We start from the raw sequence: 115,343 nt of genomic DNA, 5'->3' as shown, positions 1-115,343 counted from the left end.
TTAGGAGGAAATTTTGCCTCATCACCACCTAAGCCAAATCCGGTGACGCAAGGAAACCTGTCTTTGTGGGTTTGTCGGGCCACACGCTCTACTGCCTCAATACCAAAATGACGAACTGCGGTGATTATTATTCGTCCTACTATATCGAACTGTTCTTTAGCATCATCAACAGCTTGCTGAATTGCTGCCAAATGTTCGGCAGAAGGAATTTTACTGGAGAGTTCAGCATGGTCGGGGGAATACATCATCTCTACATAAATCGCATTTTCCCCGGCACGAGCTCGTAAGTAATCTAAAGTGATATCATAATAATCTTGAGGATAGCGAATTAACGCTGCGAGGGTATCGTATACCTTTAGAAAATCGAGGAAATCTTTTGATAAATAACTTTCTCCATCAGGGGCGACAAGTCCCTCTGGAATTATTAACTTATTGCGTGCAGCCAGTTTTGCAGCTAATTCAGGAGTGATAGTTCCCTCTAAATGGACGTGTAACTCCGCTTTTTTCAAATTCATCATGCGCCTCTAGATTCTTTGGTAGTTAGAATAATGGTAACTTAGATAAAAAAGCGATAAAATACCTGGTTTAAATTAAAGTTATTTTGGATTGGTTATGAACTCAAACGATATAGATAAAGCTTATGTAAGTCCTTATGACAAATTTTTTTATGAATTTGATGCAACTCATAATAAATCCGCATCGCAAATAAAAGAAATTAATAAGCACAAACTTATTTCATTCATGCGTGATAATAAAGATTATAAGAATGAAAAAGGTGAAATTTGGGAAGAGTTTTAGTCTAAATTATATTCTACTCACCGGCTTCAGCTTAGGGATCCTCCGGTTTTGACAGGGAGCACAAACAAACTCAAAACCAGGGATCCTTCACCCTAAACTTCTCAAAAGCCCTCTACCAAGGATGTTGATTCTCTATCCCAGAAAAAAATGCAATAATTTATAGGCCAAAATTGTCAAGATAGAAGCAGCAGGCAAAGTCAAAACCCAAGACATAAAAATATTGCGAATTACAATTAAATTTAATGCACCGATACCGCGTGCCAAACCTACCCCAAGAACTGCCCCAACTAAAGTCTGGGTTGCAGAAACTGGGATACCTGTACTTGTTGCAACCACTACGGTTGTCGCGGCAGAAAGAGTCGCAGCAAAGGCGCGACTGGGTGTAAGTGCTGTAATGGCACTACCGACCGTTTCAATTACTTTTCTACCATACATGAGCAGTCCGGTTACTACGCCAAAACAACCGAGTAAAATAATCCAGGCGGGATAATCATTGGCAAAAACCTGATGTGAACTCATAATCAGACTGTGGATAATAGAAAGTGGTCCTACAGCCAATGCTACGTCATTGGAACCATGTGCGAAAGCCATGGCACAAGCAGTCATTGCCATGAGCACAGCAAAATATTTTTCAACTTGTATAAACCGTTCTCTACGACGTATTCTATGATGCTCTGGGATACGCTTAATAAAAATCATTCCAATAATCGTTATGATGATACTGGTTGCCAAGGTTACAGCCAGATTTTGTTTAAAATTCAGATGAATATGAAAATGATTAAGACCTTTGAACACGGTGATAAATGACAAAATAGAGCCAATAAGAAAAAGATAAATAGGGATGTATAATTTAGCTTTGGTTAAAGGATTGCTTTTAACAAAAATAGTTTGTTGGATGCTCGTAAATAAGATATATGCAGTAATTCCTGAAATCATGGGGGAGGTAACCCAACTTATAGCGATGCGGCTGACCTGATTCCAATGAATTGCCTGCGGTCCCAGAACGATGGTGCCAAATCCTACCATGGAGCCCACCAGAGCATTGGTTATAGATACTGGTACCCCAAGATAACTCGCAAGGTTCATCCAAATGGTACATGCCAATAAAACCCCTAACATGCCCTCGATAAGAACCAATGGTTGTCCTGAGAGTTCGTTGGAATTAATAATTCCATCACGCATTGTTTCGGTAACGCCTGTTCCGCCTAAAAATGCGCCAGCAAATTCAAAAATTATGGCAATCAACATGGCTTGTCTGACTGTAACTGCCTTTGAGCCCATAGTCGTGCTCATGACATTAGCCAGATCATTGGCGCCCACACCCCAAGTCATCATAAAACACAAAATGACCGCAACAAGAAGATATATGATTGAATAATCCATAGAATTTGACTACCGAGCTATTAGAATTTGAAGACGACTACCCACATGTTGGGCACCATCGGCTAAATCATCAATCCATTGGACCAATTTGTAGAGGAAAATTGCATCAATTGCAGACAAGTTTTTTTCGATTTCAAAAATTCGATGTCGAATATCTGCAAGACGCTCATCGCTGTCATGTTCAATCTCATAAAGGGTTAAAATCATTTCTTCAACAATTTTAACTTCAGAGCCCCTGAAACCAGTTTCCAGCAATTCATCTAACTCGTTTATTGCTTTGCACGCTTGTTTGGAAGCATCCAGGCAACGACTCAAAAAAGGCATAAATATAGGAATGAGTGTCTCTGGAATGATCATTTGTCTGCTGATGATCAATATTGCAATGTCTTCCGCTTTATTCGCGATAAAATCCTGAGCACTGAGAAGCTCAAGGAGATCTGTACGTGAAACAGGAAGAAAGAGTCCTGTCGGTAAATGGAGGCGTAAGTCGCGTTTGATTAAGTCCGCTTCCTTTTCGAGAGAGATTATCTTTTCTTTTATTTTATTGGCTGTTGTCCAATCTTTTTTGAGAACAGCTTCGAAAAATGGGTAGAGTTGTTTTGCACATTGATGTACTTTTCGCATGTGTTGTTCAATTGGTCTAATTGGTGAAGGACCAAACATATTAAATATGCTACCCATGATGTTTGCATCTCTTAAGCAAATTTTTGATGAAGTATACCCAAACTTTTTCAGGAACAAAACTATTGAATTACTATTCAGGAATTTTTTCTTTGTTTTTCAATGCTTAGAATAAAAATATTTTTTTATTTTGGCCATTGATTCGTTAATCATGGTCTACAATAGAAAATATCAGGGTTTACCCCAACAAAATTTTTCTTATTTGCAATCAGGGATGAAAACAGGAACAAGGAGTTCGGAATGAAGCGATTCTGGCTGATCGGTTTATTGTTGTTAACAAATAACGTCTTTTCACAAACGTTGATTACTAAAGTAATTGAACTGCATTATGTTCCAGCTGAGAAAGTGATCCAATTGATGCAACCCATGTTACAGCCCGAGGAAAAAATTAGCAGCTCCGGACAAACTTTAATGGTCCAGGTTACCCCGCAAACGTTGACCCAAATCCGCTCTTTACTGCACCAACTCGATGTACCTCCTGTCACCTTTAAAATTTCCATTTATCAGGGGGATCCGAATTGGCTTAGCAGCCAAAATGATAATTCAGTAACTTACAGCTCTCAATCTCCATCTGAAGTGAAACGGACTCAATCGGTAAAAGTAATGAATGGTGAATCTGCTTTTGTATCTACCGGGGAAGAAGTGCCAATTGTCACCGCAGTGGGTGCAGGATTTTTTACAGGGATTGCCTATGAACAACATCAAATCAAAAATGGATTGCTCGTAAAGCCCATTTTGCGTGGCGCAAAGGTAGAGTTAACAGTACGTCGAGTACGTGAACAACAAGATCCTGCGGGTGGTCAACAATTTGATAACCAAAATGTAGATACAACTTTAATGCTCCCTCTAAATAAGTGGGTTTCTTTGGGAAGTCCCGAAGGAACAGAGGATACTGATTCTTCATCGGTGTCTTATACGGCTGGAAGGCCATTCTCCCAGCAGGCAACGCTTTATGTAAAAGTTTCAGTTGAGAAGGATCTTTAAATAATCGAATAAAAAATATACAACTGGTGTATAATTAATATAGACCTATAATTAAATTAACCTTTTCGGGAGGGCTCATGGCAATTATAAGCTCATTGGCTAATCATTTGCTGATTGCAATGCCTTCCTTAAATGATCCTAATTTTGAACGCACCGTAATTTATATTTGTGAACATCACGAGCAAGGATCTGTAGGTTTAATTATCAATCGCCCCATGCAATTTCCTCTCTCTATTGTTTTTGAACAATTGCATATTGAGCCGGTGCGCTTAGAGCAAAGCAGAATGCCTTTAATGTTTGGGGGGCCAGTACAGCCTGAGCGGGGATTTGTGATTCATAAACAATTCGGGGAATGGCGCTCCAGTCTATTTCTGCAAGATGAGGTGACGGTAACCACATCCAATGATATTATTCGCGCCATTGCAGAAGATAAAGGACCTAAAGATGTTTTAATTACTTTAGGTTATGCGGGATGGGTAGAAAACCAATTGGAAAAAGAAATTCTTGAAAATACCTGGTTAGTTTGTCCTTATCGCTCAGAAATTCTGTATGAAGTCCCATTTGAAGATCGTTGGGACTATGCCGGATCTACTTTGGGAATTAAGATGAGTCAACTGAGTTCAAATGTCGGCCATGCCTAGTCCTGTTTATTTGGGTTTTGATTTTGGTTATAAACGTATTGGCGTGGCAGTAGGTCAGCAGCTGACGTGCAGCGCTTCCCCTTTGCCAACCTTAAGTGCCCGCGCAGGTGTTCCTGACTGGGGTGCTATTGCCAAGCTCATTGCTGAATGGTCACCTCAAGCATTAATAGTGGGTGTTCCTACATGTATTGATGGCCGTGAATTATATACAACCTCTGCTGCCCGACGCTTTGCCAAAGAATTGCGCAAGCGCTTTTCTTTGCCTGTTCATCTGGTTGATGAGCGGCTCTCGACCGTTTCAGCTAGAGAGCAATTATTTGCACAAGGTGGGTATCGTAAAATCAAACAAACTGAGGTAGATAGTATAGCGGCTTGTGTTATACTTGAGCAATGGCTGCAATACCCTGAATAATCTTTCTAAAGGGTCAGTTTCAAATAAGGGTTTTATGAATCATTTCTTAGAAATTAGTCAATTATCACGTAAAGAGATTGAATCCATACTGCAACGTGCGGTTTATTTCAAACACCATAATCATTATCCTTCGTATACTCAAAATACTGTTGCCAATTTGTTTTATGAAAACAGTACCCGAACCCGTGTGAGTTTTGAGTTGGCAGCCAAGCGTTTATCCATGCCGGTGATTAATCTGGACTTGCAAAATTCTTCCGAAACCAAAGGGGAGGTCATTGAAGATACAGTGCGTACGCTTGCTGCTATGGGAATCCAGTATTTTGTGATCCGCCATCGGGAAGAGGGTTTACAGCAACGTTTGGCAAATGAAGTTGGTGATGCAATCCAAATAATTAATGCGGGGGATGGCACTCACGCCCATCCGAGCCAGGCTCTACTGGACATGATGACCATCCTTGAGGAAAAGCCGCAATTAGATAAATTAAAAATAGCCATCCTGGGAAATATCAGGCATTCGCGGGTGGCCAATTCCTTTCAATGCATTTGTGCTCATTTAGGGGTAGGAGAGCTTGTATTGGTTGCACCTGAACTTTGGCAGCCAAAGACTGTGCATTATGGAAGGGTAACATCGAGTTTACGCGATGGATTAACTGATGCGGATGTAGTCATTTGTTTACGTGTACAGCATGAACGTTTATTAGAATCTGAACATCTGGATCTTGACTCCTACCGACGGGATTTTGCCTTAACGCAAGAAAGTTTAACTTATGCTAGACCTGATGTAATGGTGATGCATCCTGGGCCTATAAATCGAGGTGTCGAGATAGACAGTGATGTTGCAGATGGGGCAAACTCTTTCATACTGAAGCAAGTTACTCATGGTGTTTTTGCACGTATGGCAATTTTTGATGCTTTAATAAATCGAGGATAGTGTTCAGGAGCTCGCAAGGAAAGTGAAACTAAATAGGGAACATCCAGGATATGTTCATGAGTAATCGCTATCAGCAAGTATTCATTTTTATCTTGCTGAGTTTCTATTGCTTGCTTGTCTATTTCATTGTAAATCATTTGCAAAGGGTTGATTTTTCCTCTTTTTATATGTCATCTCAAGCGTTCTCTCAGGGAGAGAATCCTTATATAAATTTCTATACTACTTTTTTGCCTTCCGTAAAAATTTTACCTGCGAACTTAAACCCCCCTTTTGTTTTGTGGGGGTTTAATTTTTTGACCCGATTCAGCTATTCCCATGCCTTGCTTATCTGGTTGAGCATTTCTTTTATTTCAGGATTAATCGGTATTACCATTGCTTTTTACTATGCCTTTTCCCGGCAGTTTTTACAAAATCATTATGCCACCTTATATCTGCTTTATTTCGCATTTTTCCCAACATTAATGAGTCTGGCAACCCAGCAATTCGGCGGGATTTTATTGTTTTTAATTATGGTGGGCTATCACTTTTATTTGAAGCGCCACGATTATGTTGCAGGTATTTGCTGGGGTATTATTATTGCAATCAAATTATTTCCTGCATTGTTATTTTTTTATGTTTTAAAACAAAATCGTAAGCGTGTTTTTGCAACCATGTTGCTTACCTTTTGCATTGCTGTTTTTTTTCCCTTATTTCATCATGGCTCTGAAATTTATCAACACTATTTTAGAATGATGAGAGGCGTGTTTTGGTATGGGGATAACTGGAATGCCTCAGTTTATGGATTTATTTTTCGTTTATGTTTTGGGGGAGAAAAACTCCCTGATATGTGGTATTTAAAACTGGTTAATTTATTACAGAGCATTCTTTTTTTAATTTTGCTCTTTTGGTATTGGAGAAAAATGGGCACGGTCGAAAAAGGGCGTATTAATCATCAACCCTTTTGTTTCACTCTGGCCATGATGTTACTCTTGAGTCCTTTTGGGTGGCTTTATTATTTCCCTTTATTAATATTTCCCATGATATTGATTTGGTTTGCTGCCCTAAAAGAAAAGGGTAGCTCTCAAAAAACGGTGTTGATTTGGCTTATCAGTCTTTTTCTGCTCAATTTTCCTGTTGATTATGTCAATAGCCAATTAATGACTCATGTGCTGGTACGGGTCAGTTTCTATTCCACCTTTTTTTATGGTCTGGTGCTGCTCATTTATCTGTTAGGAAGAAAACAAAAAATATACGGAAACAATGAGATTCAATTTGATGGAACACTCCACTATTCCATTCCAGTAATCAGAATCATTTTTATATTCGGAGTGTTCGTGCCGGTAATTTATTACCTGGCCCGTATATTTAATTTGTTTTTTGGAATTACCCTCATTTCCCCTTGATGAAACAGAGCGAAGCTGTCGATAAACGCTTTCATCCCGGTGTGCGTAAAGTATGCCGGAACGATAAGGCTTGTTGTAAATGATCCAGACACACCTTGCTGCTTTCGTTGATGTCGGCAATAGTTCGGGCAACTTTCAATAACCGGTGATATCCGCGCGCAGACAGTTTAAATTGGAGCATAGCCTGGCGTAAAAAATTTTGCTCTTGAGTCCCTAATGCACAAAATTTTTCACAGTTATTTGCGCCTAAATTGGCGTTCAGGCAATTTTGCCGCTCGAGCTGGATGGTTCGCACTTTAATGACTTGTTCTCTTATCAATTCACTTTGTTTGGCAGGGTTCCTATTGGGGGCAATTAATTCCTCCTGATTGAGCGCCTGAATGGAAATATGCATATCAATGCGATCCAGCAATGGGGCGGAAATTTTGGCATGATATCGTTTGATGCGATCCGGACTGCACAGGCAGTTTGCTTGCGGATTACCCCATTGTCCACACGGACAGGGATTCATTGCGGCGACCAGCTGAAATTTCGCTGGGAATTCTATCTGGGCTGCGGCCCGGGAAATGCATATTGCCCCTTCCTCCAAGGGTTGCCTTAGCGTTTCTAGAACTTGCCTGTTGAATTCGGGTAATTCATCCAGAAACAAGACCCCATGATGAGCCAGCGATATTTCTCCTGGTTTTGGAGGATTTCCGCCGCCAACTAAAGAAACAGGTGAAGCCGTATGATGGGGGGCGCGAAAAGGAGGAATACGCCATTCATTAAAATCGGGTAACTTACCACGAATGGAATTAATGGCCACACATTCCAGGGCTTCACTTTCAGATAATGGGGGCAATAACGAATTAAAACGTTTGGCTAACATGGTTTTTCCGCTTCCTGGAGCACCACTGAGAAGAATACTGTGTCCGCCATGGGCGGCAATTTCCATTGCTTTTTTGGCGTGAAACTGCCCTTTGATATCCGACCAATCTTCTTCCTGGCGCAATAAACGGGATTCTGGCTTTGGCGGCAGCGAGTGTAATGAAGTACCCTGGCAAAGATAGCTGCATACTTCACGCAAATTGCGTGCACTGAAAATGTGTTCATATCCGGTTAAAGAGGCTTCATGGGCATTTGCACTGGCGATAATCAACAAGCTTTTATCTTTATTCGCTGCTAAAACTGCAGGGATAATAGAGGAGATACCTCGGAGTTCACCGCTTAAAGCAAGTTCCCCAATAAATTCATGGTGCGTTAATTGAATTTGGGGAATCTGGTTTGAAGCAGCCAGGATCCCCAGGGCAATTGGCAAATCAAAGCCACTTCCTGTTTTAGGTAAATCTGCAGGCCCCAAATTCACAGTAATTTTACGGCAGGGGAATTCAAATTGACTGTTGATGATCGCAGAACGAACGCGATCTTTACTTTCCTTCACTGCGGTTTCAGCAAGCCCTACTATAGTAAAACCCGGCAAACCATTTGACAGGTGAACTTCTACTGCCACGGGTTGTGCCAATATCCCAACAGTACTACGTGTTTTCGTAAACGCAAGATTCATTTCTTATTCCTGTGATGTTGGACAAACTGCACGACAAATTTCCTATTGCCGTTTGGGCTTATGCTGCAATTACTTTTGTTCTTTGTTAAGCTGGGCTACCAGAATATCGATTTGTTTTTGAAGGTGCTCTACTTTTTCTCGTGTGCGAGCAAGCACTTTGGTTTGCACATCAAATTCTTCACGAGTGATGAGATCCATATGAGCAAAAGCAGCTTGCAGCACCTCTTTAAATTTTTGTTGAATGTCTTTTTCAATATTCTGTAGACTTGAAGGAAGAGCAGCAAAAAGTTTTTTTGCCAGATCGTCAAATTGTTTGGGGTCGAACATAATCACTCCATGTTTGTTTTTGGAAAGAGTCTAACAAAAGTATAATCACAGCGGAATATATTATGAAAATGATTATGGCAATTATTAAGCCTTTTAAACTGGATGATGTGCATGAAGCTTTAATGGAAATAGGGGTTCCGGGAATAACTATTTCCGAGACCCGCGGCTTTGGCCGGCAAAAAGGCCACACAGAGTTATATCGAGGTGCTGAATATGTGGTGGATTTCCTCCCCAAAATTAAAATCGAATTAGCCTTGCCTGATAACATGGTGGAGCCGGCAATTGAAGCGATTTGCAGATCTGCATACACGGGTAAAATCGGTGATGGCAAAATTTTTGTTTATGAGTTACAGCAAGTAGTTCGAGTGCGTACCGGAGAAATCAATGCGGATGCTTTAACCTAAGCTAATATCCGCCATACCAATAAATGGCACGTTGCGTAATTACTGCGTTGAGCTGCACATCCCAAGGCTCGGGTTCAAGATGATCTACGCGTTGGAATTGGTAGGCTACCCCAAACAGGCAATTTCCCCTTCCTTTAAATGTACGGTCGTAATATCCAGCTCCCATGCCCAGGCGATTACATCGTACATCAAAAGCCACTAAGGGAACTAAGGTTAAATCCAGTTCTTGAACGGGAATGGATAAATCTGGACTTACAGCAGGTTCAGCGATTCCAAAACGATTTTTGTGAAAAGGGGTATCAGTCGTTGCCGGTAAAAAAGAAAGGGTAAAATCTTCCTCATTAAGGACAGGAAAATAACATGTTTTTCCCTGGGAGAGCGCATTTTTCCAAAGTTCATTCAAATCAATTTCGCCATTCACGGCAAAATAAAGTGCAATCTGTTTGGCATTGCGATATTCATCCAATAAACGGATACGATCGCATATTTGAGTGGACGCTGTGGCACGATACGAAACAGATATCTTGGATCTTATTTGTTTCATTGTATCTCTTAAAGCCTGTTTGACTTGATCGCTCATAGAGGTATCAGTGTTTTATTCTCCTTAAATTATCGATTCTTTATTGTAAAAATTCAAGGTATTGAAATGCTCTAAAAAATTTGTCACTCTGAAATCACCGAGAAGTTATAATTTTTTTTGAGAAAAAACTAGGCAAGGAACTAAAAATAAGGTATATAAGCCGTCCTGGTTTTTATGTCCTTTGAGAGTAGATTCCAGATACAGTATAACTCATTGAGAGAATGGTATGAGTGATTTATTTGAAGATGATGAAGATGCTGTTGTTGAAGTCGGGGAAGACTTCGTTGATGTCGATAGTGAGTTAGATGTTGAGGCTGAGGTTATGGAAACCATTCCTCGGGGGCTGGATGCACGCAGACGCTTGGAAAACATGTTGGATGAAAAACGTTTACGTGATGAACTTGACGATTTTGGGGATTATTAACAGGCCTCGTCAATAAACACTCGTAGTGGATTCTACTGACGAAAATTACAGGTTTAAGTACGGTATGATAAGAACACGAGTATTTACAGAAGACGATAGCTGTGTTGTATTTCCAATCGATGACCGCATCTTTCTAGGTGAAGGTTTGTTCGAGACGCTTAAGGTGGAGGGCGCTAAGCCTTGCTATGCCAATTTACATTGGCAGCGCCTCAGTGAGTCAGCCCCAAAAATGGGCATCCCCTTTGATCTGTCTTATGAGCAGTGGTTAGAGCATTTGCTTCATAAAATTAAACGGGATAATTTATATCACGGCGGCCTCAAAGCAATCTTGAGCGGGGGATCTGCGCCCCGGGGCTTAGGAGCTCATGGACAGATAAGCCACCTTGCATTTCAGACTTTTAACTATACTGTGGAAACGCATCCACTACGTTTGGTTAGTGCTTCATGGTTAAGAGATGAAAACAACCCCGTATATCAGGTTAAGTCAGTTAATTATCTGGAGGCTATCCTCGCCCGTCGTCAAGCAAATGCAACAGGGGCTGATGACGCCTTGTTTTTTAACTTGCAGCATCATGCTACAGAAACCACCTGCGCTAATTTGTTCTTGATAAAAAACCAAAGTTTGATGACCCCGCCCCTGGGGGATGGTGTGCTTCCCGGCATTACTCGCTCCAGAGTACTCCAACTTTCGACCCAACAAGGCATAATGTGTAAAGAAATTTCTTTAACAAAACCCATGCTGGAAGAGGCAGACGCCCTTTTTGTGACTAATTCACTACAGGGGATTCGGCCCATATGTTCTCTGGATAATAGGGAGTTTAATGTATCGCATCCGTTGCTTAATCAATTATCTTCTTTTTTGAGTATCTGAAACGGAAATTATTGAGATGCAGGATTTTTATAAAACACAGAACGAGGATAGCTAAACCTGCAATCAGAATTTCTTTATTTTTATAAAATGCACCTTGTTGTAATAGAGCCTCCATTCCTGCATAACCAAAATAAGTATAAATAATCTCGGCCGGAACCAGAAAAATAAAGGTAGTGATTAGATAGGAGCGAAATCCGATTCCCGTCAGACCTAAACCATAATTCACTATATTAAATGGAATAATGGGAAACAATCTTAGAACGGCTACAATCAGCCACCCTTTTTGCTCTACGGCGGAAATCAATTTTTTTAGTCTTTTTCCTTTCCTTTGCGAAAACCAGTTATAAACCAAATGCCGGGTGATTAAAAAAGAAAATGCAGCACCGCTTGTTGCACCGATTAAATTGAGAAGGGTGCCGAAAAAGGGTCCAAAAAGAGCCCCTCCCGCTAAGGTGATTACCATAGTGGGTAAAAACATAATGGTTGCAAAACAATATATAATTAAAAATAGAAGAGGTGCAAACCAACCAAGATGGTGAACCCAACTCATGATCTCACTTGAATATTTCTGAAAAAAGTAGGCTGTGGTAATTAGGAATCCCAAAGCTAAAATAATAAAAATTGTTTTAACAGGATGAAGGATGCGGTAATTCATAGATTTTTGGTATTGGAGAAAATCTGAGTTAGTAAACGCACTACGGCCCTTTGACGATCAATTTATCAGGAAGTCTATTATACCTGGGTGTACGTTGCAATCTTGAAAAAAAAGAATTGATTAGGTATAACCAAAGCGAGTTTTTATAAGAGAATCAGAAACATGGAACAAATGACCTGGAAGGAAAGACAACAACAGCGTGCGCGTAAATGGATTCGAGCCCTTTTAGCCCGCTGGTTTAAAGTAGAAATACGTGGTGATTATCACCCCAAATCTAACTCAGTCATTATTGCCAATCGAACCTCGACAATTGATTTGCTTTTGCTTGCAGCTTTCTTACCTGAGCAATTGACCGTAGCTTTTCCACCTCATTCATCGGGTAAACTCTGGATGAAAATGATGAAGCTTTTTGCGGATGTCCTTATCATTGACTCCACTAATGCTTTTGCTGCAAGGGCATTGGTAAAAGCAATACGGGAAGGGAAGCGTTGTGTAATCTTTCCTCAGGGAATTGGAATGCAGGAAGAGAGCCTGAAAGTTTTTGATGCTCCGGGAATGGTTTTACAAAAAGCAGGTTCTTCGGTCATCCCCGTACGTATCGATGGCGCTCAGCACAGTATTTTTTCAATAAGTAAAGACAAACACCTTATTCGTTTATTCCCAAAAATCATTTTGCATGTCTTGCCCACCCAATCCTTCGTACAGGATAAAAACAAGGCACTTGACCGCAACGCGATGAGCACCCGTTTGTTTCGTTTAATCAGCGAGCTTACTTTTGCAAACAGCTTTCAACCCATGTCCATGTTTGAAGCGCTTATCCAGGGAACTGCCCTGGGAACAAAAAATAAGGCCCGGATTGAAGATGCAAATCGTGCGCCTTTAACTCCCAAGCAATTTCTTGCGCGTTGCTTTATTTTAGGCCGGCAAATTAAAAAACAGACTCAGGCAGGAGAGCATGTAGGACTGATGTTACCTACTACTACGGCGGGCATGATCACTTTTTTTGCCTTGCATGCCTATCGGCGAATCCCCGCCATGCTCAATTTTAGCCTTGGACTTCATAATTTATTAGCTACGTGTAACGTTGCAGAAGTAAAAACAATTTATACGGCAAGACAGTTCATTACCACTGCAAAGCTGGAAGGCTTGGTCGAGGGCTTACAAAAGGCAGGGATTACCATTTATTTTCTCGAAGATTTTAAAACTTCCGTTAAGCTGGGACATAAACTTTCTGGATTGCTCAAAGGGACATTTCCTTCTCATGCCTATAGATTAATTGGAAATCCGGTTTCTCCCGAGGATACCGGGGTTATATTATTTACATCAGGTTCAGAAGGCATTCCCAAGGGAGTGGTCTTGACGCATGCCAATTTGCTGGCAAATTGTGCCCAATTAACTTCCCGGGTAGACTTCTCTTTTCGTGATAAATTTTTTAATTCCCTACCCATATTCCATTGCTTTGGGTTAACTACCGGTTCAATTCTTCCTCTTCTCCATGGCATCAGTTGCTTTTATTATCCCTCTCCCCTGCATTATAAGATAATTCCTGGGTTGGTCTATCAAACCGGGGCTACCATCATGTTTGGAACGGATACTTTTTTAACTGGTTATGCCCGAGCTGCAGAGCGGCATGATTTTAGCAGCGTGCGGTATATTTTTGCAGGCGCTGAGAAAGTAAAGCCTGAGACGATTCGCCACTGGATAGACACCTTCGGAGTAAAAATATATGAGGGCTATGGTGCTACAGAAGCTGCGCCGGTAATTTCCATGAATTGCCCCCTGGCTTCTATTCCAGGAAGTGTAGGGATGCTATTGCCATTTATGGAAAGCAGGATTAAACCGGTCGACGGTATTGCTGAGGGCGGGCGTTTAATATTGCGCGGTCCTAATGTAATGAAGGGTTATCTCTCCTCTGAGTGCCCGGGAAAGATTATCTCTCCGGTAGATGGATGGCATGATACAGGCGACATTGTCACCATGGATGAGGAAGGATTCATCACCATTGCCGGGCGGGCAAAACGATTTGCTAAAATTGCCGGTGAAATGGTATCTCTTACTGCGGTAGAAGGGGTTGCTGCTTCTATTTGGCCGGAGCTGCTGCATGCCGCTGTGAGTAAGAGCAGTCCCAAAAAAGGTGAAAAAATTATTTTGTATAGTGAAGCCCTCAACGCTGATAAAGCAAGTTTTGTAAAAAGAATACAAGAGCTCGATTATTCAGAATTACTTATCCCTCATCGAATTTTTCCCGGAAGCAAGATTCCAGTTTTGCCCTCAGGAAAAATTGATTACGTAACTATTGAAAAAATATTGGAAGAAGAAGTTGCTTAAATGCAACGTTCTTTTAAAGCTGCCCAAGGGAATAAGTTTTTTTATTTCTTACCCTCTCTATGAATGGAGGAGAGGGCTTTTCTTCATCATTTGGACAGTATTGGAAGGATTATTTTTTTAAAACATAACTACCAGGCGCATCCATAATCGGCTTAAAGGGCAGTTGCTCAAAATCAGGAGCCTGAACAAGTTTTCCGGAATGAGGATTTAGCCATTTTAACCATTCTGGCCACCAGGAGCCGGGATATTCAGTTGCTTGTTCGAGCCATTGCTCTGCATGTGCAGGAGCATGGATATTTACTTTATAGCTGTATTTTTTTGCTTCAGGCGCATTGATAATCCCTGCAATATGCCCCGACCCGCCAAGAACAAAGCGTTTGGGACCTTTCATCAGTTTGAATCCTAAATAGGTTGTTTTCCATGGGGCTATATGATCTTTTTCTGTGGAGAGGAAAAAAGTGGGGATTTCAATTGAGCTGACATCAATTGGAGTATGATTAAGGTGAATTTTACCGGGTTTCACCAAATCATTATGCAAATACATCCATCTTAAATACTGGGAATGCATGGTGGCCGGCATGTTAGTGCAATCTGAGTTCCAATATAATATATCGAAAGGTACCGGATTTTTACCACGGAGATAATTTTTAATAAAGAAAGACCAAATCAGGTCATTTGCCCGGAGTGAATTAAAGCTTGATGCCATAAATTTTCCCGCAAGGTAACCTTTTGTTTTCATTTCATTTTCCAGCTTTGAAATTTGCTGTTCGTCAATGAATACAGCAATATCTCCCGGGTCGCTGAAATCAATCATTGAAGCCAGAAAAGTGGCGCTGCGAATGGAATTGTCCTGGTGTGCTTTATTATAGGCAAGTACCATGGAGAGAAGCGTTCCCCCAATACAAAATCCCATGGTATTAACCTGCTTTACACCCAGTTGTTTTCGAATCGTGCTAATTGCGGTTAAAGGCCCTTCATTTAAATAATCATACAAGCTTTTATGAGAAAAATTTGAGTCTGGATTGATCCAGGAAATAATAAATACGGTGATTCCATGCTTTACTAACCAGCGTACCAACGAATTATGCGGGCTTAAATCCATTATATAATATTTGTTTATCCAAGGCGGAATGATAAGCAGAGGGGTTGATTTAACTTGGGTTGTTTGCGGGGTGTACTGGATAAGTTCCATCATGTTGTTGCGGAAAATTACTTTACCCGGCGTAACGGCAATATTTTCGCCTAACTTAAATGCCTCGGTATCGGTCATTTTAATCATGAGACGGGAGGAATCAGTTTCCAAGTCAGACAGCAAATTATGAAGTCCATGCAACAAATTTTTGCCATGGGTTTTCAATGTTTCATCCATAATTTGAGGATTGGTATGAATAAAATTAGCAGGAGACAGGGCATCCAAATATTGCTTGGTAAAAAATTGCAGACGTTTTGCTGTGCTCTGATCCGGATATTCCAGCTGTTCAAATAAAGTATTCATATGTTGGCTGGCCAAAAGGTAATGCTGGGTGAGCATATTAAAAAATGGATTATTAAGCCAGTCTTCCTCACGAAAACGAGGATCATTTATAGGCATGGGGGTTCCATTTAACCAATGCTGCATTTGTGCTTGCGCTAAATTAAAAGCATCTTTCCAGTAGGCAAGCTGCATTTCCCAGATTTTTTCCGGGTTCTGGAGAAGGATATGCATTACATTTTGAAAATGCTCAGTCAGCTCAATATACTGGTTGAGGATAAGTGTAAGTCGTAAAGGAGTTTCTTTAATATCCGTAATCATTTGCAGACTTTTTTCCGCTATGGCTTGCAGCAGTTCTCCAAGCTCTTTGTCATGGGTCATCCTATCTCCTGTCAGACAAATTAACAGGAGTATATTTTGGTTTTTTTATTACGGTTTAGCAAGTTTTATTATGTTAGAAAAGGAAAGTACCAACTGTCTGGGAAGTTTTTTTACCTGATAGGTAACTGTATTCGGAAGAATAGGAAAAAAACTGAAATTAGCACGCGTTTTTACCAATCTCTAATTTCTCCTTCATGCCAGAAAGAACCACTCTTTTTTTTCTTATTGACCAGCTCGTAAAGCTCGTGTGCTGTTTGCGCTGGAGGTTTGGGTGCATCAAGGGTGCCCATATCCGTTTTAACCCATCCTGGGTCAAAACTCGAAACAACTATTTCCGGTAACCGTTTTGCTAAAAGTAAGGTATACATATTCAGACAGGCTTTTGACATTTTATAATGCGGTACAGAAGCAGAACTGTTGGAACTGAAAGTACCCCATCCTGAAGAAATATTAATTATCTGACCGCGGGGAGTTAATTTAGGAAGGCATTGCTCAGTTAAATCAATAGTCCCAAATACATTAATAGCAAAAGTTTCCTTTAACTGGTTTAGACTGATTTTCTCCTCCTGCCAATTCTCCAAAAGTACCGCAGCATTATTAATTAAAACATCTATGTTCGTTAACTGGGTGGCAAAGTGCTTAATTTGCTCGGAGTCTGCCAAATTAAGGGTATGGATTTTCAAGTTTTTATGTTTGAGAGGAGTATGGCCACTCGTTGATGTTCCGATTACAGACCAGTTATTTGCTAAAAAGAGTTGAGCTGTTGCAAGCCCTATACCTCGACTAATCCCTGTAATAACAAGAGTGTTCACCTAATTTCTCCCTTTCCTTCATAGTGTACTGAGTGCACACTGCTCTTGGCTTCACTACACCGCAGGTATTCGTACATCAATGTTTAAAGTGACGGACTCCGGTAAAAACCATAATGATTCCATGTTCTTCTGCACAGGCGATAATTTGGGCATCCCTAATGGAACCCCCCGGTTGAATAATCGCTGAAATACCTGCTTCAGCAGCAATTTCAACAGTATCGGGGAAGGGGATAAATGCATCGGAGGCCATAACGGCACCATGAGTATCAAAGCCCATCTGTTCAGCTTGCCAAAGCCCAATACGAGCACTCATAACCCGACTGGTTTGGCCACCTCCCAATCCGATTGTGGCTGCCTCCCTCGCATAAACAATCGCGTTTGACTTGACGTGTTTCACGGCTCGCCAGGCAAATATTAGATCATTCATTTGTTGATCCGAGGGCGTAGCTTGGGTTACGGTTTTAAAATCGTAACTTTCCAGGGGGAATGAATCGTGTTCCTGGACGAGTAACCCCCCGTCTACCTTTTTCATATTTAATCGAAATGCATCCTCTTGTTTCCAGTATCCTGTTAGTAAAACACGAACATTTTCCTTGCCGGCAAGAATTTCTTTGGCTTCTTCACTCACTTCAGGAGCCAAAATGACCTCTACAAATTGTTTTTCGAGAATGGTTTTTGCAGTCACCCCATCCAGCTTTTGATTAAAAGCGATTATGCCGCCATACGCCGATACCGGATCGCATTGAAATGCTTTGAGATAAGCGTTAAAGGAAGAATCTCCAACAGCAATCCCACAAGGGTTTGCATGTTTGACAATAACACAAGTGGCTTTTTCGCTGGAAAAGGATTTAACACAATCTAAAGCAGCATCTGCATCAAGGAGGTTATTATAGGATAACTGTTTTCCCTGGCTTAGCTGAGCTGCCCCTAAAGATCCCGGGGCAATATTTTTATCTATATAAAAAGCAGCTTGCTGGTGAGGATTTTCTCCATAGCGCAGATCAATTTTTTTATTAAATTGGCAGGTAAGAGTCTCGGGGAATCCACAAGGAGTATATTGCTCATCCAAAGTGGTTAGGTAATTACTAATAGCTGCGTCATAGGCTGCTGTGTGGGCGAACGCTTTTTTAGCCAGAGCAAATCCCCAATCTGAGGGGACTTTTCGCGTTTTTAGATAGTGAATCAGTTCGTTGTAATCTTCAGGTTTGACTACTACATACGTGTGGGCATGGTTTTTTGCCGCAGAGCGGATCATGGCGGGACCGCCAATGTCAATATTTTCTATTGCTTCATTGAAATTGCAATCAGGACGACTTATGGTTTGTTCAAAGGGATATAAATTAATTACCAGCAAATCGATGGTGCTGATTGAGTGTTCCCTGAGTATTTGCTCATCTTTTTTTCCACGAGCGAGCAAACCTGCATGAATGACCGGATGTAAGGTTTTAACCCTGCCATCAAGCATTTCTGGATATCCTGTACATTCACTGACGTCTATAACGGGCAAGTCATGCTCTCTGAGCAGGGCCGCAGTATTCCCGGTGGCAATAAGTTCTACACCTTGTTGTTGGAGTGCCTTTCCCAATTCAACAATGCCACGTTTATCCGAGACACTAAGTAACGCTCTTTTGGGGGTAAAAGTGGAAAATTTATGTTCCCGGGCCATAATAACTTCCTTAACAATCGTAAGCTGAATGAAGCGAAATTCTCAGAATATATTTCGCGGTAGTACTTCAATTTAAAATTATTTGTGCTTAAAAACCAATAAGGACCATCCATTAAGATTTTCCTGATGGACTGCGCAAAACATTGAAGCGTAAGCTTTAAGCAATTCAGGGGCCTGTTCTTCCAGTATTCCTGATACTATGAGCATTCCTTGAGGTTTAAGCAATTGTTGGAAACGCTCTTTTAGAGTAATTAAAGGTGCTAATAATATATTAGCGATAATTAAATCGACAGGACTGGATAATTCATCGGGCAGGCTGATTGACAACTTTTCCTCGTCAAGATCGTTTGCTGATGCATTATTTTGTGTGGCCTGTAAGGCTTGTTGGTCAATATCGACTGCGTGCAGTTGTGCTGCCCCTAATTTTAAAGCAGCCAGGGAAAGTATTCCTGAACCACAACCATAGTCAATAACTGTTTTATTGGATAAATCAGCTTGTTCCAACCAGGTTAAACATAATGCAGTCGTAGGATGGGTTCCCGTGCCAAAAGCCAAACCCGGGTCTAACATCAGGTTGACCGCACTGGGTTCTGGCGGAGTAGACCAGGTGGGGCAAATCCACAGGCGTTGGCCAAAGCGTTGGGGTTTAAAATCATCCATCCAGGCTCTTTCCCAATCCTTGTCTTCCAACACTTCCAAAGTACAGGTGAATTCGGGGTAAGTTTGCTGGATGTGATCGCGAGTATGCTGCGCCTGAAACACTTCTGAAAACAGGGCTTGAATAATGACCTCAGGCCAGAGAGGAGTTGTTCCTGGTTCAGGTTCCAGAACCGGGTTATCGTTTTTATCGGTAAGCATAATCGATAATGCACCGAATTCTTCCAACTCCTCGCTTAGCAGCTCGATTTGCTGGCTTGGGCAATGTTCTATTTTCAATTGAAACCACACAGCATTTAGTCCTTCAACATTTTTTCCAGATAATGAATATTCGTCCCACCAGCAATAAAAGATTGATCATGGAAAATGTGTTGATGCAATTCAATGTTGGTTCTTATCCCATCAATAATAATTTCATCGAGTGCATTTCGCATTCTGGCAATAGCTTCTGCCCGAGTTGCTCCATAACTGATGAGTTTACCTATCATGGAATCGTAATTTGGTGGCACTGTATAACTGCTGTAAATATGAGAATCAAAACGAATCCCAGGGCCGCCAGGTTGGTGCAATAATTTTATTGTTCCTGGAGAGGGCATGAATGTTTTGGCATCTTCTGCATTGATTCGGCATTCAATTGCATGCCCGCGCAGTTTGATATCATCTTGAGTAAGGGTCATGGGGATGCCACTGGCAATCTTGATTTGTTCTTTAATCAAATCAATTCCGGTGATCATTTCCGTAACCGGATGTTCAACCTGGATGCGCGTATTCATTTCAATGAAATAAAAACATTCATCTTGATACAGGAATTCAAAAGTTCCGGCACCACGATATTTGAGTTCCTGACAGGCTTTGATAACAGAGTCGCCAATTTTTTTTCTGAGCTCAGGGGTAATTCCCGGAGCGGGGGCTTCTTCTACTACTTTTTGGTGGCGTCTTTGCATGGAGCAATCGCGTTCGCCCAGATGTATGGCTTTACCAAGGCCATCTCCGAGGACCTGGAATTCCACATGACGGGGATTTTCCAGAAATTTTTCCATATAGACAGTAGAATTATTAAATGCGGCTTTTGCTTCGCTGCGGGTAAGCGCAATGGAATTAAGCAGACTCGCTTCACTGTGAACAACGCGCATGCCTCGACCACCGCCGCCGCCAGCAGCTTTAATGATAACGGGATAGCCGATTTTTCGGGCAATTTCCAGATTCAAATGGTCATCATCGGACAAAGGTCCGTCTGAGCCAGGTACACAGGGAACTCCGGCTGCTTTCATCGCATTAATAGCAGAAACTTTGTCACCCATAAGGCGGATAGTATCGCCTCGTGGGCCGATAAAATGAAAGCCACTTTGCTCTACTATTTCAGCAAAGTCAGCATTTTCGGAAAGAAAACCATAGCCAGGGTGAATTGCTACCGCATCAGTAATTTCAGCAGCAGAAATAATGGCTGGAATGTTGAGGTAGCTTTTTTGTGCTGGGGCAGGCCCTATGCATACCGTTTCATCAGCAAGGCGAACATGTAATAAATCCTTGTCCACATCTGAGTGGACGGCTACAGTTTGAATGCCCAGTTCTTTACACGCACGTAAAATACGAAGAGCAATTTCACCTCTGTTGGCAATAACAATTTTACTGAGCATGAATGCACCCTCTATTCTATAACAAACAGGACCTGATCGTACTCTACAGGTTCTCCATTAGCGACAAGTATTTCTACGATTTTACCAGCGCGATCCGCTTCAATTTCATTAAACATTTTCATTGCTTCAACAATGCACAATACATCACCTGCTTTGACAGTTTGACCCAAAGATACGAAAGGGGGGCTTTCTGGTGCCGGGGAAGTATACATTGTACCTACCATGGGAGAACGTATTTTATGCCCTGCAGCGGTAGGCACAGGCTTGCTTTCATGATGTGCAGACGGTGCAGAAACAGGGGCGCTGTTCATAGCTGGAGGTGACTCCTGGCGCGGTGCGGGGGTAGAAACATAGTGAACCTGAGGAGCTTCCACCGCAGGAATACTGCTGTGACGGCTTAGGCGCAGCGATTCTTCACCTTCTTTAATTTCAATTTCAGAAATGCCGGTTTCTTCCAGCAATTCAATTAATTTTCTGATCTTACGAATGTCCATTATTTGATTCTCTTTCAATAATTGATGTTAATGCTAATAAATACCCTTGCGCGCCCAAACCACTGATGGTGCCTGTTGCTATATCAGAAAAATAGGAATGGTGGCGGAAAGGCTCTCGGGAATAAATATTGCTGATATGCACTTCAATGAACGGGATGGCAACCGCACATAAAGCATCCCTTAAGACTACACTGGTATGAGTGAATCCTGCGGGATTAAAAATTATGTTATTTATTTTGTCGATACCTGCTTGATGAATTGCTTTAATTAAATCAGCTTCAGAATTGCTTTGATAACAGGTTAATTCAAACCCAGCTTGCTGTGCTTCTTTGATTAAAAGTGTATTGATCTCATCCAGCGTCATGGCTCCATAAATTAAAGGCTCTCGAGTTCCAAGAAGGTTTAAATTTGGTCCATGTAAAACCAGAATTTTTTTCATAATTTGGTTAGTTCGAACAATTTTGCCAGATTTTGCCTGATCTTCCGAAAATTGTCCATATATCTCCGAGGATATCTACATGTTCTCCGCTTTTTATATTTCTATCATTAAGGGACGCGGGAAAAATTTGCGAGCTTAAGAACAGTAACCTAAACTTTAACTTTAGATAAAGAAGAAGTTATTTTAACGGAAAAAGACATTTTTTTTCAGCTTTTTGGAAAAAGGAATTTTTGATGCCGGAAATGGGTGAAAAGCAGGAAGTACATCCTGCAATCTATTTTGTTATTTTTATGATGATGATATTGGTGCAAATTTCAATTGATCAATATGTTCCATCACTTCCTGCCATTACCAAATCGTTTCATACTACAGAATCCTCAATTCAATTTACCGTGTTTATTTTTATGTTTGGGCTCGGAGTCTCCCACATTTTCTTTGGGCCTTTGTCTGATAAGATTGGTAGAAAATTGCCTTTGATTTATGGGATTGGAATAAGTGTTTTCGGGTGTCTGTGCTGTTTACTTGCTCCTTCAGTGGCGATTTTAACCCTGGGACGGTTCTTGCAAGGCTTTGGTATTGGTGCATGCAGCTCGGTTGGTCGTTCTTTGATCCGGGATCTGTTCACTGACCGATACTTATCAAAAATAGGCTCCTATGTGGGTATGGCAAGTACCCTTCTTTTAGTCGCCTCCCCTATTTGGGGTGGATTTATTCAAGAGCACTTCGGATGGAGGGCAAATTTTTTATTTATTTTCATAGTGGGTCTAACCTTCTGGATTTTTATCCTTTGGGTTTTACCTGAGACAAATAAAAATCTTAATCCTGATGCGACGAAAATAAGAGTCATCCAGCACAATTATCTGGCTTTATTAAAATCAAAAATTTTTTTAGGGTATACTTTATGTGCTTGCTTTGCATGCGCCGGTTTGGTTGCTTATCTGACTATTGCTCCCTTCTTGTTTCAAAATGTATTGGGTTTAAGTCCTTTAGAGTATGGCCAATTGTCTATTTTTATTGCTGTTGCAATCTGTCTTAGCGGCGTCATCAACAGTCAATTAGTAATGCATAAAGGAGTTCCGTACATGTTATTCATTGGTGTGTTTTTAATGCTCAGCGGGGGAGGGATTATGCTCAGTTTTGCCCTTGCGGGAATCACGAATGTTTTAACAATTATGGTTCCCATCGCTTTATTCAGTATGGGAGCAGGATTTACTTTTATTAATGCCTTTTCAGGAGTATTTCACCCGTTTCCACAAATTGCCGGCACAGTGGCTGCTTTGTATGTAAGTTTGCAAGATTTAACCGCGGCCTTAACCAGCGGCATAATTGCATTGATCAAAATACAAGGTCAGCTCTCATTGGCTGTAATTTTACTTGTACTTGGCCTAAGCGCCGTGGCTGCTTGGTATTACCAAGATACGATAACTCAATAGACCGCTCTTTATTTTCTCACATCCTGAAAAAGAAATGAGGAATATATTTTTTCATCCACTCCTCAATATTTTCAAATAGGTTCGAAATGAGACCATAAATAATAATTTCAAAAACACCAAAATTATGCTAGTTTGGATTAGTTTTTAGAATTTTTTTGGGTGTTCTTCAGGTGTAACTCATAGTCGATCCCGTCAAGTTATTTCTGTGGCTTGATTTATGGATTAATGGGTTCGATTGATGAGTTGCTTTCAATTTAGTTAAGTTGCAATAAGGAGTGGGTTTCAATGCATCATAATTACTATTTGTCTCCATTAGCTGTCGCTCTGGCTTTAGGAATAGCATCCTCTGCGAGAGCTGCAGAACCTATGCCTTTACAGAAGGCATCTCTTAACCAAGTAAAGCAAAAGTTTGCTTTAACGATTCAAGGTATTTCAGCTGCTAAAGACAGTTTACAATTCGTTAGTGAACATACTGACGTTAATAAAGTAACTCACGTCCGTATGCAACAACAATACGTAGGATTTCCTGTCTATGGCGGGTATGCAATCATGCACAGCATGCATACTGTAAAATCATTAGGAAAGGCACAGGAAAATGTTTCCATGAATGGGGTTGTTTATCAAGGATTGCAGACTGAATTAGGTCAACCCGATGCTTCTTTTGTAAAAAATGCTGATACAGCCTTAGAGCTATTTAAAGCCAAGTATGCAGGTAAAGAGGTAAGTGAAGGCAAAGTTATTCCTATGGTTTACATCGATTCCCAGCATAAAGCGCATTGGGCTTATAAAGTGAGTGCCTTGGTTACTCACAAAGATAAAATTCCAGAGCGTCCAACTGCGATTATTGATGCCAAAACAAACCAGGCTTTTGTACAGTGGAATGATATAAAAACTCAAAGTCGCGATGTTGTTAAAGGATCTGGTTTTGGTGGAAATAACAAAATAGGTTTTATTCAATACGGTAGTGACTTGCCCTATCTTGATATAACTCGTGATTCTCATCTTTCCTCCTGCTTTATGGAAAATTCTGCTGTTAAAGTCATTGATATGGACCATAAATACAGTTCCCGTAGTAGAGCCATGAAGTTTAATTGCTCAGCAAATGACGCAGGTATTTATCTTACCGGCTATAAAGGAGATGGATACGATAAAGAAAATGGGGCTGCCTCTCCAACGAATGATGCCTTATATGCGGGTCATGTGATCCATTATATGTATCAGGATTGGTACAACACCAATGCCTTAAGCAACGCGGATGGCTCGCCGATGAAATTGGTTATGCGGGTTCATTACGGTGAAGGTTATGAAAATGCCTATTGGGATGGCCAGCAGATGACTTTTGGAGATGGTGATACGATGATGTATCCATTGGTATCTCTGGGGGTAGCTGCTCATGAAATCAGCCATGGGTTTACCGAACAGCATTCCAATCTCGAATATTATGGCCAGTCAGGAGGTATGAATGAAGCATTCTCTGATATGGCAGCTCAAGCAGCTGAATATTATTCTGTAAATAAAAGCACCTGGCAAATTGGTGGCGAGATCATGAAAGAAGACAGCGGCTATGATGCATTACGTTATATGGATTTGCCAAGCCGAGATGGTGAGTCTATTGATACTGCTGACGAATATTATGGTGGTCTGGATGTTCATTATTCCAGTGGGGTATACAACCATCTATTCTACATTATGGCAAATCAACCCAGTTGGAATACTCGTTTAGCTTTCGATGTTATGGTTAAAGCCAACATGGATTACTGGACACCTTATTCAAACTTTGATGAAGGCGGTGAGGGTCTGGTTAGTGCTATTAATGATTTGGTGGCAGCTGATCCAAACCATGTGAGATATCCTGCAACTGCAGTATGTGATGTTAAAAAGTCATTAAATGAAGTTAAAATCGTAACCAATATGGACGGTTGTACTTCAAACTAATCGGTACGCATAAATTCAGCCAGAAGTTTACTTATAACTTCTGGCTCTTCCATATGTATATGGTGTCCACCATCAAGCTTTTTAAGGACAAGATTTTTTACTGCTTTAATGCGGTTGTTAATTTGTTCGGTATCAAAAGCAAAGCCTCTGCTGGATAAAAGTAAAAATGTCTTTGCTGTGATTTCCTGCAAACAAGAGAGTATTTGCTCTTCGGTCATGCGCAAAGGTGAACGAACCAGTAAACGCGAATCATGTCGCCAGTAAAATTTCCCTTTTTGTTCTATCAAACCGCGTTCACAAAGTATTTTTGCAATATCCAAAGAAACGTATCCTTTAAAAGCACGGGCGAGGGCAGCGCTGTTTATATGGTCATAACCTTTAGGCTTTTTGTTTTCCCGAGTAAGATAATGCGCATATTCCCTTAATTGTTCACATGCAGTTTCTGCCGGATGGGAAAATGGGCCTAATCCTTCAATCAAAACTAGGGAATGAAATCGTTCTGGAACAACACCGCCTACTAAACTTGCAAGACAAGCCCCCATGGAATGGCCTAATAGATGTACTTTATCTATTTTTAGGGCATTGAGAACTTCAATAACAATGAATATTCCATCAAAAAAATGATAATGACACCCTTCAGGTAGATGGGAGGAATGACCATGTCCCGGCAAATCCACGGCTACAAAATAAAAATCATTTTTTAAATAGGAGGCAAGGGGAGCAAAGCTATTTGCATTATCCAGCCAACCATGAAGAGCAAGAATAGCGGGTTTATCAGGATTTCCCCATACTTTGCAAGCTATAGAAAAGCCTGGAATTTTAAGCGTTAGGTTTTTCATTTTACCTGCTTTTTATAATTTTTATTGGCAATCATTATATCTCTAGTGCAACCAGGAAGGCTATAATTGATTAGAGGAGGATCATCTCCTTGAATTTCAACCAATGCAAAGATTAGCTTACCTTTGGGCAAGTGACGCTCCTTTAAATAGCGTCAGTAATTTTTATATCTGTTTAGTGTTATGCTTATTACAAGAATTTGAAAAGAGTAAACTATGCAAGAAGAGGTACGAAGCGTTTCCTTAATAACCTATAATATTCATAAAGGATTTGGTCTTGGGGCTGTGCGTTTTTTGCTTCCTAAAATGCGTGAGGCAATTACCAGCCTGAATCCGGATTTTGTCTTTTTACAAGAAGTCCAAGGCGAGCACGTAAAGCGGCAAAAACGAATCAATGCCTGGCCTGATTCCCCCCAATTTGAATATATTGCTGAAAACATATGGCCGCATTATGTGTATGCAAAAAATGCTGTGTATGAATCTGGGCATCATGGAAATGCTATTTTAAGCAAATATGGCTTTGAGCGGTTTGAAAATATTAATCTTGCAAACATTCGCAGGGCTTCCAGAGGAATATTACACGCGCAACTAAAACTGGATAATATCACTATTCACTTATTATGCGTCCACTTAGGTCTTTTTAAAGCCGAACGCACGGTGCAATGTAATACTTTAATGCAAAGGATTAAGGATGTAGTGCCGCACAATGAACCGTTGCTGATGGCGGGGGATTTTAATGATTGGCGGACTATCATTTCCAAACCCTTGGCGGAGAACCTAAATATAGAAGAAGCTTTTGTTTCAGTGGAAGGACAGCATGCACGATCATTCCCTGCAATCAGACCTGCACTATGTGTAGACCGTGTTTATTTTCGTGGAATGAAAGTTCAAGAAGTAGCGTGTTTGCATGGCAAGCCCTGGCGGATGCTTTCCGATCATTTGCCCCTGTATGCACGTTTTGAGTTAATTAAAGATTAACTCGATGAGGAATAGATAGAGTCTAAATACCATAGGAGCATTTGATTTATCGGCCTATTAAAGATAAGGATTAGAGTAAAAAAAATCAGGATGAAAAACCGGTTTAAAAAATAAAGGGAACTTTTAGACGCATTCTCTTCTTCAAAAGAGGAAAATCCTGTATACCAGTTACGAATCCCAATGCATACAGGCAAATAAAGCAATACTACAATTTCACTAAAAATACGCGGCTCCATAAAATTGCCGATAAAAAGTAAGCCTATAAAATATACGGCGACTAAATAACGTAGGGGCCGATAGATTTTGGGAATATAATCATAGAAACCAAACCAAAACAACGGTAATCCAGCAAAGCAAAAGCAAAACATCAACAAATTATGATCAGTAAACAGCCACTGCAGGTTTGCCGCAAAATGGGTATTAGAATTGATATCCGTCCACTCTACCAGTTTCCCTGGTATCGCGCCCAGACTGCTAATAACGATTATCCGCGCCCCTATATAGGCAAAGAGGGAGAAAAACAGCGGTTTAACTAATTGTTTTATCTTTTGCCAATGCAAAATAGGGATGAGCAATACCAATAAAATACTGCTTTCCCGATTAAGCGTTGCCAGGAAAACTAAAGGAATAAAATAAAACCATTTGGCCTGCAGACACCATAAAAAACCTAATGCGGTAAAGAAAACAGCCGGAGTATCGGAAGGATAAAAGAAAGTGGCAACTCCTCCCACGGTAAAACGGTAATTAATTATCGTGATTAAGGGCAAAAGTAAAATGAATAACCAGCCTAGTAGCTGAGATGCACGGGTATTAAACTCAAATCTTAATAACTGATATATCCCCACATACATTAGACCGGTAAACAGGCATTCCACTAAAAAAAACCAATTGCCTGATTTAATGGGTAAAAATAAAAGGGGATAGACTAAAATGGGAATTAATACTCGTTGGGCATAGGGAAAACGTATTGAGAAATTACCTATCTGTTCAAAACTGGTATCAACAAAAGGATGCGTAAGCGTGTAATGCAAAAACGCATATCCAAGCAATAATGCAACGGTTATAAAACGCAATTTATAGCGTAAAAAATCCTTATTCATGTTTATTCCTAAAATTGCTTTTTCATCATGAAGTCAGCATTGCAGCTGAATGAAGGTGCAGCAGGTCAAGAACCCGTTCAAAAGGATTTGGCCTCGCTTACTCCAGTTAATCACTCGATGCTGCGATAAATTTCAGGGACTTTGTGGAGTTGATCATTTATCTCAATGATCAACTCCACAAAGAATATTATTCCATACTGCTATTATACTCACCAACACAGGCTAAGCTATTCAAGCGGGCCCGATTCAATAAAGCTTCTTGTGCTTTAGCAATATTTGCTTTATCTCCACCCCAGGCATTTAAACAATCTTCTTGTAATGCTCGGCCAAAAGAGAAACTGAGTAGCCATGGCTGGTGATCGATGCTGTTAATCGCATTTAAATTTGCTGTAGCCTGTTGCGGTGTTTGGCCACCGGACAGGAAGTTGATGGTGGGTACTGCAGCAGGTACGTTATTACGGAATACACCGATAGTGTAGTCAGCCACCTCATCAGGAGCACTGAAAGGATTATGGGCTTTACCGGAAGTTACCATACTGGGTTTTAATATAATGTGTTCTAATTCAATTTGATGGATAAATAAAGCATGGAATAACTCATGAAGAACAATTTCACATACTTCCGCGCAATGCTCGATAGAGTGATCGCCATCCATAAGTACTTCCGGTTCAACGATAGGAACAATTCCTGCTTCCTGGCACGCTGCAGCATAACGAGCCAAATTTTCTGCCCCTGTCTTTACTGCGGTTAAACTGGGAGCAAATTCAGAAATGGAATAAACATTTCGCCATTTGGCAAATCGTGCACCCAATTTTTTAAAGTGTTGTAAGCGTTCAGGCAACCCATCCAGGCCTTGAGTGACTTTCTCATTTTCAGTATTTGCCAAATGAACCAAACCTTTATCTACTTTAATACCGGGGACAATCCCTTTATCGGCAAACAATTTAGCTATAGGGGTTCCGTGTTCATCTGTCTGGGTAAAGGTTTCTTCGAATAGAATAACCCCATTCACATATTGTTCTAATTCAGGTGTAGTTGCTAACAATAATCTGTAATCTCTGCGGTTTTCTTCTGTATTTTCAAGACCTATTGAGGCAAAACGCTTGCCTATGGTGGAATTGCTTTCATCTGCAGCCAATATTCCTTTACCTTCTTGCAGGATAAGCTCCATGGTGTTGGATAACTCTTCATAACTCATTTGTATTTGCTCCTGATTGTTTATTATCTAGATATATATTTTTCGCGGATAATCTGTTGCATGGCAAAACCTTGCTGTTTTAGAGAATTAAATGCCTCATCAATCATACCGGGATTACCACACAAATAAACCACATCACGCTGCGGATTAAGATTAAGTGAGGGAAATGCATGTTGTACATACCCACTAAATTCCTTTTCATTAAGTTCATTCGCAGGTTGCCTGCTCAAATAGGGCTTAAACGAGGCCCGCGGATATTTTTGCGAAAAAGCCAAAAACTCATCGCCATAAAGAATTTCTTCACGTCTTTGTACGCCTTGAAGAATAACTACTTCCAGTTCAGGATGCTGCTCCATAAGCTGGGCAAGTTTAGGAATCATTGACCGATAGGGTGTAATTCCTGTACTGGTAGCTACCAGGATAAATCGGCCAGGGATTTCATCTTTGATTGTTAATCTCCCAAAAGGACCGCTAATCTGTACCGCATCACCAGGTTTTAAATTATAAAGGAACTCGGTACCTGGGCCATTCGCAAAATAACCTGCTGCGAGTTCAATTTGATTATCCATTTTGGGAGTATTGGCTATACTATAACTGCGTTTTAATGGTTTTCCTTGATGTTCAAAATGAATAGTAATAAATTGTCCGGGTAAATAATTAAAATGTGGGGTTGCCTCGCAACTAAAAATGAAGTGCTTTACTTTAGGAGAGATCATAAAAGATTCTTTTAAAGTAATGGGAAATGTGTTTATTTGCATGACGGATATCAACTTTATTGTAAAAATCTGAGATTATAACTCGGAACGGAGATCAATAATAAGCAAAAAATTATGCATTACAAGTTTTAGCAGCATATAATTAAATTATGAATACACCTGATCTAATAGCTATTATAGGCAATATTAGCCGTTCTTTGTACCCGGTACAGCACTTAATTACTGGTGGGGCGTATGTTTTGGGTATTTTATTTTTTATGACCGCGATTGCCAAGTTCAGGAAAATAGCTGATCATCGAGCCCAATCCTCTTCCCAAGAGAAAATGTTTACTCCGGTGATGTATTTGCTCATGGGAGCTGGACTGCTTTATTTGCCTACCGTTTTAAATGCTATGGCCAATACAACTTTTGGCGTCGGTAATGTTTTAACCTATACGTCCTATAATCCTTCGAATATATTCAGTTCTATGGGTTTGGTAATTCAAACTGCGGGAGTCTTGTGGTTTGTTCGCGGAACTGTGTTGGTTGCACATGCCAGTCAACCTGGAACTCAGCATGGGCCGAAAGGCTTGGCATTTATAATCGCCGGAGTATTGGCAATGAATTTTGATAATACCATAGCCATGTTAAATTATATAATGAATGCTATTGTGAGTTGGAGTATGGTGATTAAATCAAGTCAAGGATATTAGTTATCCTGGTCCTCCTCTCCACAAATCCTGAGATTATTTGCTTTGGCAAAATCCATAATGGATTGATATAACAAGGGACTTGATTCCTTAAGTTTAGGATCAAGCAAAACACACTGGTATCCTTCACTATTTACGCTGGGGCGTAATAGGGGAGAGTAATGAATACGACTGTTTTTAAAACTTGCCAGCGAACCACTCATGCGTTCCGCCCAGTCGCTGGGGCGAAAGGTTTTACCTTGGGAGGTTATTCCTTCGATAATAATTGTTTTACTTTCAGGTGTAGCCATATCTTTATACAACTTAAACACAGAGTGTTAAGTATAACATCATATGAGGAGCTCTGTACGGAAATTTACTCATTTTATGGAAAAAAATTTGTGTTAAATTTGATTTGCAAAAGTATTTTTTATCCCTATTATGTCTACATCTTTTATTTGGCATTTTTTTTGAAGGTTATTGGGAATGAAAAAAGAAAGTCATTCTGGTATTTATTTGCTGCCTAATTTATTTACAACAGCCAGTTTATTTGCAGCATTTTACTCCATTGTTGCCTCGATGAAGGGGCAGTTCGAAGCCTCCATTATTGCTATATTCATTGGGATGATTGCTGATGGCCTGGATGGAAGAATTGCCCGGCTAACCCATACGCAAACTGAATTTGGTGCGGAATACGACAGTTTATCCGATATGGTCACATTTGGTGTTGCGCCTTCATTACTATTCTATAGTTTGATTCTGAGTCAATTAGGGAAATTAGGCTGGCTGGTGGCTTTTGTCTATACAGCGGCAGTCGCTTTACGTTTAGCTCGTTTTAATACCCAGCTTGAAATCGCTGATAAACGTTATTTCCAGGGACTGCCTTGTCCTACTGCTGCAGCGGTGATGGCCTCTTTTTCCTGGTTATGCTACCAACATGAGTGGCAAAATCTGTTTGTAACCATTTTAGCGGCGATTTTATCGTTAATTCTTTCAGGTTTAATGGTTTCTAATTTCCGCTATTACAGTTTTAAGGAAGTGGATTTTAAGGGAAAAGTTCCATTCCTTTATGTGTTAGTGATGATTATTTTATTTGTAGCTATTGCAGCTAATCCCTCATTGGTTCTATTTGTTAGCTTTACCCTTTACGCTTTGTCTGGTCTATTAATGACTTTACTTGCCCTGCAGAAAATGAGAAGGAAAAAATCCAGGGAAATGAAACAGTAAAAGAAGAAAATTCCCATTTGTCCGAGTAAGGATTGATTTGAAAAATGAGATTTCAATCCTTATTATTCCCCTTCGCCAAAATAATTATTAATTAATTGAGTTAAGGCTTCAGTCATTTGTACTTCATCAGGGCCATCGATTTCCAAAATGAGTTCACTGCCTTTATTGGCTGCAAGCATCATGACGCCCATTATACTTTTACCATTAACCGTTTGTGAGTTGCTGGTTACCTCAATGTGGCTCTGATATTTTGCTGCTGTAGAAACAAACTTTGCCGAGGCGCGTGCGTGTAATCCCAATTTATTAATTATCTTAATGTTAGTTTTAATCATATCGCTACAAATCTACATCGAAAGAGGTGATTAAGTGTAGCTAAGAGCAGCAAAGTTGAGTCCGAAAACTCATTTCCCTTCGCTGCTTACAAAGCTACCCCAGAAATTATTTCCTAATCATTGATGGTGAATTTTTTCTTTATGTTTGCTTAGTTGACGCTCCAGTTTATCTATCAAACTGTCAATTGCAGCATATAAATCTTCCGATTCCGCGCTTGCATGTAATTCACCTTTATTTACATGCACTGTGGCCTCAGCGATTTGACGCAATTTTTCTACATTCAATACCACATTAATGGATTTGATGTGATCAAAGTGACGCTCCAGCTTTTCCAATTTCTCTTCGGTAAATGCTCTGAGTGCAGGAGTAACATCAATATGATGTCCAGTGATGTTAATTTGCATAAAAAATCTCCTAATTACATAGAACCATGATGAAGCATGGTCCTCAATTTAGTTACGAATTATTTTCCTTTCATTAGATGGAGCAATTCCCATTGCTTCACGATATTTTGCTACGGTTCGTCTTGCTACTCTAATACCCTGTTCTTCCAATAGCTGGGTAATTTTACTGTCACTTAAGGGTTTTTTTCTATTCTCTGCAGAAATTAATTTTTTTATTACGGCACGAATGGCAGTGGAGGAGCATTCGTCGCCTGCATTTGTATTAACATGGCTTGAGAAAAAGTATTTAAGCTCAAATACTCCCCGGGGAGTATGAATAAATTTTTGGGTGGTAACACGCGAAATAGTTGACTCATGCATGTCTAGAGCTGAAGCAACATCGTTAAGAATTAACGGTTTCATTGCTTCTTCTCCGTATTCCAAGAACCCTTTTTGGTATTCTATGATGCAGGTGGCTACTTTAAGCAGGGTTTCCTGACGGCTTTGTATACTTTTAAGGAACCAACGTGCTTCTTGTAAGTTATTTTTTAAAAATTGATTATCTGCACTATTATTAGCGCGTTGAATCAGAGAAGCATATTGGTTATTAATGCTTAAATGCGGGAGTACATTTTGGTTCAGTTGCACTTTCCATTTATTGTTTATTTTTTTAACTGTTAAGTCAGGGATGATGTATTCGGTAATGTCTTCGTGAATTAAATTTCCGGGTTTTGGATTTAATCCTTGAATCGTCTTCAAGACATTATCGATCGTTTTTTCAGTAACCTGATGATTCTTCATTAATTGTTTGTAGTTATGTTGCGCCAGCAGCTCAATGTCTTCAGAAATAATTTTTTTAATTAGTGCTAAAGTTTCGGCATCCAAAGACAATTGCTCCAGTTGTACAAGGAGGGTTTCAGCCAAATTTACGGAGGCACACCCTACAGGATCAAATAACTGCAAACGATGCCGTACCGCTTCTATTTCATCCAAATCCAGGGGATGGGCATCACTGGTGAGGCTTGCATGCAATTCTGCAACACTCATCGTCAGGAAACCATCACTATTCACTGCATCGATAATTGCGGTTGCTATCGCCCTGTCGATGTCGCTCATGGGAGAGAGTTCCAGTTGCCACCTGAGATGGTCTTGTAAGTTTGTTGTAGTGCAATGTAAGTTATCAAAATTATAATCATTATCTTCAAAAGTTCGCTTACTTGGACTTTGGTACAATTCTGACCATTGGAAATCGTAAGGCTCATCAGTATTTTGTGGGGGGGCTTCCGGAGAATCCAGGTCTGCTTTGTCTTCATTCGGGGTTGCCTCAAGCATGGGGTTTGACTCAACAATGAGTTGAATTTCTTGTTGTAAATCAATCGTTGATAATTGCAACAGTCTTATTGCTTGTTGTAACTGGGGGGTTAATGTTAAATGCTGTCCAATGCTTAGTTGCAATGATGGCTTCATGCAAATCCTCTTTGTATTCATTGCTATTTACTATCAGTTTAAACGATTCGTAAGGATTATCCAGTATCTACAGTGTTAATTTAGAGTTAACTGTGACAAAACTTTTTTACATTTTAAATTTTGGATATTCGATGAGCATGATGAGGGAACTTTTGTTTTACAAGAAAAAAATTATTAATAACTTATTCATAAGTGGCAATAAGAAATGTCAAAATTAGCCTAGGAGAAAACGGGGCGAATTGGATTTATTGTGAATAAAATGCAAAGCCCCATAAGAATGGGGCTTAAACTATTATTTAACTTTTTTCTCTTTAAAAAGAACATGCTTACGAACTTTAGGATCGTACATCATAAGTTCCATTTTTTCAGGATGGTTTCTTGGGTTCTTTGTTGTAGTTTTATAGTATCCAGTTCCTGCTGTGGATTCCATTTTCACTTTAATAGTGACGGCTGCCATGGTTTATCCCCTTAGTTATACTTTTTCGCCTTTAGCTCTGAGATCATCCAGAACTGCTTTTATGCCTAATTTGTCTACAATGCGCATACCTTTGGTGCTAAGTTTCAATGTGACAAATCGATTTTCTTCTTCAACCCAGAAACTGTGGTTCTGAATATTCGGCAAAAAGCGTCTTTTAGTTTTGTTGTTAGCGTGCGACACTTTATGACCAGTCATGGGTCGCTTGCCAGTTACCTGACATACTCTAGACATTGTGTTACTCCAAAATAGGTTTTTTTAAATAGCTAGTCTTTGTAAAATTCTGGGCAAATAGCCGGGTGTGAAATACAAGAGCGGTTTTATACCAAAAAAATGCATTAGTTGCAAGATTTTTGTAAGAACATATAATTCCGTCTTTGATTAAATGATGAGTGTGATTTATGCAACGCCGAATAAAAAGTTATGTTTTAAGAGCTGGTCGGACAAGTAATCGGCAACGCCAGGGGTTGGAACTTTGGCTTAAAGATTATCAACTTAACGTGGATGGAAAGCCATGGAATTTAACTGCTGAATTTTCCCGTACCGCAGATACAGTAGTTGAAATAGGTTTTGGGATGGGAACCTCCTTGCTGGCTATGGCTCAAAATAATCCTGAACTTAATTATTTGGGAATCGAGGTTCATCTTGCAGGCGTAGGCAGTTTGGCTGCTGACTTGCATGAGCATCATTTAACTAATGTGCGTATTGTGGCTCATGATGCGGTTGAAGTATTTCGAACTCAACTTCCGGATAATTCGCTTGCCGGGGTACAAATTTTTTTCCCGGATCCCTGGCATAAAAAAAGGCATCATAAAAGACGACTAATTCAGAAAGAGTTTATTGAGCTAGTCTCAAAAAAAATTAAACCCGGTGGATTTATCCATTGCGCAACAGATTGGCAAGAATATGCTGAACACATGCTTGATGTTTTATCTGCAGAACCTGCCTTGAAGAATTCCCAGGAAAATGGAGGATATTCCCCCCGACCTTTATCGCGGCCGCTCACAAAATTTGAACAGCGGGGCGAACGGTTAGGACATGGAGTTTGGGATTTGATTTTCACTAAATTGGCTGAAGTCCCTTAATTTGGATTTAAATTATTTTCAGAGTTCCTTAGAAATTAAAGAGTTGTAGAAATTTTAACTATTCTTTTGATCTTCTATTGTCCACTGTGTAATATAAATCCGGAAATCATCATACTACAGGGGACGTAATATGGAATTTATCAGAGAAATAAATGGGGCTATAAAAGCAGGATTACAGGGATTTCAAGAATTTATCGAGAAGAAGCTGCTCGTTGATAAGCGTTATCTGGAACATCCCTTCTGGATGCCTGGGGGGGCCCAATTAACAGTTTTGAATTATTTGATTCAAATCCACCAGAGAAACAACGATGATTCTGTTGAAAAAGCAATCCCTGTTGATTTGACAGCGTTTATTGATTGCGTTCTAAATAAAATCCAGAATAAAAATTGTGGATTGCCGTTACACCAAGCTATTGCGGAGGGTAAAGTTGAGTTGGCCCTCCATCTTTTGGATACCAATGTTTTTGATGTGAATCATCGTGATGAACAGGGTCATACCTTACTGTCTTTAGCCCTACCTACCCAAAATCGCCAGTTATTAACCAAAATTTTATCCTGCAGACCAGATGTCAATGCGGCGACTCTTTTTAAAGAACACGGTGTCCCATTTCAGCCTCTGCATCAAGCCATAGTATTGGATTTCATTTCCGGGGTAACCAATCTGGTAAGAGCCGGAGCTGATCTGAGTAATCCTGTGGGAGTTAAAAAAGAAACGCCACTGCTTTTGGCAGCCCGAAAGGGAAGGATAAACGTTCTTGAAGTTTTATTGGATGAAGCTCCCATAGAGAATTTAAAACTGGAAGCGGAAAATAATGCCCTGGATAAGGACTCAGGGGACACTGCAATCGAGGCACTTTGCAAACGGCTGGCCCAGGATAAGAACAATAAAGAGCTAATTCGAGGTGCTGCGATGCTGCTTTGTCGTGGTGCTGAACCCCCGCGAAGTGAGGAATTGTGCCAATTATTAGCGGACAAGCGTGGTGCTTTGCTCAAGGAAATTGATAATTACATGGACACCAGACCTCAATTGGTAGACTCTTTTGTAAACCGCTGCCATTTGACCGATACCGCCTTGCATAGAATTATCTATGTGGATCACTCATGGGGAAGTACTTTACGTCAGCTTTTTGGCAGGCCTAGCGATGCAGCTTTCGTAATTGAAAGACTGGTTACCCGCAAATACAGCCGCCGTCAAGAAGGAATTATGGATGTCCCTGAGTTACCAACGACTGCAGCAGTAGCACTAAAAGGAGATGAGCCGCCATTTAAACTTTATGCAGAATTTGTGCGTCGCTATAATGAAGCTTATGAGAACCAACGAATTCCCAATCCCTGGAGTACCATGCGCTGGATGATCGCTGAGGGTAAATGCAATTGGGAAACTGTTAAGCAATATGCCCGTAACCATCCAGGAACCCGTACACAGATTATTTATGACGATATGTTCAAGACCTTACCTAAAATGGAAATGCATGAGTCAATTGAAAATTCAACTGTAGGACTTCATCACCACAGTGATGGGTTTGTTGCAAACGAAGTGAAATTAAACCCCTAGTCATTTGAATGCATTAGTGGAGGAGGTGGAACCTATTGGGTCTCATGGGAGCCATCTCCATGCAGCAATGCTTGGGAAAGGGCGTTATAATAAGCATCAAATTGCAATTGAATCAATTTAAAGTGGTGATTATGAATATTAGCTTATTTCTTTTAATAACAATTTGTTTTATCGGCATGATTAGCCCGGGACCCGATTTTATATTGGTAACGAAAAATGCTCTTTTATATCCCAAGCGCCAAGCGCTGGCTACCGCTTTCGGTATTGTTACCGGATGTGTTTTTCATGCTACTTATTGCATTTTGGGATTGGCACTCCTTATCACTCAGAGCGTGGTTCTTTATACGACTTTAAAATATGCAGGCGCATGTTATTTAATTTATCTTGGATTAAAAGGTTTAAAATCCGGGCATTCTGCAAAAATAATCCAGGAGTCCTCTCCAGTGAAAAAGGTATCGATTGCAAAAGCATACAGCGAAGGTGTTTTATGTAATGCATTAAATCCAAAACTTGCCGTTTTTTTGCTGAGCTTGTTTACCCAGTTTGTTTCCATTAACGCCTCGATAGGCGACAAAGCTCTAGTGGCCGGAGTTTTTGTTGCCGAGTCTTTTTTTTATTGGCCTTTGCTGGTTTTATTTTTGCAATCTAATAATATCCGCAAATTATTTACTCGCTTTCAAGCCGTTTTTACCCGGATATTTGGTGGCTTACTGGTTTATGTGGGTATTCGGGTAATGCTGAGTGCTGACTAATATTTAGAGGAATAAAATGTCGAATCCCGCGATAGGACTCAAAAAAACAGAATTGGATACCCCTTGCTTAATCATTGATAAAAATATCTTGAAATCCAATCTGGAAACCATGAGGAAACATTCTATTAAAAATAAAGTAAATGTAAGGCCTCATTGTAAAACTCATAAATGCTCAAAATTAGCTCATTTGCAAATCGAATATGGGGCAATAGGCGTGAGTGTTGCTAAAATTTCAGAGGCTGAGGTGCTTATTCAAAAGGGGGTACCTAATATTTTGATCACCTCCCCAATTGTTACCCAAAGCAAAATTGACAGGCTTGTTTCCTGTTTGGCAAAGGCTCCCTCTACCCTGGTAGTGGTAGATAATAAAGAAAATATGAGCGCCTTAAATGAGGCGGGCATGCTCCGTAATAAAATGATAAATGTTTTGATTGATGTGGATGCAGGAATAGGGCGCACCGGGGTTAAACCGCAACATGCCTTAAATTTCGCTTTGGAAATGATGCAATTCCCCTGGTTAAATTTGATGGGGATTCAATGTTATGCTGGCAATTTACAACATATTCATTCTTTTAGCGAACGAAGAAGTAAATCATTACACATAATGGAAATGGCAAGTGATCTTGTCAAAAGTTTCCGGGGAATTGGTCTTAATTGCTCCATATTAACAGGAAGCGGAACAGGAACTTATGATATTGATGTCGAAGCGACTGAAGTTACCGAGATTCAACCGGGTTCTTATACAGTTATGGATGTGCAATACGCCAGTATTGGCTCAATGAATAACGAGAGAGAGTTCAATGCGTTCAAACCGGCAATGACTCTATTAACCACGGTGATTAGTAACAACAGAACAGAACATGTCACTGTGGATGCAGGCACCAAATCCATTTATGTAGATAACCATAAACCCGAAATTATCAGTCATCAGGGTTTGCAATACGATTGGGGTGGATTTGGGGATGAGCACGGTAAAGTGAGTGCTTTAAACGGATCTCAATTACCCGGGTATGGTGAGGTTTTAGAACTTGTTGTCCCTCATTGTGATCCTACAATAAATCTGTTTGATCAGTTCTATATTGTCGAAAATGATGTGGTCGTAGATGTTTGGGATATTGATCTGAGGGGAAAAAGCCAGTAGAAACCTAAATCCCTGCACTTTTTCCAAACGCCTGAACTAAAGAGTATCTGTTTGGCAATCTACGGTCAAACATGCCTATTATGAGACAGGATTAAGAGTTTAGATTAAGTCAATTAACAGGAGAACTTGCTTAAACTTCATATACCCCCTAGAATTCTATTTTTTCAAAATTCTCCGGGAGAGTAGTACATGGGGTGGAATGAGCCAGAAAAAGGCAAAGATCCCTGGAAGGGCAAGAATCAACCTCCAGATTTGGATGAGGCGCTTAAACGCGCACATGCCAAATTAAAGAAAATGATATTTGGCGGTTCCAATAAACCAGGTAATGAACCTACAAAAAAATCGAATGGCGGTTTAATCGCGATTGCAGTTATTTCGGCTGCTTTCATTCTCTGGGTGTTATCCGGTATTTTTATTGTTGATCCTGCGGAGCAAGCGGTTATTCTTCGCTTTGGGAAATATGTGGAAACTGTGGGTCCAGGACCACATTGGATACCCAGGATTCTTTCTTCCAAAGTGATTCTGAATGTGGACAGGGTGCTGGATTATTCCTACTCCGCACAAATGCTTACCAGCGATGAAAACCTGGTGTCTGTCTCTTTAGCGGTGCAGTACCGTATTGGTGATTTGAAAGAATATTTATTTAATGTCGCTAATCCTGAAGAGAGTTTACAACAAGCAACCTCCAGTGCGCTGAGGCAAGTGGTAGGAACGACGACATTGGACCAAATGATTACCGAAGGACGTGAAGTTTGGGGCAATCAGGTTCAAGAGACTTTGATAAAAATTTTGAATCCTTATAACACCGGCATTGTAATCGTTAATGTGGCTCCGCAACCTGCACGTGCACCCGAAAGCGTACAGGATGCTTTTGACGATGCCATCAAAGCACAAGAAGATGAAAAACGCTTTAAAGAACAAGCTTATGCATATGCCGCAAAAGTAGTTCCAATTGCGGAAGGGAAGGCAAGCCGTATTCAACAGGAGGCTGAAGCCTACTCCAAACAAATCGTCTTGAATGCCCAAGGGGAGGTTGCTGAGTTTTTAGCATTGCTTCCTCAATATACAATAGCCCCCAAAATTATGGCAGAACGGATGTATCTGGATACTATGCAAAAGGTTTTAAACAAAAGCAGTAAAATTATTGTTGATAGCAAATCAGGAAATTTGCTGTACCTCCCTTTGGATAAATTATTTGAAAAGTCTTCCATACCCATGGAGACTGCAAAAAACAGTAAAGCGGAGAGTGATGAATCCATTGAGGCAGAAAGTTTGGTTGATGGTCGAGACCTCACAAGGCCTGTTTATCGGCAAGGGAGGAATTAGTAATGAAAACTACAGGTAGAGCCCTTGGCATATTGATTTTTTTATTTTTTCTATTTTTATTGACGAGTGTATTTACCATAACGGAAGGCCAGCAGGGGATCCTTTTGCGTTTAGGGCGTTTGGTTAATGATGAGTCAACGAATAAGGTTAAGGTATTAAACCCTGGACTTCATTTGAAAGTACCCTTTATTGAAAACGTGCGTATTTTTGATACTCGCATTCAAACTATGGATATTAAATCGACTCGAATTGTTACCAAGGAAAAAAAGGATGTGATGGTCGATTATTATGTGAAGTGGCATATTACTGATTTGGCGCAATATTTTAGATCCACAGGTGGCAATGAATTTAAAGCCGAAACTTTGTTGGAGCAACAATTAAACACTTTACTACGTGCCCAGTTTGGTAAACGTACTATTCCTGAAGTCGTATCAGGCGGTCGTGATGATGTGATGGAGTCACTGCGTGAAGCAGCTCAAAAGCAAGCAGGTGGATTAGGTATTAATGTAGTTGATGTACGCATTAAAGGAATTGAGTTGCCGGCCAATACCAGCAATGCGATTTATCAGCGCATGCGGGCTGATATGCAAAAAATTGCAAATAAACATCGTGCTGATGGGCAGGCAGCGGCTGAAGAAATTAAAGCCAAGGCTGACGCTGATGTGATGGTTTTGTTAGCAAAAACCCGCAGTAACGCGCAAAAGGTAAGAGCAATCGGCCAAGCAAAAGCGGCATCAATCTATGCAGAGGCCTACAGTAAAAATAAAGATTTTTTTGCTTTGTACCGTAGCTTGCTTGCATATGAAGAAAGTTTCAAAAGTAAAAAAGATATTTTAGTATTGGATCAAAGCAGCGCATTTTTTGATTATTTTAAGCAATCGACACCAAAAAATGATGGTGTACCTGCTAAAAAGTAACTATAATGTCGGATTTTGATAGCTACTTATCTCGATACCAAAACTGGGCGAATGCTCAGATTTTCGAGCAGGTTGAACGAAAAACATTCTGAAAAATCATGCATAAATTGTTGTGCGGACATTTTTCAGAATGTTTTTCATTTACGATGTATCGAAACCTGGAATCAGTAGAGGCGGGTAGTTAGAAATTTATAATTGGGTTCCGAAGTTCTCGAAGTTAGAGCGGTGAAGAGCATTTTGCAAATTTAAGAGTAGATCATGGGTAAAAACGTTGTTGTTTTAGGAACGCAGTGGGGCGATGAAGGCAAAGGTAAAATTGTCGATTTGTTAACGCAAGATGCGCAGGTTGTTGTCCGTTATCAGGGTGGCCATAATGCAGGTCATACATTAAAGATTAATGGAGTAAAAACCGTTCTACGTCTTATTCCCTCAGGCATGCTGAGACCTCACGTGACGTGTTATATCGCGAACGGGGTGGTTCTTTCACCTGATGCATTGTTAGGCGAAATTAAAGAATTGGAGCAAAGTGGAATAGACGTTCGTTCCCGCTTACGTATTAGTATGGCTTGCCCTCTGATTCTCCCTTGCCATGTTGCCATGGATAAAGCACGCGAAGCGCACATGGGGAACTCGGCTATCGGTACTACCGGACGGGGTATAGGGCCTGCTTATGAAGACAAGGTTGCCCGTCGTGCTTTAAAGGTCAGTGATTTATTTCACCCTGAGCGTTTTGCAAAAAAATTGGCAGAGCTTTTAGAATATTACAATTTTATTTTGACCCAATATTTCAAGCAACCTGCCGTAGAGCTTCAACCAGTACTCGACTCATCCTTACTTTGGGCTGAAGAGTTACGTGACATGGTTTGTGATGTTTCTGCCTGTTTGCATGAGCATAGAGAGCGGGGAGATAATATTTTATTTGAAGGAGCTCAAGGGGTTTATCTGGATATTGACCATGGAACCTATCCCTTTGTGACCTCGTCGAACACATGCGTTGGCTCAGTAGTTAATGGTGCAGGTTTTGGTCCGAAATACATTGACTATGTTTTAGGGATTACCAAAGCGTATACTACTCGTGTTGGTGGCGGCCCTTTCCCTACCGAGCTTTTTGACGAGGTTGGGAAACGAATTGCTGAACGGGGCCAGGAGTTTGGTGCCGTTACTGGAAGACCACGGCGCTGTGGCTGGTTTGATGCGGTTTTATTAAAGCATTCTATCGAATTAAACAGTATCACCGGATTATGCATTACCAAGCTGGATGTGCTGGATAAATTAGATGTCTTACGCATTGCTGTTGCATACAAAGACGAAAAAGGCAATTTAATTTCTCGTCCTCCTCAATCAGCTGCTGATTTTCAGGGTTTAGAGCCCGTTTATGAAGAAATGCCTGGTTGGCAAGAGTCTACAGCAGATATCACTAATATGAACGATCTGCCCGCCAATGCCCTGGCTTATTTGAAACGCATTGAAAATCTGCTCAATGTTCCTATCGATTTATTATCAACCGGCCCTGAACGCGATTCGACGATTATTTTGCGTGATCCTTTTAAGGCTTAATCTGATATTGCGCTAAGGGAATAGCGCAAAGCCCCATGTTAATCTTTGATAGCCCTGAATGAAGGGCAGTAAACCCCTGATTCTCCTTGTAAGTAAATCCGGGTATTTAATGCCGTTACATTACCTTAAAACCTGTTCTCAAATGACCGTAATTGTTGTTCCAAATTCCATTGTAATTGGGCTTTCTCATTTGTCTTGATGAATCGCAGGCAACTTTCACTCTGTAAATTCTGGCAATCAGAAACCAGGAGCGCCTTTTCTGCATCAGCCCATATGCTTCTTCCGGGTAAAAAGGAATAGGTTAATGCATTTCTATTGATTTGTTTTAATGTGGAATAGTCCAAACCATGGCTTACTACCGCCTCTACATATTGCTGCGTTAGATTAGTGCGTAATATGCCTTCATCATCAGTAGACAGTACAACGGGAACATGGTGTTTCAAATAAAAATTGAGCGGGTGGTCTGCACCGCTTACTTTTAATATTTTTTGATTGCTGACGAGATTAATTTCTACGGCTTTATGTTGGCTTGCCATGTAATCCAGGGTCTTGTTTACATTATTTTCATGGGCTATATCTACACCATGTCCAATTCTTTGTGCCTGACCAGTAAAGAGTGCATCATGGATGTGATAATCCAAATCTTCTGGGGTAACTATTTCCTGGGTTATTTCTCCAGCATGCAAGGCGATATTGACCTGGGGATATAACTTGTGAAGGTATTGGTACATTTGCATTTGTTTGCGGTAATCACGCAAAGAAATAATGCCGTCTTCTGGCTGTACCAGGTTAACTCCAACAAGGGCGCCCTTGCTTTTCATGGATTGAGCTACCGCTTCAAATGCGTTAAGTGTTTGTGCAAAAAGGTTGTCCAAGGGTTGTTCACGAAGTGAATAATAGATAAAGTTGATTTTTATTTTACAGGCTTTTTGATCGGGATGGGTTTCACAACCTAACTTTTGGCGTGCTTGCTGCACCAAATTGTTTGCCTCTATAGCCGTATAGTTAATATTGTTTTGGAAGTCCTGATTTTTAAGTAAAATCTTTCTTTTTTGGCTAAATGAAGTAGTCCCTTTGAGCATATCGCCAAAACTGGTTGAGTGAGCATTATCAGGTAAAACCATTAATTCCATATAGTGTTCATTCTGTTGGGCTGCAGTGTTCATGACAGAAGCAATTAATTCGGATTGATGATCGGCAACAATGGCATTGAATTTGTAGAACGAGTTAAAAAAATGATCGTGGCCTGATTCTTTTCCTGGAACGAAGTCTTTCATTGACCAACTTTTTACCGTATTAGCATAGAGTTCAGGATGATTCAGCAAATCTTTTGTTTCCACCCCATTACATTCGGAGGATTTTTTACTGACGACCCAATTGTTGGTATTCAAGCAGTAATCTTCTTTAGATGCCACTTCCAACATGATTTCAGGATAGGCCCCCCCCGCCAGATGATAATGCAACTCCCCACCTTTAGGCATACTTTTAAGAAATGCATATAAGGCATTTGGATCATTTTTTATTTGATCAAAGTGGGATTGGATATTCGCTTGCACCAAAGCGGAAAAAAATAAGCAGGCCAGGAATGAAATTGGTTTAATATAATTCATTGTATTCTAAAAATCGTCAATTTGTGAGGATTATCGCACAATTATTATTAAATCCCAACCATTGTATTTAAATTCCATTCATAGCAAAATAATTTGACTGAGGGCGTCAGAGGATTTCTGCTCCAACTATATTTCCACCCCTATGGGAGAAGTGGGGAAAAAAGCTGAATAATAATACAGAGTCTAATCAACTAGGATGATGAATATGAGAAATTTTTTACCAAAATTTTATGCTATTTGGAGTGCTTTTTTTCTATCACTCGCGGGAGGGTCTGTTTGTGATGCAGCGACAAGCCTCAGTGATTCTTCCCCCAAAACTCAAATGACAATCAAAGTGGGTATTTATGCGCCATTTTCCACTGAAAAGGCGTTTATCGGCAGAAATATGCTAGGAGCGATGGAAATTGCCCGGGATCAGTTAAAATCTTCAAATATTAATTATGAGTTTTTTACTCTCGATAAAATGGCAAATAGTGCGCATGCTGCCAAAACCCTACAAAAATTTATTGATACGCATCATCTCAATGTATTAATGACAGAAGGATCTGACAGCGGTGCTTTGGTAGCCCCCATAGCTAAAAAGAACAATCTGATTCATTTTTGTCTTACTGAGGATTCCCTCATAGCGGATGGGAAAAACAATTTTCTGGCGCAAAGTCCGAATCACAAGCAAGCTGCAGTTCTGCAGGACTCGATGAAACCCGAGTTTATTGCGCAATACAAACAGGAATATTTAAGCCACCCGGTTAGTGAAGCAGGTTATGCTTATGATATTTTCCATATGCTTCATCATAGTGCTTTGCTTGCAATAAAAACTCATTCTGATTTTTCATCACAAGCAATTGCCACCCATCTTTTGGCTCTTGAATCAGGGACAGGGGTAATGGGTAAATTTAATTTGGATAAAAGGGGAGTTTCTTATAGAAAAGAAGTTCTTACCGCATAACTCTCAGGGGAACAATTGGGTAGGGCGCAGCCATATGGAGTAGATAGCATAAGAGGAGCCAGATGATTGAATTTAAAAACACAATCTTCTGACTCCTCTTTTCTTACAGGCTAATTATCTGTTGGCCAAAGCCATTCCTTCCAGGACAGTTAAGGCTGCATAAAGTTGATAGTCATTATGCATTAACTCATCAATTTGGGCTTTGGTACTTTTAGTTTTAGAATTTTCCCCATTAGTCTGATTGAGTAAATGCCCGCTCAGATTAGCCTCACTAAACCCGGTTAGATCAGAAGGCTTGGAGGCAGTTTTAGGAATCTCCAATTCATTGACTACGATATCAGGTACAATTCCTGTAGCTTGAATCGAAGTTCCAGATGGAGTGTAATAAAGGGCCGTAGTTAACTTAATTCCTGTTTTTTCATCCAGGGGTAACACAGTTTGTACAGAACCTTTACCGAAACTGGTTGTGCCTAAAATCACAGCTCTTTTATTGTCTTTAAGTGCACCAGCTACAATTTCCGCAGCGGAAGCAGAGCCATTATTAATCAATACAACCATGGGAGCATTATGCAATACATCAACCCCTTTCGATAAAGCGGTAAAGTCTGAACCAGGTAAACGTCCTTTCGTTGAGACGATAGTTTCAGGTTTCCCTGATTTATCTTTACCAAGGAAGGCATCAGAAACCTGAATGGCAGAATCAAGCAAACCTCCTGGGTTGTTACGTAAATCAAGCACCAATCCTTTTAAGTTTCCACCAGATTGTTGTTTGAGGCGATCAATAGCTTGTAACATATCTTTTCCAGTCAATGCTTGGAATTGAGTTAAACGAATGTATCCATATCCTGGGGCAAGCATTTTGCTTTGCACACTCTTAATTTGAATCACTTCACGTATTAAATCAAAGGTAAGTGCTTTATTGACCCCTTTTCTTAATACAGTCAATTGTATGGTGCTTCCAGCTTTACCTCGCATTAAATTGACAGCATCCTTGAGAGAGAGTCCTTGCACGGATTCTTTCCCGAGTTTGATAATATAGTCGCCAGATTTGATGCCTGCTTTAAAGGCAGGTGTATCCACGAGAGGGGTAACCACTTTAACTACCCCATCCTCCATGGTTACTTCCAGCCCTAATCCGCCAAACTCACCGCTCGTTGATGTTTGCAAATCTTTAAATTCCTCTTCATCGAGATAGCTGGAGTGAGGATCAAGACCATTGAGCATGCCGCGAATGGCATTATCAAACAGTTCCTTATCATCAACAGGTTTGACGTAATATTTTTTAATTTCGCCTATGGCATTGGAAAATCGTTGAACATCTTCTAAAGGAACTGCCTTAGAAGTAGTGCTGGAGTTTGTAGACGTATCTGTATTTGCCTGATCATCTGCAAAGCCTGTCAGAGGTAACATCAGAGTAAAAGCATACACTATCGCAAGTGTGCATGGATATATTTTTCTTATCAACATAGCGATCTCCTCAGATGCAAGGCTATACAATAAGCCATCTTCTTATTATTAATATTTGAAATGCAATTAAAGTGCCAGGGTTGAAAAACTATGACAACCAATTAAGTGGTGGTACAGCCTTTCCCCTTAGTCTTATTTCAAAGTATAGACCGTTTTGTTTAATTCCGCCGGTATGACCCACACTTGCAATTTGTTCATTTTGACGTACATATTGACCTTTGCTTTTAAATAAAGACTGGTTGTGGGCATACAAAGTCATAAAGCCTTGTCCATGATCCACGATAATCAATAAACCATATCCTTTTAACCAATCACTAAAAACCACTTTTCCAGGATATACGGCAGTGACTATGGCGCCTTCCTCGGCAAAAAATGTCACCCCCTGGTTCATTTTGCGTAACGATCGGCCATGGCTCTGGACTGGGAACGGCAATTTTTTGCGCATTTGGGTAAATGGACTAATCGATTGAGGCATTGGCTTACTCTCTTGAGCAATACTTTGCCGCGCTAGGGAGTTAAGTAAACGAGCCAAATTCTCTTTATTTTTACGAACTTCCCTTAATGTATTTTGTTTATCCTGAATTTCATGATTTAGGGATTGAATCAAGGTCGTATGGTAACCTTTATTTTGTTGCAGTTGTTCCTGGTGCTGGGTAAGTTCTTGCTTTAATTGTTTATTGGCATCTAGTTCTGCACGAAGTTTTTCTTTGCTCGCACTTAGCTTAGCCCGCGTGTTATCTATTTTTTCAATAAGTTGTTGCCGGGATTTAATAATGTATTGGTAATACGTCAAAATCCGGCTTATTTTACCAGGGTCGTCCTGATTAAGGAGCAATTTAAGCGGCTGATATTCACCCATTTGATATCTTGCACGAACATGGTTTGCGAGTAATTGCTGTTGGGTGACAAGCTGTTTATTTAATTGGCTCACTTGCTTTTGTAAATCAGCAATTTTATTTTCCTTATTTTTGATGTCCTCTTGCAAGGAGTGGAGCTTGCGGATGCCCTGGCCAATTTGTTTTTCGGTTTCCGATAACTCCTTATTTAAAACCCCACGTTTGTCATGAGCCGTGTTTAAAGTTTGCTGAAGGCTGTTAATTTGCGCATCCAACTGCTTTAGCTTATTTTTGGTTTGCAGTACGCTGGAGGTCGATTCTGCGTAAACCCCAAAGCAAAGCATCATGCTCAAGGTGAATCCTTTAAAATAGAGGGCAGCCGATTTTATTATCTGTTTACAGTCCATGAACCTGAAGAAACAAAATTTTCGGGCAGCTGTTCGACATAATTTACAAGAAATTACCAAATTCCGTTTATTCATGGGTATCTTTTTCTAACAATGGGTGCCCTGTCATTTCTGCTGGCGGATTAATTCCAAGCAAAGCCAACATAGTGGGAGCTATATCAATTAAACTTCCTTCACTGCGCTTAAAATGCCAGTCTCCCCCGACATATACCAAGGGTACCGGTTCGCTAGTATGAGCAGTATGTGCTTGATGGGTTGTTTCGTCAAACATTTCTTCTGCGTTGCCATGATCGGCGGTAATGAGCAATTTTCCGCCTTGCTGAGACAGTGCCTTCCAAACTGTGCTCATGCAGTGGTCAAGACATTCTATAGCACGCACCGTAGCTTGAAAATTTCCGCTATGACCCACCATATCCGCATTGGCATAATTACAAATAATGACATCGTATGCTCGACTGTTAATAGCTTCGACCAGACACTCGGTTAATTGCGGGGCGCTCATTTCTGGCTGTAAATCATATGTGGGAATTTTAGGGGAAGGAATAAGGATTCGTTCTTCATTGGCAAAAATATTCTCATTGCCACCATTGAAGAAAAAGGTGACGTGGGCATATTTTTCAGTTTCTGCAATGCGTAATTGACTTAAGTCATGGTTTGCAAGAACTTCACCTAGGGTATTATTTAAAGGAATTGGTGGAAAAGCATTGGAGGTGGGTAAATTTTTATCATATTGAGTCATGCTGACAAAATAGGATAACTGCGGATGTACGGTTCGGTTAAATTTTTTAAAAGCGGGATCGATAAACGCGGTGGTTAACTGTCGAGCCCTGTCGGCACGGAAATTAAAAAATAAAACTGCATCCCCATCTTCAATGGGTTTGCCTTTGCCTATAAGTGTGGGCGGGATGAATTCATCGGACAGATTCTGTTGATAATAAGTTATTATTGCTGTTTCTGCATCCTGAAAATGAGAGTCACATCGTGCCTGAGTTAACAAGGTATAGACTGGTTCGATTCTTTCCCAACGATTGTCTCTATCCATAGCATAGTAGCGGCCGCTAATGGAGCACACTTGCGCCACCGGGTGTTTTTTTAACTCGATATCGAGACGTTGCAAACTGTGTAGGGCGCTCTGTGGGGGAGTATCTCGTCCATCTAAAAATAAATGGAGATATACAGAAGTAAATTTTTGTTGTGCACATAACTCAAGCAGGGCAAATAAGTGATTTTCGTGGCTGTGCACTCCGCCTGGAGAGAACAACCCCATAATGTGCAACGATTTTTTCGTTGTTTGCAATGTCTTGATTACATCCTGAAAAACAGGGTTATTGGCAAATTCACCTTTTTTTATGCTGTCATTAATGCGGGTGAAATCTTGTTGTATCACTCTCCCCGCACCTATATGCATGTGTCCTACTTCGGAATTGCCCATTTGTGCATCAGGTAGACCAACAGCATGCCCCGCGGCGTCTAAAAGAATATGCGGACAATGCGCCCACCATTCATCCCATTGCGGGGTATTGGCTTGGGCGATGGCATTATATTCACTGTTTTTATTGTATCCCCAGCCATCTAAGATCATGAGCAACAAGGTTGCATTTTTTTGCATGCAATTCTCCATAGAACACATCCGAATTTAGTGGGGTGATTATACCTTACTTAATCGCTATTTCGTAAGCCATTATCTGCCCCTCTATCAGGATGGGAAGGAAGCAGGAAAAATGCCCAAGATGGGATGGCTATTGGTGCGGCAGCACCGTTAAAACATAATTTGGAAACCATTTAGTTCTTTATTTAAACGGTTTCATTCCTCCCGGTAGTGACATTTTTGTATTAAAGAGGTTAGACTATGCACCATTTATTTGATTGGGAAGAGTAGTTTTGGAACAAAAAATTCCTCAGCATGTTGCTATTATCATGGACGGAAACGGTCGGTGGGCAGAAAGTAAGGGATTGCCGAGAATTGAAGGTCATAAAGCAGGTGTTGAGTCTGTGAAGAAAATAATTCGCTGCTGTATGACCAAAGGAATTCCTTGCCTTAGTTTATTTGCATTTAGTTCGGAGAACTGGTCTCGTCCTGCTGAAGAGGTTAATTTTTTAATGGAGTTATTTCTGGAGTCCTTGCGAAAAGAACTTGCAGAGTTAAATCAGCATGGAATTCGCCTGCGATTTACTGGAGATCGTGGCTTACTCTCAGCAGTTTTGCAACAACAAATGCGGGAAGCAGAGCGTGTAACAGAAAATAATGAGCAATTGATTTTAAATGTAGTAGTTAATTATGGCGGTAAATGGGATGTGGTAAGTGCTGCAAAAAAGGTGGCCAGGGCAGTCCAAAATGGTGAATTGGCAATTGATGATATAACTGAAACCAGTTTTGCCCATTACCTGGATACCGAGAGGCTACCTGATCCTGATTTATTTATTCGTACCAGTGGTGAATTGCGAATTAGTAATTTTTTCCTTTGGCAACTTGCTTATACAGAGCTTTATTTTTGTGAAGTGCACTGGCCAGATTTTGGTGAACATGAGCTTGAGATGGCTTTGGCTTCGTTTAATAAAAGAAAAAGAAGATTTGGACAAATTTCCGAATTAATCTAACCTCATTAAGGCTAATATTATGTTCTTGCAACGCTTGATTACCACCCTTATTTTGGTGCCTTTGGTTTTGGCACTTATTTTTTATGGGAATAAGTGGCTGTTGGGAGGAATTGTATTACTTGTTTTTCTTGCGGCATGCAAGGAATGTCTGCAATTAATCCCCTTGAGAAATTTGGGCTTGCAAATTGGATTTTTCGTCCTCATGCTTTTAGGCTTATGGGCCTGTGGTTATCTCTTTTCCTATTGGATGGTCATTGGACTCATTCTTTGGGGCTTGAATATCCTGGCTATTCTCAGTTTCCCAGGTTCACAAAAGTATTGGGGATACCCGGTTGTTGTAGCCGCTGTTTGTTTTTTTCTATTACCCCTGTTCATACAAAGCCTTATTCATTTATATACCTTACCTAATGGAAAAGCACTGCTTGTTTATTTATTGTTCTTAATTTGGGTCTCAGATACAGGAGCATATCTTAGCGGTAAACTTCTGGGGAAACATAAATTAATTCCTCAAGTTAGTCCCGGAAAGTCTTGGGAAGGGGTGCTTGGTGGAGTTATCCTGTCTATGCTTATTGCCTGGATTGGCTTTACTTATTTTAATCCTGCCGCTACGGTTTATTGGTTCGTTCTAGCCTTATGTACTATAATTATTGCAATATTTGGTGATTTGTTCATTAGTATATTGAAGCGTCGTTGCCATCTAAAAGATACAGGCGCTGTTATTCCAGGTCATGGTGGTATTTTAGACCGGTTGGATAGTTTAATTGCAGCATTGCCTATATTTTATTTCGGAATAACTTGGGTAATACTCCAATGAGTATCTGGGCTTGTTAATAAATTGAGAACAGGATGTTTTTACAAGCGGCAAAAAAGCACTTTTTACCTAAGTTTCGGAGAATTTAATCAGGAATTCTCAAGTATTACTTCATTTAGGATAGTACTATGCTTTTAACATTGCTGTATTTTCTTTTGGCATTGGTCTTGTTAGTTACAGTACATGAGTACGGTCATTTTCAAGTAGCACGATGGTGTGGCGTAAAGGTACTGCGCTTTTCATTCGGGTTCGGCCCTATTTTGGCGCGTTGGCGTGATAAGAAAGGAACAGAATATGCCTGGTCACTATTCCCTTTGGGTGGTTACGTCAAAATGCTCGACGAATCTGAAGGCGATGTGGATGAAAAAGAACGTCATTTAGCTTTTAATAATCAATCGCTTTGGAAAAGAGCTGCGATCGTACTTGCTGGACCTTTTTTCAATTTTATTTTTGCTTTTGTTGCTTTATGGCTAGTTCTGGTTATTGGCATGCAATCATTAGCACCCATGATCGAGTCAGTAAAACCCAATAGTATTGCGGCAAAAGCGGGATTAGGTGCGAATGAAGAAATCATTGCCCTCAATGATACTAATATAAACAGCTGGCGCGATTTTCAGTATGCAATTATGCCTCTCGTAGGCTCTGAGGAAACCATTCGATTAACCGTAAAATCTTTAACCAACGGACACAAACATCAGGTATTTTTACCTTTGACTGATTGGCAACTGGATAATAAAAAACCCGATCCTCTCGATAGTCTTGGAATTCAACCTTTCATTCCTTCAATTCCACCCATAGTGGGAGAGGTAGTCCCGGATTCTCCTGCAGCAAAAGCAGGTTTGGAAAGTGGTGATAAAATCTTGAAGGTTGATGGAAAGCCGTTCAACGATTGGTTGTTTCTGGTGGATTATGTGCAAACGCGCCCAGATAAACAATTAACTTTATCGCTTAAAAGAAATGGCAAAATTCAAAATGTTTTAGTACAAACCGGAAGCCAGGAAATTAAAGGGAAAGTTGAAGGATTTTTGGGGGTACGTTCAGAGAAAGTAAAATGGCCGGCAAATTGGCTGCGCTTGGAGAGAGAGGACCCTTTAACCGCAGTAGGTACCTCATTAAAACAAACAGTGCAATTGACAGGCACCACCTTCACTTTAATGGGTCGGTTGGTTACTGGCAGATTGGGTTTGAATAGTATTAGTGGTCCAGTTGGTATTGCTCAGGGAGCCGGAGATTCCGGAAGAAGCGGGCTAACCTCCTATCTATTTTTCCTTGCGCTGGTTAGTATCAGTTTAGGAGCATTAAATCTATTGCCTATTCCCATGCTGGATGGTGGGCATTTGCTGTATTACCTCCTGGAGGCAATTCGCCGTAAACCTTTGTCTGATGGCTTAAAATCAGCGGGGGCTTATTTAGGTTTGTTGTTATTGGCTGCATTGATGTTCATCGCGTTGACCAATGATTTAACAAGACTTGCAGGGTAGTTAAGAACTTTTATATCCTTTCCAATCGCAAAGTATTGGCAAAGTCAGGGAACAAAAACTTGACAGTGGTTTCTACTTCCTATAAAAAGTGGTTCAATTTTCAGTGTACCGAAATTGGTTAATAGTACACGTAGTACTGGGCGTAAAATAATAATGAAAAAAATCAGTAGTAAGTTTATATTAGGTGTTTGTTGTTCCTCGCTCATAGCCTGGTCTTCACAAACGATAGCATCAGACTCTTTTGTGGTCCGCAGTATTAAAGTTACAGGCTTGCAACGTGTTTCTACTGGAACAGTACTTAATTATATACCTGTTCAGGTTGGCGAAGAGATAAGCCCTGAATCCACTGCTGAAATTATTCGTACCCTTTATGATACCGGTTTTTTTCAGTCCGTCTCGTTAGAGCGTCAAGGTAATACTTTAATTGTTAATGTAGTTGAACGAGCTACCATAGGTTCCATAACTGTAGTGGGAAATAAAGAAATACCTAGCGACAAGATGAAAGATTTCCTTAAAGAAATGGGCTTGGTCAAAGGTAGGGTATTTCAAACCTCTACACTGGAACGTTTAGAAAAAGAATTAAAGCAGGCATACAATGCCCGAGGCAAATATAACTCACGAATCGAGACCAGGGTTACTCCCCTGACCGACAACAGAGTAGGTATTACGGTTACTATTTCTGAAGGCCGTGTTTCCAGAATTAAACAAATCAAAATAATAGGTAATCACGATTTCTCTACCAATGAGTTATTACCAGAGTTCACTTTAGCCAAGTCCGGTATCTTTACTTACTTTACTAAAAAAGATCAGTATTCAAAATCAGGTATGGATGCCTCGCTTGAAGCATTACGCTCTTTTTATCTGGACCGGGGTTATTTGAAGTTTAAAATTATATCCTCTCAAGTTTTATTATCACCTGATAGAAAAGACGTTTATATTAACGTCCATATCGAAGAGGGACCTCAATACCACTTCTCAGGCTACAAAGTAGTGGGAAAGCCGATATTGCCCCCGGAAAAAATAAACTCCTTAATCCAGGTCAAAAAAGGCGCTGTTTTTTCGCGTAAGAAAGTCACTGACTCCATTTCTGCTATTGGTTTGGCTTTAGGGGACATTGGCTATGGTTTCCCTGCAATCAATGCAGACCCCCAATTAGATGAAAATAATAAAACTGTATTTATCGCCTTTATCGTACAACCTGGCCGCCACGTCTACGTTCGCCGTATCAAATTCCATGGCAATACTAAAACCAGCGATTATGTATTGCGAAGTGTTATCCGCCAGGATGAAGGCGGGCTGTTATCGCTGCACAATATTAAAGAATCTGAACGACAATTACGTCTGTTAGGCTATCTAAAGAATGTCGATGTCAAGACCAACCCAGTCCCTGAGGCTAATAACCAGGTGGATTTAGATGTACAGGTAGAAGAGGCACCTTCTGCTGAGGCGAGTGCTTCTATTGGCTATGGTACCAACGGTTACCAGTTAAACGCTTCTGTCAACCAGCACAATTTTATGGGTACTGGACGTTCAATGGGTGCTGCATTTACGGCCAGTAAATGGGGACAAGACTATACCATAAATTATTATAATCCCTTCTATACGGATACCGGCATAGGAAGAGGTCTCAACCTGTATTTTGCCCGTGTTGATCCGCGCAATCTTAATGTCAGTACCTACAGCTCCAACCGTTTTGGTGGCGATGTGAATTACAGCATTCCGCTGGGTGAGACAAGCAGATGGCAGTTGGGCTATGGGTATCAGGATGTAGAGATTAAGAGTGTTGGTTATGTCGTACCCATTAAAAATTTCGTGAAAATGTATGGAACCCATTTCCAGGAAATTCGCTTATCCTCAGGATGGAGCAGAAACAGTTATGATCAATTCCCATATCCTACAAAAGGAATTAACCAACAGCTGGCGGGGGTAATTGCCTTGCCTGCCTCTTCAGGATCTTTATCTTACTATAAAGGCTCTTATCAGGCACGCATGTACCAGCCTATAACCCGGGGATGGATATTCTCCTTACAAGGTTTTGCAGGATATGGAAATTCTTTTAATAGTAAAGGGCTGCCATTTTTTGAAAATTATTATGCGGGTGGTACGGCCCAACCAGGTCAAGTACGCGGTTATGACAGTTACTCATTAGGTCCATTGGATAATTATCGGAATTCAGTGGGAGGTAACTTATTGCTCAGTGGAACTGCGGGTATTATATTGCCTTATCCTTTGAGCCGAGACAATGTGAGAACTACAGCCTTTGTCGATGCGGGTAACGTATTTGCCGTCAATACCTTGCCTGAGTTGACCGGTATCTATCAAGGCCCCCTAAGGTATTCAGCGGGTCTTTCACTTGAATGGCGATCTCCATTCGGCCCTCTGGCATTTAGTTTGGCTAAGGCATTGAATCCACAGCCATACGATCAAAAACAATTTTTCCAATTTGCTCTGTCTTCAGGATTTTAATGATTCTCTTTCTTTTCTCCCTTCACGGGAGGAAAGGAGAGATATTCCTATTGACAAAATTAGCGAAAATCCTACTGTACATATCGCAACCTATTTCGAATTGTGCTAGCATCATGCTCTTTAATTTAGGAGATTAGTTATGAAACGGTTAGGTCTGGTCTTAGTGGCCTTTGTTTTCAGCATATTTGGCGCTAATGCATTCGCTGATACTGCAAAAATAGGTGTGGTTGATTTGCAAAAAATCATGCAAACTTCAAGTCAAATCAAAGAAATCCAAAAGAAATTGGAAAAAGAATTCAAACCACGTCGTGATAAGCTGGTAGCAGTTGAAGCAGGTATAAAAGCTGATATGGAAAAATTCAAGCGTGATAGCTCAATCATGAGTGCATCTCAAAAGAAAGAAATGGAAAGGAAAATCATTAGCGCCCAACAACAATTTGAGCGTGATGGTCAACAATACCAACAAGAATTAAGCACTGCGAACAATGAAGCAATGGAAGGTTTATATGCTAAGGTTCGTGCAGCAATTTCAAAAGTTGCTAAAGACGACAAATACGATCTTATCGTACAAAAAGATGCGGCTCCTTTTAGTGCCGAGACTCTTGATATAACTGATAAAGTTGTAAAAGCAATTAACTAATCCGGCGATGGAAAATTGCTGACTTTAGCAGAACTAGCCAATCATTTAGATGGCGTGTGGCATGGGAATGCCGAGCACGCCATTTTTTGTTATGCTTCCCTTGCACGAGCTACATCAAAAGATGTCGCCTATTACGATAATCCTCTATTGCTTCCAGCTTTGAATACTACCTTGGCTGGTGCTGTTTTACTCAAATCAGAACATCAACATTTATTTCAGGGAAACACTATTGTTGTATCGCAACCAGCGCAAGCAATGGTGCAGGCCACCCGAATTTTATCAGCTCCCTTGTCTTCAGTTTCTGGCATCGATTCTACAGCCATCATCCATGCGTCCGCTCAACTAGGTCAAGGAGTAGCGATAGGGCCCTATAGTGTCATCGGTGCTCATACCCAAGTAGGGGATGGAGTGACCATAGGGGCCAATACGGTTATTGAATCTTTCGTGCGCCTTGGTAACAACAGCCATATCGGGCATGACGTAGTGGTTCATACCGGCTGCCAACTGGGTGAGCAAGTAATGATAAATTCTGGTTGTGTGATAGGGGCTTCTCCATTTAACTATTTAAAACAACATGGCCAGTGGCAACCCGGTTTTAACGCGGGGGCGGTTGTTATCGCCAATCAAGTTCAAATTGGTTCCAATACGGTGATTGACCGAGGCTCCTTAAGCGATACCTATTTGGGGTCAGGGGTCTGTATCGATAATTTAGTGCAGATAGCGCATGACGTGATGGTAGGTAAAAATACCATCATCGCCGGATGTGCGGCTGTAGGTGCTTATGTGCAAATCGGCGCTGATTGTATTATTGGAGGCGCAAGTTGCATTGCAGCCCATGTGCATTTGGCAGATGATGTGGTAGTTACGGGAATGTCTACAGTCAGTAAATCACTTGCCAAACCTGGAATTTATTCATCCGGTACCTTAGTTCATGAACATCGCCGCTGGCGCCGTAACGCGGCACGATTCAGGCGATTGGACGACTACATGGTAAAACTTTCTGCATTAGAGAAAAAGTTAAACCATATTGAAGAAGAATAAGTTTTTAGCAGGAACAATTGATTTAAACCGACTAAATCAGGATAATGTTTTTTCCTTTGGACCCCACTTTGGACCATACTGAGCATACTTATTAAAGCGAGAAACTGCGTATGAGTGAACCTATTGATATAAAGCAGATTTTTAGTCTGTTGCCCCATCGCTACCCGATGATTTTAGTAGACAGGGTACTCGATTACAAACCCTTTGAGCATTTAACTGCCATAAAAAACGTTACTATCAATGAAAATTATTTTACGGGCCATTTCCCGGAAAATCCGATTATGCCAGGGGTGTTGATGTTGGAGGCACTGGCACAAGCTTGTGGACTTTTAGCTGGATTATCTCAAAAACCAGAGGAAAATAATGGTATTCTGCATTTTTTTGCCGGGATTGATAATGCAAAATTCAAGCATGTGGTCACTCCAGGAGATCAATTACGTCTGGAAGTAAAATTTTTAGGCAGAAAAAGAGAATTTTGGCGTATGCATGGCGAAGCTTATGTAGGTGATAAACTGGCCTGTTCTGCGGATTTATTAAGTGCGGCAAAGGAAATTCAAAAGTGATAGATGAACGAGCAATAATTCACCCCAGGGCCAAACTGGCAAAAGGGGTATCAGTAGGGCCCGGCGCTGTAATTGGTGCCGACGTGGAAATAGGTGAGAATACATGGATCGGTCCCTACGCTGTAATTGAGGGGCCAACAGTTATTGGAAAAAATAATAAAATTTTCCAATTTGCCTCTGTGGGCGATGAACCGCAAGATATAACGTACAAGGACGAACCTACGCGACTGGAAATCGGCGATGATAATATTATCCGCGAATATTGTATGATTAGCCGGGGAACGGTTAAAGGCGGGGGGGTTACCCGTATTGGAAACAAGAATTTTTTAATGGCCTATTCCCACATCGGGCATGATTGCATGATTGGCAACCAGATTATTTTAGTAAGTTATGCAGCATTGTCGGGACATGTCACTGTGGGCGATTATGCGAATATCGGCGGTTATGCAGCAGTACATCAATTCTGCCATGTGGGGGCTTATGCTTTTATTGCCAGAGCTTCCTATGTGAGTAAAGACGTACTTCCATACCTCATGATTTCCGGTGATACCACGTCAGCCTGCGGCATTAATACTGTCGGCTTACGCAGAAGAGGTTTTTCATCAGAAGCAATTGATGGTTTACGACGTGCTTACAAAATAATTTTCCGCAAAGGGTTAACAGTGCAACAAGCCGTTGCTGAATTGGAATTAATGCAAAAAGAATGCCCTGAAGTGGTTTTAATGATTGATGCGTTAAATCAATCCACACGTGGAATTGTTAGGTAAATAATACAAAACAAGATTAATGATTAGGGTAATATCCTATGCTAGACATTCAATTATTACGGGATAATCCGGAGTTTGTTGCTTCACAGTTGTTAAAGCGAGGTTTTCAGTTTGACGTTTTAGCATTTACAAATTTAGAAGAGAAGCGTAAAGCCTTGCAGGTTGCAACACAAGCTTTGCAAAACGAACGTAATTCACGGTCAAAAGCCATTGGTGAAGCAAAGGCCCGGGGTGAAGATATTGAACCCATGCGTGAGGATATGAGTCGTCTTGCCAAGGAATTGGAAGAAAAAAAAGGTGAGCTGGATAGCTTGTTAGAGCAAATTGAAGCAATTGCTTTGAGATTGCCCAATATACCTCATGAGTCTGTTCCTGTGGGGGAAGATGAGCACCAGAATCAGGAAGTAAGACGTTGGGGCAACATTCCCACTTTTGATTTCCCTGTGAAGTCGCATGATGAACTCGGTGAGAATTTAAATCAAATGGATTTTGCTTTGGCAGCCAAACTTACCGGCAGCCGCTTCGTGGTCATGAAAAATCATTTGGCCAGACTGCATCGAGCGTTGATTCAATTTATGCTGGATGTACATACCCAACATCATGGCTATCAAGAAATTTATGTTCCCTACATAGTCAATGCGGACAGTTTGTTGGGTACCGGGCAATTACCCAAATTCGAAGAAGATTTATTCAAGCTGACTGGGGAACACGCATATTACTTAATCCCTACGGCAGAAATTCCCGTCACCAATACAGTACGCGATGTGCTTTTGGAGGAGCGCGTATTGCCTATTCGTCATGCATGCCATTCCCCATGCTTCCGCAGCGAGGCGGGCTCTTACGGTAAAGACACCAAAGGAATGATTAGGCAACACCAGTTTGAAAAGGTGGAATTGGTTTGGATTACCAAACCCGAAGACTCTTATGCCGCTTTGGAACAATTGGTAAGTCATGCTGAAACTATCCTGCAACGTTTAGAGTTACCTTATCGCGTGGTAAGCCTTTGCACTGGAGATTTGGGTCCTAGTTCAGCCAAAACCTATGATTTGGAAGTTTGGTTACCTAGCCAAAATATGTATCGGGAAATTTCATCCTGCTCCAATATGGAAGCATTCCAGGCGCGGCGTATGAAAGCGCGTTATAGAAAGGAACAATCCCGTGAAATTGAGCTTGTTCATACTCTGAATGGCTCTGGTCTTGCTGTCGGCAGAACCTTGGTTGCTTTGATGGAAAATTATCAGGATAAAGAAGGAAATATCCACATTCCCATGGCCTTAAGACCCTATTTAGGCGGTATGGAGTGTATTAAACGCGAAGTTTAGGAATATAGTTTCGTTCGCTACGACGAAGATCTTGTTGCAGGTTGTGCTGCAACAAGAAATCCAAAATTATACTCCTTTAAATTTCAAACCCTGTTTTGTTCGTTTCTGCAAAATAAAACTGCCGCACCGTTTCCTCTTTCACTGGATAGTAGGTAGAAAAGAAGGTTAACTGCTGCCTCATTAAGGGGCTTTCTTTTATATCTGCTTGGGGTTGTGTACGGGAGAAACCATTTAAAGGAGCATCCATATTTTCGAGCAAGGATCCCCCTGCATGGAAGTCAGAGCTCTTACCCTCTTGCTCATTGGGATTGACTTCACCCTCCCTTGTCTCCATCCAAGTAATCATATCTTCAGTGCCGCCTTCTTTTAATTCAGGAGTTAATTGCGGGTAAAGATGCAAAATGTCGCTTTTTTTCAAACCCTCTAAGGGGTGGGGGGCGGCCAGAGAAAAAAATTTCAATGTTTTTGCTGTTTGTATTCTGTTTTTGAGGTAATGAGGTAACATGCTATTTTTTAATGCAGATGGGTTTCTAGTCGCCCCGCTAAACAAAGCTCTTTTGATTAGAGTCTCCAGATTGTTCTTTCTATGGACGGCTTTTACAATCTGCCTAAGACCGGCAAGTTTTTCAGGACATCCATAAGGCAAGTAAGGGCCAAAAGATAGTTTGCGTGTGTTTTTATCGCTTTTTGTTCCATCCCATTTAACAATTGGTAAAGAATTTTTCTTTTTTGGGCATGTTTTATGGTTTTCTTTTGCAGTTAAGCCACGCAGGAGAATTAAGTTATCGAAAGAAGATGTTTTAAACCATTTTTCAATAACATTAAATTGTTTGGTTGCCAGTAAATAAAATAAAAAATTAGTCTTGCATAAGAAGTTAAATTTCCGTTTTTTTTGCTCATTTAGATGCATTACGTCGAACTGATTGAGTGCTGCATTTATTTTTCTGAGCCATTCCAGATATGATACCAACAAAGGGTACACAGCTTCTGCTGAATCAGATGGTTTGAAAAAAAATCTCTGTGGGTTTTGAAAAGTCCTTTTAAAAGATACATTTGGTATTAATTGAATGGCATCCATATCACTCAATTCCTGTTCGTCCAAGTTTTAAAAGTATAGTATTTTTTGAAAAAAGTGCGCTTAATTTGGTCGGAGTGATTATTGGGTGGATTTTAGGGATAATTAATTGGTGTTCCGAAATAGCTTATGCTCTATTTTTTCGTGGTGGGTTGAAGAGAATACGCCTTTCTCAAAAGTCCAGTACAACCCTAAGTAAGCGATGAGATGATTTTGTCCGAATATGCTATGTCCGGCTGAAAAAAGTAAGGAGAAATTTTTATTGAAACTATAAACTCCTCCTGCATTTAAAAGAACTGAGTAATTGCCCTCAGCTGTTATCGCGGTTTGATAAAATACCTCCCCACCTAAGATGAGTTGATCTTTGAGTTGTTTTTGTAACAACCAACCGCTATAAAAATAATTAAGCATGCCAGGTGCTGTATTAATGACATAACCCCCTCCACCATATGTAGTCCATTTTCCCCAGCTTTTTTGGGCCCAAATAGGAAGTTTTCCCCATGGAATTCCATTTCCAAGATTCTTATTCACACTGCCTGTAGGTACTTCAAGTAGAGGAGCAAAGGCTATTTGGGGTAACTTTGAGGTTTCGCGAAGAAATCTGTATTTTGCTCCCAGCTCGATATCTCCCAAGCCACTTGCCAAAGGGGCGGGGCTAGGTAATGCCCACGCGTAAGGAACAAGGGCGTGTAATAGCAAATCCTCAGAAGGGCCATAATTTATTTCTAGGGCTGGGGCAAACAAATACGGTTCTAAAAAAAGATCATTGTTTTTATCCAAACCAGAAAAAATAATAACTTCCCATTGCTTGTATTTAAGGGGTAAGGGATCATCGCTAATGAATGGGGCGCCAGCATAACTAGCGGTGGTTAAACCTATTAAAGAAATACGGGCAAGTAAGACAGCAATTTCTTTCAAACTTAAAAACAAGCATTTCATTTTTTGCCTGTTATTCGACTTTTTATGTTATTGCTTAATGTTAACTGTTCGACAACTTGTGTCAACTTAAGAAGCGGATGCTAAATACCAGTTAATATTTGTAAGTAATTGGAAAACATGGCCGAATACCTCATTGATATAAGGACATTATGTTCTGTTTGCAATGTATTGGTCGAGCTCTTTTGCCTACAAAATAAGCGGCAGTTGTCTTTAGATACCCCTTGTTTGTGATCTCTGGAAGTTCATTAATACTCAGGTTTAAAATTGGATCTTACAAAAAATTTTTATCACCCTCTTATTATAGTTGCTGGATTAACATTCCATTTAAAGGTAACCTTCCTACGCCAGTCCATTTTGTCTGTAACGAGAGATATTTACTTTCAATTTCTGGTATCGAATACGCTAATTTTTTAGAATAAAAACATTTGCATAGGCAGTATGTTTTCATATAGCCTGTCAACTTGTGCAGGATTTTTAGCACTTTGTCCTTTGGATTAATATAGGATATAGAATGAGACAGATGATTAAATTTGGATTTATATTGGGTTTAGTTGCAAGCAGCAATGCTTTCAGTGCGGATCCGGTTGAAGGATTATATTTGGGTTTACTTGGGCAGCTCAGTCATGCGCCAAATACTAATTTTAATTTTAACCTCAATGGAACTACCTATGATGGCTCGCTCAAGTTAAGTGTAGTGGGTGGCGGGGTTGGTACTTCTTTAGGTTACAAAATAAAAAATTTTCGTTTAGAAGGTGAGTTTCTTTTTAATATTAATAACTATGGAAGCCTTACTGTGGGCTCTTGTACCCTTATCAGTCCTAGTGTGCTAGGTCCTAATGGAACTTGTCCTACGGAAATTGAAGAGTCGGGACTGGGTTTTAATGGCTACACCATGGGTTTTTATGGGCTTTTTAATACCTTTTATGATTTCTTATCCAGTGATCCTAATGTCAATTTTGTCCCTTATTTGGGCGTGGGTTTAGGGGGCGCACTTCTTAAAAACCATGCTTTATTTCATAGTAATAATCAGTGTATTTCCTTGAACTCTTGCTCTCCGATTATTTCGGAAACCTTTGATTCCTCAAGCAATGGCTTTGCTATCCAGGGTATTGTGGGCTTCAGTTACTATCTGGATGATTTTACTACTCTTGGTCTTGATTTTAGATATCTTTCTACAGTCAATTTCAATAAAAATAATTCTACAACAAGTAGTAATTCCAATAATGGTAATTATGGGATAGGGACTATAAACCTCACAGCCAATTTTGCTCTTGAGAAAGCAGACTAACTATTTTGGCTGTTCTCTTCTGTTATTTGCGCCCTTAGGGCCATCAGACTAATAACGCTATAGGTTAAAAATAAACAAAGAATAGGAAGCGCTCCCTCGGTTTTCAGCTAGAATTAAACAGAGGGACAATCTGTTAATTATTCCATTATAAACCCATAGTTCAGGCATAATTTATCTACAGGAGTTAAATATGCATAGTCTGATGAATCATTTATTCCCTACATTCATCTTTCTTTTCTACCTGATTATTTTTCTTGTGCTAAGTAGGACGGTTTTTCGCTTTAAACTTAAGCTCAACAGGAGCGCGCAAGAAACTGCAACCGGGATTGTAGGAAGTATTGGTTCTCTATACAGTATCTTTTTAGGGTTTATTGTTTATATTTTATGGTCTAATTATCAAAAGACCTATGAATTTGTTACTACCGAAGCCGCTCAATTATATATTATTGCCGAAAGTTCCCGAGCTTTTCCTCCAGAGATTCAAAAAAATATACGGGAAAGCTTATCTGCTTATATCTCCTCCATTTTAAACGAGGACATAGTTGCTATGTCCCGTGGTGAGGAAGCGCAAACAACCCAAAGAGCCGGTGAAGAAATATTTAAGGTACTGTTGCAATATCATCCTAAAGCTTCTGTTTCTACTTTTTACCATTCCGCTGTTTTTGCACTGAATAAAGCACTGGAAACCCGTACTTTCCGGGTGAACATGCTTAAAACAGCAATTCCTTTAGCCTGGTACATTATTATTTTCCTAGGTGCATTTTTTATAATCGGCATTTATTCTTTAGAGTCGAGTTTGCAAGGACATCCTTTTCTTTACATTTTATGTATTTTTCTGGCTATTTACATGACTGCCATAACAGTTCTGAGTTTTCCATTCTCAGGCTATGTAAAGATTTTGGATATGCCTTTTCATCGAGTATATAAAGCAATATATAACCTACCCCCCGAGTCGGGTAATGTAATATCTGGAAAGAGTGTAAAAAATATAAAATGGGATGCGAATTATTTTTAATGGGATTAATTAAATTAGGGAATTATTATGACATTAAAATTTGATGTAATCGTGTTAGGTGGAGGCAAAGGCGGAAAAACTCTAGCTATGGATTTAGCCAAATCAGGGCACCGAGTAGCTATGGTTGAGGACAATCAGATTGGAGGCACTTGTATCAATGTAGCATGTATACCAACAAAAACCCTCGTGCAATCAGCAAAAATTGCGCATTATTGTCGTTCAGCATCGGCCTATGGTTTGGAGGCAACTCTTGCGCCTGTTGATTTCAAAGCGATTCGTGCCCGAAAAGATGCTGTAATCCAGGCGATGCGGGAAGCTAATTTAAAACAATTTTTGGATTCTGGAATGGATCTCATGTTAGGCAAGGGACACTTCGTGGGACCAAAAACAATCCAGGTAGCCCTCACTTCACCTCGTGATGGGCAAAATGTATTGGAAATTACTGCGGATAAAATCTTTATTAATACCGGGGCCTTACCTTTTATTCCCCCAATTCCCGGTTTGGACAAAATAAAATACTACACGAATGACAGTTTAATGAATGTTGATGAAGTACCCGAGCATTTACTTATTGTAGGTGGGGGCTATATTGGTTTGGAGTTCGCCCAATTATTTCGCCGTCTGGGTTCACAGGTCACAGTGATAGAGGCTGACAGCAAGTTTCTTGGTCGTGAAGACAGAGATATCGCGGAACAGGTTTACGATGCTTTAACCAAAGAAGGCATTCAATTTGCCCTCGATACAAAAATTAATACCATTCAAGCGGAAGAGGGCAAAATACTTATCAATGGAACTCAGGATGGAAATCCAAGGCCCATTCGTGGAACCCATTTACTTATAGCTGTAGGACGTAGTGCGAATACGGCCAAATTAAACCTGGAAAAAACAGGGGTTGAGGTGGATGAACGTGGATTTATTAAAGTAAACGACTTTTTAGAAACAACTGCCGAGGGTATTTGGGCTTTAGGGGATGTCAAAGGCGGAGCACAATTCACGCATTTATCTTTAGATGATTATCGATTAGTAAAGCAAAATCTGCAAAATCCCCACAATAAACTTTCGATTCATGGACGGCTTATTCCCTATACAGTATTTCTCGACCCGGAATTAGCCCGTATTGGCCTGACAGAGACACAAGCCCTTGGTCAAGGTTACGATTTGAAAATAGCAAAAATTCCTGCTGCAGTTATTCCCCGAGCAAAAACCCAGGGGGAAACAACAGGACTTTTAAAAGCAATCATTGATGCCAAAACGGATCGTATTTTAGGGGTATCAATATTTTGTGCCGAAGCAGGGGAAATTCTTGGCGTGATTCAATTGGCTATGGAATTAGGGATGCCTTACCAAAAGTTGCGTGATGTGATGTTTGCGCATCCTACGCTTGTGGAAGGAATTAACCTCTGGTTTGCCACGATAAGAGAAAATGGACAACATTAAATTTATTGCTCGGTAAGAGATGAATTTCAGTTAAATTAAATGGCAATGAAATAGCAATTGTAGTGCAGCAGGAATCACTACAATTGCTTTTTTAAGAATTAAGAAACAATGCAACTGCCACTACTTAGGCAACTACCGTTTAAATATTTTGCGGGGATGGGGGCGCGATTTATTGTTGAGCGAGAAGCATGATTATGAAAACCATGGGGATTGCGTCCTGGATTGCCAACGCCTGATATTTTCATTTCATGGGGTGCTTTTTCTTCAGTGACTGGCTCAGCAACAGCAATAAATTGTCCTTTTTCTTCGGGTTGGGGAGGCTGTTCCTTCTCCTGAATCATCTCATCGTTGAGTGGTCCTGCTGGAGCTGCTAAGGGGGGGGCATTAAAGGGGGCAGAAGGATTATCCACTTTGTTTGCTGTAACATCCAGTTTTGACAACATAACTGGCTCAGCGACAGGCTCAAGGATAAAGTGTTCTTGCTCTTCAAATGGTAAAGAGGGAGTTTTTTCCTCAGCAATTTCATTCTCAAGAAGGGCGGCATCCGCTTCTTTTCCCTTTTCTCCAAGTGTATTTGATGCGGCAAATTGTTCTAAATTATCAGCAGAAATACTTTGGTCTTCCATTGACAATTCGGGTGTGCTGTTGCTGAGTGCTCGCAAATCCTCGGCAATTTCCTCATGATTCCAGAGACTATCCAACATGTTAATCACAATGTCCTGATAGTTATTAAAGGCGATTCCTTTTTCCGGGGCTATCTCCGCTACGAGCTCCACCTCGGACCCATTGTATTGATTAAGGCGTAAGAGAACATTGGGAGGGATCATATGGCTGTGTTTAGTGTAAAAAATGTTTAAAGTATTCAGAATGTCCAGCCGGTCATCATAAAAATCAAAGACTATTTTTTCGTCAGGATAGGCACTGGCAGCCGCTTGCATTTGCGCAAAAATTAGCGAGACTTTATTCCCATCCATTGGGCAATCTGAATGTTCAAGGGAGCCTCCCTCTATCCACTTATTAGTTTCTAACTCTACGTTGATGAGCTTACACGCGCTGCCTGGTTCAAGAGAGTTGTAGATATCAGTTAATAACAGAGGATTAAAATTTACTCCCAAATAATCACAAACAGTTTGCATCGCAGACACACAGGAACCTTTGAAGAAGTGTAGAGCCCCAGCGTTTGCCATATCGAGTTGAAAACTTTGACGATTAGAACCAATAAAGGCAGTTACATTGGAAAACTTTTCATTCTCTTTCTTTAATCGCTCTAGAAAATCCTGGTTATGAGTAATTACAGCATCAGTAAGATGTTTATTGTAATTTGTATACGGCGCATCTATGTATGACCTATTGAATAAACAGCCATCAAAATCAAAAGATAAAATACGAATATGCATGGATAGTCCTTGTTAAAAATAATAATTTTTAGCCAATACGAAATGTGATTGACCAGTTAGATATCGAAGGCTAAATAAACTTTATAGGGATAATGAATAAATTAATACGAAAAGAACCAGGACTCTTTTTAAAGACACAATGCTCCGGTTTTAAGGCTGATTTCGTTTAATAAACTCAAATACACCCCATTAGGCATTGCCTTTAGTAATTCGAGATTAATTAAACTTATCATCCTCCACTCGCCAGATAAAGGGATGAGGGTCTGGCAGAGTAATTACGCATTGCCGCAAATTTTAACATTTTTTCCTTAATAAAAGCTTAAGAAGTCTCATATTTTATTTGTTTTATCTGAAAATTTTCTTAGAAAAATGGGCTCATTTTGTTACTATAAGCTGGTTACTTTTAATAAAAACAGAGTAAATTATAATCAAATAGAGTGAAAATTGTAGAAAAAACGCTAAAAAGTGTTGATTTAAATTTCATCTTATGTAAACCTTGCGCGACTATGAGTAGGAAATTAACATACATAATAATCGGTATTAGTTGTCTTACATTCGGTTCGCTTGGACTGACGCTTCACAAGAAAGCGAAGTTCCATGAGACGAGTTCAAGTTCTAAAAGAGAGATTATTCAAACCGAAAAGGCACAAGATAATACCTCACATAAAAGTGCTGAAAAGATTGCCCATACAGCACATAAGAGCACCGAAACAGTTGCGAATATGGCTCCCAAAAATGCTAAAAAAATAGCAGATAGGGTGCATACGAGCGCTAATAAACTTGCCACTGTTAGAAAAAGCCCAGAGCACACACCCACTGCAAGAAAGGTGATTATGAAAAGCAATAATGTTGCTTTAACTAAAGTATCTTTCGAGGAATTGCCTGGTTGGGATACTGCAGATGTAAAAAAATCATTACTCGCCTTTCAGAAATCATGTGAGACATTCTTGAAGCAATCTCCCTCTCATTTGATCAGTTCAGGACATATTAAATTGAAGGCTCAGGATTGGCATCCTGCGTGTAAGGCAGCTGTAGCTGTGGATTCTGTTTCAGAAGATTCAGCAAAAGCGTTTTTTGAAAAGTGGTTCCATCCAATTGAGTTTACCCAAAAAAAACCGGTTAAGGGCTTATTTACAGGCTATTATATGCCTAAAATCAAAGGGAATTTAACAAAAAGTTCTAAATATAGTACACCTATCTATGGCCTCCCCAAAGGCAAATATTCGACATCCTATACCCGCGAGCAAATTGATAACGGAGCTCTTAGGAAAAAGGCACCTGTAATTGCCTGGATTCATAGTCCTGCTGAGCGGCTCTTTTTAGAGATTGAAGGTTCGGGAGTTATTCAACTGCCTAATGGTGAAAATATTTACCTGGGATATGCAGGGGAGAATGGCGCTCCTTATACCTCTATTGCCAAGGTAATGATTAATAAAGGGATTATGAGCCGACATAATGCCTCAAAAGCTGCGATTATACGTTATCTGGAGCAACATCCTGATAAGGCAAAAGAAATCATTCAAAAAAACAAATCTTTCGTTTTTTTCGAGGATTTAAAAGAACCTATGGCTCTTGGTGCACAAGGAATGGCACTTACGCCAGGTTATTCTTTAGCTGTAGATAAGAAATGGATTCCTCTCGGCGCTCCCCTTTGGTTGGATACAAAAAGACCTGATAAAAATGATGAAACGAATGAGAAGCAATTTCAGCGTCTGATGATTGCCCAAGACACGGGTGGTGCGATTCGTGGATTTATGCGAGGCGATATTTATTGGGGCTCGGGTAAGTTTGCAGCATTTCTAGGTGAGCATATGAAAAATAAAGGCCATTATTGGCTCCTGCTCCCCAAACATATTTTAAACCGCCTGGCTAAAAAATCACTTTAACTTATTGCATAAGGCAGAGTTTGCTTTTCTCGCATAACTAGTGAAAAGCAACCCTCATTTAAATCGTTTGCAGCCAGGCTAAAAACTTTGTATTTTGAATTGATTGGTTTCGACCCGATGATCGTCCTCCTTAAAATCATACCCATTTGCAACCACATAATACCAAGCTCCTAGAACTTCTTGTCTTGCAATAGACCAATCAGTTCCACTGTTCCCTGGATTTTTCCAAGTGGAGGGGGTGAAGTCAGGACTCCTTAAATTTTTAAAAGAAAGTATTTCAGTTATTGTGTTTCCCATGTGGCCGTAGCCGTTTTTCTCCATCCGTATAAGCTCAGAATAATTTTTAGCACGTGCTTCAAAAGGAGAAAGTCCCAATGATGCCTGGTTGAAAATAACCCCCTCCTTTTTAGAAGATATGTATCCAATCAGATAGGGCCTTATAAAAGTAGTTGCTTTTCTTTCACCTTCATTAGCCCCCGAGCATCGAATTGTACCGTTTTGATGAACTATATATATGCTAGAGCCCTGTTCTTTACTGGTCGAGTTCGTGATAAAAATTACGGGGTTGTTTAAAGCCGAGGAGAATAGGAAAGAAAATTCTGAATTTTCTTTATTGAGCATGCAGCAGTTTCCTTCATGAATGAAAAAGAAGTTTGCTTGAAAGCATATCAAATAGCAATCATTATTGAATGATGGCGTTTCTTATAAGGGAAGAGTTTTTTTATCGTCCGGAGTAGGGGGAGCAGAACTTAGTACATGCACAATTAATAGTGTTAAAAAGGCTGCCAAGGAAAGATAAAGAAGTATTTTTGCTACAAGGATAAACGTAGGATTGGTGCCTATAAACCGGTAAATGGCCATTAGAATTGCAATTGCTAAAAAAACAAAAGCCCCAGCTAACATTCTATTCCGACGCAAGTTAGAACCTGGGGTTTCCACTCGCTTTAATCATTGTAAAGGAATAAAAATATGCATCATTTAGGCAATAATTTTTTTTGTGCGCTCTCTGTGGATCTATACTAAATAATAACCGGTTACTTTTTTGGATCTGTCATGAAGGCCTTTAATAATATGAAAATGTATACTTCCTATTTCGAAGGCCTCTATCAGCATGTATTTGCAAATACCCCTATCTACAGCTGGGGGTATTTTTATTATGATTTACAGGGGCGTTGTTTGCAGTTAATGTCAGATAAAGCGCTTCTTGAAATTTTCTTCAAAAATGAATTATTTGCGGATCAGATTATGAATGCCACCCCTAGTGATGATAATTTTTATGCATCCGATGTGGTTAATGATAAATTGATAGCCAATTCTGTTAAAGAAACTTTGATTGATCAAAATTATGTATATTTTTTCGATATTGTTTCTCATCATGCTGAGTACACTGAAATTTATACTTTTGCATCCGTTTCCTGTGTCCATAAAGCGAATAATTTTATCTTGAATAATATGGATATTTTAAAAGCCATCAGCCAGAATCTTGCTGTGCGGGGAAGACGATTGTTAACCAAAGACAATACTCTCATATTGCCTAAAGAGTTTATCATTGAGATGAATTCGCTTATGGAGTCCCGCAAGGGGGATAAGGGTTTAAATTTAAAGAAAATTATTTTGGGACAAAAAGAAAACTCCCCAAAATTAAAAGATATGATAAATGATACTGTTTTTGATTTTAATGCTTTGCCTTTCAACTTCATGTCTGCAAAAGAGCTTACCTTAAAAGAAAAAGAAATTATTTATCTTTATTACTTTGGTTTTAATGTCCAACGCATTGCAGATATTTTGGAAATATCCAAACGCACTGTAGATAAGCATCTCGAAAATATCAAGAAAAAACTTGAATGTGAAAGTACGGGCCAGATAATTCCTGCCTTGTTACGGTCTAACATTTCTATAGATCAATTTATTCAAAAGCCTCATTGAGGAAGTACTGATTATATAGCAGGACATTTTTCATTATATCTTGTCTTTTTGATACTCCTGTTTACTGATCGCATTAATTTCACGGTTTAAGGTAAAGCTTAATAAGGTTCGGATTAATACGATACTGGCCACGATACCTACGGAATAATAGTCGGGGGCTGTAGTGGTTCCTATTAAATCGGCAGCAACAATAAACTCCAAACCTAATGTTAATACCCTTCCCAGCTTTAAACGGATTTGATTTATATCCATTTTTTTGGCAGGCTCTGCCCCATAAAAGGGTAGGGAAAGGTAGCGAAATAATGCCGCTAAAACACCCAAAAGAATAACAAGTACCCCACAAAATGAAATACTGTGTTGTATATACAACAATAGGGAATGCAGGCTTAGTAGTTCCATTATGTTATATTCCTTCCAAGTTGTTATTCGCCTATGTCCTCACTCCATAGCCTACCATTTTTATTAATGAAATGCCGCATCATGCTGATGCATTCTTCATTCTGCACCACCTCTAGGGTTACACCGCGTGCTTTTAAGAGGGCTTCTTCCCCCATAAAGGTTTGATTTTCGCCAATGACCACATAGGGGATTTTATAAAGGAGAATTGCTCCGCTGCACATGGCACAAGGAGAAAGGGTGGTGTATAAAATTGATTGTTCATATACTTTGGCCTTTTGTCTGCCTGCATTCTCCAATGCATCCATTTCTCCATGTAATATGGTGCTGCCTTTTTGAACCCGTTGATTATGTCCCCGTCCAATAATGCGCCCCTGATAAACAAGTACTGCACCAATGGGTATTCCTCCCTCAGCTAGACTTTGGCGGGCTTCTTTTATCGCTTCGTCAAGATAGCGTTCATGGGGCACTGACATGGGTAATCCTTGAAATGACAGTAATTTAGATATTCTCCCGGATTTAAGCACTTGAAACAAGGATAAAATTCCCAGGGTTTTACAAGTTGATACTAAATTACATGGGCATCTGGCAACCATGAAGTAAAAAGGTCAAGATAATAATTTGTAAAATTGTAAGTGGGCTTGCTACACAGATTCCCAGCATGTAGCCTGGTTGTTTGCGATCAGGACTACCTAAAGCAGTTAAAGAAAATGAACTATCTGAGTACTCCTTTCATGGATGTTTGGATTTAGTCAGCAATTATTCAAAAAAATGGGTTATCCTCTGATAACCCATTAGATTTAACGCGTTTTATTGAAAGGCCCGGGTACATCGAACCCCATATAGGTAATACTTCACCCCAGTACCCTGGAAGTTGTTACCAAAGTTATAATATTGCGACCATGCATTGAAAGCCGGGGCTGCGGAGGACTGAGTAGAGCTATGGTAAAAGCCTGTAAGACAGTTTGCCCCCAGAGAACAAGAGGTCCCTGGATCGGGTGAACCGACAACCCCCACTAATGCAGGTAAATTATCGAAGATGTTTTGCGTACCCGCAACACAGCCAGAACTGCCAAATTCAGGTCCCATTTCGCAAATAGCCGGTAAGTACCAGTCCATATACCCATTAATTGTTTGCGAACACAATCCTCCAGAGTAATACGCAGGGGGAGTTGGTCCAGGGGTAGCTGTAAACGGCGGAGTTCCAGCTGTGCTGTAGTTTGTTATGAAGGTATTATAAAAGGTGAGTATATTGTCTGTATTGCACTGACCATCGAGATTTCCCTGACACGCCCTAAATGACGAAGCAGAAAATGGATTCATATTGGTATAAGTATTTTGGAAGAAAGTTTGAAAATCAGAATAGGAGGGGGAAGGATTTGACGGAGTAGATGTTTCGTTAACACCTGGAATTAAATCCTCACTTACATCCGCGGCATCAAAACCACCACCACCATGTCCTGTATCACCATTTGAGCTCCATATTATGCCTGGAGTGACAGGATATTGATCAGTCAGTGAAACCACTTTTCCGACAATGCTGCCGGTGCAGGAAGTAGACGAAGTGCACCCTTGGGTATCATCCACCGCGAAAATATAACCTCCCTGATACTGGCATCCATATCCCAGTACGTAAGCATTCACTCGAATGGAGAGGCCGCCAGTAGCTGTTATTGTGACCGTACCAGCGACAGGCTGCGTGCCGGAAGTACAGGCATTATTGCCTGCATCAGAACTTGCTACGGAACCTGGGGTTAGAGTAATTATGCAGGAACTACCCCCATTAAGTGTGCCCGTGCAGGTGTTGCTGCTGATAGTTGTTCCTGATGGAAGGCCTGTAGAGGTTACTGATACATTGGTTGCACTGCCTGAACCCCAGTTAGTGATAGTAATCTGTCTTGGGTTTCCTGTGAGTGCTGCATTTTGCGTGGCAGTGCACGAGGACGCAGGTTGGCAATTGGTTGCAAGCGCCAGGGTCGTTGCACTCGGGGTGAGTGTAACCGCACCGAAGGTCACCCGGACCGTATGGTTGGCAATAATATTAGTCAACTGGTAAGTTGTCCCTCCGGTTTGTACCAGCTTGCCGTCTAATAGCCATTGATGTACTCCATATCCTGCATTTGCGGTGGCCGTGAACGTTAGGGTTGCGCCTGGAGTTACGACTTGCGAAGAATTGGGGCTAATTCTGCCATTGGAGCCTGCAGAGGGAATTACGGTGTATCGTTGGACTGGAGGCGGTTGGGTCAGGTGTATTGCCAAGGTGTTTCCTTGTCCTGGCTGGTAACAAAGAGAAGAATTCCCCTGTTCACATAATTCAGGACCGCCAATGACATCGCCTGTCAACGCGCTGCCCGTAACACTCAGGGTCAAGGTACACGCTTCATGGAATCCCAAAGGGGAAGTACATCCTGATGGGGTAATCCCCTGGATGGGCTTCATCCTTAATATATGGGTTTTGTGTGACTGGTTAGTTACCGTGTATTTAATTGTCGCCTTTCCTGTTGTAGTCACGCTAACAGTCGGGGGGTAGCCTGCAATCGGTGCAAATGTCCACACCGGTATTCCTGCCTGGGCGGAACCCATCAGTGCCAATCCGGTTATCCCGGTTAATATCTTATTCCTTAAATTATTTTTATCCATGTCCTTTTCCTTAAGAAAGATAAGTGAGATTAAACAGAACCCCATTAGTATAAAGATGATTTAGGGTCAGTCCGCTATTTTGAGTTTGTCCTTCAGCACGGCCCAGATTGCTTCTCCCCCAATCGGCAAATTCATAGCCCACCCCTACTTGCCAATGGTCTGTTAAAGCTTTTTGCACGCCAGCTCCTACTGTATAGCTGAATGCGGTTTCAGTGTGGGATGCAAAATCAGGATTAGGCAATGCCTCAAAAATTAGAGGTGTATTATGGAATCCATGAGCATCGTTGAAACCAACCCCAATACTGCCGCTTATCCATGGAATCAGCCAATAGCCCATGTCTGCCAGGAGCTTCCCTTTTGCTGCGATGTGGGTATGCTGAATTTTGTAATCATAGGAATAGTTATCAAACAGAGGGTCCGCATCATCCCATATATGTCCAGAAAGTTTGGCATCGCTGGTTGCAGCTACCGCCAGGCCTATTTGACCTTGCAGAGCTTGTGACAGCCACTTTTGCACGCCTAAAAAAACCTCCCCATGGAATAAAGCACTGGAGGATTTATCTGCGGCATATGTTTTTTCTATACCCGGTGCCAGAAAAAAAGTTTGGGTTGAACCACCACTTTCCCAGACTGGACCAGCACTGAATGTGCCTACCCAGGCCCAATCAGGGTGTTGGGTTACAGGACCCATAGTGCCTGCGAGCGCACTAGTAGCTAACAAACTTGCTGAGAACAGCAGTACCAAAGGATTCTTGTTCATCAATATTCCTTACATAGTAAAAACAGGTTTATAAACAACAGAGAAGTGTTAAGACATCCAGTGTGAGATAACAAACGAATTGCTGGGGTAGAGAGCGTAGCTTTTTTAAAATCGAAAAAAAAAGAAGCAATCGGAAAAATACTCAGAGCAATAGAATGAGAATTGAGATAAATTGTAGTATTTGGACAGTCCATGCCGCTCAACAATCCCTAAAATAATTCCAGCCATGCTTATTGAAAATCTCAACTGCAAGATACTGAATGTCATATCATGCTATCCTAAATGGATTATAAAATCAAAAATTCCTTTAATTTCAATACTTAACTATAATTTTGCGGCATCAGACAAGTCGGGTAATTATTATAAATAAGTAGTTCATTAAAATATGTGCAAACGAAGAGAGCGTGATAAAAATTTGGGATTATAAACATGCATTCTTAGGGCTTGTTGCTCGATTAAAGAAATCATGCACTCCCCCTATGCAGGGGGAATAAGATATTTTAGAGTGCGCGGACTTCAATAGATAAGTTGTCAACGCCGCTATTCGTTTTTTTGATTTCCTGGATGGTTATCATTCAATCTTTCTACTTTGGGTAGTGTTACCCCAATCATTGTATCGCGCGTAACTAAGGTTTGCAGTTGCTCTTCAGTCCAGTCCTCCGTACCTGCAGGACGCATGGGTAAAATCATATAGCGAGTTTTTTGATTCGAATCATGAACCCTTACTTCAACGTCTTCGGGTATAATCGTACCGAATTCAGCTAGGAGTTGACGAGGCCAGCGAACCATTCTGCGCCGGTAATTCATGCGTTCATACCATGCTGGTGATGTACCCAGTAACGGTCTTGGGTAGCATGAACACAATGTACAGACCATAGTATGATGAACTTTTGGGGTGTTCTCACATACAAGCAAGAATGTATAGTCACTTGGTGTTCCACTGCCTGTGGGTTTCATCCAATCTATTCCCATTTCCAGACAAGCCGCTACGCCATCTTTGAGCAATCTTTTCTTAAACTCAGGATCAACCCATGCCCGAGCCACTACTCGCGCACCACCCATGGGCCCAATGCTTTCATACCATTCTACAAAACGTCTATGATCATCGGCTGAAAATAAGCCTTTTTCGATACAAAGTTCACGGATAGCAGCTTCTAAAATTGTAAATTCAATCGCTTCTTCGCGTTCTTTAATGGGGTGCATATTCACATACTCATCGCCTGAATCATGACTATGCTCATGAAGATGATCATGTTCGTCGCAGCAACTTGATTTTCCAGTTTTCTTTGTCATTGAATTTCTCCAAAATAAGTCCGGCATGTTTTTTAAACATGCTCTATCCATCGTTCAGATAATTCGGTATCTAGAGTATCAATACCCGGACCGCCATAGTCATGCCACAATTCTGTCATTTTAAAACGAACCATGTAAAACGGCTCCCTACGGCCTTCATATCTACCCCAAGCTTCATCTTCAGGAATTACCCAAGAGGGCCTTATCATGACGATCTCGCCTATTTTTCCACGAGTATATCCCTGAGTACGCGTATGAAATAATGAGGGTAAATCAATCACTTTTACTCTATCACCCACTTTAAATTTAGCACTCATTTGCAGGCCTCCTCACGTTTGCTGATTTGATCCAATTTCAACATTAATTCATCCGGTGTTATTAAGCCTTTATCAAGTAACATTTTTGTTGCTGCCAGTAACCAACGAGCATAATAAGGTGTTCCACAATAGAGAGTAACACCTAAATCATTTTCCCGGCGTCTGCGTTCCTCAGAAACCCAATATCCTCTCCAGGCCAGACATTCAGCGGTAGCATGCGTAAACATTTCCCAGAGCTCTGTTTCGTGAAGAGACTTGTCTAAAGGACCGTCCGGTTGTCCTCCAATATCATGGACAACATGCAAAATTGCCTGAGCCGCTTCTGGAGTCATGGTAAAAGGTAAATCCATCTCCTGCCGGGATATTGGCACCAGTTTCCTTATAACCTCGACTAATGCACTGTAATTTTCAGATGACATACTAATACCCTCCAATTCCAAAATTAAAATGAATTGCGTTGCTTGTCATCGACAAACCGTTCGTCTAAAGCTGCAAAATTCATCCATTTATAAATAAAAATCGATACAACCCAACTCAAAATAAAAAATAAAATAATAAAAAAACCAAGGCTGTTAAATCGGTCGTTTATTTGGTTAATGAAATTCCAAAAGGAACCTCTCCATCCTGTTTTGCCTGCAATTAAATTCAAAGCCTCTATCCCCCCAACCAAAAGAGCAACCAGCGCTGAGGCAAGGGTAATAGTTAAATTGTAGTAAAGTTTTCTTACAGGTTTTAAAAAGGCCCATCCATATGCACTCAGCATAAAGATCCCATCACTGGTATCAATTAGAGTCATACCCGCGGTGAAAAGAGCGGGAAACAAAAGTATGGTCCACATAGAAACCCCCTCAGATGCCTGAGTTGCGGATAATCCAAGTAAACCTACTTCAGTTGCTGTATCAAAACCAATTCCAAAGAGAAATCCCAGAGGAAACATTTGCCAACTATGGGATATGAGATTCATGAATCTACGAAAACGTTTAACCAAGAATCCATTTTGTCCCATGAGCTCATTAGCATCTTGTTCAGTAAACTTTTTGCCATTGCGAATTTGGGTGAAAGTCTTGTAGATGGAGAAAAAAATTAAGATATTGATCACGGCCATCAACAAAAGAAATATCGCTGAGCAGGACGTACAAATAATGCTGCCTATTTGATGCCATTTATCAAAGTTAGCTTGCATAATTGCTTGAGTGGACAGGGCAATTATTATGGTTGCAATAATAACAACTGAGGAGTGACCTAGAGAGAAAAAAAAACCTACCCCAATCGGTTGCTTCCCTTCCTGCAGTAGTTTACGGGTAACATTATCAATTGCTGCTATATGATCCGCATCTACTGCGTGACGCAATCCAAAGCTGTAAGCCATTACCGCAGATCCAAATAATAAGGGGAAGTTATAAAGTGAATAAAAAGCCCAAAACCAGACAGCAAAATTAAAGAGAAGTAAGAACAGATACATCATCACAATTTTTTGACGAAGCTTTTCTTTTCTATTTCCATAGATTGTTCTCAAGTATCGTCCCATTTCCTATCCAAAGAAGAATTCCAGTTATTGTTTAAGTGTAGATACGCGAAGAAACTTTGCAAACAATAATCTGTTTGTACCATATAAATACATTATGGTTAATTTAAGGTAATCGCAAAAAATATGAAGTTAATATTGATGAATGTATGGCAGATTGAATCATTATTAATTAAATAGGGCAGTCGTAATAAATGCAAATAAGCCATAAAAATGCAATTTTATTCTGATATGCGCTTGGAAGCCTATCATGGTAAGCTTAAGTGTGTACAGTGATGAAACTGTATAATTGTTTAAATTCTAATTTAAAGAGCTAAAACTCATTGGATAAAATATTTATCAATGTGTCAGAATAAGGATTAAGAATCAGGTTTTCCTTTTGAGCTTTAGACAGTTTTTTAATATAACGCTCTATGCGCATGGCCATCGATTTATCACCTTTTATCTGCCAACTTTGAGCGATCGAGAGGGGTTTGAAGCTTCGTGTATATTTACTTCCTTTACCTGCCAAGTGGTCTTGAAAACGTTTTTCAAGATTATCTGTATAGCCGGTGTAATAGCTTTGATTGCTGCATCGTAAAATATATATCCAATAGATTTTCTCAGACATGTTGCAGAATATATTACTGGGATTGAACTTGGAGCGACTATAGCGAGTTGCATTCTCCTAAGCAAATATTATATTTGAGAAGAGCGGGAAAATATGAACAAAAAGCCAATTTCTTTGATGTAATATTAAGGTAAATTGCAATAGATAATAAACTGCATAATTGATATTTCAGGATTAAATTAATGACTGGAAAAGAGATAGCTACAGGTCTGGTGCATAAATTGCCAGCGGATTTTCAAAAACTATTATCTTCTGACACGAAAGCGTTAGCTGTATGGGAAGATATTACACCACTTGCCCGCAATGAATGGATATGCTGGATTGAGTCTGCCAAAAAGCAGGAGACCAGGAAACACCGAATCGAGAGGGCATGCAATGATCTCAAAGATGGTAAGCGCCGGCCTTGTTGTTGGCCTGGCTGCGCGCATCGCTAAAATTAATCAAAAGATCTGGAAACCAGACGTCAACCCACTTCCCAGATAGAGGAAGGAAGGTTCTTGGGGGGAGCTCTAAAGGGTACACGGATTTTAATTCACTTCTATTCTGGAGTTATTGACATCCCTCAATTGCTTTTCTAATTTGTATTATAAATGGGACTATTAGCTGCAATGAATGTTGGGGTATATTTAACTTCAATAATCTCACTTTGCCTTTACAGGAAGAAACTGTGGATCATCCAAAAAATAATAGGTATAAAATAGAGGAAAGCACCGCTTAGAAATAATCAGGAAGAGGCAGAGTTGGATTGCATGCTGTCATCGCTCTTTCTAATGCCTGATGTGTGAAATTGTTTTTGATAATATTCCCTAATTGAATGCAATGAACTGAGTAGAAATTATCATGAAAAAACAGAATAAATTTAATCTATGGTTTCAAAAGTTTGCAACTACTATTAGTGCTGCAGCAGGCAGCATGTATGCTTTTTTGGCCTCCATTCTTCTTATTATATTATGGATAATATGTGGTCCTGTTTTCAAATTTTCCGATACCTGGCAGCTGATAATAAACACGGGTACTACAATAGTCACTTTTCTAATGGTTTTTTTAATTCAACATACCCAAAATCGTGATACAACCATAATCAATTTAAAATTGGATGAATTAATTAAGTCCCACCAACCTGCGGATAATTTAACTATTGATTTGGATCGATTAAATGACGAAGAGTTGAAGTTGCTTGAGAAAAAATATAAAAAAATGTGTCAACAAATAGAAAGCAAGAAAAAAATGCAATCTAAAAAATAAATTTATGCTACCTCATTAAGTGGCAACAAGAGCATATGGCAGGGCTTGGATGATGAAGGGTCCAGAGCTGTCGCTTTCAAAAGTGTTCTTCAATAAACTGTTCCTATTTAAATAGGAATCATTGCTATTAAGAGTCATATAATTTGTTTCCGAAAAACTTTACTGGCTATTGGTAACTTTACCCTATACATTATTGAAAAATAAAATAAATTTATTGTGTGATAAACAATGTCAGAAATTTTGGTTCTTGCATTTTCCTTTATTTTGGTTACTGGTTTTTTTTGCCAATGGGTTGCATCTTATTTGAAGGTACCTGCTATTCTATTTTTACTGCTTAGCGGCATTTTTGTGGGACCTGTTTTTCATTGGCTTAATCCAGATAGACAATTAGGAGCCTTATTGTTTCCATTCGTTTCCTTCTCAGTAGCTGTAATTTTATTTGAAGGAAGTATGACCCTGAATTTTGCGAAAATTAAAGGTTTAGGGAGTGTTATCGGGAATTTAATCAGCATAGGTGTTATTATTACTTTTGTCTCAGTGGCCTTGTGCACCCACTTTGTTACTGAGACTTCCTGGGCTATCTCTTTTTTATTTGCTTCTCTAATGACTGTAACCGGGCCAACAGTCATTCGTCCCATGTTGAGAATCTTAAGACCCAATGCAAATATTTCCAAAGTATTACATTGGGAAGGAATACTCATAGACCCTATTGGTGCAATTCTAGCTGTTTTAGTTTTTGAAGTACTTACCTCACAAGGTTTGACTTATGGGGTTTTCGCGAGCTTACTTGCGTTTTTAAAAATCACTTTTATTGGCCTGTCATTTGGATTTGCTGGAGGTATTTGCCTGGGGATAGCCTTTAAAAAATACTGGATTCCGCAACATTTACATAATTTTGCAGTTCTTTCGGTCATTGGCATTATTTTTTCTAGCGCAAATTATTTTTTGTCTGAATCGGGGCTTCTTGCTGTAACAGTAATGGGAATTACCTTAGCAAATTTTAAAGATATCGAGCTAGAACATATATTAAACTTTAAAGAGAGTTTAAGTATTGTGCTTGTTTCTTTTTTATTTATCGTGCTTTCTGCCCGAATTAATTTTAGTAACTTTATGGATTTGAAATACCAGGCTATTATACTTTTTCTTTTAATTCAATTTGTTATACGTCCTTTAAATGTTTACATATCCTCATTAGGTTCAGACTTAACAATGAATGAAAGGCATTTAATCTCTTGGGTAGCACCACGGGGAATTATAGCAGCCGCAATATCTTCTTTATTCGCATTACAGTTAGAAAATCTTGGATATGCCGATGCGAATAAACTTGTTTCTTTTACTTTTTTTATGATTATTGCAACTATTATTCTACAAAGCGTAACGGCTAAAACTTTAGCCATAAAATTAGGCGTGGCGGAACCAAAACCAGAAGGCTTGCTGATAATTGGTTCCAATAAGCTTGCCCTAGCTATAGCTGAGCAATTAAAAGAAAATCAATTTTATGTTTGTTTGATCGACGAAAGCTGGGCTGCTGTTAATGAGGCTAAAATGAAAGGATTGATTACCTTATGGGGTAATCCCATTTCTAAATATGTGGAAGAAAAACTGGATTTGATAAAAATAAAACAATTGTTAATTATAACTCCATATTTAGATTTTAATGTTCTTGCCGCAAAGCATTATCGTTATTTCTTTGAGGAAAAAGATATTTTTACCATTCAGACACAAGCTCCCCAGAAAGGCCAAAATGAACAAAAGTTTATTTATAAAAATAGTGGTCGCACTTTATTTAGTTCTAAAATTACTTTCGATGAATTGGGTTTATTAATTAGCGAGGGTGCAAAAATTAAAACGACGGCATTAACGGAACAATTTTCTTATGAGCAATATATTCAACAAAAGGATATAATTTCTCCTTTGTTTGCTATTGACCCTGAAAATTCAATCCATGTGTTTACAGACAATCCCGATTTTAATCCTATGATGAACTGGAAAATAATTGGCATTTCCAATTCCATGAAATAAATTATATAACCTCCTTTATCAATGGAATAGATTCAAATTGAATCCACCTCGTCGAGGGTGGGGGAGAATTCAATACATGATCAAGGAAGAAATTCCATAACTACATTAAGAAATAATATGTTGTGCTTCTTGCACAACATATTTGCCTGCAATTAAGGTTTTATATCTCTTTTAGCATTTGGTTTGTCATCGCCTTGGGTTTGACGATGGTTCTTGAGAGAAACGCTTGGTCTGCTGCCATTGTGCATCCATGACAAAATTGGCCGGTCAAAGCTTTGATGATCCTGTTGTGTATTACGGCGTCTGATTCTCGATAAAGCACTGGGTTTGACAGTGGCAAATTTGGAATAATCGACACATTCCGCAAATATTAACTTTCTCTGTTCTGCGCGTGGCAACTCGGATAAAGTACACGCTTTTTTAATCTCAGATGTTAAGAAGCGACTTTTGTAACGATGGCTTACTTGTAATAATGCTGGAAACTCGCTAAATCCGATTTTCTCCACATTCTGTGCGGGATTAAATGGATTGAAACCTTCAGTAATTTGGGGGTCTATAATTGAATGTTCATGTATGTACGGTTTTTTTTGATAATTTATCCAGCGGCAATGAGTATCGGCTGATTGAAAATAACCATTGGTTTTTGTAAAAATCGTTTTCCCATATTTTTGGGCAGACGCAAGAACACACCCATTTCCATAAGTACCTCCCAATAATAGTGTCTTGGCACCATTTCGTTGACATTCTTGATTAAATGAACGCATTCGAGCGCCAGTAGCTATTTGCTCTTCAATTTTTTTCTGGATTAAATTATCTTTGCCTAAGTAATGGCTTATTTTTAAAAATAAATCTTCTACATTGTCCGTATTATAGTGGATAAAGGCGGGAAATGAGCGCTCCTTACATGTTTTAAGGCGTGATTGTATGTTGTTGAGTATGTACTCGATATATTGTTTATCTTGAATGTCATTAAAAATGTCCTGAAAGGATTCAATGTATAAACTATCCCATTGAGGCAAATTAGATGCTGTGCGATAAAAATAGCGATCGTTTATCCAACAGTCTTTGTATGCTCTAAGAGTGCTGAACAAATGATTCAACTGGGCTACATCAGTCTCAAAATTACCCTGTCGTTCAAAATTCCCCGTATGAGGAGCAAGGAAGGGAGTAAGAACTTTTAAACCCTGTTTAGCATGGTTTAAAACACAAAAAGGAAGAATTTCATTATCAATATTTTTATCTTCCTGGGCTCCTGCAGCTATCAGTTTATTTTGATTTTTGATGACCTCATTCATTAATGCAAAAAAGTAAGCTACTTGTGGCGTGTTGATAACAGAATAATTCGTTTTCTTTTTCAAAAAGTCACAAAAAGCCAGCTCGTCAGGGAAGTATTTTAGGTGGGAAATTAATCGATTCAGTGCAAATAATGCATTTTGAAATTCATGGATAGACGCAAAATAAGCCAATTCCTCTAAAGTAGTATTAATGGTTTCATCTAAGGATTCTTGATATCTACTTGCTTCTTCCAATGCTTTGGTCATAGAAATCATCATCTCTCGTGTAGAACTTTCTCCAAACCACCTACTTCCGCTTAACTCTCTTTTACTTTGCATGAATAACAACCTATAAATTATTGAACAAACTGACTATTGTATAATAGTTAATGAGTAAATTAATATTAATCTGAGTAAATTATTTCAAATTCAATCCATTTTTATGAAGGAGCTGTTTTATTTTCCCTATAAATATCTGCAATGTTTCTCCCCATCCCCTATATCAGAAGTTGCTCGAACTAATTTAAAATTCCTCCAATTTTCTTACTGAGAAAAGATATTCCCTAAAAAAACTTATTATTGGTAGTATGAGTTAAAATGAATTAGATTCTAATTATTACTAAGAGAGAAACTTTATTTTTAGCATAATGCATTTTATCTGGGGCCGGTATTTAAGAGTGATGCTAAGCAAGTGGAGGTCAACTGTATCATGCAATTTTATTACTCAAATTTTAAAAAGGCGTAATGATGAATTATGCAAAGATCCGCTTAAATATAACTTATATTATCTTTCTCATCCTATTAATAACGGTAAACTGTGTATTAATTATGTGCACGCTTGATAAAAAAGGCCTAAATCCGAACACTTCACCTTTTGTTTGGGCTGCAGTTGCGGTCTTCTTGTCTTTTATTATGGATCGTATTTTACTTATGCTATCTCAAGGTTTACAAATAAATAGAATTCCAAATAATGAGAATAATGAAGCAACGATACTGTATTCAATTTTACACGTTACAGTCAGTATTATCTCATTGATTGTGGTTATATATTTTTCAGCAAGGTTTCTTCATTTTTGGTATAACAGTTTATTTCCAGCAAATCATAATATAGTTTATTCGTCACAATTTTTAGGATTAATTGGAGGTTACTTATTCTATATAATTGTCCGGGTTCCTTTAAAATACTTTTTTAGTTTCACCTTTTCAAGTATTGATAAAGTTTTAAACTTACCTACTTATAAATTAATAAATGATGGGGTGGAAATTAACTTCAATATTGTTGATCTGTCCGATTCAAATAAACAATATACTGCTTTTTTGCACTTTAAAGATATCGAAAGAATTCAAACTCTAACCTATATGGAGGCTCTTTCTTATTTCAGATATCAAATAAGTGCTGATATGCGACTTCAGGCTATGGAAAATAGTCTTTTGCTAGGTAAAAAACAGCCTGATTATTACATTTCATCTCCGGCTGGAAATGGCACAAATATCATAATAGAAGGAACCAATTTATTTTATTTTATAAATTTTAAAACCAAGGATGTCGTTGATCTAATCGATGCATTTAAAACTTTTAAAAAACAAAGGTCTTAAAACGAATCTATGGGAGCAGACTTGATTTTGATTCATTGAATTGTGAGAACGGTAATCCCGTTTTTGAGACAAGAGGGAAAAAACTATAAATAGAGACATGGCAGCGGAACAAATGGAAGAGAGTTGCAAGGATTCATTGATTGAGGTAACGAGTTTAAGCTAATCCAATGACAATAACCCCGGCGAATATTAAAACTCCTCCAATGATTACTGAGAGATTCACATGCGCCTGATTAAATAAAAACCAGGTAAAAATAATCGTGAAGAGGGGGTAAGTTAATTCGACAATTCCTGCAATCGTTGCATTTTTTAAGTTAATAGAAGCTGAAATGAAATAGCTGGCAATGAGTACAATGGCTATCTCAGCAACAGTAATTAATAATAAATTCGAATCACTAGTCAAAAGTTCAACATCTCTTTTTAAGGTTGTAAAGAAAGAAATGCAGCCAAACAATAAGGCACCCATTATCATTTCCAATGCCAATAAAGTAATGGGCGAAATGCTGTTTAATATCTTTTCAGCTAGAGCGTAATTAAATCCCCATAAGATGGCGGCAAAAATAGCGAATGTGAACCACATGAAACAACTCCTGGAAACCTGTTTTTATTATTAAGGGGGTATTTATTAATCCCGATGTTTAGGTAGACTGAAATTCAGAAGATGACCATTATATCATCAAATAGATAAATAATCAATCACATATAAGCCCAAAAGATGTCCCCTTGAAAAATTTTATTTTTAGCTTTATTTTTTCAAGATGCTTGGAACTAAAGTCTGAATGAACTCTTAGAAAGGTATGCGGGCAAACAACTTCCTACTGAGCATCCAATCAAGGATGTTCCTAAAAGGTAACGCCCAGATCATGATTTATAATAATGAAGATTTGACCGGAAACACTTTGGAAGCCCGCATATATCTCCCCCTAAATGCACAGCGAATCGAGTTGGAACATGTTATTGCAAAAAATTTTGGTTGATAATTTTTCGGTATTGGTCAACTTGCTCCAAAAATGGAATTAACCTGAAAAAGTCCTCATTATATTGGTCGGAGTGACAAGAATCGAACTTGCGACCCCTGCCTCCCGAAGGCAGTGCTCTACCAGGCTGAGCTACACTCCGTATTTGAGGTATTAGCAATTAAAGGGACCTGATGTTTGAAGGGTTTGCCTCGCACCCAGGTACCTAACTGCCAAGAAATCAATAGCTTCTTTGTAACGCAAATTGAGCTAAATTGATAAGCGCTTCCTTATATTTAGAAGCAGGTAAGATCACCAAAGAGGAGAGGGCTTTATCAACTTCCTGTGCTGCAATGTTCTTGGTGTATTCAATAGCTTTTGTTTCTTCAAGAGCAATAAGAATTTCGGGTAAAAAATCCAGGGTGCCTTTTTTCAGACTCTCTATGATTTGTTGTCTTTGCAGTTCAGTACCATGCTGTAATGCATGAATTAAAGGTAAAGTAGCTTTCCCATCAGCCAAATCATCACCTATATTTTTGCCTATAGTTTTGGCATCGGAACAATAATCCAGGGCATCGTCAATAAGCTGAAAAGCATTCCCCAAATGCAATCCATAAGCATAAAGGCAGTCTTGCATTTCCTTGGAGGCATTGCTGATTATTGGTCCTATGCAGGCAGCAGCTGCGAAAAGAAGAGCTGTTTTTGCACGAATCACATCAAAATATTCTTCGAAAGATAACGTTGGGTTATGCCGATTAGAAAGCTGTTTTACTTCACCGCAACTGATCTCCAGTGCAGTTTTCGCAAAAAGCTTAAGAACCGCCGGATTACCAGAATCAACGATTAATTCGATGGATTGTGTGAACAGATAATCACCCACCAGAATGCTTGCCTTGCTGCCCCAGATGTCATTGGCTGTCTGACGTCCTCTCCTTAAGGTCGATTCGTCAATAACGTCATCGTGGAGGAGAGTGGCTGTATGAAAAAATTCAACCATAGCAGCCAGGGTAATATGTTCCTTACCTTGATAACCACACGCATTACTTGCTAAAAGAACCAACAATGGTCGTAATCTTTTACCGCCACTTTCTATGATGTGGTGGGACATATCATCAATTAAACCGATTTGTGATTCGATTTTATTTACAATTAAAGTATTAACTGCATGAAAATCGTCACTAACCAGCGCGCGTATACTGTCAATCGACATTGTTTGTCCTCTACGATTCAATCCACAAATGCTAAGGTTTGAGCATACAAATTGTCAAGTAAAAGTGAGTTTTCACTTGAGCTTATACGTTAAACCGGAAATGCATTACATCCCCATCACAAACGATGTAATCTTTGCCTTCCAGACGTAATTTTCCTGCTTCTTTCGCTCCTTGTTCTCCTTTGCACGCGATAAATGCATCATAGGCTATAACTTCTGCACGAATAAACCCTTTCTCAAAATCAGAGTGAATTACTCCTGCAGCTTGAGGCGCAGTAGCCCCTTTGGGAATAGTCCATGCCCGGACCTCTTTGACGCCGGCTGTAAAATAAGTTTGTAATCCTAAAAGTTCATACCCGGCACGAATTACTCGATGTAAACCGGGTTCACTTAAGCCTAAATCTTCCATAAATTCCTGCCGATCTGCCTCATCGAGTTCGACCAGCTCAGCTTCAGTTGCTGCACATAGGGCAACAATACTTGCTTTTTCTTGCGCAGCCAAATTACGGACCTGATCCAGCAAGGGGTTATTTTCATAACCCTCGTCATCGACATTGGCGATATAAAGAACGGGCTTGGCAGTGAGCAAAAAAAGGCGACGTGCAACAGGTTCCTCTTCAGCACTCAATTCAAGGGTACGGACAGGATAACCTTCATCAAGATGAGCCTTGATTTTTTCCAGAGTTTTCATTTCAAAAATTGCTTCTTTGTTGCCACTACGGCTATTTTTCCCTGCTTTTAGGATGGCTTTTTCCAGCGTTTCCATATCAGCTAAAGCAAGTTCTGTATTAATTACTTCAATGTCACTTAATGGATGTACTTTGCCCTCTACATGAACCACATCGGTATTTTCAAAACAACGGACTACATGCGCGATCGCATCAGTTTCCCGTATGTTAGCCAAAAACTGATTACCCAAACCTTCACCTTTTGAAGCTCCTTTGACGATTCCGGCAATATCTACGAATTGCATTGTCGCGGGGAGTACTTGTTGTGGTTTTACGATGTCGCTCAAGGCATCAAGCCGGGGGTCAGGGACAGTGACTATCCCAACATTGGGTTCAATCGTACAGAAAGGATAATTTGCTGCTTCAATACCTGCTTTGGTGAGTGCGTTGAACAAGGTTGATTTACCAACATTGGGCAAGCCTACGATGCCACATTTAAATCCCATGTGTGAGTACCTCTATGGTTAAAACTATATTAACTGTTACCTTTAAGCGAACCTGGATTCGGGCAAGGATTTTCTTTGCCTTGGTAAGCAGTGCCTAAACATTCAATTGATTCATTGCTCTGGATAAATCACCGGAGAATACTAAGGGCATTACTGCTATGCCTCTGTCAATTGCGTCATAAATTAATTGTCGGTCTTGTGCTGAAGGTTTACCTAGCACAAATTGATGAACCAAGTCTCTATGGCCTGGATGTCCAATACCTATACGTAAACGGTGAAACTCAGTACTGCCTAAATGGGCTATTATATCTTTCAAGCCATTATGACCGCCATGACCGCCACCTGTTTTAAGTTTAATACGCCCTGGGGGTAAATCCAGTTCATCATGCACAACCAAGATTTCTCCAGGTTGAATGCGATAAAACTGGCTCACAAGGCGAGTGGGTTGGCCACTATGGTTCATAAAAGTCGTAGGTAAAACTAATTTACCCGGGTGCTGATTTAATTCCAAATCGGCCAGTTCAGCTTGCATTTTCTTTTCCAGCTTGAAAAAAGCGTTGTGGCGTTGAGCTAGGGCAGAGACTAACCATCCACCAGTATTATGCCGCGTATGTTCATAAGCTGATCCTGGGTTACGCAAACCAATGATAAGTTTTATGGCCATGATTTAGCTCTTTGATAGAGTCGTGATGTTATGTAGCCTGCGATTGCTACAGGCTACATTTTACTGCATTTCAATCAAAATGGATTGATTATTCTTCGCCTTTTTCGCCGCTAACTGTTGGGACAGCAGATGCTGGAACTTCTGTAGCTTCTGTTGTTTCTTCTTCAGCTGCACTTGCTTTGGACATGTGGATGCTTACGACAGGAGAGTCATGGCTGCCATCGGTAACATCAACAGTCAGTTGTACCCCTTTAGGCAATTTCAGGTTAGACAAATGAACCACGTCATCCATTTTAACATCTGACATATCTACTGTGATAAACTCAGGTAAATCTTTTGCTTGGCAGCGAACTTCTACTTGAGTCATAGTATGGTTAATAATACCTCCAGCCTTGATACCAGGAGCTTTTTCTTCATTGGTGAAATGAATGGGTACCAATTTAACCAGGATGTCGGTTTTAGAAACACGTTGTAAATCCATATGCATCACAACAGGCTTGTAAGGATGGCGTTGCAACGCTTTTAAAATAACATGTTCTACTTTCCCATCAACAGTAATGTCAAAAACACTGGAGTAGATGCTTTCAGTTTCCAGGGCTTTAACCACTTTATTGTGTTGAAAGTGAATTGACATTGGCTTTTTATCCCCGCCATAAATAACAGCAGGTACTTTATTTTCAAGACGACGTAGGCGGCGGCTCGCACCTTTCCCCATATCCGTTCTTGTTTGTGCTTCTAAAAGGATGTTAGACATTATATACTCCAATAATTAAGTAAAGTCCCTAAAATTTAATCCGCGACCAGATTAAACACCGGATAATCAACAAAAAAATCCGGAAAGGGTGGCGAAGTATACAATATTTTAAAATGAACTTGAAGTCATAGTGATAATTTCATAGAATATGCGACTTTATTGAATTTGTGATAGCCAATCAGGCGAATTGGAGAAAAATTATGTATGCGGTAATCAAAACTGGCGGTAAGCAATACACCGTGAAGGAAGGTGATGTGTTAAAAATTGAATTACTGCCTAACGATGTTGGCAATGAAATACAATTTGAAGAAGTATTAATGTTGGCTGATGGTGATAAAATTGTTTGTGGTACTCCATTAGTTTCCAAAGCAATAGTGAAAGCTGAAGTCCTTGATCATGGCCGTCACAAAAAAGTTAAAATTATCAAGTTTCGACGTCGTAAGCACCACATGAAACACATGGGGCACAGACAATATTACTCGCAAGTTAAAATAACTGCGATAAGCAAGTAAGAGAGGATAGCAATGGCTCATAAGAAAGCAGGTGGTAGTACTCGTAACGGCCGCGATTCGAATCCCAAATATCTTGGTGTGAAGCGTTATGGCGGTCAATTTGTTAATGCGGGTGAAATAATTGTAAGACAACGCGGAACTCGGTTCCACCCAGGACCAGGCGTAGGTTGCGGTCGTGATCACACCTTGTTTGCCTTGGTTGAAGGTTTGGTACAATTCGTTGTCAAGGGCGACAAAAATCGTAAGTACGTAACTATAGTTGCAGAACAACAAGAAGAAGCTGCAAATTAATCGGGTTAGTACTCTATCCGGATTTTGTATGGAACGGCAAACTTGATTTGCATGTTAATCTGTTTTCAGCTGCCGTTTTACCTTAATCAGGCTATATGTTATTTCCCTGATTACACTGTTCTTATTAGCCCCGGCAACGGGGTTTTTTTTTATTTTGAGGTTGGTCATGAAATTCGTTGATGAGGCTGTGATAAAAGTAGAAGCAGGCAATGGTGGAAACGGTTGTCTCAGCTTCAGACGCGAAAAATTCATTCCTCGCGGCGGTCCTGATGGGGGCGACGGGGGTGATGGGGGCAGTGTATTTTTTGAGGCCAGTACGGATTTAAATACCCTTGTTGATTTTCGCTACATGCGTCATTACAAAGCGGGTAATGGCCAGCATGGCATGGGGGGTAATTGTACTGGTAAAAAGGGTGATGATTTAATCATAAAAGTGCCTGTAGGTACTATGGTTTATGATGTTGATACTGGGGAACTGCTTGGGGATATTAAAGAACCGGGAGTGCCGGTATTAATTGCCCAGGGCGGATTTCATGGTTTAGGAAACACACGTTATAAAAGTAGCGTGAATCGCTCACCAAGGCAAACAACACCTGGAAGTCCAGGGGAATCGCGCCATTTACGCCTGGAATTACGTGTTTTGGCAGATGTCGGTTTATTAGGATTACCCAATGCGGGGAAATCTACTTTAATCCGCGCGGTTTCCAGTTCAAAAGCCAAAGTTGCCGATTATCCCTTTACCACCTTACACCCGAGCCTGGGTGTCGTTAGTGTTTCTTCACATAAAAGCTTTGTAATGGCTGATATTCCTGGCCTCATCGAAGGAGCATCCACAGGGGCGGGGTTGGGCCATCGATTTTTAAAGCACCTTGCGCGTACATGCGTACTCCTCCATGTAATTGATGTGGCCCCTCTAGATGACAGTGATCCGGTTGCCTCGGCCAAAACCATCATCCATGAGTTAGCAGAATACAACCCGGAGCTGTTGCAAAAACCTCGATGGTTGGTATTAAACAAAATAGATATGCTGCCTGATGCAGCAAGCCGGGAAGAGAGAATACAAACCATTGTAAAAGGTTTAAACTGGAACGATAAAGTATTTGCCATCTCGGCAATCAGCGGGGAAGGAACACAACAATTGTGTTACTCACTAATGCAGCTGATTGATGAGATGAAAGAGTCTGAAGCATAACCACTCCGCAGCATGCTCGATTACTGCAGCAGTACGATAGGGGAGATTATGGGTTTCCCCGCCATCCTGATCGTGATTGCGGTACTTAATCATTATTTGTGTGGTCCCTCCCGTTGGTTGCTGCTGCCAATATTCCTTTAACCCGCGGATATGAAAAAACAGTTTGTGGGGATGCAAACCGCTAAAATCCAGTAGAGAATAAACATCGGGTTTGGAGAGCAATAATTGTAATAATCCGCCTGTAGCTTCATCGATAATAGTAATCGGCACTCCAATGCGGCTAATTAATTCACGTAAATTTTCAGAAGCTTTTTTATCGACCCCACTAATAATATGCGGCTGTAAGAGAGGGTCAACAATAGCTTTTACTTTATCAACAAGAGTAGGGATGCACCGGACTTTAAATTCAATATAAGGGGATTCCCAGCGATAACCGGTTTGACAATCTACATCTTGCAGTGCATCTTCCAGTTTTTGAGCTATTTCACTTTCAGCCAAACCAAAAATTCGCCATTTCAGTATTTGTTTCTGACTGTGGGCTGTTTGCTGCAAAATAGGTAATACATAATGATGAAACATAGGCAAGCATTCTCGTGGTGGTCCGGGTAACAAAAAGAATTTTTTATCATTCCACGGATAGAAACACCCCAAAGCACTGCCGAAAGGATTGGGCAAAAGCTGAGCCTGCTTTGGAAATAGACATTGTTGAATGTTTCCCTGATTAAGGACGAGTTTTGCATTACTCAGTCGTTGTTTAATATGTTCCAGGGCGAGTGGGTGTTCTACCAATGCCTGGCCTGTAAATCGAGACAAGGCAAAGCGGGTAAGATCATCTGTGGTTGGCCCAAGCCCCCCAGTAATAATGATGATGTCATGCTTCTGGGTTAGAAAGTCAAGGCAGTTGATAATATCATCTTCCTTGTCGCTACAAGACACATGAAATCCTAAAGGCAGGGCTTCAGAACTCAGTGTGTGAGCAATATCGCGGCCGTTAGTGTTTAGGGTATCACCATGAACCAGTTCATCACCGGTTGCCAATATGCCAACTGTCATTGTTTGCTTCCTAAAGACCCAGTATGAATCTGATTCTATAGCATAATTTGAAAAATCTGTAATAGTTATTGACATTTATCCTCAAATTGCCTAATAACTAAAAAAGGTGGTTTTTTTTAAGATAACCTATATATCTTGCCATCGCTTTTTACGATTATTTGTATGTGAAGGAGAAATTATGGAATTTTCAAGCCGTTATGTAGCGCACGTTCCTGACGCTCAAGGCTTTGTTAATTATTCTGAAAAAGAAAATTCTGTGTGGAGTACTTTATTTGAAAGACAAATAAAATTATTACCAGGAAGAGCTTGTGATGAATTTATAACAGGGATAAAAACTCTAGGCATTACTTCAAGGGAAATCCCGCAAATTCCCGACCTGAATGAACGGCTTAAAGCAGAAACTGGATGGCAAGTGTCTGCAGTTGCTGCATTAATTTCTGCTCGCGAATTTTTTGAATTATTGGCAACAAAGCATTTTCCGGTAGCTACCTTTATTCGTAATGAAGAAGAATTAAATTATGTCAAAGAGCCTGATATTTTTCATGAGGTTTTTGGCCATTGTCCCATGCTAACCGACAAGGTCTACGCGGAATTTGTTTACGATTATGCCCGGAAGGTTCTAACCTTCCCTGAGTCTGACTGGCCCTTACTGCAACGGATGTTTTGGTTTACTGTAGAGTTCGGTTTAATTAAAAACGCCAATGGTTTGCGCGCTTATGGTGGGGGAATATTATCTTCGATTAGCGAAACAGTATACAGCGTTGAAAGCGATATCCCAATCCGAATAGTTTTTGAACCAATAGCAGCATTCCGTATGCCTTATCGTATCGATATGCTGCAACCGGTTTATTTCGTAATCAATGATTATCAGGTTTTATACGATTTTGTTTTATCGGATATAAATAAACTGTTGGCCCGAACCCGCGAATTAGGAGAGTTTCCCCCATTTTTTAAAGTGGATGCGAATAACCCTAACATCCATATTCGAGCCTGTTAATCTATACTTTTGGGAGAAGTTATGAATTTTTAACAGCCTTAATTTGTTATCAGGCGCATCAGAAGGAAGTACAGCTTCAAATGGAGTTTAATTAGGACCTGACGACAAATCACAGCTTTAACTTCTTATAACTTATTTGGAAAAGGTATATATTGTAAAGAACAGCGAGTCTTGCTAACATCGAGAAACTTGTTTGTTCATTGGCTGGTCTTAAGTCAAGGAGCATTTTTTGATTAAAGTATTAATTGTTGATGACCATGCATTGGTTCGAATGGGGATTCGACGATTACTTGAAGATATGTCGGATGTAGAAGTAGTTGCTGATGCCGAAAGTGGTGAACAAGCTTTGGCACTGGTAAAAAAACATTCTCCCGACGTGGTCCTTTTAGATATGAAAATGCCTGGAATTGATGGCTGGGAAGTAACACGTCGTCTAAAAAAATCAAATCCGCATGTTAAAGTAATTGCTGTAACCGCAATGTGTTCTGATGTGTTGCCTACACGTGTCCTGCAATTGGGAGCTATGGGTTATCTGACCAAAGAATCAGGTGCCGAAGAAATGGCGGCTGCGATTCGTAAAGTTGCCAAAGGGGAGAGGTATCTCAGTGCTGAGATTGCTCAGAAAATGGCGATTAATAGTCTGGAAGAAGTACAAGGTTCGCCTTTTGATTTATTATCTGAACGTGAGATGCAAGTGATGTTGATGATTACTACTGGCATGAATGTTCAGGAAATTAGCGACCGTCTTTTCCTGAGTACGAAAACAATTAATGGCTATCGTTACCGCACCTTTGAAAAATTAGGTATTAAAAATGATGTCGAGCTTACCTATTTGGCTTTGAAGCATGGAATTATAGAAAATCCTATCGATTTGGCATCAGAAGATTAAGTTTTTGTAGTTTTGAGGCAACGCAATGGAGTCTGGCAATAAAAATTCGCATTAAGCTTGCATCCGCCAATTTGCGCTGCACCCAGGCTTAACACTTCGAGTAACCAATCAGATTATTGTTATTATTATTACATGAATATTTCTACTGAATTAGCCTCATTCCTCACCAAGTTACCTAATGAACCCGGCGTTTATCGTATGTTGGATGAAACAGGTAATCTCCTGTATGTAGGCAAAGCTTCCAATCTAAAAAAAAGAGTTACGAGCTATTTTAATAAACAAAATACCGGCATAAAAACACGGTCACTGGTAAGTCAAATTGCTTCTATAAAAATCTCTGTGACCCGCAGTGAAACAGAGGCTTTATTACTGGAAAGCAATCTGATTAAAACATTAAAACCCAAATACAATGTTTTATTGCGCGATGATAAATCTTATCCTTACATTCATATTTGCAATCATCCGGAATTTCCCCGCATAGAAAGCTATCGTTCCAAAAAAAAACCTCTTTCAGGCGATTTTTTTGGACCCTATCCAAGTAGTGCTGCGGTAAAGGAAACCATTGTAACCATTCAAAAGGTCTTTAAACTACGTAATTGTAGAGACAGCTATTTTAATGCTCGTTCAAGACCCTGTTTACAATATCAAATCAAACGTTGTACCGCTCCGTGTGTCAATTACATAACTCCGGAAAATTACAAGCGTTCTGTACAAGATGCCATGCGATTCTTGCAAGGAAAGTCTCAACAGATTCTCGATGAATTGGCCAAGCGCATAGACAAAGCTGTAAGTGAATTGAATTTTGAGGAAGCAGCACTTTTGCGGGACCAGATTAAAAGTTTGCGCTTGGTACAAGAGCAACAAGGTGTTTTACAGTTACGTGGGGACGCAGATGCGATTGCTATTGAAGTAAATCCTGGTTTTGCGTGCGTTCAGTGTGTAACCATACGTGAAGGACAAGTATTGGCAAGCCATAGTTATTTTCCTTCAGTACCGCAAAAAGGGTTGGAGGATGAACTCGACCTGGAGGATTTGTGGCAACAAACTTTTGATGCTTTTGTCGGGTTTTATTATTTGGATAGTCCGGAGAAAATTCCTGCCTTAATCATTACCAACCATGAATTGGTGGATCACCAATCATTGGAGGAAATATTATCCGAACAACGCGGGAAGATGTGTAAAATTCAGGTAAATCCTCGGGGCATAAAATCGCGTTGGATGGATTTTTCCCTCAATAACCTAAGGGTTTCGGTAGCCGAATATGTTACAAAACACTCGACAATGAGATCACGATTCCAGGAACTGGAACATTTTCTCGGATTGAAAAAACCCATTGAACGAATGGAGTGCTTTGATATCAGCCATACCCAGGGTGAGGCTACAGTGGCATCTTGTGTCGTTTTTGATCAGGAAGGACCGTCCACTGGCGAATACCGTCGATTTAACATTGAAGGTATCACACCTGGAGATGATTACGCGGCTATGGAACAGTCAATTACCCGTCGTTTTAAACGCCTGATAGAAATTCAATCCTTGCCTGATCTGTTAATTATTGACGGAGGCAAGGGACAGGTAGCTGTGGCTCAGAAAGTTCTAGAGCGGCTTGGGATTTCAACAGTGACTTTGTTGGGCGTTGCCAAAGGACCCTCACGAAAAGCGGGATGGGAAAAGTTGATTTTAATTCATGAAGCACGTGAATTGACTTTACCTGACGACTCCAAGGCGTTGCATCTGCTCCAGCATATTCGGGATGAAGCACACCGATTTGCCATTACCGCCCATCGTAAAAAAAGACAAAAAAGGCGACTGGATTCTACGCTTGAGGATATTGAAGGGGTTGGAGCAAAACGCAGGCAAGCTTTGCTGCATCGTTTTGGAGGAATTCGAGAGCTTGCTAAAGCTCCCATAGAAGAAATTGCCAAAGTACCAGGCATCAGCGAACAATTGGCAAAGCGCATTTTTCAATTTTTTCATGGTGAAAACCGGTAAAAGCCCAGCTGGACTCATGTCTAACCAGGCTGCACTCAGGATATTCATTAATCCCTCCAGAATATTATTTATAAACCTGGCAAAAACTCAGATATTCGTACTAAACTTATTTTAGATATGCTCGAATAATAATTAAAAAAAATTGATATTTAAGCACAAATCTTGCATGTAAAAATAATAAGTAAGGTGAGAGGGGGGCATATGTATAAATTACTTTCAACTGCATTAATGATGCTTATGGTTTCCATTGCGCATGCAGCTTTTTATGGCACTGGATTATGCGGATATCCGCAATACGATTGCATTAAAGTCGAGCCGGGACAAAGTTGGACGACTTTATTTCCGGATGAAAAACAACGGGATATCGTGCAGAGAGTCAATCGCACTTACAATCCCTTATGGGCTGGCAAGATTATTGCTGTTCCAAAAAATCTGCCTTATCTCACTGTTTTTGATGTATCTCCTTTCCCGTTAAAAATTGCCAATGAACACCAGAAACAAATTGTCGTCGATCAGGATAAATTAGCTTTCGGGGCTTATGATGCTGAAGGTAATTTGGTTTTATGGGGGCCTATATCCTCTGGGCGAGACCGCTGTTCCGATTCCAATCGTTCATGTCGCACGCTTACCGGGATTTATCGAGTTTTTAGTAAAGAGAATGAAAAATGCGTTTCGGATGTGTTCCCGATAGGAAAAGGGGGGGCAAAAATGCCTTTCTGCATGTTTTTTCATAAAGGCTTCGCATTGCATGGCTCCGATGATATTCCGGGAGTAAGGGCAAGCCATGGATGCGTCCGAATGTTTGTTCAGGATGCGAAATGGTTAAATCAGCAGTTTGTTGAGTTATCCAGTGAACGCAACAATTTTATGGGAACAACAATAATTGTTCGTCCAATAAATGACAGTGAGTGAGAAATACTATGAATAACATAAAAAAAATCACTACGATTTCATTCATGTTGGTCTTAGGGTTCATTGCTACACCCCTTAATGCAGCCAAATCTAAAAAACTGGATCCTAATGAAATGCAGGCAAAAGCAGAAAAAGAAGAAGCCCGCTTTCCAATTGGGTGCAGACCGGTCGGTTTTCAGGAGAGTTTAAAAGTATTGTCACTTTATCCTGGAAAAGAAGGGGCCTTGCAATCCTTATATTTTTTCTTTAACAAATTGCCGCAAACAGTGAGTTTGTATCAAATGCGAGATGAAGACAGCCAGTATACCACCCGCTACAACCACTCTATAGGTGGTCGACAATGGGCGGCATTGGCAACAGGAGAACCGTTGGTCAAATTTATATGTACTTTGGGGGATGGTAAAACATCCTATGGAAAAATTATTGATTGTGCTGATACGATAAAAGTATGTGAATATGTCAATGTTAAATTCGGTTTAAATAATAAGGGCAATTATTGGATAGTTGATGGCACTACACGAAACGGGGCAGTTAATGAGGTAGTGCATTATGGCATTATACCGGGGGTATAAATCTGAAAATATTCTTAAAAATAAATAATATAAAGTTCAGGTTTAATTGCCGTGTAAAGAGGGAGAATCTTCATGAAATCGCTAGTACCTTGGGTATGTTTACTTGTCGCATCAGCCAGTCAACACGTTTTTGCTGATGATTTCAGTGCCTATCGATTGGGGAATTATAACAAATCCATAGAGCCTTTAATGAATCAGTCGGGAAAGAGTGCGGTTGCTGATTACTACTTAGGGCGAATTTACCTTTATGGGTATGGTCAACTCAAGAACAATCAATTGGCAATACGTTATTTCACTCAATCGGCACAAAAAGGATATCTCCCTGCCATCCAACTTATAGCCAGATATACTCTTTTGCATGATAAGGATCCGCAACAGGCTTTTGCATGGTTTAAAAAAGCAGCAGATGCTGGGGATGTGGATGCACAAATGTTTACTGCAGCGGCATACAAATATGGGGTTGGTGTGAAGCGAAATGCAGATGCAGCGACCCGTTATTACATTAATGCGGCAAAAAATGGGAATTCAATTGCACAATTTACCCTTGCGGAAAACTTTATTGACAGCCGAAACGCCTCCAATCGCAAATTGGGCCTTATTTGGCTTAACAAATCTGTCGCCAACGGTAACCCGCAAGCAATTACCCGCCTGGGAGAACTTTATCTGGAAGGGAAGCTGGTTGAAAAAGATGAAAGGAAAGCTGAAGAATTATTAAAAAAGGCAGCTGAACAAGGTTTTGCTCCTGCTATGGTTGGTCTCGGTGAATTGGCATTGGAGCAAAATCAAAAAGATCAAGCTTTGAAATGGTTTAACCAGGCCGCAAACCAACATAACGACGAGGCTTATCTGGATTTGGCGCATATTTATTTACAACCCAAGAGTCCGGTTTATGATCCAAAAACAGCGTTTATGTGGACCTTAAAAGCCGCTCAGAATGGTTCGCCACAAGGGAAACGCGAGTTAGCTGCAATGTATCAAAAAGGAATAGGTGTAGAGGCAGATCCCAATTTGGCTCAACAATGGATTAACCTGGCAAATCAGGATGAAAACGCAAAAAATCAGGAGGCTTCCCTGGCCCAGGCGGCACTTTGGTTAAGTAATGGAACTACGGATAAACTGGAACAAACAGATTTTCAGATGAAGGGGATATTAAGTGCCTGGAATAATCCTGCGGTATTGGGGGATTCTGCTTACAATCAAGCACCTCAGTTGAAAAATATAATGCGTCAGACTATTTTTAAACCCCAATTTGAATTGGTGCAACCTAATGATGTTCCTATCACAAGCTATTATGACGCAATATTGAACAAAACCCCAGGGTTCCAGGCGAATCAATGGACCTATCCTCTTTATCCTTTAGATTATCAATTATCGGCTTTAGAAAGAGCAACTACTCCGATATATGCTCAAATAAATTTACCTGTACCTTATATCGATGCGAATTATTATGATTATGATGATTATTCACAAGCTAATGTCATGGACTTATGGACTCAGGGCTGGCAAGCACAGCTTAATTATATGTCTATGTTTAATCAATTGTATTTTCGGGCGATATTAGGTGATGCCCAATCTCAATTTCAAATAGGGCAAATGTTCCAATATGGCATCGGCGTGGCGCAAAGTGATTCTTCGGCAATTATTTTTTATCAAAATGCCGCACAACAGCAGCATTTAGGAGCTGAGTACAACCTGGGGATTTTATACTTGCAACATGCCAAAAATAAACAGGATTATCAGCTTGCCTTAAATGATTTAACTGACGCAGCATTTAAAGGAAATAAAAAATCCCAATATGTTTTGGCCAGAATTCTTTCGCAAGGTATCACAGGCCCGGACGGTACGGTATATATTCAACCCAACCAAGAACAAGCCCTGTCGATGTTGTATCTGGCTGCGGCCAATAATTATGGCCCGGCTGAATATGAGTTGGCAGACAGTTTAGCTCGCCAAAATGATAGTGGCTTAAGTATTAATGTGAGACAACATAAAATAGCCATGATTCGGCAATTGTATCAAGGTGCAGCAGATAGAGGGGTTGCCCAGGCATTGTTACCGCTCGCATTTTATAATGCTATGGATCAGGATAAACAAAGACAAGCCCAAGCATTTTCAGTCGCCAAGGAACAGGCGTCTAACGGTGATGAAAATGCAGCTTTGTTGCTCGGTCTTCTCTATGATCGAGGGGTTGGTGTGAATGCTGATCGTGGGCAGGCAATTACCTGGTATCAGAAAGCAGGGCAAAATGCTGTGAGTGATTTTATCCTGGGAACTTATACTGCTGAAGGAAAAGGAATTGCCAAGGACACGGCAAAAGGAATAGAACAATTACAACAATCCGTAGATGATAGATTCTCTTATGCTGATTTCAATATGGCAGTGCTACAAAAACAAACCGGACAAGACTTCTTAGCTAATTTAATTAATTCTTATAAATTAGGGAACAGTCATGCAGGCATAGTTTTAGCTGACTATTACCTGGCAGAAAATTCTGATCCGGAAAAAATGCAGGAGGCCAAACAAATTTATACGGGTTTGGCTGAGAGGGGGGATCAGAATGCCCAGTTAAAATTGGCTTTTATGCTGGAAAAAGGCTTGGGGTCTGAGCCGAATCTTGCCGAGGCGCAACGGTGGTATACTGCTTCTGCAGAACAAGGTAACCCTCTTGCACAGTATTTATTAGGACAGTTTTATCAATTAGGCGAGAACGGAGAGCCTGATTATAGCTTGGCTAAAACCTGGTATGAGAAAGCAGCTGCCGCGCTTCCTGAGGCTTCTGTTGCTTTAGGCTTTATAGATGAAACTGTTAATGATAATTATGTGCAGGCATTAAAAGCATATCAACAGGCAGCCGCAAAAGGGGATGCATTAGGGGTATATAACCTCGCGCTCATGTATTTATACGGAAAAGGTACACCAGTTAATTATCCTAAAGCCAGAGATTTATTTGTTGAAGCTGCGACCCATCAGGTTCATGAGGCAATGAATCAACTGGGAACAATTTATTTCAATGGATTAGGACAAGCCAGAGATACACAGCAGGCCTTAGTATGGTATAAAAAAGCAGCATCTTTAGGCAATTCGAATGCGCTTTATCAGTTAGGTTTACTGTCTGAAACGGGCATCATTACCAAAATTGATTTCAAAGAAGCTCTCAATTATTACCAACAATCCGCAGATCAAGGTAATGAAAAGGCAATGCTGGCATTGGCAAGAATGTACCATTACGGTTTAGGCGTCGAGAAAAATCCCAAGATGGCTGCAAGTTTTTATGAAAAATTGGCTGCCCGTCAAAATGCCTATGCCCAATATCAGTTGGGAACCTACTATCTGGAAGGAACTGCAGGTGAGCGTTCAATTGCCAAAGGCAAACAGTTATTACAGCAAGCAAGTGATAATGGAAGCCTGCAGGCACGTCAAGTCTTACAAAGATTGGAAGCACGAACTCAGGCGCGCGTCAGTTTCATTGAACCTGTATTGATGAATCAAGCGCCGGTGGTCAAAGGACAAACTGCTGATTTTATGTATCTGGATGCATTAAATGAATGGAATCAAGGGGATGAAATTTTATCTCGTATGATTTTACAGCGTCTGGTTACTCAATATCCCAATTTTGTGCCAGCTAAACGGACTTTTGAGCAACTGAATCAATCACGAATAGTTAGTATTTATAGTTAGTTAATCATCCCTTTGTAACTCGGGCAGCATGCAGCATTATCTGTTCGAGTTACTGTTCTCCCCTTCTTTGAATAATGATTTGCCTCTCTCAATTTCTGGGCTTTGATCTAAAATCGTTTCTTGGGGTAAATTCTTGCATATTTTATAAATTTTACTCAAAATAACTAGTGCTTTATCTGGTTTTTAATGGAATGTCTAAACTAAAAACAGGGGAGTTATATGAAGCATACGGTTACTTTTTGTGTGTTTGATCACACAGTAGGTGGGAATCCTTTTTGGCATGGTTCATTTTTTTTATCAAAACTGGATGAAAGCAAACAGTTACTTGAGGTGGTTGAAACCTGGGGATTTTATGGCGTGACCAGCACTGGAGATAAAAGTAGCCGGCTCGAGCAATTTAAAATTAAAAATCATCTGGATGTTGATTTTCAGGGTAATCATGGCATGTTAATCCACGAAGAAGTGCGCTTTATGGATCTGGGGCACGGCCTCCATGGTTATACTTTTGAACTCACCCAGTACCAATTTGCACAATTGCAAAAGAGATGTGCGGATGCTGTTGCAGAGCAAGAGGCTGCTATTCGGGAAATTGTAGGTGATGGGCAAAATTTTAAGACTGATCCAGCACGAAAAGGAAGAGTTTATAAGGAAGAGGCTTACTCAAGACAAATTTTTGAGATAGAACAAATTAAAGCAAAAATTGAGGGACGCCCCTCTCGGCTTAAACCTTTCGATTTTCATTTATCATTTGGTCTATGGGGGCCTAGCCTGAAAAATTCCAATACCTGCAAAACCAGGGCGGTTGCCCTTTTAGAAGGGATTTTAACGGAGGAACAACTTGCCCCATTTAAGAACTCATCGTTTCCCCGTATGATTCAGGGGCTGGAGTCCATTCTGCTCCACAGTGAAGGTCCATTACGTATCCATACCAGGGCCTCCGGCAAAGAAATTTTCTATCGGGATCAAAAACTGGATAAAGAAGTTAAATTATATTGGAGTGTACCCCCTCAATATTTTGATGCTTTATCAGAGGAAACTGTTAATTTATTTGAAATTGATGAAGACTACCGAGAGGAAGTGAAATATTTAGTAAGTCAGCTACAGCGTTTGGAGTGGGTAATTAGAAACGCGTCTTTACCCAGGCAATACCAAAAACATAAGGAAGAATTAATCCAACAGATTATTGCGTGTTATAAAGCCTTTGCCCAGATTGAGCCTAAAAGCGAAACCAAAATAAACGGATGGCATGGTTCTTTCCTATTCTTATTATCCTTACCCAGAAGTAAAGAGGAAAAGAAATTACAAGGTAAAATTCAGCACGCCAAGATATTGTTAAATTCACTTTATATGGCAATAGTTGATAATTGGACCTTTGATGAAGATTTTGAAACCTCCTCAGGTGAGGAAGATACCCCAGAAACTTTAGTATCTTATTTGCCAAGGGAAGAGAAGAAGAAAATATGTAAGATAATGGGAAGAAGTTACCTGGAGAATGACGAGGAGGCAGATGTAACTCCACGAGCATTGGTTCCAGCTCGCTAGAATTCCATTAAAGTGTAACTGTTTTGTATTTTAAGGCAGTTGCACTTGATTCTCAAATCAAAAATTGAAGAGACATAAAGAGATTACTTTTCCCCAAAGGAAGTCCGAGAAAATTTAAGTGCATGTACCTCTGTTAAAGGAGACGAAAAAGTTGTTAAATGAGACACGGTACTTAATGGCATGAATTATTCATTTCTTGATGTTTTGGAAACATGCAAGAAGGAGTAATGAAAAGAGAGTCCTTTTCATCGTTTTCAATGCATTGCTAACTCTATTGAGGAATAGAATTGAGTAAAATTTTTCAGAATGGCAGCAAGAATGCTGAGCAATTCATAAACCGTTTTATTGAAAATAAATCCAAATTTGAAGATATTGGGCGAACATTAGAGTCACTTAAAAAAGAACTCCACAATGCGCACACAACACAGCAATTCGATAATAGCGTGCAAAAAATAATTAATGAAACCCAAAATGCCCATCAGTTCATATCTGCACTTCTTAAGGAGGCCAATCAAGAAGTACTGTCAAAAGTCATGGCGCGTTTGCACGGAGATTCTCAATTTAAAAATTGTGTTCCTTTGTTAAATGATATGGAGAATGCGAATAGAGCTGCGTCTCAAAAAGAAGCCTTGAGTTTAAAAGAAGCTCTGGTGGGGTTGGATGCTGCACAGCAACATGCATTTTTGCTTTTTATCCAAAAAGTAAAAGAGCTGAAACCAATTGCTGCATCACTGGTTAACCAGGAAGAAGTTTTTAAAAAACGTCTACAGAATGCTGATTCCCTGGAAGAAGTCGATACCCTAGAAACGGAAATTGAAATTAAAAATCAGGTTATTGAAGGGGCCCTGGAGCGTTTATTACCCTATCCTACGGATGAACTGGTTGCAGGACAAATCCTTAAGTTCTTGAAAGAAAACAGGCATCTGCTGGCTGTCCTGCAATCATTCGATTTACATGAAACATTAATGGATGACCTTTTGGATGCAAGAGAACTAATCGCGGCAACCACTGAGTTTTCCTCGAATTTTAAATCTATACTTTGCAGGTGAGTAGGTAAACCCGCACCTTTTAAATAAGTCACTCCTGGATTTTTTTAGAGTAAAGTCTAGGTTTGGCTAATCGGAAGGCAAAAGGTTACAAAAAATAGAGCATTTACCACACATAAGATGATTAAATGCTTTGTATGGGAAGAGTCGAACTGGCATTTGCCAGTCCGAAGCTAATGAATTGAGAGATGGGTTAAGCAGTCATTGCCTTAACACGAGCTATCAAGCGGCTTTTAATACGGGCAGCTTTATTCTTATGAATTAAGCCCTTTCCAGCAGCTTTATCAATAACCGGTTGTGCTTTGGTGTAGGCAGCATGAGCGGCTTCTTTATCACCTGATTCAACAGCTTTAATTACATTTTTGATGTAGGTGCGGAACATAGAACGTGCACTGGCATTGTGTTGACGTAATTTTACGTTTTGGCGAGCACGTTTGATCGCTGATTTAATATTTGCCACTTAAAAATCTCCACTCATTCAGACGGTACAAAAAGATGGTGATCATGCACAATGAGTTAGAATTTGTCAATAGACTTCTTTGTTTCTAAAGCAGAATTTGGTTCACTCTCTTGCTAAATGAGCTATTTATATGCATAATCAATTGCTCAATAGGGAATCAATACCCAATTTTTGTTAATCTTTTTAAGAGCAGGCCTCGCATATAAATTTATGAAAATTAATTCATTTAGGTATATCATAAAGGCATTTTATTTCTTTTATGAAAAATATGTCAGCATCAGAAACGGAGATTATGGTACCTAAGCGGCAGAGTTTATTGCGTTCAACAACACTGGTTTCGTTGATGACCTTCATTTCGCGTATAGTGGGCTTTATGCGGGATATGGTCCTTGCCAATTTTTTTGGTGCGCAAGCAGGGATGGATGCTTTTTTCGTGGCCTTCCGTATTCCCAATTTTATGCGCCGCCTTTTTGCCGAAGGAGCTTTTGCCCAAGCCTTTGTTCCTGTTCTTGCTGAATATCAAAAAACTCGTTCCCCAGGAGATGTCCGCATTTTTATTGCGCGGATCGCGGGATATCTCGGTTCAATTCTTAGTGTCGTTACTTTAATCGGCATATTTGCAGCCCCTGTTATTATTTTTTTATTTGCCCCTGGATTTAGTCATGACAGCAGTCGCGCGGTGCTGGCCACTGAAATGCTGCGTATTACATTTCCTTTCTTAATGTTGGTTTCTTTAACAGCTATGGCTGGGGCGGTATTAAATACTTATGGGTATTTTGCAATTCCTGCATTCACCCCCGTTCTGTTAAATATCAGCATGATTATCGCAGCCATCTATTTATGTCCCCATTTACCACGGCCAGTAGTTGGCTTGGCCTGGGGTGTGCTGATTGCAGGCATAGCGCAATTACTATTCCAAATTCCTTTTTTATACCAACGTAATTTATTGGTAAAACCTCGATTGGTCAGGAATGATGCCGGAGTGAATAAAGTAATGAAACTCATGATCCCAGCCTTGTTTGGGGTCTCTATTGCGCAACTTAATTTGATGGTTGACAGTATTTTTGCTTCTTTTTTAAAAATTGGAAGTGTGTCGTGGCTGTACTACACCGATCGGCTTACTGATTTTCCCCTGGGGGTTTTTGGAGTGGCAATTGCAACGGTAATTCTTCCTCACTTGTCCCGAAGACATGCTGAACAAAGCATTAGCCAATACTCAAGCGCCCTGGATTGGGGCCTACGTTCTATTCTACTTATCGGGATTCCTGCAGGTTTGGGGTTGTGTTTATTTGCTTTACCTTTGATTGCGAGTTGCTTTGCCTATGGTAAATTCACTGCTTATGATGTAATCCAGACTCAAAAAAGTTTAATCACTCTAGGGGCAGGGGTGCCTGCTTTTATGATGGTCAAAGTATTGGCTTCGGGGTTTTACGCACGGCAAGATATCAGTACTCCGGTTAAAGTGGGGGCTATTTCTATGGTGGTTAATACGTTGCTATGTTCTGTCTTTGTTTGGCATTTCGCCCATGCTGGTTTGACATTAGCTTCTGCATTGGCAGGTTATGTCAATTGCGGTACTTTATTATTTTTACTGATTAAAAGAAGGGTATTCAAACCCTCTCCCGGCTGGTTAAAATACAGCATGCAATTGTTTCTGGCGAATGCAGCAATTAGTGTTTATTTAATTTTGATGAGTGGTACAGTAAGTTACTGGCTTGCGTTTTCACCAGTCAAACGTTTTAGTTTATTATGCGTCCATGTATTGGTTGCTGTGGTAATTTACTTGTTGGTTTTGGGGGTAGCCGGACTCCGACCAGCTCATTTTCGTGGTCAAGTGAAGGATTAAAAAATGCAGGCAAAATTATTTTATGAAACTCAAAGCGATAGGGCTGTTCCTCTTCATTTGATTTCGCAAGATCAATGCGAAGAAAGAATAAGCATGCTGGCTTCTGCAGAACAAAATTGCCTTGCTTTGCATCAGTTTAAAGGAAAAATAGGCGATTCATGCTTCGTTCAAAATGCAGATGGATTAATTGATAAAGTATATATTGGTACGGGTGATGGAAATCAGTTCCAGGCTTTAGCAAACGCAGCCCTGATGCTTCCTCCTGATGTATATCAGGTAGAAGGTCAATGTACTCAGGAAGCTGCAATGAATTGGGCGTTGGCGCAATATCGGTTTGAAGCATACAAAAAGCAAGAAGTAAAACCCCGTGTTTTATTGGTTCACCCTGATCATTTGAATGACCTTCTGGCATTAACCCAGGCACAATTTTTAATAAGGGATTTAATCAATAAACCCACCAGCGATTTAGGCCCAAAAGAATTAGCTGAAGTAGTAGAACAATTGGCAAAAACACATAGAGGACAATTCAAGCAATGGATAGGCGATGAGCTGCTCAAAGATAATTTTCCTGCAATTCATGCTGTGGGACGGGCCTCTAAATCGGCACCCCGTTTGTTGTCATTAACCTGGGGAGATGAAAAATCCCCGCACATCACCCTGGTAGGCAAAGGAGTATGTTTTGACAGTGGCGGGCTAGATATTAAAACGGCTTCGGGAATGCGGTTAATGAAAAAAGATATGGGTGGGGCAGCACATGCAATTGGTCTTGCGCAATGGATTATGACCCGTAATTTACCGGTACGCTTGCAAGTCCTCATTCCAGCTGTAGAAAACTCCATTGGACCTGATGCATTTAGACCAGGTGATGTCTTAACCATGCGCAATGGCTTAACAGTGGAAGTACATAATACGGATGCAGAAGGACGTTTGGTTTTGGCCGATGCTTTAGTAAAGGCCTGCGAAGACTCCCCCGATTTATTGATTGATTTTGCTACGTTAACAGGGGCGGCAAGGGTTTCAGTGGGTACTGAAATTGCGGCTTTATTTACTAATAATGACCACTTGGCTGCCGAGGTAACTGCAGCATCTCATAAGGCCGCTGATCCTGTGTGGCGTTTGCCGCTCTTTGCTGCATACGAGGAGTTACTTCGTTCCAATGTCGCTGATTTGGCTAACTCCAGTGATCATCCTTATGCGGGGGCGATTGTTGCTGGATTATTTCTTCAACGCTTCATCACCAAATCAATACCCTGGTTGCATTTTGATATTATGGCCTGGAACTTAGGCAGTAAGCCAGGTAAACCCGAAGGGGGAGAGGCAATGGGATTACGTACCGTGGCAGAATATTTATTAAGAGTTTACGGGTGAAGGATAAATTAGTTACGAAAGGAGATTTGGATGTTAATCACATTTCATACAGATGCTTACGAAGACATCACCTATTTTGCTGATGTCGCCAAACGCCTGCTTTCCTTAATGGGCCATAGCGGGACTATTCCAGGAGCAATAAAAGCTGAGAATCTTCCTGAAGCATTAGAAAAATTACAGGCAGGTCTTAAAGGGGAAAAGAAGGGAGTGGAGGAAGATGAAGACAATGAACCTGTAATAAGTCTTGCAAATCGTGCAGTCCCCTTAATCAATTTATTGCAAGCTGCAATAAAAAAAGATAAAGATGTCCTCTGGGATTAACAGGTTATAACCCTTTTGAAACCCCGGGTAAAGCATGATTGTCACCCGGGATGACGGATAATAAGTACATTGATTAACCGGTTTTTGCACTCTCAATGATGGAGTTCTATTGCAACTCAAGGTGATGAGTATGTAACTCACAACCTTTTGCTCTATAGTCCCTGTAATGTGCGCGGCTTAATTCTTTGTCGGCTTCAACATTGTTTACAATTTCCATGATCCGCTTAAATCTAGAGTAAAAATCCGGAATATAGTCGGCAAGATTCAATAAAATATCATTAAACCCTCGCGGTTCCCGCTCATATCCAATTTGGATGGGGGGAGGAGGTTCAGGGCCTTCCCCTTGGAGGTTATGCGGGATAAAACTGTCTTCTTTAAATGTCCATAACAGTTCATCAAGCAATTCAGCATCCTGCTTATTATTGCATAAAACATAAACCTTATGCCCCTTGGCATAAGCTTTTTCCAGAAGACGACATGCAACCAACCAACGTGCGTCGGGCTGGTCGCTGGCTAATAAATAAAAATCAACGCGAATTAGAGGCATGGCGTAATATTTGGGTTAATAAGGGAACGGGACGGCCGGTAGCATTACGATTTTTTCCGAACACCCAGGCGGTGCCCGCAATATCCAGATGTGCCCAGCGATACTTTTCTGTAAATCGGGAGAGAAAACACGCTGCAGTGACACTACTAGCAGTACGATCAAAGCCGGCATTAATCATATCGGCCAAAGGGCTCTCCAGGGCATCCTGATATTCATCATCCAAAGGCATGCGCCAGACACGGTCATTGCTTTCCATTGCTGCCTCTTCAATCAGTTTCGCTAATTCTTCATCCTGGGTCATATAGCCGGATGCTACGGTTCCTAATGCAACAATGATTCCGCCTGTAAGTGTTGCTACATCGATAACAAATTCGGGTTGATAGCGTTCTGCATAAGTTAGCGCATCAGCCAAAACCAAGCGGCCTTCGGCATCCGTATTAATAATTTCTACAGTTTGTCCAGACATGCTGGTGACAATATCCCCGGATTTGACGGAAGTGCCGCTTACCATATTTTCAGCACTGGCAATCAAACCAATCACATTGACTGGCAGCTTCAGTAAAGCACAAGCCTTTAAAGTACCCAATACGCTGGCAGCACCTGACATATCATACTTCATTTCATCCATTGCGTTGGCAGGCTTAATGGACAACCCACCGGAATCAAATGTGATGCCTTTTCCCACCAAAATGATTGGGGGAGCATCCCCAGCACCTTTATAATGGATGTCTATAAGTCTTGGAGGTTGTGCTGAACCCTGTGCGACTGCCAATAAAGTTTCCATGCCCATTTGCCGCATTTCTTCTGGTCCCATTACCTTGCAATTCATACTTTGGGCAAATTCTTTCGCCAACTGCATTGCTTGTTCGCCTAAATAGGCAGGGGTGCAGATATTGGCTGGCATATTCGCCAAGTGGCGGGTGAATTCAACGCCCGTTGCAATTGCTTCGCCCAGTTTTAGTCCTTCAGTGTTGGCATTAGGTAAATAAAAAGTGACGGATTCCAATTGGTGGGCTTTTGCCTTTTTCTTCTTAAATTCAAGTAATTGATAGCATTGATTGTCCATTTGAATAATCATTTGTTCCAATTGCCAGTCTGCGGAATATTGGGCTATTTGCGGGAAACATATTGTGGCACTACGTATGCGGTGTTTAATGAGAGCTCCCGTTACCTCGGCAATTCTTTTTTTCAGTTGGGAGGGATTAAATTTACCTTGCTCGCCACATTGAACGATGAGAATGGCCCCATGGAGATCATGATGCCAAAGCATGTCTCCTGCTTCTGATGTTTTCTTGATTAACCTGCTGATGAGACCTTGATGCTCTTTATCCAGAGACTGAGCAAACGCAGATAATTCCACATCAGAAAATACACCCAGCACCAGACATTCGCTAGCCGATAAGGTGGGTTTTTGTGTTAATCCATAATTCATTTTTATGATTCCTAGCATTTGGAGTCTCCTGGGTGAGGGCATCGCAAACGGGTCTATTCTTACAAACAAACCAGAATTACCCTCCACACATCATTCAGAAGACGCGTTTGATTAGTAGTGTACCCAAACTAAGTTTGGTTTTAAACAGGCATTTTGCAGTCTGTTAAGGGTTTTGTCGGTACTACAATTTGAACATTAATACCTTTAATTGTGGGGCTATTTTGCGCTTTTTCAAGATATTCCACCAATGGAACATCCACTACTTTGCCATATTCTGATGAAGCTTGGCGAAAATACAGCTGTCCCTTATGTCTGATTGCAAAACCTAAATGGGAAATATTCAATGCAGTGCCAATTTTTTGGCTGAGATCCCAATTGGGTCTCACTATTTCGATGATTGCTCCGTGGGGAATTTGCGCAAATAAATACATATTAGGGGTATCTTTTTCGATAAATAAGGCACTAAAAGGAAGATAAGGGACTTTTTCAGAAGTGACTTCCAATGCAGCAGCTTTCTTTTTTAATTCCTGGAGTCTCTCATCTTTGTTTACTGTATCGGCATTTACTAATCTGATTGTTTCGACCGTTTTATAAGCATACCAATTGGGTTTATTAATCACTGCGTCCGCAATCTGGGCTACAGGTTGGTTTTTTTTATCTTTAATCGTTAGGGTAATGTCTTTAAGTATTCCATTTTTTTGATTATTCAGATTCCAATCCAAACCGGTAAAATGGTTTCGTTGCAGATAAGAAACAGCCCCCTCTTTGTAACGTAAATTTTTGATGCAGTGCTGAAATGAGCTCAGGGAATTTGCTACAGCTAAAGACAACACCGTATTAACGTAGGTATCACAATCGAAGGCATCGACGCGGTATTTTGGAAATTGATCATATCGGGCTTTGGGACCTTCTCCTAAAGAGCCAAGAAGGTAGGGTACCCCCAAAAATTGGCTACTGAACCAATCAATTCTATCTGCCATGGAATTATTCGGCATGCTGCTTACTCTATGATATAGTTCTTCTATTGAGGAATTAGCTTGTTTTTCAGTAGCAATTGAGTCAAAAGCATAACTCAAATAAGAAATAAGGAAACAGGTTATAAACGCCAAATGTTTAAAGGGAGTCAATGTGCACTTCATCAGTTTTTTCTATTTAAAGCCAAATAATGACTACATCTTAACCTGTTCTGAAGTATGGAGGCAAGAATGCTGAATTTTATCTGGTTAGGAATGATACTGATTTCGGTGATAGTTGGGGTGATTGAAGGGCGTATAGATGAGGTAGCTCGTGCCGTCACAGAATCGGCCAAACTTGGCTTTGAAATTGCTTTGGGGCTGGCAGGCATTATGTCATTATGGCTAGGAATTATGTCTATAGCCAATGAGTCAGGACTGGTGGGTTTATTGGGAAAGTTACTGAGACCTATTTTAAGGAGGCTGTTTCCTGATATCCCTACCGAACACCCGGCTATGGGCGCCATGACCATGAATATCGCTGCTAATATGTTGGGACTTGCCAATGCAGCAACTCCATTCGGATTGCAAGCAATGAAAGAGCTGCAAACCCTGAACCAGCATGCAAAAATTGCAACCAACTCCATGTGTACTTTTTTGGCAATTAATACGTCAAGTGTCCAGTTAATTCCAGCTACCGCCATTGCTTATTTGGCGGCGAATGGCAGCACTAATCCCAGTAGTGTGATTATCAGTTCCTTAATTGCCACCATTATTTCTACCCTGGTTGCCATTATTGCGGTGAAGCAATTAGCGAAATTACCCCTATTTCGTGTGGGAAGGAAAGACAGCTTATGAGTGGATTCGCCAATCAACTATCCAATTGGATGCTTTTGATATTTATCGTAGGTATTCCTTTATATGGTGCAGTAAAAAAAATAAATGTATTTGATGCCTTTATTGTGGGTGCCAAACAGGGGTTTGACACCATTTTAAGTATCGTTCCTTACCTCATCGCCATGATCGTGGCTATAGGCATGCTGCGCGCTTCTGGTTTTTTTAGTTTGATGGCAAATCTTCTGGCTCCGCTTCTGGCGATGATCGGAATGCCTCCAGAAGTATTGCCTTTAGCTTTAATTCGCCCTTTTTCAGGAAGTGCTGCAACAGGAATAATGGCAGAGTTAATCCATCAATATGGCGGTGATTCAGTTATTGCTAAAATTGCGGCAACAATGATGGGAAGCACAGAAACAACATTTTATGTGATTGCCGTTTATTTTGGTTCAATAGGGATTCGAAGAACACGACATGCAATTCCTGCAGGTTTATTAGCCGATCTAGCCGGAATTATTGCCTCGGTAATTGTTTGTCGTTATTTGTTCGGATGAGCCTTAGAGAACAAATGGAAGGGGTTGCAGATTCTACAAAAACAGAAACATATTCATTATCGTAGAATCTGCAGTGATAGATTATCCTGCTTTTGATTTTTTCTTGCCTTTGTTGTTATCTTTCTGGGCGTAATTTGTTTTTTCCAGTGATTTTAACTGAGCAAAAACATTACGTACCTTCGCCCTAAATTGGGCCATCTCGCGTGCCGGAACAGGTGAGGCAGTAGGCAAATAAGTTGTAGTCGGGTTTCTTGGCTGATTATGAACATGAAGCTCATAATGGCAATGAGGACCTGTAGCCAGACCTGTTTGACCTACGTAACCAATTACCTGGCCTCGTTTAATCCTGCTGCCTTTAGACAAACCTTTTGCAAATCGAAGCATGTGGCCATAGAGCGTACTATAGGTTTTATCATGTTTGACTTCAATCATATTTCCATAGCCATTGTGCCTGCCTATATTAGTAATAACCCCATCTCCAACGGATTGAATTGGTGTGCCGATAGGGGCAGCCAGATCTATGCCTTTATGAGCCCTTTTATAATGCAATATGGGATGATATCTGGAAGTAGTAAAGGTTGAGCTAATATGACTGAACTTAATAGGATAGCGTGAAAAAGCCTTTTTAAAACTTTCACCTTTAGGAGTATAGTAATCGCGAGTACCATTTCTGCTGATATGTCGTACTGCCTGAGCCGTTTTGCCCTGATTGGTATAACTTACCGCAACAATATCGCCAATGCCTACCATTTTGTTTTCCACATAAAAACTGTCGTAGGCAATTGAGAATCGATCACCGCTGCGAATGGAACGTGAAAAATCGATTTCCTTACGTAAAATCGTAGTCATTTGCTGAATCAATTTCCTGGGAATACCTAATCGTTGTGCTGTAGCATATAAAGAGCCTTTGACTACTCCTGTGACATAACGTTCCTGGGTTTTAACTTTTTTGGAATCTATTTTCGTTTTATAAACTGCACCATCCCTGTATACCGTCAGGGTTTGGATGTTATTCATTGGAATAACTAATTTTTCCAACTTGTTTTTATTAATTAAAAACTTCAGTTCCTGGCTTGGTTTTATTGCCGTAAGGGCTTTTGCATAGGGATTTTTTTGCATCACCAGGTGGAGGTTTTGGGCAGTCAATCCCAAGCGCTTGAAGATGGTGGCCATAGAGTCCCCTGATCTGGGTCTAACGGTTTGCCATTCATTATCTTTGACGATATTTTTGACCGGTTTAACTGTTTTGACCACATGTTCCACAATCGTTTTAGCGGACTCTTTATTCAATTCAGGCTGAGGTTCTTCAGCTATTTCCTCTTCTGTATTTTCATTGGGATAGGTACTTTCCTGAAATGTTTCATCCGAATAGCCTTCGGAATCTTCATCCTCAAGATCAGGTAAAGCGATAGTTTTGGTTGAGGCTACTTGATGCGTATTGTGTGAAAATTTCTTTACCAGGAAATAGGGGAGAGAAAAAGCAATAATTAAGGCAAAACCCATTAATACCTTAGATGGCTTAGATTTTTTATTTTTATTCGTTTTTCTTTTTTCGATATATATATAAGGTTTCTTATCCATCGTTTGCCTATACATTGCCATCCGGAACTATGCTATTGTCTGCATTTAATAAATTTTCGGGTGACAAATTATTTTTAAATCACCTTTAGGTATGGCAGGAAATTGCCAACCGGGCTAAGATACTCGGTGTGAGAAGATAGGTCAATCATTTATAAAGGTTTTGATGTCATGATAGTTGAAGATTCAGTGTGTGCCGAGCTAATAAGAGGCTGTGAGGAAGTACTTCCACAGCAGGAATTGGAAAAAAAATTACAAAAAGGGACTACTTTAAAAATAAAAGCAGGTTTTGATCCCACCGCACCAGATTTGCATTTAGGACATACTGTACTACTAAATAAACTCAGACAATTCCAACAATACGGTCATGAGGTCATTTTTCTAATTGGGGATTTCACGGCAATGATTGGCGACCCAACCGGGAAGAACGTCACCCGTTTACCACTCAGTCAAGAAACAGTCCTTGAAAATGCAAAAACATACCAAGAGCAAGTTTTTAAAATTTTAGATCCCCTTAAAACCCGTGTTGCATTTAATTCCCAGTGGCTTGCCCAGTTCAGTGCCGTCGATTTGATTCGTTTGGCTGCAACCCACACGGTGGCACGTATGCTGGAGCGTGATGATTTTAACAAACGCTATACCACTGGCCAGCCCATCGCCATCCATGAGTTTTTGTATCCTCTTCTTCAGGGCTATGATTCAGTCGCACTGAAAGCGGATGTAGAACTTGGGGGTTCAGATCAGAAATTTAATCTGTTAATGGGACGCGAATTACAGAAACATTATGGCCTTGAACCGCAGGTTGTGATGATGACCCCATTAATCGAAGGCCTGGACGGGGTGAAGAAAATGTCCAAGTCATTAGACAATTATATAGGTATTAACGAGCCTGCCGCCGATATGTTTGGGAAAATAATGTCTGTATCGGATGAGCTCATGTGGCGATATATTGACTTACTAAGCTTTAAAACTGGAAAAGAAATACAGGCTTTAAAGAAATCCGCTGCTCAAGGGGCAAATCCGCGAGATATAAAAATTGACTTTGCCAAAGAGATTGTGGCCCGTTTCCATGATCAAGCACAAGCAGAACATGCGCACAGGGAATTTATTGAACGGTTTCAAAAAGGCATTATCCCAGAAGATCTGGAGGAGCAAACTCTCACATTGCAAGAACCCCTATCTTTGGCGCAGATATTGAAGCAAATGAATTTAACGCAGAGTACGTCAGAGTCAATTCGTTTAGTGAAACAAGGCGCGGTTAAGATAAATGGCGACAAAGCTGAAGATCCTGCTCTTGTCTTGCCAGTTGGCCACTCCTATATAATACAAGTGGGCAAGCGTAGAATTGCCAAGCTGCGCTTGCAATAAACAGAGTGTTATCATTTTTTTAAAAAAAATGAAAAAAGTGTTTGACATGGTAACGGAAATCAGTAGAATACG

111 protein-coding genes, 1 tRNA gene and 1 pseudogene (1 of these 113 running past the window's edge) are annotated in these 115,343 nt (G+C 40.2%); 58 read left to right on the top strand and 55 right to left on the bottom strand.

Annotated features, from left to right (window positions below; translation table 11 throughout):
* Window positions 1-515 carry the 5' portion of an adenosine deaminase gene (locus KYQ_RS12870; RefSeq protein WP_010654673.1) on the bottom strand. 460 nt of this gene lie to the left of the window's left edge, so 515 of the gene's 975 nt are visible here — the first part of the coding sequence; the start codon lies at window positions 513-515; its stop codon lies beyond the left edge, outside the window.
* Window positions 516-612: 97 nt separating this feature from the next.
* Here KYQ_RS12870 and KYQ_RS12865 point away from each other — a divergent pair, with 97 nt between their 5' ends.
* Complete coding sequence (locus KYQ_RS12865; protein WP_010654672.1) at window positions 613-798, top strand: CBU_0585 family protein; 186 nt, start codon at window positions 613-615, stop codon at window positions 796-798.
* Window positions 799-930: 132 nt separating this feature from the next.
* Here the strand turns inward: KYQ_RS12865 and KYQ_RS12860 are convergent, their stop codons facing one another.
* Entirely contained in the window at window positions 931-2,181 is a 1,251-nt protein-coding gene (locus tag KYQ_RS12860) for an inorganic phosphate transporter (RefSeq protein WP_010654671.1), read from the bottom strand.
* 9 nt (window positions 2,182-2,190) lie between these two features.
* A complete protein-coding gene (locus KYQ_RS12855) occupies window positions 2,191-2,862 on the bottom strand; it encodes a TIGR00153 family protein (protein ID WP_035718358.1) in 672 nt (223 codons plus the stop codon).
* 240 nt (window positions 2,863-3,102) lie between these two features.
* Between KYQ_RS12855 and KYQ_RS12850 the strand changes: the two genes are divergently transcribed.
* The 5 genes from KYQ_RS12850 (at window position 3,103) to KYQ_RS12830 (ending at window position 7,212) form a co-directional block, all read left to right on the top strand.
* Window positions 3,103-3,846: a type II/III secretion system protein gene (locus tag KYQ_RS12850; RefSeq protein WP_019350157.1), complete on the top strand. Its 744-nt coding sequence runs from the start codon at window positions 3,103-3,105 to the stop codon at window positions 3,844-3,846.
* A gap of 77 nt (window positions 3,847-3,923) precedes the next feature.
* Complete coding sequence (locus KYQ_RS12845; protein ID WP_010654668.1) at window positions 3,924-4,487, top strand: YqgE/AlgH family protein; 564 nt, start codon at window positions 3,924-3,926, stop codon at window positions 4,485-4,487.
* Window positions 4,480-4,899, top strand: a complete 420-nt coding sequence (gene ruvX / locus KYQ_RS12840) for a Holliday junction resolvase RuvX (RefSeq protein ID WP_019350156.1) — start codon at window positions 4,480-4,482, stop codon at window positions 4,897-4,899. Before KYQ_RS12845 ends, ruvX begins: the two co-directional genes overlap by 8 nt.
* Before the next feature lie 34 nt (window positions 4,900-4,933).
* Entirely contained in the window at window positions 4,934-5,830 is an 897-nt protein-coding gene (locus KYQ_RS12835) for an aspartate carbamoyltransferase catalytic subunit (RefSeq protein ID WP_010654666.1), read from the top strand.
* A 56-nt stretch (window positions 5,831-5,886) separates the two neighbouring features.
* On the top strand, window positions 5,887-7,212 hold the full coding sequence (locus KYQ_RS12830; RefSeq protein WP_010654664.1) for a glycosyltransferase family 87 protein: 1,326 nt from the start codon (window positions 5,887-5,889) through the stop codon (window positions 7,210-7,212).
* Between the two features lie 31 nt (window positions 7,213-7,243).
* Here the strand turns inward: KYQ_RS12830 and KYQ_RS12825 are convergent, their stop codons facing one another.
* Window positions 7,244-8,755, bottom strand: coding sequence for a YifB family Mg chelatase-like AAA ATPase (locus tag KYQ_RS12825; protein WP_019350155.1), 1,512 nt, complete (start codon window positions 8,753-8,755; stop codon window positions 7,244-7,246).
* Window positions 8,756-8,824: 69 nt separating this feature from the next.
* The gene (gene ubiK, locus KYQ_RS12820; RefSeq protein ID WP_010654662.1) at window positions 8,825-9,082 is read right to left on the bottom strand and encodes a ubiquinone biosynthesis accessory factor UbiK; all 258 of its coding nucleotides are present in this window, start codon (window positions 9,080-9,082) and stop codon (window positions 8,825-8,827) included.
* A gap of 62 nt (window positions 9,083-9,144) precedes the next feature.
* Between ubiK and KYQ_RS12815 the strand changes: the two genes are divergently transcribed.
* A complete protein-coding gene (locus KYQ_RS12815; RefSeq protein ID WP_010654661.1) occupies window positions 9,145-9,486 on the top strand; it encodes a P-II family nitrogen regulator in 342 nt (113 codons plus the stop codon).
* A 1-nt stretch (window position 9,487) separates the two neighbouring features.
* Here KYQ_RS12815 and KYQ_RS12810 read toward each other — a convergent pair whose 3' ends face one another.
* A complete protein-coding gene (locus KYQ_RS12810) occupies window positions 9,488-10,066 on the bottom strand; it encodes a 5-formyltetrahydrofolate cyclo-ligase (protein ID WP_010654660.1) in 579 nt (192 codons plus the stop codon).
* Window positions 10,067-10,292: 226 nt separating this feature from the next.
* Here KYQ_RS12810 and KYQ_RS12805 point away from each other — a divergent pair, with 226 nt between their 5' ends.
* Window positions 10,293-10,490 (top strand): PA3496 family putative envelope integrity protein, encoded by a 198-nt coding sequence (locus KYQ_RS12805; RefSeq protein ID WP_010654659.1) that lies wholly within the window; start codon window positions 10,293-10,295, stop codon window positions 10,488-10,490.
* Window positions 10,491-10,554: 64 nt separating this feature from the next.
* On the top strand, window positions 10,555-11,361 hold the full coding sequence (locus KYQ_RS12800) for an aminotransferase class IV (protein WP_010654658.1): 807 nt from the start codon (window positions 10,555-10,557) through the stop codon (window positions 11,359-11,361).
* Here KYQ_RS12800 and KYQ_RS12795 read toward each other — a convergent pair.
* Window positions 11,330-11,911 carry a TVP38/TMEM64 family protein gene (locus tag KYQ_RS12795; protein ID WP_231294556.1) on the bottom strand — a complete coding sequence of 194 codons (582 nt, stop codon included), beginning with the start codon at window positions 11,909-11,911 and terminating at the stop codon, window positions 11,330-11,332. The genes KYQ_RS12800 and KYQ_RS12795 overlap by 32 nt on opposite strands.
* 267 nt (window positions 11,912-12,178) lie before the next feature.
* On the opposite strand from KYQ_RS12795, the gene KYQ_RS12790 reads away from it, so the two are divergent.
* Window positions 12,179-14,344, top strand: a complete 2,166-nt coding sequence (locus KYQ_RS12790) for an AMP-binding protein (protein ID WP_010654656.1) — start codon at window positions 12,179-12,181, stop codon at window positions 14,342-14,344.
* 109 nt (window positions 14,345-14,453) lie between these two features.
* Here the strand turns inward: KYQ_RS12790 and KYQ_RS12785 are convergent, their stop codons facing one another.
* From KYQ_RS12785 to aroQ, 7 genes are all read right to left on the bottom strand, one after another.
* The gene (locus KYQ_RS12785) at window positions 14,454-16,196 is read right to left on the bottom strand and encodes a PHA/PHB synthase family protein (protein ID WP_010654655.1); all 1,743 of its coding nucleotides are present in this window, start codon (window positions 16,194-16,196) and stop codon (window positions 14,454-14,456) included.
* Between the two features lie 170 nt (window positions 16,197-16,366).
* On the bottom strand, window positions 16,367-17,008 hold the full coding sequence (locus KYQ_RS12780) for an SDR family NAD(P)-dependent oxidoreductase (RefSeq protein WP_010654654.1): 642 nt from the start codon (window positions 17,006-17,008) through the stop codon (window positions 16,367-16,369).
* A gap of 76 nt (window positions 17,009-17,084) precedes the next feature.
* The gene (purH, locus tag KYQ_RS12775) at window positions 17,085-18,674 is read right to left on the bottom strand and encodes a bifunctional phosphoribosylaminoimidazolecarboxamide formyltransferase/IMP cyclohydrolase (protein WP_010654653.1); all 1,590 of its coding nucleotides are present in this window, start codon (window positions 18,672-18,674) and stop codon (window positions 17,085-17,087) included.
* A 78-nt stretch (window positions 18,675-18,752) separates the two neighbouring features.
* Window positions 18,753-19,622, bottom strand: a complete 870-nt coding sequence (gene prmA / locus KYQ_RS12770) for a 50S ribosomal protein L11 methyltransferase (RefSeq protein ID WP_010654652.1) — start codon at window positions 19,620-19,622, stop codon at window positions 18,753-18,755.
* Window positions 19,623-19,627: 5 nt separating this feature from the next.
* Window positions 19,628-20,968 (bottom strand): acetyl-CoA carboxylase biotin carboxylase subunit, encoded by a 1,341-nt coding sequence (gene accC, locus KYQ_RS12765; protein ID WP_019350154.1) that lies wholly within the window; start codon window positions 20,966-20,968, stop codon window positions 19,628-19,630.
* Between the two features lie 11 nt (window positions 20,969-20,979).
* On the bottom strand, window positions 20,980-21,462 hold the full coding sequence (gene accB, locus KYQ_RS12760; RefSeq protein ID WP_010654650.1) for an acetyl-CoA carboxylase biotin carboxyl carrier protein: 483 nt from the start codon (window positions 21,460-21,462) through the stop codon (window positions 20,980-20,982).
* Window positions 21,449-21,901, bottom strand: coding sequence for a type II 3-dehydroquinate dehydratase (aroQ, locus tag KYQ_RS12755; protein ID WP_010654649.1), 453 nt, complete (start codon window positions 21,899-21,901; stop codon window positions 21,449-21,451). Before aroQ ends, accB begins: the two co-directional genes overlap by 14 nt.
* A 218-nt stretch (window positions 21,902-22,119) precedes the next feature.
* Here aroQ and KYQ_RS12750 point away from each other — a divergent pair.
* Window positions 22,120-23,334, top strand: a pseudogene (locus tag KYQ_RS12750) (multidrug effflux MFS transporter); the annotation flags it as partial.
* Window positions 23,335-23,619: 285 nt separating this feature from the next.
* Window positions 23,620-25,269 (top strand): zinc metalloprotease ProA, encoded by a 1,650-nt coding sequence (gene proA / locus KYQ_RS12745; protein ID WP_010654647.1) that lies wholly within the window; start codon window positions 23,620-23,622, stop codon window positions 25,267-25,269.
* Here the strand turns inward: proA and KYQ_RS12740 are convergent.
* On the bottom strand, window positions 25,266-26,108 hold the full coding sequence (locus KYQ_RS12740; RefSeq protein ID WP_010654646.1) for an alpha/beta fold hydrolase: 843 nt from the start codon (window positions 26,106-26,108) through the stop codon (window positions 25,266-25,268). The two genes, proA and KYQ_RS12740, sit on opposite strands and share 4 nt — an antisense overlap.
* Before the next feature lie 213 nt (window positions 26,109-26,321).
* On the opposite strand from KYQ_RS12740, the gene KYQ_RS12730 reads away from it, so the two are divergent.
* Window positions 26,322-27,083, top strand: coding sequence for an endonuclease/exonuclease/phosphatase family protein (locus tag KYQ_RS12730; protein ID WP_010654645.1), 762 nt, complete (start codon window positions 26,322-26,324; stop codon window positions 27,081-27,083).
* Here the strand turns inward: KYQ_RS12730 and KYQ_RS12725 are convergent.
* The 3 genes from KYQ_RS12725 to KYQ_RS12715 form a co-directional block, all read right to left on the bottom strand.
* The gene (locus tag KYQ_RS12725; RefSeq protein WP_010654644.1) at window positions 27,080-28,183 is read right to left on the bottom strand and encodes a hypothetical protein; all 1,104 of its coding nucleotides are present in this window, start codon (window positions 28,181-28,183) and stop codon (window positions 27,080-27,082) included. The genes KYQ_RS12730 and KYQ_RS12725 overlap by 4 nt on opposite strands.
* A gap of 187 nt (window positions 28,184-28,370) precedes the next feature.
* Window positions 28,371-29,381: a class I fructose-bisphosphate aldolase gene (locus tag KYQ_RS12720; RefSeq protein ID WP_010654643.1), complete on the bottom strand. Its 1,011-nt coding sequence runs from the start codon at window positions 29,379-29,381 to the stop codon at window positions 28,371-28,373.
* A gap of 23 nt (window positions 29,382-29,404) precedes the next feature.
* Window positions 29,405-30,139: a ferredoxin--NADP reductase gene (locus KYQ_RS12715; protein WP_010654642.1), complete on the bottom strand. Its 735-nt coding sequence runs from the start codon at window positions 30,137-30,139 to the stop codon at window positions 29,405-29,407.
* Window positions 30,140-30,246: 107 nt separating this feature from the next.
* Here KYQ_RS12715 and KYQ_RS12710 point away from each other — a divergent pair, with 107 nt between their 5' ends.
* On the top strand, window positions 30,247-30,789 hold the full coding sequence (locus KYQ_RS12710) for a hypothetical protein (protein ID WP_010654641.1): 543 nt from the start codon (window positions 30,247-30,249) through the stop codon (window positions 30,787-30,789).
* Here KYQ_RS12710 and KYQ_RS12705 read toward each other — a convergent pair.
* Window positions 30,786-31,076 (bottom strand): DUF3579 domain-containing protein, encoded by a 291-nt coding sequence (locus tag KYQ_RS12705; RefSeq protein ID WP_010654640.1) that lies wholly within the window; start codon window positions 31,074-31,076, stop codon window positions 30,786-30,788. The two genes, KYQ_RS12710 and KYQ_RS12705, sit on opposite strands and share 4 nt — an antisense overlap.
* Window positions 31,077-31,251: 175 nt before the next feature.
* Here KYQ_RS12705 and pssA point away from each other — a divergent pair, with 175 nt between their 5' ends.
* The gene (pssA, locus tag KYQ_RS12700; protein WP_010654639.1) at window positions 31,252-31,992 is read left to right on the top strand and encodes a CDP-diacylglycerol--serine O-phosphatidyltransferase; all 741 of its coding nucleotides are present in this window, start codon (window positions 31,252-31,254) and stop codon (window positions 31,990-31,992) included.
* A gap of 62 nt (window positions 31,993-32,054) precedes the next feature.
* On the opposite strand, the gene KYQ_RS12695 is transcribed toward pssA, so the two are convergent.
* The 5 genes from KYQ_RS12695 to rpmB form a co-directional block, all read right to left on the bottom strand.
* Entirely contained in the window at window positions 32,055-32,324 is a 270-nt protein-coding gene (locus KYQ_RS12695; protein WP_010654638.1) for an HPr family phosphocarrier protein, read from the bottom strand.
* Window positions 32,325-32,441: 117 nt separating this feature from the next.
* Window positions 32,442-32,729: a ribosome hibernation promoting factor gene (gene hpf / locus KYQ_RS12690; RefSeq protein WP_010654637.1), complete on the bottom strand. Its 288-nt coding sequence runs from the start codon at window positions 32,727-32,729 to the stop codon at window positions 32,442-32,444.
* Window positions 32,730-32,777: 48 nt separating this feature from the next.
* A complete protein-coding gene (locus KYQ_RS12685) occupies window positions 32,778-34,175 on the bottom strand; it encodes an RNA polymerase factor sigma-54 (protein ID WP_010654636.1) in 1,398 nt (465 codons plus the stop codon).
* Between the two features lie 292 nt (window positions 34,176-34,467).
* Complete coding sequence (gene rpmG / locus KYQ_RS12680) at window positions 34,468-34,632, bottom strand: 50S ribosomal protein L33 (protein ID WP_003635328.1); 165 nt, start codon at window positions 34,630-34,632, stop codon at window positions 34,468-34,470.
* Between the two features lie 15 nt (window positions 34,633-34,647).
* Complete coding sequence (rpmB, locus tag KYQ_RS12675) at window positions 34,648-34,884, bottom strand: 50S ribosomal protein L28 (protein ID WP_010654635.1); 237 nt, start codon at window positions 34,882-34,884, stop codon at window positions 34,648-34,650.
* 167 nt (window positions 34,885-35,051) lie between these two features.
* Here rpmB and trmB point away from each other — a divergent pair, with 167 nt between their 5' ends.
* The 7 genes from trmB (at window position 35,052) to KYQ_RS12640 (ending at window position 42,983) form a co-directional block, all read left to right on the top strand.
* Entirely contained in the window at window positions 35,052-35,735 is a 684-nt protein-coding gene (gene trmB, locus KYQ_RS12670; protein WP_010654634.1) for a tRNA (guanosine(46)-N7)-methyltransferase TrmB, read from the top strand.
* A 130-nt stretch (window positions 35,736-35,865) separates the two neighbouring features.
* The gene (ankC, locus tag KYQ_RS12665) at window positions 35,866-37,290 is read left to right on the top strand and encodes a Dot/Icm T4SS effector AnkC/LegA12 (RefSeq protein ID WP_010654633.1); all 1,425 of its coding nucleotides are present in this window, start codon (window positions 35,866-35,868) and stop codon (window positions 37,288-37,290) included.
* 131 nt (window positions 37,291-37,421) lie between these two features.
* Complete coding sequence (locus KYQ_RS12660) at window positions 37,422-38,042, top strand: LysE family translocator (protein ID WP_035718414.1); 621 nt, start codon at window positions 37,422-37,424, stop codon at window positions 38,040-38,042.
* A 16-nt stretch (window positions 38,043-38,058) separates the two neighbouring features.
* Window positions 38,059-39,183, top strand: coding sequence for a DSD1 family PLP-dependent enzyme (locus KYQ_RS12655; RefSeq protein ID WP_010654631.1), 1,125 nt, complete (start codon window positions 38,059-38,061; stop codon window positions 39,181-39,183).
* Window positions 39,184-39,372: 189 nt separating this feature from the next.
* Entirely contained in the window at window positions 39,373-40,509 is a 1,137-nt protein-coding gene (gene hflK, locus KYQ_RS12650; RefSeq protein ID WP_010654630.1) for an FtsH protease activity modulator HflK, read from the top strand.
* Window positions 40,510-40,511: 2 nt separating this feature from the next.
* Entirely contained in the window at window positions 40,512-41,426 is a 915-nt protein-coding gene (gene hflC / locus KYQ_RS12645) for a protease modulator HflC (RefSeq protein WP_010654629.1), read from the top strand.
* 258 nt (window positions 41,427-41,684) lie between these two features.
* Window positions 41,685-42,983, top strand: coding sequence for an adenylosuccinate synthase (locus KYQ_RS12640; RefSeq protein WP_010654628.1), 1,299 nt, complete (start codon window positions 41,685-41,687; stop codon window positions 42,981-42,983).
* A 125-nt stretch (window positions 42,984-43,108) separates the two neighbouring features.
* Here the strand turns inward: KYQ_RS12640 and KYQ_RS12635 are convergent, their stop codons facing one another.
* Window positions 43,109-44,593, bottom strand: coding sequence for an adenosine deaminase family protein (locus tag KYQ_RS12635; protein ID WP_010654627.1), 1,485 nt, complete (start codon window positions 44,591-44,593; stop codon window positions 43,109-43,111).
* Between the two features lie 205 nt (window positions 44,594-44,798).
* Here KYQ_RS12635 and KYQ_RS12630 point away from each other — a divergent pair, with 205 nt between their 5' ends.
* On the top strand, window positions 44,799-45,539 hold the full coding sequence (locus KYQ_RS12630; RefSeq protein ID WP_010654626.1) for a type 1 periplasmic-binding domain-containing protein: 741 nt from the start codon (window positions 44,799-44,801) through the stop codon (window positions 45,537-45,539).
* Window positions 45,540-45,653: 114 nt separating this feature from the next.
* On the opposite strand, the gene KYQ_RS12625 is transcribed toward KYQ_RS12630, so the two are convergent.
* The 3 genes from KYQ_RS12625 to gpmI all read right to left on the bottom strand — a co-directional run bounded on the left by KYQ_RS12625 (window position 45,654) and on the right by gpmI (window position 49,858).
* Entirely contained in the window at window positions 45,654-47,006 is a 1,353-nt protein-coding gene (locus KYQ_RS12625; RefSeq protein ID WP_010654625.1) for a S41 family peptidase, read from the bottom strand.
* 88 nt (window positions 47,007-47,094) lie between these two features.
* Window positions 47,095-48,189 carry a murein hydrolase activator EnvC family protein gene (locus KYQ_RS12620; RefSeq protein WP_231294555.1) on the bottom strand — a complete coding sequence of 365 codons (1,095 nt, stop codon included), beginning with the start codon at window positions 48,187-48,189 and terminating at the stop codon, window positions 47,095-47,097.
* 127 nt (window positions 48,190-48,316) lie between these two features.
* The gene (gpmI, locus tag KYQ_RS12615; RefSeq protein ID WP_010654623.1) at window positions 48,317-49,858 is read right to left on the bottom strand and encodes a 2,3-bisphosphoglycerate-independent phosphoglycerate mutase; all 1,542 of its coding nucleotides are present in this window, start codon (window positions 49,856-49,858) and stop codon (window positions 48,317-48,319) included.
* A gap of 272 nt (window positions 49,859-50,130) precedes the next feature.
* Here gpmI and uppS point away from each other — a divergent pair, with 272 nt between their 5' ends.
* From uppS to serS, 9 genes are all read left to right on the top strand, one after another.
* Window positions 50,131-50,847 (top strand): undecaprenyl pyrophosphate synthase, encoded by a 717-nt coding sequence (uppS, locus tag KYQ_RS12605; RefSeq protein ID WP_010654622.1) that lies wholly within the window; start codon window positions 50,131-50,133, stop codon window positions 50,845-50,847.
* A gap of 19 nt (window positions 50,848-50,866) precedes the next feature.
* Entirely contained in the window at window positions 50,867-51,661 is a 795-nt protein-coding gene (locus KYQ_RS12600) for a phosphatidate cytidylyltransferase (protein ID WP_010654621.1), read from the top strand.
* 125 nt (window positions 51,662-51,786) lie between these two features.
* Window positions 51,787-53,139, top strand: a complete 1,353-nt coding sequence (gene rseP / locus KYQ_RS12595; RefSeq protein ID WP_010654620.1) for an RIP metalloprotease RseP — start codon at window positions 51,787-51,789, stop codon at window positions 53,137-53,139.
* Between the two features lie 153 nt (window positions 53,140-53,292).
* Window positions 53,293-55,605, top strand: coding sequence for an outer membrane protein assembly factor BamA (bamA, locus tag KYQ_RS12590; RefSeq protein ID WP_010654619.1), 2,313 nt, complete (start codon window positions 53,293-53,295; stop codon window positions 55,603-55,605).
* A 139-nt stretch (window positions 55,606-55,744) separates the two neighbouring features.
* Entirely contained in the window at window positions 55,745-56,245 is a 501-nt protein-coding gene (locus tag KYQ_RS12580) for an OmpH/Skp family outer membrane protein (protein WP_010654618.1), read from the top strand.
* Between the two features lie 15 nt (window positions 56,246-56,260).
* Complete coding sequence (gene lpxD / locus KYQ_RS12575) at window positions 56,261-57,286, top strand: UDP-3-O-(3-hydroxymyristoyl)glucosamine N-acyltransferase (RefSeq protein WP_010654617.1); 1,026 nt, start codon at window positions 56,261-56,263, stop codon at window positions 57,284-57,286.
* Between the two features lie 110 nt (window positions 57,287-57,396).
* A complete protein-coding gene (gene fabZ, locus KYQ_RS12570; RefSeq protein ID WP_010654616.1) occupies window positions 57,397-57,849 on the top strand; it encodes a 3-hydroxyacyl-ACP dehydratase FabZ in 453 nt (150 codons plus the stop codon).
* Window positions 57,846-58,616, top strand: a complete 771-nt coding sequence (gene lpxA / locus KYQ_RS12565; protein WP_010654615.1) for an acyl-ACP--UDP-N-acetylglucosamine O-acyltransferase — start codon at window positions 57,846-57,848, stop codon at window positions 58,614-58,616. The genes fabZ and lpxA overlap by 4 nt, the downstream gene beginning before the upstream one ends.
* A gap of 38 nt (window positions 58,617-58,654) precedes the next feature.
* Window positions 58,655-59,938, top strand: a complete 1,284-nt coding sequence (serS, locus tag KYQ_RS12560) for a serine--tRNA ligase (RefSeq protein WP_010654614.1) — start codon at window positions 58,655-58,657, stop codon at window positions 59,936-59,938.
* A 76-nt stretch (window positions 59,939-60,014) separates the two neighbouring features.
* Here the strand turns inward: serS and KYQ_RS12555 are convergent, their stop codons facing one another.
* Together KYQ_RS12555 and KYQ_RS12550 are read right to left on the bottom strand one after the other, a co-directional pair.
* The gene (locus KYQ_RS12555; RefSeq protein WP_231294554.1) at window positions 60,015-60,920 is read right to left on the bottom strand and encodes a hypothetical protein; all 906 of its coding nucleotides are present in this window, start codon (window positions 60,918-60,920) and stop codon (window positions 60,015-60,017) included.
* A gap of 198 nt (window positions 60,921-61,118) precedes the next feature.
* The gene (locus KYQ_RS12550) at window positions 61,119-61,952 is read right to left on the bottom strand and encodes a transporter (protein WP_010654612.1); all 834 of its coding nucleotides are present in this window, start codon (window positions 61,950-61,952) and stop codon (window positions 61,119-61,121) included.
* Window positions 61,953-62,463: 511 nt separating this feature from the next.
* Between KYQ_RS12550 and KYQ_RS12545 the strand changes: the two genes are divergently transcribed.
* The 3 genes from KYQ_RS12545 (at window position 62,464) to KYQ_RS12535 (ending at window position 65,692) form a co-directional block, all read left to right on the top strand.
* Entirely contained in the window at window positions 62,464-63,240 is a 777-nt protein-coding gene (locus tag KYQ_RS12545; RefSeq protein WP_010654611.1) for an outer membrane beta-barrel protein, read from the top strand.
* Window positions 63,241-63,430: 190 nt separating this feature from the next.
* Entirely contained in the window at window positions 63,431-64,255 is an 825-nt protein-coding gene (locus KYQ_RS12540) for a bestrophin-like domain (protein ID WP_010654610.1), read from the top strand.
* A 27-nt stretch (window positions 64,256-64,282) separates the two neighbouring features.
* Window positions 64,283-65,692 (top strand): mercuric reductase, encoded by a 1,410-nt coding sequence (locus KYQ_RS12535; protein ID WP_010654609.1) that lies wholly within the window; start codon window positions 64,283-64,285, stop codon window positions 65,690-65,692.
* A 98-nt stretch (window positions 65,693-65,790) separates the two neighbouring features.
* On the opposite strand, the gene KYQ_RS12530 is transcribed toward KYQ_RS12535, so the two are convergent.
* Window positions 65,791-67,089: a hypothetical protein gene (locus KYQ_RS12530; protein ID WP_019350149.1), complete on the bottom strand. Its 1,299-nt coding sequence runs from the start codon at window positions 67,087-67,089 to the stop codon at window positions 65,791-65,793.
* Between the two features lie 506 nt (window positions 67,090-67,595).
* Between KYQ_RS12530 and mltA the strand changes: the two genes are divergently transcribed.
* On the top strand, window positions 67,596-68,975 hold the full coding sequence (gene mltA / locus KYQ_RS12525) for a murein transglycosylase A (protein WP_019350148.1): 1,380 nt from the start codon (window positions 67,596-67,598) through the stop codon (window positions 68,973-68,975).
* A 78-nt stretch (window positions 68,976-69,053) separates the two neighbouring features.
* Here the strand turns inward: mltA and KYQ_RS12520 are convergent, their stop codons facing one another.
* Window positions 69,054-69,596 carry a hypothetical protein gene (locus KYQ_RS12520; protein WP_010654606.1) on the bottom strand — a complete coding sequence of 181 codons (543 nt, stop codon included), beginning with the start codon at window positions 69,594-69,596 and terminating at the stop codon, window positions 69,054-69,056.
* Window positions 69,597-69,677: 81 nt separating this feature from the next.
* Window positions 69,678-69,878, bottom strand: coding sequence for a hypothetical protein (locus KYQ_RS12515; protein WP_010654605.1), 201 nt, complete (start codon window positions 69,876-69,878; stop codon window positions 69,678-69,680).
* A 150-nt stretch (window positions 69,879-70,028) separates the two neighbouring features.
* Between KYQ_RS12515 and KYQ_RS12510 the strand changes: the two genes are divergently transcribed.
* Entirely contained in the window at window positions 70,029-70,901 is an 873-nt protein-coding gene (locus KYQ_RS12510) for a helix-turn-helix transcriptional regulator (protein WP_010654604.1), read from the top strand.
* Between the two features lie 33 nt (window positions 70,902-70,934).
* Here KYQ_RS12510 and KYQ_RS12505 read toward each other — a convergent pair whose 3' ends face one another.
* The 9 genes from KYQ_RS12505 to KYQ_RS12465 all read right to left on the bottom strand — a co-directional run bounded on the left by KYQ_RS12505 (window position 70,935) and on the right by KYQ_RS12465 (window position 78,442).
* The gene (locus KYQ_RS12505; protein ID WP_010654603.1) at window positions 70,935-71,300 is read right to left on the bottom strand and encodes a DUF1622 domain-containing protein; all 366 of its coding nucleotides are present in this window, start codon (window positions 71,298-71,300) and stop codon (window positions 70,935-70,937) included.
* Between the two features lie 23 nt (window positions 71,301-71,323).
* Window positions 71,324-71,773, bottom strand: a complete 450-nt coding sequence (locus tag KYQ_RS12500) for a nucleoside deaminase (RefSeq protein WP_010654602.1) — start codon at window positions 71,771-71,773, stop codon at window positions 71,324-71,326.
* Window positions 71,774-72,107: 334 nt separating this feature from the next.
* Window positions 72,108-73,937, bottom strand: coding sequence for an InlB B-repeat-containing protein (locus KYQ_RS12495; RefSeq protein WP_019350147.1), 1,830 nt, complete (start codon window positions 73,935-73,937; stop codon window positions 72,108-72,110).
* A 10-nt stretch (window positions 73,938-73,947) separates the two neighbouring features.
* On the bottom strand, window positions 73,948-74,697 hold the full coding sequence (locus tag KYQ_RS12490; RefSeq protein ID WP_010654600.1) for an outer membrane protein: 750 nt from the start codon (window positions 74,695-74,697) through the stop codon (window positions 73,948-73,950).
* Window positions 74,698-75,237: 540 nt separating this feature from the next.
* On the bottom strand, window positions 75,238-75,990 hold the full coding sequence (scnC, locus tag KYQ_RS12485) for a thiocyanate hydrolase subunit gamma (protein WP_010654599.1): 753 nt from the start codon (window positions 75,988-75,990) through the stop codon (window positions 75,238-75,240).
* A 32-nt stretch (window positions 75,991-76,022) separates the two neighbouring features.
* Window positions 76,023-76,307 (bottom strand): SH3-like domain-containing protein, encoded by a 285-nt coding sequence (locus tag KYQ_RS19635; protein ID WP_010654598.1) that lies wholly within the window; start codon window positions 76,305-76,307, stop codon window positions 76,023-76,025.
* Entirely contained in the window at window positions 76,304-76,726 is a 423-nt protein-coding gene (locus KYQ_RS19630; RefSeq protein WP_010654597.1) for an SH3-like domain-containing protein, read from the bottom strand. The genes KYQ_RS19635 and KYQ_RS19630 overlap by 4 nt, the downstream gene beginning before the upstream one ends.
* Before the next feature lie 23 nt (window positions 76,727-76,749).
* The gene (locus KYQ_RS12470; RefSeq protein ID WP_010654596.1) at window positions 76,750-77,835 is read right to left on the bottom strand and encodes a HoxN/HupN/NixA family nickel/cobalt transporter; all 1,086 of its coding nucleotides are present in this window, start codon (window positions 77,833-77,835) and stop codon (window positions 76,750-76,752) included.
* 310 nt (window positions 77,836-78,145) lie between these two features.
* Window positions 78,146-78,442: a GIY-YIG nuclease family protein gene (locus tag KYQ_RS12465; RefSeq protein ID WP_010654595.1), complete on the bottom strand. Its 297-nt coding sequence runs from the start codon at window positions 78,440-78,442 to the stop codon at window positions 78,146-78,148.
* A gap of 182 nt (window positions 78,443-78,624) precedes the next feature.
* On the opposite strand from KYQ_RS12465, the gene KYQ_RS12460 reads away from it, so the two are divergent.
* The 3 genes from KYQ_RS12460 (at window position 78,625) to KYQ_RS12450 (ending at window position 81,709) form a co-directional block, all read left to right on the top strand.
* Window positions 78,625-78,876: a YdeI/OmpD-associated family protein gene (locus KYQ_RS12460; protein ID WP_010654594.1), complete on the top strand. Its 252-nt coding sequence runs from the start codon at window positions 78,625-78,627 to the stop codon at window positions 78,874-78,876.
* A 406-nt stretch (window positions 78,877-79,282) separates the two neighbouring features.
* Window positions 79,283-79,687: a low affinity iron permease family protein gene (locus tag KYQ_RS12455; protein ID WP_010654593.1), complete on the top strand. Its 405-nt coding sequence runs from the start codon at window positions 79,283-79,285 to the stop codon at window positions 79,685-79,687.
* A gap of 228 nt (window positions 79,688-79,915) precedes the next feature.
* On the top strand, window positions 79,916-81,709 hold the full coding sequence (locus tag KYQ_RS12450) for a cation:proton antiporter (protein WP_010654592.1): 1,794 nt from the start codon (window positions 79,916-79,918) through the stop codon (window positions 81,707-81,709).
* Window positions 81,710-81,861: 152 nt separating this feature from the next.
* Here KYQ_RS12450 and KYQ_RS12445 read toward each other — a convergent pair whose 3' ends face one another.
* Window positions 81,862-83,322 carry a hypothetical protein gene (locus KYQ_RS12445; RefSeq protein WP_231294553.1) on the bottom strand — a complete coding sequence of 487 codons (1,461 nt, stop codon included), beginning with the start codon at window positions 83,320-83,322 and terminating at the stop codon, window positions 81,862-81,864.
* A 489-nt stretch (window positions 83,323-83,811) separates the two neighbouring features.
* Here KYQ_RS12445 and KYQ_RS12440 point away from each other — a divergent pair, with 489 nt between their 5' ends.
* The gene (locus KYQ_RS12440; RefSeq protein WP_231294552.1) at window positions 83,812-84,579 is read left to right on the top strand and encodes a hypothetical protein; all 768 of its coding nucleotides are present in this window, start codon (window positions 83,812-83,814) and stop codon (window positions 84,577-84,579) included.
* 154 nt (window positions 84,580-84,733) lie between these two features.
* Here the strand turns inward: KYQ_RS12440 and KYQ_RS12435 are convergent, their stop codons facing one another.
* From KYQ_RS12435 to KYQ_RS12405, 6 genes are all read right to left on the bottom strand, one after another.
* A complete protein-coding gene (locus tag KYQ_RS12435; RefSeq protein ID WP_010654589.1) occupies window positions 84,734-85,159 on the bottom strand; it encodes a DMT family transporter in 426 nt (141 codons plus the stop codon).
* A gap of 462 nt (window positions 85,160-85,621) precedes the next feature.
* Window positions 85,622-85,698: transfer RNA gene (locus tag KYQ_RS12425), tRNA-Pro, on the bottom strand.
* A gap of 78 nt (window positions 85,699-85,776) precedes the next feature.
* Window positions 85,777-86,745 carry a polyprenyl synthetase family protein gene (locus KYQ_RS12420; RefSeq protein ID WP_010654588.1) on the bottom strand — a complete coding sequence of 323 codons (969 nt, stop codon included), beginning with the start codon at window positions 86,743-86,745 and terminating at the stop codon, window positions 85,777-85,779.
* Between the two features lie 82 nt (window positions 86,746-86,827).
* Entirely contained in the window at window positions 86,828-87,919 is a 1,092-nt protein-coding gene (ychF, locus tag KYQ_RS12415) for a redox-regulated ATPase YchF (protein ID WP_010654587.1), read from the bottom strand.
* Window positions 87,920-88,013: 94 nt separating this feature from the next.
* The gene (gene pth, locus KYQ_RS12410) at window positions 88,014-88,583 is read right to left on the bottom strand and encodes an aminoacyl-tRNA hydrolase (RefSeq protein ID WP_010654586.1); all 570 of its coding nucleotides are present in this window, start codon (window positions 88,581-88,583) and stop codon (window positions 88,014-88,016) included.
* Window positions 88,584-88,671: 88 nt separating this feature from the next.
* The gene (locus KYQ_RS12405) at window positions 88,672-89,337 is read right to left on the bottom strand and encodes a 50S ribosomal protein L25/general stress protein Ctc (protein ID WP_010654585.1); all 666 of its coding nucleotides are present in this window, start codon (window positions 89,335-89,337) and stop codon (window positions 88,672-88,674) included.
* 200 nt (window positions 89,338-89,537) lie between these two features.
* Here KYQ_RS12405 and rplU point away from each other — a divergent pair, with 200 nt between their 5' ends.
* The 3 genes from rplU (at window position 89,538) to cgtA (ending at window position 91,332) form a co-directional block, all read left to right on the top strand.
* Window positions 89,538-89,849 (top strand): 50S ribosomal protein L21, encoded by a 312-nt coding sequence (rplU, locus tag KYQ_RS12400; protein WP_010654584.1) that lies wholly within the window; start codon window positions 89,538-89,540, stop codon window positions 89,847-89,849.
* Window positions 89,850-89,861: 12 nt separating this feature from the next.
* Window positions 89,862-90,140: a 50S ribosomal protein L27 gene (rpmA, locus tag KYQ_RS12395; protein WP_010654583.1), complete on the top strand. Its 279-nt coding sequence runs from the start codon at window positions 89,862-89,864 to the stop codon at window positions 90,138-90,140.
* Window positions 90,141-90,306: 166 nt separating this feature from the next.
* Window positions 90,307-91,332, top strand: coding sequence for an Obg family GTPase CgtA (gene cgtA, locus KYQ_RS12390; protein WP_010654582.1), 1,026 nt, complete (start codon window positions 90,307-90,309; stop codon window positions 91,330-91,332).
* On the opposite strand, the gene KYQ_RS12385 is transcribed toward cgtA, so the two are convergent.
* Entirely contained in the window at window positions 91,291-92,385 is a 1,095-nt protein-coding gene (locus KYQ_RS12385) for a competence/damage-inducible protein A (RefSeq protein ID WP_010654581.1), read from the bottom strand. The genes cgtA and KYQ_RS12385 overlap by 42 nt on opposite strands.
* Before the next feature lie 178 nt (window positions 92,386-92,563).
* Between KYQ_RS12385 and phhA the strand changes: the two genes are divergently transcribed.
* The 8 genes from phhA to KYQ_RS12345 all read left to right on the top strand — a co-directional run bounded on the left by phhA (window position 92,564) and on the right by KYQ_RS12345 (window position 104,013).
* The gene (gene phhA / locus KYQ_RS12380) at window positions 92,564-93,382 is read left to right on the top strand and encodes a phenylalanine 4-monooxygenase (protein WP_010654580.1); all 819 of its coding nucleotides are present in this window, start codon (window positions 92,564-92,566) and stop codon (window positions 93,380-93,382) included.
* A 229-nt stretch (window positions 93,383-93,611) separates the two neighbouring features.
* A complete protein-coding gene (letA, locus tag KYQ_RS12375; protein ID WP_010654579.1) occupies window positions 93,612-94,271 on the top strand; it encodes a two-component system response regulator LetA in 660 nt (219 codons plus the stop codon).
* Window positions 94,272-94,403: 132 nt separating this feature from the next.
* Entirely contained in the window at window positions 94,404-96,260 is a 1,857-nt protein-coding gene (gene uvrC, locus KYQ_RS12370; protein ID WP_010654578.1) for an excinuclease ABC subunit UvrC, read from the top strand.
* Window positions 96,261-96,461: 201 nt separating this feature from the next.
* On the top strand, window positions 96,462-97,172 hold the full coding sequence (locus KYQ_RS12365) for a L,D-transpeptidase (protein WP_010654577.1): 711 nt from the start codon (window positions 96,462-96,464) through the stop codon (window positions 97,170-97,172).
* Between the two features lie 8 nt (window positions 97,173-97,180).
* The gene (locus KYQ_RS12360; RefSeq protein WP_010654576.1) at window positions 97,181-97,744 is read left to right on the top strand and encodes a hypothetical protein; all 564 of its coding nucleotides are present in this window, start codon (window positions 97,181-97,183) and stop codon (window positions 97,742-97,744) included.
* Between the two features lie 72 nt (window positions 97,745-97,816).
* Window positions 97,817-101,422, top strand: a complete 3,606-nt coding sequence (locus KYQ_RS12355) for an SEL1-like repeat protein (RefSeq protein WP_019350144.1) — start codon at window positions 97,817-97,819, stop codon at window positions 101,420-101,422.
* Window positions 101,423-101,641: 219 nt separating this feature from the next.
* Window positions 101,642-102,964 carry a hypothetical protein gene (locus KYQ_RS12350; RefSeq protein ID WP_019350143.1) on the top strand — a complete coding sequence of 441 codons (1,323 nt, stop codon included), beginning with the start codon at window positions 101,642-101,644 and terminating at the stop codon, window positions 102,962-102,964.
* A gap of 287 nt (window positions 102,965-103,251) precedes the next feature.
* Window positions 103,252-104,013 (top strand): hypothetical protein, encoded by a 762-nt coding sequence (locus KYQ_RS12345; RefSeq protein WP_019350142.1) that lies wholly within the window; start codon window positions 103,252-103,254, stop codon window positions 104,011-104,013.
* 190 nt (window positions 104,014-104,203) lie between these two features.
* Here the strand turns inward: KYQ_RS12345 and rpsT are convergent, their stop codons facing one another.
* Entirely contained in the window at window positions 104,204-104,470 is a 267-nt protein-coding gene (gene rpsT, locus KYQ_RS12340) for a 30S ribosomal protein S20 (RefSeq protein ID WP_010654572.1), read from the bottom strand.
* 259 nt (window positions 104,471-104,729) lie between these two features.
* On the opposite strand from rpsT, the gene murJ reads away from it, so the two are divergent.
* The 3 genes from murJ to KYQ_RS12325 are packed head-to-tail and all read left to right on the top strand — an operon-like array spanning window position 104,730 to window position 108,005.
* The gene (gene murJ / locus KYQ_RS12335) at window positions 104,730-106,316 is read left to right on the top strand and encodes a murein biosynthesis integral membrane protein MurJ (RefSeq protein WP_010654571.1); all 1,587 of its coding nucleotides are present in this window, start codon (window positions 104,730-104,732) and stop codon (window positions 106,314-106,316) included.
* Window positions 106,317-106,319: 3 nt separating this feature from the next.
* Window positions 106,320-107,684, top strand: coding sequence for a leucyl aminopeptidase family protein (locus KYQ_RS12330; RefSeq protein ID WP_010654570.1), 1,365 nt, complete (start codon window positions 106,320-106,322; stop codon window positions 107,682-107,684).
* Window positions 107,685-107,714: 30 nt separating this feature from the next.
* On the top strand, window positions 107,715-108,005 hold the full coding sequence (locus KYQ_RS12325) for a DUF1840 domain-containing protein (RefSeq protein WP_010654569.1): 291 nt from the start codon (window positions 107,715-107,717) through the stop codon (window positions 108,003-108,005).
* A gap of 106 nt (window positions 108,006-108,111) precedes the next feature.
* Here the strand turns inward: KYQ_RS12325 and KYQ_RS12320 are convergent, their stop codons facing one another.
* From KYQ_RS12320 to KYQ_RS12310, 3 genes are all read right to left on the bottom strand, one after another.
* Window positions 108,112-108,552 (bottom strand): DNA polymerase III subunit chi, encoded by a 441-nt coding sequence (locus KYQ_RS12320; protein ID WP_010654568.1) that lies wholly within the window; start codon window positions 108,550-108,552, stop codon window positions 108,112-108,114.
* Entirely contained in the window at window positions 108,533-109,984 is a 1,452-nt protein-coding gene (locus KYQ_RS12315) for a leucyl aminopeptidase (protein ID WP_029489048.1), read from the bottom strand. The genes KYQ_RS12320 and KYQ_RS12315 overlap by 20 nt, the downstream gene beginning before the upstream one ends.
* Window positions 109,985-110,124: 140 nt before the next feature.
* Entirely contained in the window at window positions 110,125-111,123 is a 999-nt protein-coding gene (locus KYQ_RS12310) for an N-acetylmuramoyl-L-alanine amidase-like domain-containing protein (protein WP_010654566.1), read from the bottom strand.
* Window positions 111,124-111,189: 66 nt separating this feature from the next.
* Between KYQ_RS12310 and KYQ_RS12305 the strand changes: the two genes are divergently transcribed.
* Both KYQ_RS12305 and KYQ_RS12300 read left to right on the top strand, forming a co-directional pair.
* Window positions 111,190-111,795 (top strand): nucleoside recognition domain-containing protein, encoded by a 606-nt coding sequence (locus KYQ_RS12305; RefSeq protein ID WP_010654565.1) that lies wholly within the window; start codon window positions 111,190-111,192, stop codon window positions 111,793-111,795.
* Window positions 111,792-112,325 carry a spore maturation protein gene (locus KYQ_RS12300; RefSeq protein WP_010654564.1) on the top strand — a complete coding sequence of 178 codons (534 nt, stop codon included), beginning with the start codon at window positions 111,792-111,794 and terminating at the stop codon, window positions 112,323-112,325. Before KYQ_RS12305 ends, KYQ_RS12300 begins: the two co-directional genes overlap by 4 nt.
* Window positions 112,326-112,406: 81 nt before the next feature.
* Here KYQ_RS12300 and KYQ_RS12295 read toward each other — a convergent pair whose 3' ends face one another.
* Window positions 112,407-113,906, bottom strand: a complete 1,500-nt coding sequence (locus tag KYQ_RS12295) for a M23 family metallopeptidase (RefSeq protein WP_010654563.1) — start codon at window positions 113,904-113,906, stop codon at window positions 112,407-112,409.
* 168 nt (window positions 113,907-114,074) lie between these two features.
* Between KYQ_RS12295 and tyrS the strand changes: the two genes are divergently transcribed.
* Complete coding sequence (tyrS, locus tag KYQ_RS12290; protein WP_010654562.1) at window positions 114,075-115,271, top strand: tyrosine--tRNA ligase; 1,197 nt, start codon at window positions 114,075-114,077, stop codon at window positions 115,269-115,271.
* The last annotated feature ends 72 nt before the right edge of the window (window positions 115,272-115,343 follow it).

This window comes from Fluoribacter dumoffii NY 23, from assembly GCF_000236165.1.
In the GTDB taxonomy this organism is placed as follows: Bacteria; Pseudomonadota; Gammaproteobacteria; order Legionellales; family Legionellaceae; genus Legionella; species Legionella dumoffii.
The sequence above is the reverse complement of the archived record's forward strand: the minus strand, read 5'-3'. Positions and strand labels throughout refer to the sequence as shown.

Coding starts and splice junctions, on each gene's coding strand:
- KYQ_RS19630 (WP_010654597.1), bottom strand. CDS start 76,726: ATGTCATCTGAAAATTACAGTGCATTAGTCGAGGTTATAAGGAAACTG.
- phhA (WP_010654580.1), top strand. CDS start 92,564: ATGGAATTTTCAAGCCGTTATGTAGCGCACGTTCCTGACGCTCAAGGC.
- ankC (WP_010654633.1), top strand. CDS start 35,866: ATGGAATTTATCAGAGAAATAAATGGGGCTATAAAAGCAGGATTACAG.
- KYQ_RS19635 (WP_010654598.1), bottom strand. CDS start 76,307: ATGAGTGCTAAATTTAAAGTGGGTGATAGAGTAAAAGTGATTGATTTA.
- KYQ_RS12300 (WP_010654564.1), top strand. CDS start 111,792: ATGAGTGGATTCGCCAATCAACTATCCAATTGGATGCTTTTGATATTT.
- trmB (WP_010654634.1), top strand. CDS start 35,052: ATGCAACGCCGAATAAAAAGTTATGTTTTAAGAGCTGGTCGGACAAGT.
- scnC (WP_010654599.1), bottom strand. CDS start 75,990: ATGACAAAGAAAACTGGAAAATCAAGTTGCTGCGACGAACATGATCAT.
- KYQ_RS12540 (WP_010654610.1), top strand. CDS start 63,431: ATGCATAGTCTGATGAATCATTTATTCCCTACATTCATCTTTCTTTTC.
- aroQ (WP_010654649.1), bottom strand. CDS start 21,901: ATGAAAAAAATTCTGGTTTTACATGGACCAAATTTAAACCTTCTTGGA.
- KYQ_RS12325 (WP_010654569.1), top strand. CDS start 107,715: ATGTTAATCACATTTCATACAGATGCTTACGAAGACATCACCTATTTT.
- KYQ_RS12500 (WP_010654602.1), bottom strand. CDS start 71,773: ATGTCAGTGCCCCATGAACGCTATCTTGACGAAGCGATAAAAGAAGCC.
- KYQ_RS12660 (WP_035718414.1), top strand. CDS start 37,422: ATGAATATTAGCTTATTTCTTTTAATAACAATTTGTTTTATCGGCATG.
- KYQ_RS12530 (WP_019350149.1), bottom strand. CDS start 67,089: ATGCATATTCGTATTTTATCTTTTGATTTTGATGGCTGTTTATTCAAT.
- murJ (WP_010654571.1), top strand. CDS start 104,730: ATGAAAAATATGTCAGCATCAGAAACGGAGATTATGGTACCTAAGCGG.
- uvrC (WP_010654578.1), top strand. CDS start 94,404: ATGAATATTTCTACTGAATTAGCCTCATTCCTCACCAAGTTACCTAAT.
- cgtA (WP_010654582.1), top strand. CDS start 90,307: ATGAAATTCGTTGATGAGGCTGTGATAAAAGTAGAAGCAGGCAATGGT.
- KYQ_RS12495 (WP_019350147.1), bottom strand. CDS start 73,937: ATGGATAAAAATAATTTAAGGAATAAGATATTAACCGGGATAACCGGA.
- KYQ_RS12825 (WP_019350155.1), bottom strand. CDS start 8,755: ATGAATCTTGCGTTTACGAAAACACGTAGTACTGTTGGGATATTGGCA.
- KYQ_RS12655 (WP_010654631.1), top strand. CDS start 38,059: ATGTCGAATCCCGCGATAGGACTCAAAAAAACAGAATTGGATACCCCT.
- KYQ_RS12330 (WP_010654570.1), top strand. CDS start 106,320: ATGCAGGCAAAATTATTTTATGAAACTCAAAGCGATAGGGCTGTTCCT.
- KYQ_RS12350 (WP_019350143.1), top strand. CDS start 101,642: ATGAAGCATACGGTTACTTTTTGTGTGTTTGATCACACAGTAGGTGGG.
- KYQ_RS12785 (WP_010654655.1), bottom strand. CDS start 16,196: ATGACCCATGACAAAGAGCTTGGAGAACTGCTGCAAGCCATAGCGGAA.
- gpmI (WP_010654623.1), bottom strand. CDS start 49,858: ATGCAAAAAAATGCAACCTTGTTGCTCATGATCTTAGATGGCTGGGGA.
- KYQ_RS12355 (WP_019350144.1), top strand. CDS start 97,817: ATGAAATCGCTAGTACCTTGGGTATGTTTACTTGTCGCATCAGCCAGT.
- KYQ_RS12545 (WP_010654611.1), top strand. CDS start 62,464: ATGAGACAGATGATTAAATTTGGATTTATATTGGGTTTAGTTGCAAGC.
- rpmB (WP_010654635.1), bottom strand. CDS start 34,884: ATGTCTAGAGTATGTCAGGTAACTGGCAAGCGACCCATGACTGGTCAT.
- purH (WP_010654653.1), bottom strand. CDS start 18,674: ATGGCCCGGGAACATAAATTTTCCACTTTTACCCCCAAAAGAGCGTTA.
- KYQ_RS12295 (WP_010654563.1), bottom strand. CDS start 113,906: ATGGATAAGAAACCTTATATATATATCGAAAAAAGAAAAACGAATAAA.
- rplU (WP_010654584.1), top strand. CDS start 89,538: ATGTATGCGGTAATCAAAACTGGCGGTAAGCAATACACCGTGAAGGAA.
- KYQ_RS12600 (WP_010654621.1), top strand. CDS start 50,867: ATGTTCTTGCAACGCTTGATTACCACCCTTATTTTGGTGCCTTTGGTT.
- KYQ_RS12360 (WP_010654576.1), top strand. CDS start 97,181: ATGAATAACATAAAAAAAATCACTACGATTTCATTCATGTTGGTCTTA.
- KYQ_RS12625 (WP_010654625.1), bottom strand. CDS start 47,006: ATGTTGATAAGAAAAATATATCCATGCACACTTGCGATAGTGTATGCT.
- KYQ_RS12510 (WP_010654604.1), top strand. CDS start 70,029: ATGAAGGCCTTTAATAATATGAAAATGTATACTTCCTATTTCGAAGGC.
- bamA (WP_010654619.1), top strand. CDS start 53,293: ATGAAAAAAATCAGTAGTAAGTTTATATTAGGTGTTTGTTGTTCCTCG.
- hflK (WP_010654630.1), top strand. CDS start 39,373: ATGGGGTGGAATGAGCCAGAAAAAGGCAAAGATCCCTGGAAGGGCAAG.
- KYQ_RS12445 (WP_231294553.1), bottom strand. CDS start 83,322: ATGCAAAGTAAAAGAGAGTTAAGCGGAAGTAGGTGGTTTGGAGAAAGT.
- KYQ_RS12460 (WP_010654594.1), top strand. CDS start 78,625: ATGACTGGAAAAGAGATAGCTACAGGTCTGGTGCATAAATTGCCAGCG.
- KYQ_RS12720 (WP_010654643.1), bottom strand. CDS start 29,381: ATGAGTTATGAAGAGTTATCCAACACCATGGAGCTTATCCTGCAAGAA.
- KYQ_RS12320 (WP_010654568.1), bottom strand. CDS start 108,552: ATGCCTCTAATTCGCGTTGATTTTTATTTATTAGCCAGCGACCAGCCC.
- serS (WP_010654614.1), top strand. CDS start 58,655: ATGCTAGACATTCAATTATTACGGGATAATCCGGAGTTTGTTGCTTCA.
- KYQ_RS12305 (WP_010654565.1), top strand. CDS start 111,190: ATGCTGAATTTTATCTGGTTAGGAATGATACTGATTTCGGTGATAGTT.
- rpmG (WP_003635328.1), bottom strand. CDS start 34,632: ATGGCAGCCGTCACTATTAAAGTGAAAATGGAATCCACAGCAGGAACT.
- fabZ (WP_010654616.1), top strand. CDS start 57,397: ATGAGTGAACCTATTGATATAAAGCAGATTTTTAGTCTGTTGCCCCAT.
- KYQ_RS12435 (WP_010654589.1), bottom strand. CDS start 85,159: ATGTGGTTCACATTCGCTATTTTTGCCGCCATCTTATGGGGATTTAAT.
- KYQ_RS12580 (WP_010654618.1), top strand. CDS start 55,745: ATGAAACGGTTAGGTCTGGTCTTAGTGGCCTTTGTTTTCAGCATATTT.
- KYQ_RS12740 (WP_010654646.1), bottom strand. CDS start 26,108: ATGAAAAACCTAACGCTTAAAATTCCAGGCTTTTCTATAGCTTGCAAA.
- rseP (WP_010654620.1), top strand. CDS start 51,787: ATGCTTTTAACATTGCTGTATTTTCTTTTGGCATTGGTCTTGTTAGTT.
- KYQ_RS12710 (WP_010654641.1), top strand. CDS start 30,247: ATGAATACACCTGATCTAATAGCTATTATAGGCAATATTAGCCGTTCT.
- KYQ_RS12845 (WP_010654668.1), top strand. CDS start 3,924: ATGGCAATTATAAGCTCATTGGCTAATCATTTGCTGATTGCAATGCCT.
- rpmA (WP_010654583.1), top strand. CDS start 89,862: ATGGCTCATAAGAAAGCAGGTGGTAGTACTCGTAACGGCCGCGATTCG.
- KYQ_RS12515 (WP_010654605.1), bottom strand. CDS start 69,878: ATGTTAGCTGGGGCTTTTGTTTTTTTAGCAATTGCAATTCTAATGGCC.
- KYQ_RS12810 (WP_010654660.1), bottom strand. CDS start 10,066: ATGAGCGATCAAGTCAAACAGGCTTTAAGAGATACAATGAAACAAATA.
- KYQ_RS12850 (WP_019350157.1), top strand. CDS start 3,103: ATGAAGCGATTCTGGCTGATCGGTTTATTGTTGTTAACAAATAACGTC.
- accC (WP_019350154.1), bottom strand. CDS start 20,968: ATGCTCAGTAAAATTGTTATTGCCAACAGAGGTGAAATTGCTCTTCGT.
- KYQ_RS12550 (WP_010654612.1), bottom strand. CDS start 61,952: ATGAAATGCTTGTTTTTAAGTTTGAAAGAAATTGCTGTCTTACTTGCC.
- KYQ_RS12385 (WP_010654581.1), bottom strand. CDS start 92,385: ATGACAGTTGGCATATTGGCAACCGGTGATGAACTGGTTCATGGTGAT.
- ychF (WP_010654587.1), bottom strand. CDS start 87,919: ATGGGATTTAAATGTGGCATCGTAGGCTTGCCCAATGTTGGTAAATCA.
- KYQ_RS12420 (WP_010654588.1), bottom strand. CDS start 86,745: ATGTCGATTGACAGTATACGCGCGCTGGTTAGTGACGATTTTCATGCA.
- KYQ_RS12490 (WP_010654600.1), bottom strand. CDS start 74,697: ATGAACAAGAATCCTTTGGTACTGCTGTTCTCAGCAAGTTTGTTAGCT.
- KYQ_RS12860 (WP_010654671.1), bottom strand. CDS start 2,181: ATGGATTATTCAATCATATATCTTCTTGTTGCGGTCATTTTGTGTTTT.
- KYQ_RS12440 (WP_231294552.1), top strand. CDS start 83,812: ATGTGCACGCTTGATAAAAAAGGCCTAAATCCGAACACTTCACCTTTT.
- KYQ_RS12620 (WP_231294555.1), bottom strand. CDS start 48,189: ATGATGCTTTGCTTTGGGGTTTACGCAGAATCGACCTCCAGCGTACTG.
- KYQ_RS12830 (WP_010654664.1), top strand. CDS start 5,887: ATGAGTAATCGCTATCAGCAAGTATTCATTTTTATCTTGCTGAGTTTC.
- tyrS (WP_010654562.1), top strand. CDS start 114,075: ATGATAGTTGAAGATTCAGTGTGTGCCGAGCTAATAAGAGGCTGTGAG.
- pth (WP_010654586.1), bottom strand. CDS start 88,583: ATGGCCATAAAACTTATCATTGGTTTGCGTAACCCAGGATCAGCTTAT.
- KYQ_RS12795 (WP_231294556.1), bottom strand. CDS start 11,911: ATGAGTTGGGTTCACCATCTTGGTTGGTTTGCACCTCTTCTATTTTTA.
- KYQ_RS12535 (WP_010654609.1), top strand. CDS start 64,283: ATGACATTAAAATTTGATGTAATCGTGTTAGGTGGAGGCAAAGGCGGA.
- KYQ_RS12835 (WP_010654666.1), top strand. CDS start 4,934: ATGAATCATTTCTTAGAAATTAGTCAATTATCACGTAAAGAGATTGAA.
- KYQ_RS12800 (WP_010654658.1), top strand. CDS start 10,555: ATGATAAGAACACGAGTATTTACAGAAGACGATAGCTGTGTTGTATTT.
- ruvX (WP_019350156.1), top strand. CDS start 4,480: ATGCCTAGTCCTGTTTATTTGGGTTTTGATTTTGGTTATAAACGTATT.
- KYQ_RS12865 (WP_010654672.1), top strand. CDS start 613: ATGAACTCAAACGATATAGATAAAGCTTATGTAAGTCCTTATGACAAA.
- KYQ_RS12790 (WP_010654656.1), top strand. CDS start 12,179: ATGGAACAAATGACCTGGAAGGAAAGACAACAACAGCGTGCGCGTAAA.
- KYQ_RS12450 (WP_010654592.1), top strand. CDS start 79,916: ATGTCAGAAATTTTGGTTCTTGCATTTTCCTTTATTTTGGTTACTGGT.
- KYQ_RS12715 (WP_010654642.1), bottom strand. CDS start 30,139: ATGCAAATAAACACATTTCCCATTACTTTAAAAGAATCTTTTATGATC.
- hpf (WP_010654637.1), bottom strand. CDS start 32,729: ATGCAAATTAACATCACTGGACATCATATTGATGTTACTCCTGCACTC.
- KYQ_RS12310 (WP_010654566.1), bottom strand. CDS start 111,123: ATGAAGTGCACATTGACTCCCTTTAAACATTTGGCGTTTATAACCTGT.
- KYQ_RS12725 (WP_010654644.1), bottom strand. CDS start 28,183: ATGAATAAGGATTTTTTACGCTATAAATTGCGTTTTATAACCGTTGCA.
- KYQ_RS12465 (WP_010654595.1), bottom strand. CDS start 78,442: ATGTCTGAGAAAATCTATTGGATATATATTTTACGATGCAGCAATCAA.
- KYQ_RS12695 (WP_010654638.1), bottom strand. CDS start 32,324: ATGATTAAAACTAACATTAAGATAATTAATAAATTGGGATTACACGCA.
- KYQ_RS12640 (WP_010654628.1), top strand. CDS start 41,685: ATGGGTAAAAACGTTGTTGTTTTAGGAACGCAGTGGGGCGATGAAGGC.
- mltA (WP_019350148.1), top strand. CDS start 67,596: ATGAGTAGGAAATTAACATACATAATAATCGGTATTAGTTGTCTTACA.
- KYQ_RS12365 (WP_010654577.1), top strand. CDS start 96,462: ATGTATAAATTACTTTCAACTGCATTAATGATGCTTATGGTTTCCATT.
- KYQ_RS12705 (WP_010654640.1), bottom strand. CDS start 31,076: ATGGCTACACCTGAAAGTAAAACAATTATTATCGAAGGAATAACCTCC.
- KYQ_RS12520 (WP_010654606.1), bottom strand. CDS start 69,596: ATGCTCAATAAAGAAAATTCAGAATTTTCTTTCCTATTCTCCTCGGCT.
- KYQ_RS12730 (WP_010654645.1), top strand. CDS start 26,322: ATGCAAGAAGAGGTACGAAGCGTTTCCTTAATAACCTATAATATTCAT.
- KYQ_RS12635 (WP_010654627.1), bottom strand. CDS start 44,593: ATGAATTATATTAAACCAATTTCATTCCTGGCCTGCTTATTTTTTTCC.
- KYQ_RS12505 (WP_010654603.1), bottom strand. CDS start 71,300: ATGGAACTACTAAGCCTGCATTCCCTATTGTTGTATATACAACACAGT.
- hflC (WP_010654629.1), top strand. CDS start 40,512: ATGAAAACTACAGGTAGAGCCCTTGGCATATTGATTTTTTTATTTTTT.
- KYQ_RS12815 (WP_010654661.1), top strand. CDS start 9,145: ATGAAAATGATTATGGCAATTATTAAGCCTTTTAAACTGGATGATGTG.
- KYQ_RS12315 (WP_029489048.1), bottom strand. CDS start 109,984: ATGAATTATGGATTAACACAAAAACCCACCTTATCGGCTAGCGAATGT.
- KYQ_RS12405 (WP_010654585.1), bottom strand. CDS start 89,337: ATGTCTAACATCCTTTTAGAAGCACAAACAAGAACGGATATGGGGAAA.
- ubiK (WP_010654662.1), bottom strand. CDS start 9,082: ATGTTCGACCCCAAACAATTTGACGATCTGGCAAAAAAACTTTTTGCT.
- accB (WP_010654650.1), bottom strand. CDS start 21,462: ATGGACATTCGTAAGATCAGAAAATTAATTGAATTGCTGGAAGAAACC.
- KYQ_RS12805 (WP_010654659.1), top strand. CDS start 10,293: ATGAGTGATTTATTTGAAGATGATGAAGATGCTGTTGTTGAAGTCGGG.
- pssA (WP_010654639.1), top strand. CDS start 31,252: ATGAAAAAAGAAAGTCATTCTGGTATTTATTTGCTGCCTAATTTATTT.
- KYQ_RS12630 (WP_010654626.1), top strand. CDS start 44,799: ATGAGAAATTTTTTACCAAAATTTTATGCTATTTGGAGTGCTTTTTTT.
- proA (WP_010654647.1), top strand. CDS start 23,620: ATGCATCATAATTACTATTTGTCTCCATTAGCTGTCGCTCTGGCTTTA.
- KYQ_RS12855 (WP_035718358.1), bottom strand. CDS start 2,862: ATGGGTAGCATATTTAATATGTTTGGTCCTTCACCAATTAGACCAATT.
- KYQ_RS12685 (WP_010654636.1), bottom strand. CDS start 34,175: ATGAAGCCATCATTGCAACTAAGCATTGGACAGCATTTAACATTAACC.
- KYQ_RS12470 (WP_010654596.1), bottom strand. CDS start 77,835: ATGGGACGATACTTGAGAACAATCTATGGAAATAGAAAAGAAAAGCTT.
- KYQ_RS12455 (WP_010654593.1), top strand. CDS start 79,283: ATGAAAAAACAGAATAAATTTAATCTATGGTTTCAAAAGTTTGCAACT.